The 115,343-nt window shown below is 43.8% G+C and carries 88 protein-coding genes (2 of these 88 only partly in view); 12 read left to right on the top strand and 76 right to left on the bottom strand.

The genetic code is table 11. From position 1 onward, the window contains the following. The 10 genes from AC787_RS18210 to AC787_RS18165 all read right to left on the bottom strand — a co-directional run. Positions 1 to 743, bottom strand: partial view of a serine hydrolase domain-containing protein gene (locus AC787_RS18210; RefSeq protein ID WP_054026080.1) — the 5' portion only. The gene continues 307 nt to the left of window position 1, outside the view; 743 of the gene's 1,050 nt are visible here — the first part of the coding sequence; its start codon is at positions 741 to 743; its stop codon lies beyond the left edge, outside the window. 137 nt (positions 744 to 880) lie between these two features. Then, entirely contained in the window at positions 881 to 1,270 is a 390-nt protein-coding gene (locus AC787_RS18205) for a hypothetical protein (protein ID WP_054026079.1), read from the bottom strand. A gap of 194 nt (positions 1,271 to 1,464) precedes the next feature. Beyond that, positions 1,465 to 2,145: a polysaccharide deacetylase family protein gene (locus tag AC787_RS18200; protein ID WP_054026078.1), complete on the bottom strand. Its 681-nt coding sequence runs from the start codon at positions 2,143 to 2,145 to the stop codon at positions 1,465 to 1,467. A 194-nt stretch (positions 2,146 to 2,339) separates the two neighbouring features. Then, complete coding sequence (locus AC787_RS18195) at positions 2,340 to 2,519, bottom strand: hypothetical protein (protein ID WP_054026077.1); 180 nt, start codon at positions 2,517 to 2,519, stop codon at positions 2,340 to 2,342. 213 nt (positions 2,520 to 2,732) lie between these two features. After that, positions 2,733 to 3,932: a Ger(x)C family spore germination protein gene (locus AC787_RS18190; RefSeq protein WP_054026076.1), complete on the bottom strand. Its 1,200-nt coding sequence runs from the start codon at positions 3,930 to 3,932 to the stop codon at positions 2,733 to 2,735. Then, positions 3,925 to 5,406 (bottom strand): spore germination protein, encoded by a 1,482-nt coding sequence (locus tag AC787_RS18185; RefSeq protein ID WP_063847543.1) that lies wholly within the window; start codon positions 5,404 to 5,406, stop codon positions 3,925 to 3,927. Before AC787_RS18185 ends, AC787_RS18190 begins: the two co-directional genes overlap by 8 nt. Next, positions 5,393 to 6,499: a GerAB/ArcD/ProY family transporter gene (locus AC787_RS18180; protein ID WP_054026075.1), complete on the bottom strand. Its 1,107-nt coding sequence runs from the start codon at positions 6,497 to 6,499 to the stop codon at positions 5,393 to 5,395. The genes AC787_RS18185 and AC787_RS18180 overlap by 14 nt, the downstream gene beginning before the upstream one ends. Further along, positions 6,489 to 6,767 (bottom strand): hypothetical protein, encoded by a 279-nt coding sequence (locus AC787_RS18175; protein WP_054026074.1) that lies wholly within the window; start codon positions 6,765 to 6,767, stop codon positions 6,489 to 6,491. The genes AC787_RS18180 and AC787_RS18175 overlap by 11 nt, the downstream gene beginning before the upstream one ends. Positions 6,768 to 6,905: 138 nt before the next feature. Then, positions 6,906 to 7,136, bottom strand: a complete 231-nt coding sequence (locus AC787_RS18170) for a hypothetical protein (protein ID WP_054026073.1) — start codon at positions 7,134 to 7,136, stop codon at positions 6,906 to 6,908. Positions 7,137 to 7,280: 144 nt separating this feature from the next. Beyond that, a complete protein-coding gene (locus tag AC787_RS18165) occupies positions 7,281 to 7,598 on the bottom strand; it encodes a thioredoxin family protein (RefSeq protein WP_054026072.1) in 318 nt (105 codons plus the stop codon). Between the two features lie 193 nt (positions 7,599 to 7,791). Here AC787_RS18165 and AC787_RS18160 point away from each other — a divergent pair, with 193 nt between their 5' ends. From AC787_RS18160 to hflX, 3 genes are all read left to right on the top strand, one after another. After that, positions 7,792 to 9,009: a hypothetical protein gene (locus AC787_RS18160; protein WP_054026071.1), complete on the top strand. Its 1,218-nt coding sequence runs from the start codon at positions 7,792 to 7,794 to the stop codon at positions 9,007 to 9,009. Then, positions 9,006 to 11,963, top strand: a complete 2,958-nt coding sequence (locus AC787_RS18155) for a DEAD/DEAH box helicase (protein ID WP_054026070.1) — start codon at positions 9,006 to 9,008, stop codon at positions 11,961 to 11,963. Before AC787_RS18160 ends, AC787_RS18155 begins: the two co-directional genes overlap by 4 nt. Positions 11,964 to 12,395: 432 nt before the next feature. Next, on the top strand, positions 12,396 to 13,661 hold the full coding sequence (gene hflX, locus AC787_RS18150; protein WP_054026069.1) for a GTPase HflX: 1,266 nt from the start codon (positions 12,396 to 12,398) through the stop codon (positions 13,659 to 13,661). A gap of 140 nt (positions 13,662 to 13,801) precedes the next feature. On the opposite strand, the gene AC787_RS18145 is transcribed toward hflX, so the two are convergent. The 3 genes from AC787_RS18145 to AC787_RS18135 form a co-directional block, all read right to left on the bottom strand. After that, positions 13,802 to 14,716, bottom strand: a complete 915-nt coding sequence (locus AC787_RS18145; protein WP_054026068.1) for a TIGR03943 family putative permease subunit — start codon at positions 14,714 to 14,716, stop codon at positions 13,802 to 13,804. Beyond that, positions 14,713 to 15,624, bottom strand: a complete 912-nt coding sequence (locus AC787_RS18140; protein ID WP_082360830.1) for a permease — start codon at positions 15,622 to 15,624, stop codon at positions 14,713 to 14,715. The genes AC787_RS18145 and AC787_RS18140 overlap by 4 nt, the downstream gene beginning before the upstream one ends. Before the next feature lie 237 nt (positions 15,625 to 15,861). Beyond that, the gene (locus AC787_RS18135) at positions 15,862 to 16,782 is read right to left on the bottom strand and encodes an aldo/keto reductase (RefSeq protein WP_054026067.1); all 921 of its coding nucleotides are present in this window, start codon (positions 16,780 to 16,782) and stop codon (positions 15,862 to 15,864) included. Between the two features lie 147 nt (positions 16,783 to 16,929). Between AC787_RS18135 and udk the strand changes: the two genes are divergently transcribed. Then, positions 16,930 to 17,565, top strand: coding sequence for a uridine kinase (udk, locus tag AC787_RS18130; RefSeq protein ID WP_054026066.1), 636 nt, complete (start codon positions 16,930 to 16,932; stop codon positions 17,563 to 17,565). Between the two features lie 95 nt (positions 17,566 to 17,660). On the opposite strand, the gene AC787_RS18125 is transcribed toward udk, so the two are convergent. The 28 genes from AC787_RS18125 to AC787_RS17990 form a co-directional block, all read right to left on the bottom strand. After that, positions 17,661 to 18,875: an MFS transporter gene (locus tag AC787_RS18125; RefSeq protein ID WP_082360829.1), complete on the bottom strand. Its 1,215-nt coding sequence runs from the start codon at positions 18,873 to 18,875 to the stop codon at positions 17,661 to 17,663. Continuing rightward, positions 18,830 to 19,927, bottom strand: coding sequence for a polysaccharide deacetylase family protein (locus AC787_RS18120; protein WP_054026064.1), 1,098 nt, complete (start codon positions 19,925 to 19,927; stop codon positions 18,830 to 18,832). The genes AC787_RS18125 and AC787_RS18120 overlap by 46 nt, the downstream gene beginning before the upstream one ends. Positions 19,928 to 20,083: 156 nt before the next feature. Then, positions 20,084 to 21,160, bottom strand: coding sequence for a copper resistance D family protein (locus tag AC787_RS18115; RefSeq protein WP_054026063.1), 1,077 nt, complete (start codon positions 21,158 to 21,160; stop codon positions 20,084 to 20,086). Positions 21,161 to 21,341: 181 nt separating this feature from the next. Continuing rightward, positions 21,342 to 23,492, bottom strand: a complete 2,151-nt coding sequence (locus AC787_RS18110; RefSeq protein ID WP_054026062.1) for a glycoside hydrolase family 3 N-terminal domain-containing protein — start codon at positions 23,490 to 23,492, stop codon at positions 21,342 to 21,344. A gap of 70 nt (positions 23,493 to 23,562) precedes the next feature. Then, positions 23,563 to 24,357: a sugar phosphate isomerase/epimerase family protein gene (locus AC787_RS18105; RefSeq protein WP_054026061.1), complete on the bottom strand. Its 795-nt coding sequence runs from the start codon at positions 24,355 to 24,357 to the stop codon at positions 23,563 to 23,565. A 2-nt stretch (positions 24,358 to 24,359) separates the two neighbouring features. Then, positions 24,360 to 25,349: an NAD-dependent epimerase/dehydratase family protein gene (locus AC787_RS18100; RefSeq protein WP_054026060.1), complete on the bottom strand. Its 990-nt coding sequence runs from the start codon at positions 25,347 to 25,349 to the stop codon at positions 24,360 to 24,362. Positions 25,350 to 25,382: 33 nt separating this feature from the next. Next, a complete protein-coding gene (locus tag AC787_RS18095; RefSeq protein WP_054026059.1) occupies positions 25,383 to 26,480 on the bottom strand; it encodes a Gfo/Idh/MocA family protein in 1,098 nt (365 codons plus the stop codon). A gap of 11 nt (positions 26,481 to 26,491) precedes the next feature. Next, positions 26,492 to 27,325, bottom strand: coding sequence for a phytanoyl-CoA dioxygenase family protein (locus tag AC787_RS18090; RefSeq protein WP_054026058.1), 834 nt, complete (start codon positions 27,323 to 27,325; stop codon positions 26,492 to 26,494). A gap of 84 nt (positions 27,326 to 27,409) precedes the next feature. Further along, a complete protein-coding gene (locus tag AC787_RS18085; RefSeq protein WP_054026057.1) occupies positions 27,410 to 28,297 on the bottom strand; it encodes a carbohydrate ABC transporter permease in 888 nt (295 codons plus the stop codon). A 19-nt stretch (positions 28,298 to 28,316) separates the two neighbouring features. Beyond that, on the bottom strand, positions 28,317 to 29,207 hold the full coding sequence (locus tag AC787_RS18080) for an ABC transporter permease (protein WP_054026056.1): 891 nt from the start codon (positions 29,205 to 29,207) through the stop codon (positions 28,317 to 28,319). An 80-nt stretch (positions 29,208 to 29,287) separates the two neighbouring features. Then, entirely contained in the window at positions 29,288 to 30,913 is a 1,626-nt protein-coding gene (locus AC787_RS18075) for an extracellular solute-binding protein (protein ID WP_161807547.1), read from the bottom strand. A 146-nt stretch (positions 30,914 to 31,059) separates the two neighbouring features. After that, on the bottom strand, positions 31,060 to 32,496 hold the full coding sequence (locus AC787_RS18070; protein WP_054026054.1) for a helix-turn-helix domain-containing protein: 1,437 nt from the start codon (positions 32,494 to 32,496) through the stop codon (positions 31,060 to 31,062). A 1-nt stretch (position 32,497) separates the two neighbouring features. Further along, positions 32,498 to 34,225, bottom strand: a complete 1,728-nt coding sequence (locus tag AC787_RS18065) for a sensor histidine kinase (RefSeq protein WP_235561002.1) — start codon at positions 34,223 to 34,225, stop codon at positions 32,498 to 32,500. A gap of 215 nt (positions 34,226 to 34,440) precedes the next feature. Further along, positions 34,441 to 35,286 carry a carbohydrate ABC transporter permease gene (locus AC787_RS18060; RefSeq protein WP_054026052.1) on the bottom strand — a complete coding sequence of 282 codons (846 nt, stop codon included), beginning with the start codon at positions 35,284 to 35,286 and terminating at the stop codon, positions 34,441 to 34,443. Positions 35,287 to 35,299: 13 nt separating this feature from the next. Continuing rightward, complete coding sequence (locus AC787_RS18055; protein ID WP_054026051.1) at positions 35,300 to 36,202, bottom strand: carbohydrate ABC transporter permease; 903 nt, start codon at positions 36,200 to 36,202, stop codon at positions 35,300 to 35,302. Between the two features lie 88 nt (positions 36,203 to 36,290). Beyond that, the gene (locus AC787_RS18050) at positions 36,291 to 37,655 is read right to left on the bottom strand and encodes an ABC transporter substrate-binding protein (protein WP_082360825.1); all 1,365 of its coding nucleotides are present in this window, start codon (positions 37,653 to 37,655) and stop codon (positions 36,291 to 36,293) included. 188 nt (positions 37,656 to 37,843) lie between these two features. Then, positions 37,844 to 39,127 (bottom strand): extracellular solute-binding protein, encoded by a 1,284-nt coding sequence (locus AC787_RS18045; protein ID WP_082360824.1) that lies wholly within the window; start codon positions 39,125 to 39,127, stop codon positions 37,844 to 37,846. Between the two features lie 29 nt (positions 39,128 to 39,156). Further along, complete coding sequence (locus AC787_RS18040; RefSeq protein ID WP_054026049.1) at positions 39,157 to 40,143, bottom strand: substrate-binding domain-containing protein; 987 nt, start codon at positions 40,141 to 40,143, stop codon at positions 39,157 to 39,159. 13 nt (positions 40,144 to 40,156) lie between these two features. Then, positions 40,157 to 41,941, bottom strand: coding sequence for a sensor histidine kinase (locus AC787_RS18035; protein ID WP_054026048.1), 1,785 nt, complete (start codon positions 41,939 to 41,941; stop codon positions 40,157 to 40,159). Position 41,942: 1 nt separating this feature from the next. Continuing rightward, positions 41,943 to 43,568, bottom strand: a complete 1,626-nt coding sequence (locus tag AC787_RS18030) for a response regulator (protein ID WP_054026047.1) — start codon at positions 43,566 to 43,568, stop codon at positions 41,943 to 41,945. A gap of 203 nt (positions 43,569 to 43,771) precedes the next feature. Beyond that, a complete protein-coding gene (locus AC787_RS18025; protein WP_054026046.1) occupies positions 43,772 to 44,482 on the bottom strand; it encodes an ABC transporter permease in 711 nt (236 codons plus the stop codon). After that, complete coding sequence (locus AC787_RS18020; RefSeq protein WP_054027124.1) at positions 44,479 to 45,327, bottom strand: ABC transporter ATP-binding protein; 849 nt, start codon at positions 45,325 to 45,327, stop codon at positions 44,479 to 44,481. The genes AC787_RS18025 and AC787_RS18020 overlap by 4 nt, the downstream gene beginning before the upstream one ends. A 174-nt stretch (positions 45,328 to 45,501) precedes the next feature. Continuing rightward, positions 45,502 to 46,599, bottom strand: a complete 1,098-nt coding sequence (locus tag AC787_RS18015) for a LytTR family transcriptional regulator DNA-binding domain-containing protein (RefSeq protein WP_054026045.1) — start codon at positions 46,597 to 46,599, stop codon at positions 45,502 to 45,504. A 224-nt stretch (positions 46,600 to 46,823) separates the two neighbouring features. Continuing rightward, on the bottom strand, positions 46,824 to 47,936 hold the full coding sequence (locus AC787_RS18010; RefSeq protein ID WP_054026044.1) for a Ger(x)C family spore germination protein: 1,113 nt from the start codon (positions 47,934 to 47,936) through the stop codon (positions 46,824 to 46,826). Then, a complete protein-coding gene (locus AC787_RS18005; RefSeq protein WP_054026043.1) occupies positions 47,936 to 49,033 on the bottom strand; it encodes a GerAB/ArcD/ProY family transporter in 1,098 nt (365 codons plus the stop codon). Before AC787_RS18005 ends, AC787_RS18010 begins: the two co-directional genes overlap by 1 nt. Further along, positions 49,030 to 50,562, bottom strand: a complete 1,533-nt coding sequence (locus AC787_RS18000; protein ID WP_082361000.1) for a spore germination protein — start codon at positions 50,560 to 50,562, stop codon at positions 49,030 to 49,032. The genes AC787_RS18005 and AC787_RS18000 overlap by 4 nt, the downstream gene beginning before the upstream one ends. 181 nt (positions 50,563 to 50,743) lie before the next feature. After that, positions 50,744 to 52,099: a sensor histidine kinase gene (locus AC787_RS17995; RefSeq protein WP_054026041.1), complete on the bottom strand. Its 1,356-nt coding sequence runs from the start codon at positions 52,097 to 52,099 to the stop codon at positions 50,744 to 50,746. Between the two features lies 1 nt (position 52,100). Then, on the bottom strand, positions 52,101 to 52,814 hold the full coding sequence (locus tag AC787_RS17990) for a response regulator transcription factor (RefSeq protein WP_082360822.1): 714 nt from the start codon (positions 52,812 to 52,814) through the stop codon (positions 52,101 to 52,103). Between the two features lie 155 nt (positions 52,815 to 52,969). Between AC787_RS17990 and AC787_RS17985 the strand changes: the two genes are divergently transcribed. Then, positions 52,970 to 53,620: a hypothetical protein gene (locus tag AC787_RS17985; protein WP_054026039.1), complete on the top strand. Its 651-nt coding sequence runs from the start codon at positions 52,970 to 52,972 to the stop codon at positions 53,618 to 53,620. A gap of 137 nt (positions 53,621 to 53,757) precedes the next feature. On the opposite strand, the gene AC787_RS17980 is transcribed toward AC787_RS17985, so the two are convergent. Together AC787_RS17980 and AC787_RS17975 are read right to left on the bottom strand one after the other, a co-directional pair. Further along, a complete protein-coding gene (locus AC787_RS17980) occupies positions 53,758 to 54,411 on the bottom strand; it encodes a response regulator (RefSeq protein WP_054026038.1) in 654 nt (217 codons plus the stop codon). After that, on the bottom strand, positions 54,408 to 59,489 hold the full coding sequence (locus AC787_RS17975; protein ID WP_054026037.1) for an AAA family ATPase: 5,082 nt from the start codon (positions 59,487 to 59,489) through the stop codon (positions 54,408 to 54,410). Before AC787_RS17975 ends, AC787_RS17980 begins: the two co-directional genes overlap by 4 nt. A 249-nt stretch (positions 59,490 to 59,738) precedes the next feature. Here AC787_RS17975 and AC787_RS17970 point away from each other — a divergent pair, with 249 nt between their 5' ends. Next, positions 59,739 to 60,974 carry a hypothetical protein gene (locus tag AC787_RS17970; protein ID WP_054026036.1) on the top strand — a complete coding sequence of 412 codons (1,236 nt, stop codon included), beginning with the start codon at positions 59,739 to 59,741 and terminating at the stop codon, positions 60,972 to 60,974. 753 nt (positions 60,975 to 61,727) lie between these two features. Here AC787_RS17970 and AC787_RS17965 read toward each other — a convergent pair. Continuing rightward, positions 61,728 to 62,516 carry an arylamine N-acetyltransferase family protein gene (locus AC787_RS17965; RefSeq protein ID WP_054026035.1) on the bottom strand — a complete coding sequence of 263 codons (789 nt, stop codon included), beginning with the start codon at positions 62,514 to 62,516 and terminating at the stop codon, positions 61,728 to 61,730. 145 nt (positions 62,517 to 62,661) lie between these two features. On the opposite strand from AC787_RS17965, the gene AC787_RS17960 reads away from it, so the two are divergent. Further along, the gene (locus AC787_RS17960) at positions 62,662 to 63,417 is read left to right on the top strand and encodes a class I SAM-dependent methyltransferase (protein ID WP_054026034.1); all 756 of its coding nucleotides are present in this window, start codon (positions 62,662 to 62,664) and stop codon (positions 63,415 to 63,417) included. A gap of 27 nt (positions 63,418 to 63,444) precedes the next feature. Next, on the top strand, positions 63,445 to 64,518 hold the full coding sequence (locus tag AC787_RS17955) for an LLM class flavin-dependent oxidoreductase (RefSeq protein ID WP_054026033.1): 1,074 nt from the start codon (positions 63,445 to 63,447) through the stop codon (positions 64,516 to 64,518). A gap of 40 nt (positions 64,519 to 64,558) precedes the next feature. Here AC787_RS17955 and AC787_RS17950 read toward each other — a convergent pair whose 3' ends face one another. After that, entirely contained in the window at positions 64,559 to 66,343 is a 1,785-nt protein-coding gene (locus AC787_RS17950; RefSeq protein ID WP_054026032.1) for a hybrid sensor histidine kinase/response regulator transcription factor, read from the bottom strand. Positions 66,344 to 66,592: 249 nt separating this feature from the next. Here AC787_RS17950 and AC787_RS17945 point away from each other — a divergent pair, with 249 nt between their 5' ends. After that, entirely contained in the window at positions 66,593 to 67,768 is a 1,176-nt protein-coding gene (locus tag AC787_RS17945) for a serine hydrolase domain-containing protein (RefSeq protein WP_054026031.1), read from the top strand. Positions 67,769 to 67,877: 109 nt separating this feature from the next. Here the strand turns inward: AC787_RS17945 and AC787_RS17940 are convergent, their stop codons facing one another. From AC787_RS17940 to AC787_RS17915, 6 genes are all read right to left on the bottom strand, one after another. Beyond that, positions 67,878 to 69,203, bottom strand: coding sequence for a family 43 glycosylhydrolase (locus AC787_RS17940; protein WP_063847541.1), 1,326 nt, complete (start codon positions 69,201 to 69,203; stop codon positions 67,878 to 67,880). Between the two features lie 136 nt (positions 69,204 to 69,339). After that, a complete protein-coding gene (locus AC787_RS17935; protein ID WP_321166124.1) occupies positions 69,340 to 70,320 on the bottom strand; it encodes an N-acetylglucosamine kinase in 981 nt (326 codons plus the stop codon). Between the two features lie 71 nt (positions 70,321 to 70,391). Next, positions 70,392 to 71,735, bottom strand: a complete 1,344-nt coding sequence (locus AC787_RS17930) for an ABC transporter substrate-binding protein (RefSeq protein WP_200930718.1) — start codon at positions 71,733 to 71,735, stop codon at positions 70,392 to 70,394. 36 nt (positions 71,736 to 71,771) lie between these two features. Beyond that, complete coding sequence (locus tag AC787_RS17925; protein WP_054026029.1) at positions 71,772 to 72,653, bottom strand: carbohydrate ABC transporter permease; 882 nt, start codon at positions 72,651 to 72,653, stop codon at positions 71,772 to 71,774. Continuing rightward, the gene (locus AC787_RS17920; protein ID WP_321166123.1) at positions 72,650 to 73,438 is read right to left on the bottom strand and encodes a sugar ABC transporter permease; all 789 of its coding nucleotides are present in this window, start codon (positions 73,436 to 73,438) and stop codon (positions 72,650 to 72,652) included. Before AC787_RS17920 ends, AC787_RS17925 begins: the two co-directional genes overlap by 4 nt. 136 nt (positions 73,439 to 73,574) lie before the next feature. Continuing rightward, on the bottom strand, positions 73,575 to 75,443 hold the full coding sequence (locus AC787_RS17915; RefSeq protein ID WP_063847540.1) for a glycosyl hydrolase family 8: 1,869 nt from the start codon (positions 75,441 to 75,443) through the stop codon (positions 73,575 to 73,577). Positions 75,444 to 75,977: 534 nt separating this feature from the next. On the opposite strand from AC787_RS17915, the gene AC787_RS17910 reads away from it, so the two are divergent. Continuing rightward, entirely contained in the window at positions 75,978 to 76,520 is a 543-nt protein-coding gene (locus AC787_RS17910; protein WP_054026027.1) for an NADPH-dependent FMN reductase, read from the top strand. A gap of 109 nt (positions 76,521 to 76,629) precedes the next feature. Here the strand turns inward: AC787_RS17910 and AC787_RS17905 are convergent, their stop codons facing one another. The 7 genes from AC787_RS17905 to AC787_RS17875 all read right to left on the bottom strand — a co-directional run bounded on the left by AC787_RS17905 (position 76,630) and on the right by AC787_RS17875 (position 84,586). Then, positions 76,630 to 77,628, bottom strand: coding sequence for a LacI family DNA-binding transcriptional regulator (locus tag AC787_RS17905; protein WP_054026026.1), 999 nt, complete (start codon positions 77,626 to 77,628; stop codon positions 76,630 to 76,632). Positions 77,629 to 77,881: 253 nt separating this feature from the next. Continuing rightward, positions 77,882 to 78,769 carry a carbohydrate ABC transporter permease gene (locus tag AC787_RS17900; protein WP_054026025.1) on the bottom strand — a complete coding sequence of 296 codons (888 nt, stop codon included), beginning with the start codon at positions 78,767 to 78,769 and terminating at the stop codon, positions 77,882 to 77,884. 9 nt (positions 78,770 to 78,778) lie between these two features. Further along, positions 78,779 to 79,687, bottom strand: a complete 909-nt coding sequence (locus AC787_RS17895) for an ABC transporter permease (RefSeq protein ID WP_054026024.1) — start codon at positions 79,685 to 79,687, stop codon at positions 78,779 to 78,781. 92 nt (positions 79,688 to 79,779) lie between these two features. Then, positions 79,780 to 81,414 (bottom strand): extracellular solute-binding protein, encoded by a 1,635-nt coding sequence (locus tag AC787_RS17890; protein WP_054026023.1) that lies wholly within the window; start codon positions 81,412 to 81,414, stop codon positions 79,780 to 79,782. Between the two features lie 176 nt (positions 81,415 to 81,590). Beyond that, positions 81,591 to 83,237 (bottom strand): sensor histidine kinase, encoded by a 1,647-nt coding sequence (locus tag AC787_RS17885; protein WP_054026022.1) that lies wholly within the window; start codon positions 83,235 to 83,237, stop codon positions 81,591 to 81,593. Then, positions 83,206 to 83,958, bottom strand: a complete 753-nt coding sequence (locus tag AC787_RS17880; RefSeq protein WP_082360821.1) for a response regulator transcription factor — start codon at positions 83,956 to 83,958, stop codon at positions 83,206 to 83,208. Before AC787_RS17880 ends, AC787_RS17885 begins: the two co-directional genes overlap by 32 nt. A gap of 157 nt (positions 83,959 to 84,115) precedes the next feature. Then, positions 84,116 to 84,586: a CcdC family protein gene (locus AC787_RS17875; protein ID WP_054026020.1), complete on the bottom strand. Its 471-nt coding sequence runs from the start codon at positions 84,584 to 84,586 to the stop codon at positions 84,116 to 84,118. 419 nt (positions 84,587 to 85,005) lie between these two features. On the opposite strand from AC787_RS17875, the gene AC787_RS17870 reads away from it, so the two are divergent. Next, positions 85,006 to 87,099: a GxGYxYP domain-containing protein gene (locus AC787_RS17870; protein ID WP_054026019.1), complete on the top strand. Its 2,094-nt coding sequence runs from the start codon at positions 85,006 to 85,008 to the stop codon at positions 87,097 to 87,099. Between the two features lie 73 nt (positions 87,100 to 87,172). Here the strand turns inward: AC787_RS17870 and speE are convergent, their stop codons facing one another. The 17 genes from speE to AC787_RS17785 form a co-directional block, all read right to left on the bottom strand. Next, positions 87,173 to 88,057, bottom strand: coding sequence for a polyamine aminopropyltransferase (speE, locus tag AC787_RS17865; protein WP_054026018.1), 885 nt, complete (start codon positions 88,055 to 88,057; stop codon positions 87,173 to 87,175). 17 nt (positions 88,058 to 88,074) lie between these two features. After that, on the bottom strand, positions 88,075 to 89,334 hold the full coding sequence (locus tag AC787_RS17860; protein WP_054026017.1) for a saccharopine dehydrogenase NADP-binding domain-containing protein: 1,260 nt from the start codon (positions 89,332 to 89,334) through the stop codon (positions 88,075 to 88,077). A gap of 195 nt (positions 89,335 to 89,529) precedes the next feature. Next, complete coding sequence (locus AC787_RS17855; protein WP_054026016.1) at positions 89,530 to 90,486, bottom strand: alpha/beta fold hydrolase; 957 nt, start codon at positions 90,484 to 90,486, stop codon at positions 89,530 to 89,532. 313 nt (positions 90,487 to 90,799) lie between these two features. After that, a complete protein-coding gene (locus tag AC787_RS17850) occupies positions 90,800 to 91,615 on the bottom strand; it encodes an MBL fold metallo-hydrolase (protein ID WP_054026015.1) in 816 nt (271 codons plus the stop codon). Positions 91,616 to 91,668: 53 nt separating this feature from the next. Continuing rightward, positions 91,669 to 92,181: a TlpA family protein disulfide reductase gene (locus AC787_RS17845; protein WP_054026014.1), complete on the bottom strand. Its 513-nt coding sequence runs from the start codon at positions 92,179 to 92,181 to the stop codon at positions 91,669 to 91,671. Between the two features lie 425 nt (positions 92,182 to 92,606). Continuing rightward, positions 92,607 to 93,140, bottom strand: coding sequence for a DUF1854 domain-containing protein (locus AC787_RS17840; protein WP_054026013.1), 534 nt, complete (start codon positions 93,138 to 93,140; stop codon positions 92,607 to 92,609). Beyond that, a complete protein-coding gene (locus AC787_RS17835; RefSeq protein WP_054026012.1) occupies positions 93,137 to 95,329 on the bottom strand; it encodes an ABC transporter ATP-binding protein in 2,193 nt (730 codons plus the stop codon). Before AC787_RS17835 ends, AC787_RS17840 begins: the two co-directional genes overlap by 4 nt. A 261-nt stretch (positions 95,330 to 95,590) precedes the next feature. After that, the gene (locus AC787_RS17830; RefSeq protein WP_054026011.1) at positions 95,591 to 97,105 is read right to left on the bottom strand and encodes a CehA/McbA family metallohydrolase; all 1,515 of its coding nucleotides are present in this window, start codon (positions 97,103 to 97,105) and stop codon (positions 95,591 to 95,593) included. Between the two features lie 46 nt (positions 97,106 to 97,151). Next, on the bottom strand, positions 97,152 to 98,009 hold the full coding sequence (locus tag AC787_RS17825; protein ID WP_054026010.1) for an SMR family transporter: 858 nt from the start codon (positions 98,007 to 98,009) through the stop codon (positions 97,152 to 97,154). A 50-nt stretch (positions 98,010 to 98,059) separates the two neighbouring features. Then, positions 98,060 to 99,178, bottom strand: coding sequence for a glycoside hydrolase family 88 protein (locus AC787_RS17820; protein WP_054026009.1), 1,119 nt, complete (start codon positions 99,176 to 99,178; stop codon positions 98,060 to 98,062). A gap of 18 nt (positions 99,179 to 99,196) precedes the next feature. Then, positions 99,197 to 104,449 carry a polysaccharide lyase family 8 super-sandwich domain-containing protein gene (locus AC787_RS33325; protein WP_082360819.1) on the bottom strand — a complete coding sequence of 1,751 codons (5,253 nt, stop codon included), beginning with the start codon at positions 104,447 to 104,449 and terminating at the stop codon, positions 99,197 to 99,199. Positions 104,450 to 104,505: 56 nt separating this feature from the next. Then, the gene (locus AC787_RS17810) at positions 104,506 to 106,269 is read right to left on the bottom strand and encodes a glycoside hydrolase family 35 protein (protein ID WP_054026008.1); all 1,764 of its coding nucleotides are present in this window, start codon (positions 106,267 to 106,269) and stop codon (positions 104,506 to 104,508) included. A 45-nt stretch (positions 106,270 to 106,314) separates the two neighbouring features. After that, entirely contained in the window at positions 106,315 to 107,988 is a 1,674-nt protein-coding gene (locus AC787_RS17805; protein ID WP_054026007.1) for a DUF4091 domain-containing protein, read from the bottom strand. An 84-nt stretch (positions 107,989 to 108,072) separates the two neighbouring features. Continuing rightward, complete coding sequence (locus AC787_RS17800; protein WP_054026006.1) at positions 108,073 to 109,587, bottom strand: extracellular solute-binding protein; 1,515 nt, start codon at positions 109,585 to 109,587, stop codon at positions 108,073 to 108,075. 54 nt (positions 109,588 to 109,641) lie between these two features. After that, the gene (locus AC787_RS17795; RefSeq protein WP_054026005.1) at positions 109,642 to 110,523 is read right to left on the bottom strand and encodes a carbohydrate ABC transporter permease; all 882 of its coding nucleotides are present in this window, start codon (positions 110,521 to 110,523) and stop codon (positions 109,642 to 109,644) included. Further along, a complete protein-coding gene (locus AC787_RS17790; RefSeq protein ID WP_414730988.1) occupies positions 110,523 to 111,410 on the bottom strand; it encodes an ABC transporter permease in 888 nt (295 codons plus the stop codon). Before AC787_RS17790 ends, AC787_RS17795 begins: the two co-directional genes overlap by 1 nt. A 421-nt stretch (positions 111,411 to 111,831) precedes the next feature. Then, positions 111,832 to 114,141 (bottom strand): helix-turn-helix domain-containing protein, encoded by a 2,310-nt coding sequence (locus tag AC787_RS17785; protein ID WP_054026003.1) that lies wholly within the window; start codon positions 114,139 to 114,141, stop codon positions 111,832 to 111,834. A 264-nt stretch (positions 114,142 to 114,405) separates the two neighbouring features. On the opposite strand from AC787_RS17785, the gene AC787_RS17780 reads away from it, so the two are divergent. Then, positions 114,406 to 115,056, top strand: coding sequence for an SGNH/GDSL hydrolase family protein (locus AC787_RS17780; protein ID WP_054026002.1), 651 nt, complete (start codon positions 114,406 to 114,408; stop codon positions 115,054 to 115,056). Positions 115,057 to 115,151: 95 nt separating this feature from the next. On the opposite strand, the gene AC787_RS17775 is transcribed toward AC787_RS17780, so the two are convergent. Continuing rightward, on the bottom strand, positions 115,152 to 115,343 hold the 3' portion of the coding sequence (locus AC787_RS17775; RefSeq protein WP_054026001.1) for a DUF423 domain-containing protein. It continues 171 nt past the right edge of the window; 192 of the gene's 363 nt are visible here — the last part of the coding sequence; the start codon falls outside the window, past its right edge — the gene reads right to left on this strand; it ends in the stop codon at positions 115,152 to 115,154.

Genomic DNA, 115,343 nt, shown 5'->3' with positions numbered 1-115,343 from the left:
ACCTCGCTTGAAAGTACTGACAATTCTTTGGGCGTCGTCCATAAGCCAGCGCCGGATAAATTGGGGTAGTGCGCTCTCTTCCCTTCAACCACATGCCCCCATTTGTCATGTCCCATGATTGCGCCTGCCGGTTCATTTGTTATGCCATCCCAGAAAAGAGTTCGTTTTAAGCCGAGTGGCTTCATAACAAGCCGCTCCAGAGCAGCAGCAAAAGACTCTCCTGACACATCCTCAAGTATTTGCTCTACAACCGTATAACCAGCATCTGAATAGGAGAATCGACTCTCTGGCAGGTATGTAACCTGAGCGAGCTCTGAATGATATTTGGTTGTTCCCATCAGCAGCTCTTTTGGAGAAGGAAAAGGGTCTTGCTCTTGATAAGTATCAAAGCTTCCCCTTAAATCTACAAACCCCGCTTGATGTGCCAGTAAATTGCGCAGCGTCACTTTCTTTTGCTTCGTGAACTGGTTTTCTGGAACATTCCACGAGACCAAGTAACGATTGACATCCTCCTCCAAGCTAAGCACACCCTCTTGCACCAAACAAAGCACACCAATAGCCGTAACCATTTTGCTTATTGAGCAGGCAGGGAACAAACTTTCCTCTGTCACCGTAAGCTGTGTTCCTGCCTCTACTACTCCATAGCTTCCTTGCCACGCCATTTGTCCATGTTGAAGAACGGCAATTCCTAATCCTGGAACACCATTCTGCTTCATTTTTTCCTGTATTTCAAAATTTATCATTGCCTCCTGGCACATAAGATCAGCTCCGTCACAAAACAATTTAGAATAATTTTACCTCATTATTCCATTTCACTCTGTATGACGGAAAAAAGCAACATCCAGTTTCATCTTATTTACATCATTTTTGCGGCAGGCTCTTATTTCTTAATCATCCTTCTAATAAAGTAAACACCCTCAACAATCAGGCCTGCTATAAAACCTCCTGCTACCGCTTCTAAGAAAACGAGGAAACTAACCAGGTCCTCCCATCCAGTCAAACCCTTGGAATACATAGCCATGAGTATAAGACCAATCATCATCCCGAGGTTGGAGAACAGCCAGAGCTTTCTCGCTCCAAGCCAGCCGGTAAAGCTAAATAAAAAAGATAAAATAGCTGCAAGCACCATGAATCGAAAAGCGTGCATGCCTGTGAATGGTTGGCCTAATATGAGAAAACGAATGAACCACAACAATAAACTAACGAGCAAGGATGATGCTCCAGCTACTAGCCACCACCTGCCGCTTCTGCTAGCGGGAATCCAGTGCATAAACCATTACCCCTCTCATGGATGAACGTTCTTTTTTACTTAAACGTATGAAGCGCTTACTTTGTTTCGTTCATCCGCTTTCGCCTTGCTTTAATTCAACTATATATGCTCGCAGCAAAAAAAGGAGTACAGTTCGCCGCTGCTATGAAACATAGAGGCGTGCTGCACTCCTTATCTGAAATCCTATTTGCAAACTACATCGCTGCGTTTTGAAGACTCATTTCCTTCGGGAGCTGGAAAACAACATTTTTTGCAATCAGCTTATCCATTAAAGCTTTAAAAGGAGCAACCGAGATCCAGTCGTGAATCATAATAATCTCATTTCCGTTAGAAGCTTGTAAATCATCCCGTTCGTTCACAACGTCTGCCCGCTCCAAATCGAAAGTATCCCATGTACATTCCACATGAAGTCCGCTCTTTAGGCTGCCTGAGATACGCTCGCTATATTGCATATTCTCGAAAGACGGTTGATGGTAGCCCAGCTGATCCAACACCCGCTGAATGCCTTCGAAATGGTCGTCGAACGCCTTGTCTTGCAAATGCTGCATAAATGGAAAACGAAACAGCTTTGAAGGCCTGATCGTTTCTGCTTTTGTATACAGCTCATCTATTATACGGTCGGTTCTCTCGATCTGCTCTCTTGCGTCATGCAAGCTGATAGCTGAGAAATCAGCATGATCATAGCTGCGATTTCCGATGATATGGCCAGCCTTAATGGCGTCTATCGCTTCCTTGGAGAACCTTTCCAGTGCTTCACCCATACAAAACCAAATCGCCAAAATTCCTTTTGCGTTCAAAAAATTGACCTTTTGTACAAAATCTTCGGCAGGACCGTCATCAATCGTGAGGTACACCGCTTTTTCAGCCGCTAACATAGCAAGAAACCTCCGTTTATTTATTGCTGCCAACCTTTATCATCTATGTAGTATACCATAAGCATTCATTCATCTAACATTCTAATGAGAACATCATGTATTCCTATATTAAAAAATAACAAACAGCAAACCGAATGTCAGAACGACATCCGGCTTTTTTTGCAAGTTATTTGGTTTAGTTAAAAACCTTACATTTAGGAATGTTGTCTAGCTGAATTCAATTCATTCTCATTTTGATGCCATTCCTTGAGCATGCTTTGATAAAAAAGATTTTCCTGCATGCTGAGCCCTTGCTTGTTGTCTTTAATAATTAAATTACCGATATTCCGCTTCAAAATGATGCTCCGACGTCCTAACATGTCCATATAAGTCAAGTAAAATCACCCTCCAGCTGATGTTTTCCAATCGGTCTATATAAGTATAACGAATGCTATACCTATTGAAAAACCGCATCAGGCTGCGCTATAACTAATAATTCCGTCTAAGGAGGAATGAGCGGAATCCAATACTAGCCATTCGAAAACATCCTGCCATATCCTCCTTTTAACTTCCCTTTCGCTTCATCATTTGCTGGAAAAGCTTGAGAGCTACGGTTTTATCCGCTCATTACTAATATGGTTCGTTTTCAATTCGGAGCGAAGGATTCGAATCTTAACTTTTACCGTTACAGGCGCACTCGCAAATACTTCGTTCCATCTTCCGGCGAGCGGAGCGAATTGCGAATAATGACTACGAAACATTTGCTCTCCAAAACCGAATACATCCATACCAAATTTCTTCTGTATGTTTCGAATCGTCTCTGTTATTTGCTGCTCCAAATAATCTGAACCCAGCTTCTCTAGCTTCTCATACCCCGAAACCTTCGTTATATCAATGGAATCATCAATGCTCGCAACGATGCCGTCTGCCTTCAGGTTCACCTGAATTTTCACTTTCCCCTTATCCATAACAGCTTGATAATCAGAATGCATATGTCGAAGCCTTATGGCTGCATTATACTCATGATACGGAATCGAAATTGTTGTTTCCCTCACCTGATTGTTGACGATCATCAGCATTCTGCTATCATCGACAGAGATGAAGCCTTTCAGCTTGTCCTCAGAGAAAATGCCCGCTCCGGAAATGACAATGGATGACTTTGGCGTGACCATCTTGATGCTTTCCAGTTTGTCAGCATCCTTACTGGAGCCCTTAAGCGAGATTGAACCCAGTATCAGCTCTCTTCCTTCGGCTAGAAAAGCTTCCGAGGCATCGTACAACCGACTTTGGGGAACTCCCCCCCTTGAGTTGCGATAGCTTTTTAATTGGGAAACGATTTTTGAGGAAGCTTGTATATTCCTAGGATATAGAACCTTGAAAATTTGGGAGGCGTGAACACCTTGTGAGATTAAGACTAAGACATCCTCTCGAATAAACCTTGTGCGCTGCAGCGGGTCTAATAGTTGTTGAATCCCCTGCCTTGCCAACCGTTCGTCGATAATAATAACGCCAATATGGGAGATGAGCAGGCTGCGATCCAAGCTTTCGTTGAACCGCTCCAAAAGATCAGTCAGCGAATTTCCTTCCAATGATTGCACGATTGAAGGGGTTGTATCCTTGCTCTCCTCCGGCCGTTTAGCCATCATGGTCTCAACGGTCAGTCGCAGCTTGGCGTGCTCTCCTGGCTCCAAAGCTATTCCTGTAAGAAGGGATGTTTTATTCAGCTCCGAACTATCCCAACAACCTGCCAAACCAAGAGAAGAGGCTGTCAAACATACGGCAATAAGAAGTCTAGCTGCTTTAATCACGGCTCTCTCCTCCTATCCCTTCATCCGGCAAGGGAGTCTGAAAAATCAAGACAGCATCCTTCTGATTGTTTGCACGAAATGGGATGAATGGAGACAGATAGACAACCCCAAAGGATTGCAGTCTAACCATATGAATCAATAGGAATGCGGCACCCAATATCACGCCATAGAGCCCAAGCAGCCCCGCTAGAAAAATAAATCCAAACCGCAAAAGGCGGATGTTGGCGCCAAAGGTGTAAACAGGCGCAGCAAAGCCGGAAATAGCGGTTAATGCTACGACAATGACATTGATGCTGGAAACGAAACCTGCTTGAACTGCCGCCTCACCAAGCACTAATGCTCCAACGATGGATATCGTCTGACCGACGACCCTTGGCATCCGCGTTCCTGCCTCGCGCAAAATTTCAAATGTAATTTCCATTAATAAAATTTCGATAACTGCAGGGAAGGGGATGCCCTCCCTCTGCGCAACGATGCTTGTCAGCAGCACCGTTGGTATCAATTCAGCATGAAAGGTCGTTATCGCTATATAGACAGCGGGAACCAGAAGCGAGAAAAAGAAAGCTAAATACCGCAATACCCTCGTAACGGTACCGAAAGCAAACCACTGATAATGATCCTCCGGCGATTTGAAAAAATCGTTCATGACAGCCGGAACAACGAGCACGAAAGGGCTGCCATTCACAATGATGGCGACCTTCGCCTCCATAATGGAAGTGCAAATCGCATCCGGTCGTTCACTGCTATATACGGTCGGGAACAAAGAGAAGCTTCTTGGCCTTAGAAGGTCCTCCAAATTGCCGGAATCCATGACGCTGGACATTTGGTTCGTCTTCAGCCTATTTCTGATCTTACTTAAAACCTTGGAGTCGACCCCTCCCTCTAAGTAAGCTAAATACACGGAAGTAGACGATTTAGAGCCAACGGTATATTGCTCAAATCGCAGCTTATCATTAATCAGACGCCTGCGAATTAAGCTCATATTCGTATCCGCCGATTCCGTAAATCCATCCTTTGGTCCTCTTACGACGGCTTGTGACGTTGGCTCAGCGACCGTTCGATTGTCCAGCTTCTTCACGTCCAGCATAAGTATGGAAGACGCGCCATCTATCACCAAACCGGCATAACCCGCAGCTATCTTATGCGTGAGCTCCTTCAGATTATCTATAAGCTCGCTGGACAGCCCACTGAAATACTTCTCCCCTAAACCTTCTAGTATCGCCACAGAACTGCCAGCATCTTCACGCTCATTCATATGCGATAGCGGCTTAACAATATGATCCATTATAAAAGAGACACTCGTCATCGTTTCCAAATAACAGAGCATCCCTGTGACTTCACCGATACGTACCGACACAACAGTAAGATCATTCGTATTTCCGAAGGCATTCTTTACATACGTGCGAACTTGATCGATTGACTGTATAGGCTGACTATTCATCCCGTCCTGTGAAGGTTGGTTAGATCGGTTCATTCGCATTGCCTCTCTTTCGATTAGAACGTATCCATAACAATGCTCCCGTTAGAAGAGGAAGCACAAACTGAAACGGAATATGCAGGAAGTAGATGACAAAGTGAAGCCCTTCCTCCGAATGCTCAGCGAAGTTTTGCGTGACGATGAGTGACATTGCCCCTATTAACAACGCAAGCGGGTAGATGTATGTCCGGCTAGCCCTACGAAATACGACTGAAACGCCTTTGGCGCCTGCGTATAAAAAAACGGCACATTTTAAAAAAACTCCAAAAATGGTGATGAATGCAACAAGAGCATCCATCCGGTTAATAAAATCCAATACATTAATGAGCCTTGCCGCATCCAGCAGCGGAAATGTTGAAAATTTCTTATACGCCATTCCCATCGTCCAAATTTGCAGCAAATCAGAGAGCGTCAAAATCAAACCTGCACTTATAACTGCCCACACTCCCGCTTTGCGAAATGATTTCTTCCCGCCCATCCTCGAACACAGGACGAGAAAAACAATCATCTCACCGTAGGGGAACCACAATGAGTTTGCCATGCTAGTCTTGATGATCGGAACGATGCCTTTAGACAAGAAAGGAAACATTCTTTGCAGTTCAAGCGACCCACTCATGTACAAAAGAGCGGCTATTGCAATAAAGAACAAAATAATTAATCCAATAACAACCTCCGATAACCGTCCCAATGTTAGCATACCGCCATACGTTGCATAAGCGATAATAAGTACAAACAGCACTACAACGATCTCCTGCGGAGTTGCACGCAAAAGCGTAGTCATGACAAGTTCTAGCATGTCCCGAACATTTCGGGCGGCTATATATAGAAAATAAACGGTATAACAGAGCACGAACGTTTTGCCGAGTACGCTGCCCCAAGCAGAAATCAAGAGGGCATACAATCCTTTCGGAGACTCCGAGGAAACAAAGGCAGTGTAGAAGAGGAACAGCAGAAGCGCTGGAACGACGGTTACGATTTGAACTAGCCATACATCTTCCACCAGCTTCGGTGTGCCAAAAAGGATTGACGTACCTAACAATAGAACAAGCATGAGACTATAGATTTGAAATGTAGTCAGTTTATTCGCCATCGATTAACCTATCCCTGTGCAGCTCGCTGCTTGATCGCTGTGTTTTCTTTGATTGTTTCCCGCCTCGAAATCGTTTATAGCTTCTCAAGTCCCGTGATAGTGCGACGATAAAAGCAACTATAACCATCAAATAAGTTTGCCAGCTATTATAAGCTAGTGACTGCTTATAGAATGCGTGCCCAAACGATTCATGATATACACCCATATCTAATACAGCAATGAGCAGAGAAGCTAAAATAGAAGCCGCTAATACACCTATTGTCGTCATCAGCTACAGCCCCATTCCTAACACTTTTATTTACCTTCTCTATTTTTTACGAAACTAATGGTAATTATGTATAAAATTGCAGCGCATCCTCCTAAACAAAAAACCACAACCTCAGGAGGTTGTGGTTTATCGCAAATATTAGGCTTTACCTAGGATCTCATCTATTTCGCTTTTCAGTAATAGATATCTGTGGACGCTGCGGTTAATCGAAACCTTAGTCAGGTTATGCTTAAGCACATAAACCTTCATCTGGTCCTTAGTCAGGCCTAACAGGTCACCGGCCTCGGTAACGGTTAATACAACTTGCTTGCTCGTTGCATTAAATGTTTTTTTCACTTTTTGATCCCAGTCTTCAAATACTACCTGCATATTTCCGACTCCTTTATCATAGTCAATGGTCTTTATTGACTGCACCTCTCAATTATAACACGAACAGCCCTATAATCTTCGCTTGATAAAAATTTTATGGTAAATAAAATATATTTTGGCCATTCTACTGAAAAACAATTACCATTAATCCATACTTTTCATAAGTGTATACAAATAATCAACCGACCGCATGGCATACTCAAACTGATAAGGTTCTCCGTTTTTCAATAAAACAAGGCAAGGTACACTCGTAATTTTCCATGCATTTCGCAGCTGAGGCGCATAATTTATATTTATTTTATACAAGGTTACTGGAACCTCTGCGGCTACCACAACTTCCAACATTCGCTCGGCAACCTTACAGGTTCCGCAAAACGGTGATGAAAATAGCAGCGCATCCTTACCATTCCCTATCCGATTCAGCTTTAGCCAGTCTTCTTCTTGGATTTCTTGTATTGCCATCTGTCATCTTCCCTTTCTGCCAAAAAAGACAGTCGTTCATTGCTTACCGTATTTATATTGTAAAATGTTTTGGTGCTTTAGGAAAGAAAAACTGAGGCAAGCAAACACTTTATACCCCAAGCTATGATCAAAATAAATGTTATAATTAGCTGATTCATAAAATGATTTTATTCGTCAGGGAGACCACTTCGTCATGAAACCAATTGATCAAATGAATGTTACAGAGTGGCACGCGCTATTTAGCTCTCGTACCGAATCTCTGTCTGACCATACCCGAAATATCGCTTATGTACATAGTGCACTGGCAGCTATTGACCAAATAAGACCCAAGCTTCCCCCTGCTCAAAACAACCTATTTGAGCTGCATGCTCATCTACATATTCTGATGCTGCTGCTTAATCTTATTCAGGATCAAAAGGGACATTCAGGTTCCTTTATCGGTTTTCATACACACGCCGCTATTTCTGACGTTCAGATTGCCATCACTAACATTATGCAAATGCAGATGAGACCTGATGCTGCCGATGAGCTTGATTATTGGCTGCTCACAAATGAAACATTGGCCTTTTTACGTCGACTCATGCTGACGGAAGCAGGTGCCAAGCCGTATTTTTCTGATCCGTATTTCTGGCTATGGCAATACTGGGTAATCCCTAATCAGAATGATATGCGCCTATGTCTAGAAGAGCTGGAGCAATTGAAAGCTGCAGCCTCTAAGCTCGGCTCATCGCTTTCCCGTTACCCTTTGCAGCTTGCCGAGGCGTGGATGAACTTCTTCTTACAACGCGACCAAGAAGCGTGGAGCAAATTTAGAGAAATAAACAGCAGCTATGAGCTTCGTCCAGGTGACTTATTTCATCTCTTATCGGTGATGTCGGGGCGTGAACAATGGCAGCGTTTATCGAATTGGCTGGTGGAGACGAAGCCGTATGTAGAGAAAAGCCGTTTTAACAGTTTGGAAATCTTTTATAGCTACTGGGACGGGGTAATCGAGCATATTCCAGATGCGGAGCAGCATATGTGGGAACCTCTTATTCAAGCACTGCCCTATGTTAGTTCTATTTACGAACAAAAATTGCTCCATCATGCCAAATGGCAGCAGTGGATAGATTATCAGCTTAGTACGGGAACTGAGCCGCTTGACTATCGTGTCATTGTATTCGCCCCAATTGAGAAACATGCGCCTGAACTGCTGCTCCCGATCTATCACCAAGCTGTGGAAAGATATGTTCTGCTCAAAAACAGGGTTGGCTACAAAACCGCTGTGAAGCTGCTCAAACGCCTTGCTAAGCTGTACAAAAAAAGGAAAGACGAAGAACGATGGGATTCATTTATTACTGCGTTCGCCTCTCGTCATAGCCGGCTTCGCGCGCTTCAGGAGGAGCTTCGGAAAGGAAAACTAATACCATGAGCAAGTTCACAAAAACAATTACCGTATACGCAAGTTTAACGACACATGGCGATGCTCTTCTATACGGAATGAGCGGCACGGGCGACTTCCTATCCGGCGTCATCCTGAAACAAAGCTTGTTCGCATGGCATACACCCTCCTTTTACGGAACGGAACTTGAAGTTCAGCAGGTGGAAGGACTGGAGCTTGTATTGCTTCCTGCCGAGCAGGTCATTCCTTTTTTTGCGGAAAATACGGTGCTTGAGCACGTGGAATGGATATGGGAAGAGCAAGCTGGACTGCTTGTTAAGCTAGCCCCCTTGCTAGCAGCAGAAATCAAAGTTCAACGCTATGTACCGAGTTTCTCAGCATTTCGTTCGGGAAGGCTCCAGTGGAGCTGGGACAATGCTGCTTTAAATGAGCAAATTCAGACCATGGTTAAGAAGACACAAACAGACGATAGCTTTAAGGCGGGATTGCTTGCAGCTTTTTCCGCTGCTGTTTTTGATGCCAACTACGGAACAGAAACGACTGCCGCTGATTTGCGAAGAGAATACCCGCTCCTCTTTGCCAAGGATCATGGCTCAACTGCCGGACTTGATGCACAGGCATGGCTGATCGCCATCGGCTGGAAAGTCGATCAAGCTCCTTTCCGGCCGATGCTCCAACTGGTCGAGCCCGTTGATATCGATGCACCGTGGCAGCTCAAGCTTATTTTACAGGACAAGCTCGATCAAGCGGTTATTGTAAACGTTAGATTGTCTGATACAGGTGTAGCCTACGGCTCGTGGCCTACTACGTGGTCGTCACCTATACGTGAACGTTCCGCCGGGTGGCTGGATCGTCTGCGCGCATGCTTGCTGTCAGACCTTCTAGCGGGCAATCGTGAGGATATTTTGAACGCCCCGTTGAAAAATGACGCCGCTTGGCGTTTTCTTGCAGTGGACAGTCCACGTCTATTAGATGCGGGTTGGCAGGTTCTGCTTCCCGCTTGGTGGGAAACCGCCAGCCGCAAGAAACCACGTCTTCGCGCTAAAATCAGCACAAGCAAAAGAGAAGAAGGCTCCCGTGAATCTTTATTTGGACTGGATACATTAATCGAATTCGACTGGCGCATTGCGATTGGCGACACTGACCTTACTGAATTCGAGTTTAATGAACTCGTTGCTCGTAATGAGCGTCTCGTTCGCTTCCGAGGACAATGGGTGTCGCTTGATCCCGCCTTGCTGGCGCAAATCCGCAAAGCGATGTCGGGTATTGACCGCGCCGAGGGTCTATCCTTTCAGGATGTTCTTCAGCTGCATCTGCTAGGAAGCGGTAATAACCAAAGTGATGACGAGCAGCCTGAACAGGAGACAGAGCAAGATCATCGCATTCAGCTGGAAGTTGAGCTGAATGAACATCTGATGACGCTGGTCAGCCAGCTTAATCAGCGGACCGAATTGCCTTTGCTTGCTGTTCCAGCCGGGCTGCGTGCCGAGCTTCGCGCCTATCAGCATGAAGGTTACGCTTGGTTATCCTTTTTACGACGATTCGGACTTGGCGCATGTTTAGCCGACGACATGGGTCTCGGTAAAACGGTTCAGCTTATCACTTATTTGCTAAATCTCAAGGAGAGCGCAGAAGATTCGGAACAACACATGCCCTCACTTATTATTTGCCCAACCTCGGTTCTCGGCAACTGGCAGAAGGAGATTAGTCGCTTTGCACCCTCACTTCGAGTCATGCTTCATTACGGAAGCAGACGCCTTGGAGGAGAACATTTCCTAGAGGAAATCCGGCACGCCGATGTCATACTAACCTCATTCGCAACAGCTACACTTGATCAGGACATGCTGAAGGAGATCACCTTTGCAGCCATTTGTTTGGATGAGGCACAAAATATTAAAAACGCGCAGACCAAGCAGTCCGCAGCCGTTCGGAGCTTTACTGCGAAACATCGCATAGCTCTGACCGGCACTCCGATCGAGAATCGTCTATCGGAGCTGTGGTCCATCTATGATTTCATGAATCCGGGATTTCTGGGGAGCGCGCACGGCTTTCAGCAGCGCTTCAGCAATCCGATTGAGAAGGAGCGCAATGTTCAGCGTACGGCAGATTTGCAGAAGCTAGTTAAGCCATTCATGCTGCGGCGCAAGAAGAAGGACCCAGCGATCCAGCTTGATTTGCCGGACAAAAATGAAATGAAAACCTATATCCATCTCACAGCTGAGCAAGGCGCACTTTATAATCAAACCGTTAATCAGCTTATGGATCGCATGCAAAAGCTTGAAGGCATCGAGCGCAAAGGCGCCATTTTATCGTCCATTATGCAGCTGAAGCAACTATGCGATCATCCTATGCTGCTAACGAAGGAACCTATTGTAGACAGCTCTGCGCCCGCTGGTGAGGAAATGGATACTGAGCGTCTCATTAGCCGATCCGCTAAGCTGGAGCGATTGCTCGCCATGGTGAGAGAACTGCGAGACGAAGGGGAACGCTGCCTTATTTTCACCCAATACCTCGGTATGGGGGAACTGCTTCAGACCGTGCTGCAGCAGGAGCTGCAAGAGCCGATCCTATACTTGAATGGCAGCACCTCCAAGCTGGCACGGGATCGCATGATCGAGAAGTTCCAATCAAATGAATTGCCGCCTGAGGAGCAGCCTAACGTATTCATTCTGTCGATCAAGGCTGGCGGCGTCGGGCTTAACCTGACAGCCGCTAATCATGTATTCCATTTCGATCGCTGGTGGAATCCTGCTGTCGAGAACCAAGCAACCGATCGAGCCTACCGGATGGGACAAACCCGCGACGTTCAGGTCCATAAATTTATCTCGCTTGGTACGCTTGAGGAGCGCATCGATGAGATGCTGGAAAATAAGCAGCAGCTCAGTGAAAATGTCATCTCCAGCTCAGAGGGCTGGATCACAGAGCTTTCAACGGATGAACTGAAGGAGCTCTTCACTTTGCGGCAGGATTGGAGCGACTCATAAGGAGCTGTTTTCTTTATGACTTGCCGTGAAATAGCCCTTTGTGCTACACTGATGCTAATTTAAATGAACGGAGGGTTACGTGTGATAGACTATATCCGAGTTAGGTCTTTGCGCAGCTGCTAATTGAATAGCGCCAAAGCTCTGCCTGTGTGCAGGGGACTCAGGATAGGTCTGCCCATTTTGAAGGTAACCCATATAAACAGAATACGTCGACTTTTGTAGGGAGCATCCCGACTCGCGTATTCGCCTTTAGAGCGGAAATTCCATACGTTTATTTAAGCGTACATGGAAGACCATCAATCCATAACGATAAGGGATATTGGATCCCTCATGGATTTTTTTACTGATACCCGCTTACCGATAACGGTGAACACAGGCAGAGCTGCCTGTGTTTTTTTATTTTATAAATAACCGTTAAAAGGATGATGAATAATGGAACAACCGAAGCAAAAGGCAATTATCGTCGGGGTTCAGCTTCAAAATCAAACTGACTTTGCATATTCCATGGAGGAGCTTCGCAATCTAGCTTCCGCCTGCTATATCGAGGTTGTCGATGAACTGAGCCAAAAGGCGGCACGCATCAATCCCTCCCACTATATTGGGACTGGAAAGATACAAGAGCTGCTTGCACTACTGGAAGCGCATGACGCGCATGTCGTTATTTTCAATGATGAGCTCTCTCATTCCCAAATTCGCAATTTGGAAGCCGCTTTGGAGCGGACGGTTATTGACCGGACGATTCTTATTCTAGATATATTTGCGGAACGCGCCAAAACAAGAGAAGCCCAGCTGCAAGTCGAAGTCGCTCGGCTTCAATATATGCTTCCCCGCCTCGTAGGACTTCGCGCATCTTTGGGGCGGCAAGGCGGCGGAGCCGGACTCAAAAACAGAGGCGCCGGTGAGACGAAGCTTGAGCTGGATCGGAGACGAATCGAGGAACGAATTACCGCTCTGCAAGCAGAGCTTGAAAAGCTTGTAGCTCGGCGTCAAATCCAGCGGAAGCAGCGTCAAAAGAACGAAATGCCTGTCGTCTGTCTCGTCGGATATACGAATACAGGCAAATCCAGCTTGATGAATGCTTTGCTTGAGAAATATAATCCGGAGACGACGAAGCAGGTGTTTGCGCAAGATATGCTTTTTGCAACGCTGGAAACATCGGTTCGCAGCATTGATCTGCCCGATAACAAATCATTCCTGCTAACGGATACGGTCGGTTTTGTAAGTCAGCTGCCCCATCATCTTGTAAAAGCCTTTCGTTCCACCTTGGAGGAAGTGACCGAAGCTGATCTACTCATTCATGTCGTCGATTACGCCCATGCCAATTATGAGCAGCTTGTCGCCGTTACGAATGAGACGTTGAAGGAGCTGGGCGCTTACGACCTTCCAACGATTTATGCTTACAATAAATGTGATCTGACGGATCATGCTTATCCAGAAGTGCACGAAACACAAGTCTACCTCTCCGCCAAAAAGAATATCGGATTAAATGAGCTTATTCAGCTCATTCGCGACCATGTCTTCGACGATTATATGGAATGCGAGCTGTTGATTCCGTTCAGCCAAGGGCGTTTGGTCGCTTACTTTAACGAGCATGCGCATGTGCATTCTACGGATTACGAATCGGAAGGCACACGAATGAAGCTGGAATGCCGCGTATCCGATTTCGAAAGGCATCGAAATGAAGTAACGGTGCTCTAAGCAAAAAAAGAGGCTGTCCGAAAGGCTAACAACCTTTTGAGAGAACACTGAAAAAGTCGACGTTTTGTTGCTTAAAGCAACAAGACAACGACTTTTTTCAGTGCTCTCCCGTACGGGGGCGGCTTCTTGCTGCTTCCTCATTAATTGGAGCGATAAACATAAGGATCTTTGGGTGTCTCGATTGTCTTCCAATCGGTCACCTTCAACACGGGAATCGTTTGTTTAAAGGGCTGATAAAGCTCCCAAGTCAGTTTCCCCGATACATGCACCCAATCATCGTCCTTAATTTGCGTGTTTTTCGGAAATTCAACGAGCATGCCAAAAACGCCTGAATCCGCCACGCAATGGATGAAGCCGAACCGGAAGACAAAATAATGGTTGCCGTCCACCTGCTGCCCTTTATAAGCGAACCCATCGAACCCAATGGTTTTGCCCATAAATGCTTCCGGCGTATTGTAGATGACTTCCATACCTTTCAAATAATCCGCATCCGTCAGGATGACTTCAGGCCGATTTATGAATTGCGCCAGTTCTTTGTTTTTGACATTAACATAATCGTCCTTGCGGTAAAAAACGCTTGAATCCGGCTTCAGAAACTGGTGGGCGCCAGGATTGTTTTGGATGTTTTCTTCAAAACTCGGGAAGGAAAAACCTTTTGCCTTCACAAAGCTTGAATCAAGCGCATAGGCCGGCAAGAATAATCCTGTAAAGATCGGCACAAATAAAATGAAGTAGCCGATAAATCGTTTCAGCTTCGTATCGTTGCCGTGGGAGTGGCCATGATCATGATGATGAGCGTGATCATGATCATGCACTTCATGACAGCATTCCTTGTCGTGAACATGCCCGGCTGCAGCAGCCGCCTGCTTCTTCTCCTCGGCAATCTGCTGGCGTGAGACGCGTACGAATTCAAAGATACTTAAGAGACCCATGATAACGACGGCGCTTATGGATAGGTAAGCATATTTCATATTGATATATTTATTAATATCTCCCGTATAATGCAGCATAAAAAACATAAAAGAAAATCCGAACAATATAACGAAACGCATCATCCGAATAACCTCCCTACAAGCAACGATCCAACCAACGTAAACAACGTTACGAGCGCAATTAAGACAGCGACAAATTTGCCGCGGTATGTTCCGAGAAGCATAAGCGTGTTTTTAATATCGATCATCGGTCCAAAAACAAGGAAAGCCGATAATGAGCCTACTGCAAATGTGCTTCTGAAGGAAGCTGCAATGAAGGCATCCGCCTCCGAGCAAAGCGAAATAAGGAAAGCAAGGGCAATCATGACCAACGAAGAAGTCACCGGGTTGCTGCCTAAATGAAGCAAATAAGAGGTCGGTACGAATGTTTGCATGCATGCGGCGATAAACGCGCCGAGCACTAAATATTTGCCGACGGAGAAAAATTCTTCAACCGCATGGACGACTACCTCATAAAGCTTCTTGCCGGGCGGAACATGGGAAGCGGCTGGCACTTCCATGCCAGGCTCCATGGCCGCGGCAGCTTGTCCATCTTGAATGCGGAACGGAAGCTGCTTGAACATAAACGACAGGATAATCGAAACGGAGAAAGCTACCGCGATAGCAAGTCCAGCCCGAATGCCAACCATCTCCCAATCATTCCCAAAGGCGATATAAGTGGAGAACAACACGATTGGATTGATAATCGGTCCAGTAAGCATAAACGCAATTCCGGCATGCAGCGGCATACCCTTGTTTATTAATCTTCGCGTAATGGGTACAATCCCGCATTCGCATGAAGGAAAAAAGATGCCGATTCCGCAACCCAATAAGGTAGCCATATAACGGTTGCGCGGCATGATGCGCGTTATCCATCCTTCCTTCACGAAAGTTTGAATTAATCCGGAAATAAGGACGCCGACTAAGACGAAAGGGATAGCTTCCATCACCATGCTAATAAAAATCGTATTTAATTGATATAAGGTCGTCAAGCTTGCTCCTCCTGCGTTTGCTACATTTTCCAACTACATCTAGCAATTGTCTCTGCCTCTGTATATGGTTGTAAACCACTCTCGACCTGTATGTCAAGCTTGACTCAAGAAAGAGCCGCTCAGGATTTTCGACGATATATTAAATTAGCGTGGTGAATGATTAACGTAATAATACAAAAAAGAGACTGATGATCGCTCACCAGCCTCTTCTTAAGCGTAAAATATTACTTTATAGGGTTAATTGCTGCGATCTTGCGGGTGTGGCTCCACCGCGAGTAACGCTGCTTTGGCGTTAGCCTCAACCTGTGCTGGGTCCTTGCAGCCCGGGATAACCGCCGTTACAGCAGGATGCTTCAAGCACCAAGCAAGCGCCCAGCTTGCCATATCGACACCTTGTGGTACCTCTTCACGTTGAATTTCCTCAACTTCCAGCAGCTTAAGCCGTGTATTCTCGGCATCATGCCTGTGGCGTACATCCGTTTCGCCGAACACGGCACCCGGCTTATATTTACCGCTCAAATAGCCGCTCGCCAGCGGAACACGCGCAAGTACGCCTAGATCCTGCTGCTCGCATACTGGAAATACTCTTTCCTCCGGCTTACGATCAAGTCGATTATAGACAACCTGAATGACGCGGGAATTTACTTTGGCTGATGCTTCCGTCTGATGAAGATTGTCATTGCTGCCGATAGATGTTCCAAGAAACCGGATTTTCCCAGCTGCAATTTGCTTCTCCAAAGTCGTCCACAGCACATCATTATCAAATGCCTGATCGGGTCCGGAATGGAATTGGTACAGGTCAATGTACTCCGTCTTTAACGCTTTCAGCGAAGCATCAAGCTGTGCTACGACGCCTTCGGCGTCAAATACGTCTGTACGGGTGAAACGCTCGTGAAAATGATGGCCAAATTTTGTTGCTATGATCCAATCCTCGCGGTTGCGGCGGCTGATATAATCTCCAATGAGTGATTCTGAGAGGTGATCGCCGTAACATTCTGCGGTATCAATCAGATTGATGCCGAGCTCACGCCCTTTGTCGAGAATCATATCGACTTCATTCTGTGAATACTCCCGGCCCCATTCTCCTCCAAACTGCCAGGTTCCGATGCCGATTACCGACACATTTAGCTCTGTGCTTCCGAGTCTTCTATACTTCAAGATCAACACTCCTTCTAAATGATTTGTTGCCTGTCCTTATCATTTTAACATTTTAAACCATAGGTAAGAAATAGCATGGTTCAGTATTCTGTGCTACAATACTGAAATTGCTATGGCAATTCTATTAGGGAGGTTTATTGAATCACCATGCTTATTATTGGTATCGCTGGCGGCACCGGCTCGGGAAAAACCACGGTCGCACGCTCTGTCATTGAACGTCTTGGATCGGAAAAAGTGACTTTCATATCTCAGGATAACTACTATAAAACTTACTCGCATCTCAGCATGGCTGAACGCGAATTGATCAATTATGATCATCCTCTCTCTTTCAACATCGAGCTGCTCGCTCATGATCTGCTTCTTCTTAAAGAAGGAAAAACAGTTTACGCGCCGGTTTATGATTTCGCCGCTTATGCACCATCCACTACCGAAATCGTAGAGCTTAATCCGAACAATATCGTTATATTGGAAGGACTTCATGTGCTCGCAGAAGAAAGCATACGGAAGCTGCTAGACATCAAGGTATTTGTCGATACGGACCCCGACGTGCGTATTCTTCGCCGAGTGCTTCGGGATATCGAGGAGCGCGGCCGGACGATACAATCTGTCCACGACCAATATTTGAACACGGTTAAGCCCATGCACGAAGCCTTTATTGAGCCGTCCAAAAAATATGCCGATCTGATCATTCCTGAAGGCGGACATAACGAGGTTGGCATTCAATTGCTGACCATATTAACGGAGAAATATATGACAGATGACGAGCCGCCGACTATCGGTTAATTACGCTCTAATCATAGGAAAGGGGCTGTCCTTAAGGTCATTATAGACCTTTAGGACAGCCCCTTTTTATTAGATCTATTTTAGCCAAAAACCCATTAAGCGACCGAATCTGCTTGATTTCCTCGTTGGTGGTGCTTGTTTGCAAAAAACAGCACTGAAGCCGCCATACATAAACAAAACAGAATCAAGTAAAGGAATGGTGCTCCAAAACGATCGACGACAACGCCGCCCATCGCATTGCCAACAATGCCGCCAAGTCCCCATGTTACAGCTGCATAGACCGTTTGCAGAGTTGCTTTCGTTCCCTCGTTGGCATAGCTCTGTACAATTTCTACAGCTGTGCCCGCCACAAAAGCAAACGCGATCCCATTCAACAGTTGAACCGCAAGCGTCAATGATACGTTGTCGAAGAAAAACATCGCAAAATATTGAATGCCGTAGATCATAGCTGCCACGCATAACAGCTGGTATCTGCCTATTCGCTTGCTTAGCTTCGTCGCTACCCAGAACATAGGCACCTCAATAATTGCGGCGATTGCAAATGCACTGCCAATCCAGCTCTTATCAAAGCCCATTTCTTTAAAGTATAATGGCAAAAAATTCATATTAATCGATGCAGACATCATCATCAGCATGCTTGTAGCGACAAATATCATAAATGGCTTATTGCGAACAACCTCGCCCATTTGGCCGAATAACGTCACATTTCTACGAGTAACCTTGGTTGCAGGAAGCAGCATGAGCGCCAAGCAGACCGTTGTACTAACGACGAGATAATAAATAAAGATGTCATTGTAGCCGTATTTTTCGTATAAAATGCCCGTAGCAAAGGTACCAATCGCATAACTTAAAGCTCCCCACAGCCTGACGCTGCCAAAGGAAAAACCTTTTTTGCTGGCAATCTCAACAGACATCGCGTCGCCTATCGGTCCGCCAGAGGATTGAAACCATGCAAAGAATATAGACAATACGAGAATCCCTGCAAGTCCTTCTGTGAACTGGAATCCGATCCCGAGTATGGGAGCTGTGATGACGCAAATCATAATGATTTTGCGCGGATTGTTGATACGGTCATTGATCATGCCCATTACGGGCTGGGCAATGACGCTTACCAGAGCCCATAAAGACAGGATTAGACCAACCGTTGTATGGCTAAAGCCCCGATCGCTGAAATAAAGACTTGTATAGGGCATAACAACAGAAATGGCTAGATACCATAAAAAATAATAGCTTGCTAATGACTTCACCGATGCGTTCCTTCTTTCTACAGCTCTTCCTTGATCTCCGATTGCCAGCCCAGCTGTCTGCACATCTCATTCATATTGCGAATATCCCGCCTTGCCTCAATGCGGCTTAGTCCTAGCTCCTTTGCAGTCTCAACAGCAAAACGCAGCAAATAGACGAGTGTGTCTGCTTGCGCTTCCTTAGCCGCAAAGTCTAGTAGGACAAGCGTATCCTCCATGACACCAAAGCGTGCAAAACCCCAATAGGAACCTTCAAATTGCCGAATATGAAATAGCTCACGGTTCTCCATGACGCCGCATTCCTGTAGAGGATTCTCCAAATGCTCAAGCCATTCCAGCTCGGAATGGAACTGCAGAGAATATTGTGGAATATTCCAATCTATCGTCTGAGCTGCCAGCGCAGCAAGCTCATCGTTGTTCTTCAGAGGAACCCAACTCTCAGAAGGATAATCCAGCTCAGACGGAACCTCAATCGTAATTTTCCAAGGCTTATAACCTACTTCAATTCCAGATGACTCCAGCATTTCAGGGATGCCCACGCATCTTAGCCCTCTTTGCTTAGCGATTCGGATAAGCTCTCTTAAAGCATCTGGAGTACCCTTCGCAATATCGTTGCTATGCATGACCACTATCGTCCCTTTATCAAGCTTTGGCTCGATCTTAGCAATGATAGCTTCCGAAGGTACACCCCTCCAATCTCCTGAATCGACGCCTTCAATGTCCCGGTAGCCGCCCCATTCTGCTAGCCAATCCAGATTTTCTTCACGGAATGAACAATAGGGAAAACGCATAAAGGTTGGGCATGGAAGGCCTGTTGCATCCTGATAAGCCAGTTCGGCTAGCTTAAGCTGCTCCAAAAATACCGCCTTAGGCACTTCTGCCATCCGGCGATGATGATAGGTGTGCGGGGCAAGCACATGACCCCGTGAGAGTATTTCTCTCGCCTTATTCGGATATCGATCTATCCACTCTCCCGTAAAAAAGAAGGTGCCAATGGCTTCCTCTTCCTCGAGAACATCGAGCCACCATTCAAGTGGAAGATGCGAAGGTCCGTCATCAAACGTAAACGCACAAATGGGTTGGTCGGTATTTCCCTTCCAAATTGCTTCAGCTGTCATGTTGCAACCTCTATTCTATCGTTAGTTTCCTGTATTATAGTTGAGAATAAAAAAATGTTCCAATACTCTCCTCTCCTTATCTAATACAATCCTACTGTCTTACAAAAAAAACTCGTCCTGCATAAAAAGCAGAAACGAGTTTTCCTTCTATTTACACTATTGAACAGATAAGAGAATGCCAAGAAACGGGAACAGGACAGCTATGCAAGTAAAAGCAACAAACATGCTGCGTTTTTCTTTTTTATAGCTAGGAAATAATAAGGCCATTGCTGCTATTCCAATGAGAATCATGCTGACATAAACAAAATTCCAGTTCCATTGCAGTGATAGATCCTGCAAATCCCCCTGCAAGAAAGTGAATAGTGCTGAGGGAGAGGGATCCTCGAACTCCCCTTCATGAGGAGGCTCCTGTACGCCCATATAGGCAGTCGTAATAAGAATAACGAGTGCAATAACCGTTTCCAAGCGAAGCCACCATTGCAATCTGCTTTTATGTTGACCATTATCCGTTATTTTGGTTAGGAATCCATTCATAAAGCCTAGAAGAACAAGCGGCAAGAAAACAAGATGCTTGAGAAGAAGAGCTTCTCCATAGTTGATAGCCCAAGAGTTGATATAACCATCTACTAAGAGAAACATCATAACAATACCAGCCGCTATAATAAGGACGATACTGCTGATCGACATTGGCGTAAACCACCTCACAAACGCCTTCCAGTTCCATTCTCCTTTTGTAAACCAAGCAATAATAAGAAGAGTACCCAGCCAAAGGGAAACCGCAGCGACATGAACAGATTGTGAGAGAACTCCCCAAACGGGTGAGAAACCTGCCGGATGGCTAGCCCAGCCATGAGCTAGAATACTTGAACACCACAAAAGTGCTAGGACCCACTTGGTCATTTTACCCTGCAAACCTTTGAACTGCGTAATCATGTACATCACCGTACAAATAATGAGGTTCCAAACCCATGCATTACCGTACGAATAATCTTTAACTACAATTAATAAAACTTGAACGAATGGCATGTCCTGCGCAAAATCACGTAAAACAAGAGCCGATCGAAGAATCGACATAAAAGAAAATAGCGGGATTGCTAATAAGGCGTATTGAAATAAATCAGAGATGTTTTTTAATTGTGGTTTGGACTTCTCGGGGATGAATTGAAGTAATAGATAACCACCTGTTAAAGCAAAGGATAAATAAAGCAGCGTTTCAAAGAAGTAAATGTACAATATGATCAACTCCAAGCACAAGGTTCAACTCCAAAGCCATCATATCATATATGAAAACAAATGAATGTATGTTCATGTGACAATTGTCTCAAATGATCATTTTATTATAAAAAAACACTCCTTCGATGAGGAGTGTTCCTATTAGTGAATATATCATTTAAAGATAAGTGAAGGCGATCTGCTACTCTTTAGTTGAAATAACCTCGAATTGACCTTCCAACCCGTCCGCGCTGCTCGGCCCCACCCATACACGAAATGATCCTGGTTCTACAACAAACTGTTCTTCACTATTTACAAAACCCAAATGCTCTGCAGCCAGTTCAAACTCAACGGTCTGCATCTCACCAGCTCGGAGCATGATTTTCTGATAACCTTTAAGTTCTTTCACGGGTCTAGTGATGGAAGCGAATTCGTCGCAAATATAGAGCTGCACGACTTCTTCGCCATCCATGTTGCCCGCATTGAGAATACGAACCTGTACCTTTATGCTCTCCTCAGCGGTAATCTTCGACTTATTGAGAACCAAATCACTGTATTCGAACGTTGTATAGCTCAATCCGTATCCAAAAGGATACAGCGGGTCCACTTGATCATCAACATATTGCTTCAATTCAGGTCTGCCCGTTCTCTTCGCGTTGTAATAAATCGGAATTTGTCCTGCATTTCTCGGAAAAGTAACCGGAAGCTTTCCGCTTGGGTTGTAATGACCAAATAGAACGTCTGCCGTCGCCATTCCGGATTGAATACCGAGCTGCCACGTTTCTACAATAGCCGGAACATGCAGCTGTGCCCACTCTACGGATAACGGTCTGCCATTCACGAGCACCAGAACGACTGGAGTTCCAGTCTCATGAATTGCTTTCAGCAGCGCCATCTGACAGCTCGGGATTTCAAGAGACGTGCGGTTGTTATTTTCTCCGCTCATATTTGCCGATTCGCCAAGTACGACGATAGCAACCTCGCACTCGCTTGCAACAGCTGCGGCCTCGATTCTTTCTTTGTCTGTTCCCTCTGTCACATCAGAGCCCTTGGCGTACATGATCTCCATACCGGATGTGGCCGAGGATCGAATCCCATCGACAACTGTAACAACATCACTGTTCCTGCCTTGCCCGCGCCAGCATCCAAGAAGCGCTTCGCGATCATCAGCAAGCGGACCAATCACAGCCAACTTACGCACCGTCGGCTTCAGCGGCAGTACATTTCCCTCGTTTTTCAAAAGCACAATGGACTGGCATGCCATTTCACGAGCGGTCTGCACGTGACATGGGGCAAGCAGAATCGTTGATTCCAGCGCAGGATCCGTGTACGGCTGATCAAATAATCCCAATTGAAATTTCATTCTCAAAATGCGGGTCACAGCATCATCAAGAAGCGCTTCCGAGATAGTGCCCTGTCTGACCAACTCAAGCAGATGGTTACCATAAGCCTGAGATTCCATGTCCATGTGAACGCCAGATTGGATAGCTAGACGCGCCGCTGCTGCTTCCGAATCAGCATTTCCATGCTGCACCAATTCACCGATTGAATTCCAATCGCTTACGACAACACCCTCAAATCCCCATTCCTGCTGCAAAACCTCTTTTAATAGCCAACGGTTGCTTGAGCATGGCACTCCGTTCAACTCATTGAAAGCTACCATGATCGAACCCGCGCCTGCACCCAGCGCCGCTTTAAACGGCGGGAAACAAATTTCCCTTAACCGCCGGATCGACATGTCGACTGTATTATAGTCCCGTCCAGCTTCAGCGAACCCGTAGCCGGCAAAATGCTTGGGACATGCCATCATATGCGGTCGATTGCTCCAATCATTGCGCTGAATGCCCTTTACTCTCGCATGGGCAATGTCCGAACCCAAAAAAGGATCTTCGCCCGCGCCTTCCGCTATTCTTCCCCATCTTGGATCATGCGTGATATCCACCATCGGAGCGAGAATCCACTGAATGCCTTCCGCCGAAGCTTCTCTTGCGGCAATTGCCGATGTTTCCTCGATTAATGCCATATTCCAACTGCTTGCCTCCGCTAGCGGAATTGGAAATATAGAACGGTAACCATGAATGACGTCAGCTGCAATGAGGAGCGGAATGCCAAGACGGGATTGTTCTACGGCGATGCGCTGCAATTCATTTACCTTCTCCGCCCCTATGACTCCAAGCAAAGAACCGACTTTGCCTTCCCTAATTGACGATAAATCACTGTCAGGATTGAACCTTCCGATCTGAGTCATTTGCCCAATCTTCTCAGACAGGGTCATTTGCATCAATAACGATTTTATTTTTTCCTCCGTTTCTGGATGCTTGCCAGCTGCATTCCCTCTATTGGTAGAGTCCATATCCTGTCTCCTCTCGGCGTACTTATGACGAAGGACCTTTGCTGTTATAAGCAAAAGTCCCTCCATTCCGTTATTTAGCAGCAAGCAGCTTCAAATAGTCGACTGATCGCTTAATATCTTCTTTCATCGTGCGTACGGGCTGGCTCTCCGCGTTATGCAGCAGCTCAAACGATAGCCAGCCATTATACTCGGTTTCCGCTAGTGCTTGCATCAGCTTCTGCATATTAATGTCGCCTTCAAGAAGATCTTCACTCGGAATGCGTCCGAACTGGTTTCTTAAATGAAACGCATCAATTCGATCTGGATACTTCCGAATCCAATCTGTTGGATCATACCCTGCTACATGCGCCCATCCGGTGTCCACGCAAAGTCCTACATTAGGACTAGCATATTCAATAACACTGCGCAGATCACCTTCGGCATTATGCTTCTCATCCGCATGATTGTGCAGGCTTACTTTTAAGCCCCATTCTTCCCCGATTAAAGCGATACGTGACAAATGCTCCCCTTGACGCTTGAACTCGTCCTCCGTTTTCGGGAGTGCAACGCCCCATCCACCTTTTGGATCGGCATTCACAACCAGATCTGTTCCTCCGGCTTTTGCCAAACGCTCAGCTAAAGGCTTCATCGTCTCTTCAAGTGGAATCACATCTTCGTGTAAATTAAGTCCCATGTAGGAGCCGGATACCGATATGCCATATTTCTGAGCTAGACTTAACAATTCCGGTTCCGGGTCAAATTCAACCGCGTTCAGCCCAGCTTCGGCACACTCCCGAAAAACCTCTTCCCAAGAGAACTCTCTTTGGTCGAAATGGTATCTCTCCTGCCAGCTATATATCGCTATCGAAAATCCTTTGATGATCATGTTTAGAATCTCCTTACTCTTTCCGAATGATAGCGAGCAATAATAGGGTCCTCCCAAGTTTCCAGATCGGAATCAGGAATTCTTCCTTCTCGCTCCATAGCATGGAACACTTGCTGCATTCCTGCTTCCAAGGAGATTGCAGGCATAAATTCAGGCACATCTCTTAACAGCTTCTGCGCGCTATAATACGTGTCATGTGCAAAAATCTCTCGGCATAAGTCAAATCGATTCGGATCGATTGCCAGCAGCTCATCCAAGCTTACACCGACCATTTCCACTTCGCGGTTCAATATCTTCATTGCAGTACGGTGATAGTCTCCCCAACTTACAAAGTCAGGACGAACAAGATGGTATACCTCTCCGATACAGTGGGCTTTCCCGAGAATACTTGCAAATCCTCTAGCCGCGTCGGATACGTGCAAAAACTGATGCAGCGCCTTGCCTTCTCCGCAAACCAGAATCGGCTTCCCCTTGCGAATTCGATCGATCCAAGAAAAGTCCCAAGCCACTTGGCGAAGCATACCCGACTTAGGCCCATAGGTAGTCGAGGGCTTCACAATCGTAACTGGAAAACCTTCCTCCGCATAAGCTTGGAGAAGTACTTGATCCGCATCCCCCTTGCCTTTGCCATAACCCGATATCGGTCGAAGCGGATGGTCCTCGGTCACAGGGAATGAATCGTAATCAATGCCATAGGTGCATACGGTCGAGCATTGAATGAAATGCCCTACGCCGCGGAATGCTTCTATGCTGGTTAAAGCGTCATCTTCCGTAAAGCTGATCATATCGATGACAGCATCGAACTGTTCTTTCCTCATCCTATCGATAAAAGCACTTTTGTCATGTCGATCGCCAATAATGACCTTGACGCCTTCGGGAACATTCCCTCTATTCCCTCGGTTGAAGCATGTCACTTCATGCCCAAGCTCCAGCAGCCTGACAACAATGCTCTCGCTTATATTTCCAGTACCGCCTAGCACCATTACCTTCATGTCTGCATCACGCTTCCTTATTCACATGCTTTTCTACGCATTTACCGCATTTTGTAACGGCATGGACACCTTCTGAGAAACCCCTGTCTCCGCACATTCATAGATCGCTTGCAAACATTTCAGGTTGAATACAGCCTGCTCGTTAATGGTTGCACGGGATTCAATCCCTTTGACTTTCAAATAGAAGTAATACAGCGGATGATCCATCACCGAATAAGGGCCATTATGAGGGATAAGGCTCTCCTTCGATTCTATTTGTCCTGCTTTATCCTTTTTGTAAACAACCTCGTCCGTTTCAAAATAAGGCGACCATTTGACCGCACCTAATGTACCTTCCAGCTCAACATGATGGTATGCCTCACCATGAGTACACGATGCCCGCTCATACTGTACAAATACTTTCTTGCCATCAGACAAGCTGTATTGCAGCATAGCACCGACATGTCCTTCAACATCGTATGTTGTATCTGTCGGATCAATTTCTGTAATCGGCTGGCTTGTCCAAGCGGTAACGACTTCAATAGACTCCGGATTTAAGAGATCATTCAAGACCGTAAGATCATAAGGACCCCAATCCATTAGAATACCGCCGCCGCTCTTCACGCGGTCAAGAAACCATTTACTTTCCGGCTGGTATTCGACACCAGCGCGTGAACGTTGATTTCGATAAACGAAAGTGACTTTATATAGATCGCCCAAGGTTTGCGTACGCAGCAGCTCTTTAACTTCCTCTGTCTTGGAGAGGCCAAGAAAACGGTCGCTGCAGCATCCAAGCATCCGATTTTGACGCTTCGCCAGCGCCAGCAGCGTTTCCGCTTCATGACCGTTCATAACGAGCGGCTTCTCGCAAAGCACATGGCGACCGGACTCCAATACCATCTGTGACAAGGCAAAGTGTGTAACTGGAGGAGTACCGATAATAACAATATCGTCCTCTCTCGCAGGCTCTGCAAGCATCGTCTGTGTATCGGAAAAGGCTTCTGCCTCAGGAAATGCTTCTGTGAAAATGGCAAGGGTTTGAGCGTTCGGGTCTGCCACCTTCATCAAGATCGATTCCTCTGCGGAAAGCTTGCGAATCGCTTCCGCATGAAATCTGCCAATAACGCCAGCACCAATAATATAAATTCTCATCTTATCCACCCTTATTCCCAAGGCATTTTAGCTGGGAAGCCGATTTTTTCCATACGGAACGCATCCTTCGCTTTAGGAGGCAGCCCGTCGTATGTTTCTTGCGGTATTTGAATATAAGAACCTCCGCCGTACCAGCTTTTTCCGAAGATCATTGCAAGGTTCGTGCGGCGGTCGTTCGAGCGGTTTGGTGTACCGCGATGCCACATTCTGATATCACGAATAACGATGGAGCCTGCAGACATAAATACCTTCTCAGAATGCATATATTCAGCCGCTCTGACGATATTGAGGTGCGGGTTCACACTGCCGTCAAGCGTATCATGATTCGCCCGATCAGGATTTAGATGCGTACCGCCAGGCCATACTTCAAGCGGTCCATTCTCCTCCGTAACGTCAACCAAAGGAATATTTACAACCAAGCTGAAGATTGGAAGGGGAATAGACAGATCCGGAAATAGCGGCATAATGTCGCAATGTACATTCTGATAATCAGAACCCGGCATCGGTGTATCCGAAGCCAAATAGGTGCAGCGGTTGCCTTCGCCAAGAATTTTGTCCAGTACAGCCGTTGCGATCGAGTTGCTGATGACGTCCTCATCGATGTAGGGCTGCATGAAAGGAAGAAACATTTGTGCGCGGTTAGTCCCTGTGTTGTATCCTTTACGTTCAATGAATTCATCGAATAAAGGATCAAAGGATTGTTTGATATGGGCAATTTTCTCTTCGCTCAATACTTTATCAAACAAAACATATCCGTTTGTTAGTACCTGCTCAACCGCTATTTCCAACGTTTCTGGGCTCAACTGTTTTGTAGCCCGTTCTTGCTCTGTCAATTGAATTTTCATTGTGAATCCCTCCATTTTTTTGTTTTTTTGTTAGGCAAGCTATAACTTCGGGAAATACTCATTATCGAATATGCCACTTGTGCACTACTCCTTGACGGAGCCCAGCATAATGCCATGAATAAAAAATCGCTGTAAGAATGGATAAATAACAAGAATAGGCAGCATCCCGATTACGATTTTCGCAGCATTCAAGGTTTGATTCGAAAGCTTTTTGAGAAGCTCAATCTTCTCCATCGAAGATACATTTTGCATATTTGTCTGAACGACAAACTGCTGAATATACGTTTGCAGCGGATAATTTTCCATGCTTCGCATAAATATCAACCCGTCAAAAAATGAATTCCAATGGTTGACGATGCTAAATAACGTGATTGTGGCCAGCGCTGGCGCGGAAAGAGGAATAAATATCTTCATCAACATATACCATGGGCCCGCCCCATCAATATGTCCCGCTTCAGACAGCTCTTTAGGAATGCTTCGAAAAAAGTTAATTAACAGGATTACGTTAAATACAGGTACTGCGGTTGGTAGCACCAACGCCCAGATTGTGTCAAACAAACCCAAATACTTCATCAAAATATAAAGAGGAATGATTCCTCCACTGAACAGCATCGTTACAATGATGAACCACATGTACGTATCACGGAAACGAAACTCATTTACCTGGCGGGATAGCGGATATGCCATAGACACGCATATTAGAAAGTTAATGACGCCGCCTAACAGAACCCTTTTTACAGATACTCCAAAGGAACCAAGAAAATTTTTATCCTTCAATATCGTGTCATAGGCAAAGGTATTAAAACCGATCGGCCATAAAGTGACTTTTCCCGCCGCTGCAGCCGCTTTATCACTGAAGGAAACCGCAACGGTATACAAAATCGGAGCCAATGATAGAAATGCAATGACTGTCATGAGCGTGTACAAACTGCCTATAGCTAAACGAGTCTGCCACGATTGGTTCCGAACCACGAATAATCACCCTCTTCTATTAAAAAATGCGATAATTAGCAAATCTTCCAGCTAATCGATACGAGATGACGATCAAGATTAAACCAATGACCGATTTCATTAATCCTACTGCTGTTGCTAGACCAAACTGAGCTTGTACAATACCAACACGGTAAACATACGTATCAATAATATCTCCTGACTCATATACGAGAGGATTGTATAGGTTGAAAATCTGATCGAAACCAGCATTTAATATGTTTCCAATGCTCAAAGTCCCGAGAAGCACAATCGTCGGGGCGATACCCGGTAATGTAACATGTCTTAATTTCTTCAGCCATGTAGCACCATCGATTTCAGCCGCTTCGTATAGGGTTTGATTGATTCCGGTTAATGCTGCCAAAAATATAATTGCGTTAAACCCGAATTCCTTCCACACGTCACTTGAAATGACGATCCATGGAAACAATGTATTGTTCCCTAGGAACATAATAGGCTCCATCCCTATCGCTTGGAGGGCATTGTTCACTACACCATCAAGGGAGAGAAGGTCAATAATGATGCCGGATAAAATAACCCATGACAAGAAATGGGGCAAATAGACAATCGTCTGAACCCAGCGTTTAAAAGCGAGTTTATTTACTTCATTTAATAAAATGGCAAAAGCCAACGGAATTACGCTATTGGCTATGATTTTCCAAAATGCGATATTAATCGTATTGAAAAAAATCGTTTTACTATCTTCCATATCAAACAAATAGGAGAAATTCTCGAAACCAATCCATGGTGATCCCATTAAGCCAAGACCCATTTTAAAGTCCTGAAAAGCAAGTACAATACCAACCATCGGGATTACACTGAAAATGATGAGCAGGATCATTCCTGGCAATAACATAAAGTGATAGTGCTTTTGTAAAAGGAATTGTTTCATTTCTACGCCTCATTCCCTAGAAAAACAGCCTGTCCTAACAAGCGCTGCATCAATCCACAGCGCTTATTACCGTTAGTAGACTATTTCAATATTTCTTCATCAATTTCTTTTATAATCGTAGTTCCACCTTCAGCTTTCCACTTTTCGACAAACTGATCGAATGCATCCAGCTCCAAACCGCCAAGTACGATTTTGAAGAACGTTTCATTCTCCATCTTCTGCAGGTTAGCCCATCTTCGCTCCATCGTTTTGGTTGACGTGTTGAATACCGGATCGATCGCATTCATCTTCAATTTCAGAACACCAGCACCCTCCAAGTAAGCATGAGGCGCAGCCCATTCATCGGCGTTCGCTCTAGGGTTTTCCTTATCCTTAAGCGCTTGCTTGTAAACTAGCTGCATTTCGCCGTCTAATGTTGTTGGATCTACCTTGCCCGCCAGAGCGTCCACAAGAAGCTCGTGCTTGATCGTTGCAGCATTTGGGTAATCCGTTATCATCGTCAACGGCCACAAGGAATGGCCATTTATGAGCTCTTTTTCCTTCTCACTAGGCGTATGTGATACTTGATCGTACATATTGGCATAGACGACAGCTGCTTCCGGATGCTTAAAGCCTTTCTTAACGACAAGGTACGACTGGGCCGCCGGCAGTGACGCAATGTTGTATTCGCCTTGCTCGTCCCCGATCATATAAGCTCTCCAATCCGCTTTCGGATCGTTCTTTACAGAACCAGTCAACGCCCATGGCGTCCACCAAGGCCCGAAAAAGGCACCCGCTTTGCCGCTTGCTACGAGCTCATCCGGACTTTTCCGCAGTGCGAACTCTTTATCAATAAGGCCTTCCTTATACATATCCCGAATAACGCCCAGCGCTTTTTTAGCCCCTGGCATCGTAGAACCGTACACCGTATTGCCCGCTTCATCCTTTACCCAGGTTAACGGATACGATTTGAATGCGTTAAAAATGGCTTTAAAATCGTGCAAGCCGCCGCCCTGAGCAGCAAGATTCACGTTGTTTCCAGTTAAACCGATCGTGTCGGCTTTACCATTGTCATCTGGGTCTTGCTCTACAAATGCTTTAAGCATGCTTTTCAATTCTTCAATGTTTTTGGGAGGCTGCAGGCTTAGCTTGTCCAGCCAATCCTGACGAACCCAAAGCATAGAAGGCGCATCGGCTTGAATGCCTACGCTTGGCAATGCGAGCAATTTCCCGCCGTAAGTTGCGGACTCAATGACCTTATTGTTAGTTGCCTCATAAAACTTTTTGATTTCCGGCGTTACATATTTGTTGTACACCTCTGTCAAATCTTCAAGCTGATTCGACGCAGCCATTGCTCTGAACGTATTCTCATTGACAACCATCATGTCAGGAATGTCATTGCTGGCAATCGCCAACTGCATTTTTTGATCATAGTCCGTTGCAGATGCGTACCACATTACCTTTGTTTTTATATTCGTTCTCTCGAAAACATACTTGGTATAAGCATTGTCCTCAATCGTTTCGCCTGCTGCCATATTCAAGTCCGGAAGAACAGATTTGATAACCTTAACTTCTACTGGCTCTGGTAGTCGAAAAGGATCTACCGGCGTATTGTCAGATATCTGCTGCTCTTCAGGCTTCGTTGTGTCGGGGTTATTTTTTGTGCTGCATCCAGCAAGTAAGATAGAAGTAGCTAGTACAAATGTAAGCATTTTTGAAATCTTCATTTCCCCACCCTTTCTTATATCGTTATGTGTTTGCGCTTTCATTATAAAATAAAAAGAACTCCCCAAGGGAGTATCTAGCGTCCTTAGAATCGTATAGGATCGTACTAAAATGTACGCCTTTGCCGATCATAATGGATGATTCTGTTCTATTCACTGGATAATTGTGTACTTTGCTTCTGATTTTGGCGGTATTCGCTTGGTGTCATACCTGTTTGTTCACGAAAGAGTCTACTAAAGTATTTTTCATTCGGGTATCCTGTCTTTTCGGCAATTCGGATGATCGGCATGCCCGTTTGTGCCAGCAACTCCTCCGCTTTAGCTATACGCCGATCACGGATATACTCATTAAACGGCTTTCCTAAAATATCTTTAAAGCACTGGCTAAAGTAACTGCGGCTCATATTGACCGAGCTCGCCATCTCAACGAGACCGACTTGCTGAGTAATATCTTGAGCAATTAAATCTGCCGCCTTCAAGATACTTTCCACAATTGGCCGGGAGTACATCGATTTATTCGTTAATTCGATCATGCCCCTTCTTATCTCGCCAATCCATTCTACCCATTCGTACCAGTACACTAAGCTGCCGATCCGGTTGCCAACCGACAACCGGTCGGTGGACAACGTCCGTTCCCACTCACGCAGAGCCGAATAAAAAATACTCTCCAGCTTCTCCCTAGGCAGCATCATCTGCTTCAGCTCCGTTAGGAAACGCTCGAATATGAGGTCATTGTTCACCCATACGAGCGATGACCACCGTCTGTGCATTTCGAGAATATCATCATCAAATACGATTGGCCTGTTTTGCTGCTCTGATACAAGGGATACGGAATAAATGCGCTTGCCATTTTCCAACTCATACAATAATCCCCGATTGCGATACTCCCTCAGCCATTTGACGACCAATGTCTTGTCAAAGCCTTCAAGGTCGGACAATTTGATCATTACGATATTTGGCTCCACTTGCAGTCGTTCATGCAAATTCTCTTCCTGCATCCAGTCAGCATCCGCGCTTTCCCGTATCCATAGCCATAAGCCCTGTTCTAATTCCGTCACATCGTCTCCCGACTTTATTGCCAATCCTTCGGTCCATTGATCATCTTGCTCAGGATTCAGAGATACTAAAGCAATGCCGCAGCCGCTTTGGGATGCAATAAGCTCGTTCTTCTCAGGCATATACCGATTCACTGCATTACGTTTCCCGGTTTCTTCTGTTATCCTGCCCATAATACGGGTTAGCACATCATCCATTTTTTCCTTTTCGAGCTGCAGCTTTACGATATAATCGATTGCGCCAAGCCGAAGCGACTCTTGAATATATTCGAAATCCTGATGGAAGGTTAAGACCACCAGCCAAATGTTAGGGTAACGTATGCGGACGGTCCGCATTAATTCAATGCCCGACATGACAGGCATGTTCAAATCAGTTATGAGCAAATCGACATCGTTATTCTCCAAAAATTGAAGCGCAGCTTCGCCGTTTGCCGCTTCTCCGACAACATTCAACCCGAATTTCTGCCAAGGCATAAGAACGATCAGCCCTTTTCGGACTAATTTATCATCATCCACGATGAGTACATTCAACTTATTCACCATCTTTCTTCAATGGAATTCGCATCAGAACAGTAGTGCCTCCGGCCTCGTTGCTCGTCATTTGCAATTCGGCTTCCGATCCGTAGCGAGAGGAAAGAACCCGCTTGATGTAATTCATACCGATGCCAAAGCCGACCTTTTTATTCTCACCGCGTTCATTATGAAGCAGCTTTTGAATCGTTTCCTCCGACAGGCTGATTCCGTTATCTGCTACGGAAAGAACCACATGCGAAGATCCCTCTAATCTAACCTGTACTTGAATCACGCCGTCATCGCCCAGACCGTGGTACAACGCATTCTCGACAATCGGCTGCAAAATAAACCTTGGGATTTCTAAATCCTCAATAGAAGCATCCGCTTCGATCTGAACATCAAAGCGAAAGTCATACCTGATTTGCTGCAAATTCAAATATTCCTTCAGCGCCCCGATCTCTTGCTTAATTGTCGTATCTTGCCCCTGCTTGTCCAAATTGTAATGGAGAAGTTTGTTGAGTGATGTAGCAAGACCATCGATCTCATCTTGACCATTCAAGCGCGCGAGCCAGCAAACCGTATCCAGCGTGTTATAGAGAAAATGCGGGTTAATCTGATACATCAGCTTTTCTACTTCAAGATCAGCCTTTTTTTTCTCCGTTTGCTTTACCTCTGCAAGAAGCTCCCAGACACGCCGGCGCATATTCCAAAAATGATTCAGCAAATGATCGAATTCAGGTATTTGTGTCGTTTTTAACTCGGAATGAAAGTTTTGGTTCGTAAGCTGCATAATTTCATTGTTGAACTTCGTAAGCGGAACGTAAACCATTTTCCAGAGAATCCATCCGAGCAGCAAGCTGACGCCAATGGATAACAGGGAAAACCCGAAAAATTGCTTGAACCATTCTGATATTTCCTTGTTATACTCCAGCTGAGGGATGACTGAAACTACGCTCCAACCCTGATTGCTCACATTGCGAAATAAATAATATTCGTTATAGGGTGTGGGTTTGCTTGATATATTGTCGCTAGGGTAGATCGAACCAACGGGAAAATCAGTGGTATTCTCACTAAAGCTGACTACACCTTTGTCATTGACAATGAGATGGTTAACAGACATGCCCTTCTGATTGCTCTGTAAAATTTTTTGGGTGAATTTATAACTGGTCTCAACGTATACGTAAACATCATCCTGATCTAGGACATTGACTTGTCGGAAAACAGAGATGACGTTGCTATCGTCGAAACGATTCACTGATTTATGCGGACCATAATACGTGATTTTATCAAACTGCTGTAGAACGGGCAAATCCTCTACATTAAAATCCTTTTTTGTAGGGAAATTTTGAAATTGCAGACGTTTGTCATTTTTGAAGTAATACGTCATTAAGCCTATTGAAGGATTAGAAAAGCCTATAATGTTTAGTTCCATAATGAGCTCTTTCTCCAATTGCGATTTCTCGTATACGCTATCTGTTTGCAAGTAATCTTGTAAGCTGCGTCCCACATTCCCCTCGAACGCCATCTGCTGCGTCACATAATTCAAGTTAGCTATCGTGTTTTCGAGCGAAAGCGCCACCTGCTGCAAATTATTTTGAACACTCGCCTCGATTTTATTGTTCAGCATTGCGTACATTTTGTAATACGAGAGAGTTCCAATTAAGAACAATGGAATAAGTGAACTTGTTAGGATGATGATAAGCATACGTTTCTTTAGTGAAAGTTTCACACGTTTCCGAATGTTCAAAACACTTCCTCCTCTCCTCATTTAAACAAATAATAAACTAATTTCACTGCATTAAATACCCTTCCCATACATAATATTGTTTCGAAATGAGTGAAATCCCATCCCATTTTTCTGGTTTAAGGCTCTACCCAGCATGATGCAGTCCACACAGACAACAAAAAAAAGAGCCTCTCCAAAGGAAAGGCCCTTCATTTATCACACCGTATTCATCTACATTATTTGACCGCACCAGCCGTAATCCCGCTTGCGATTTGCCGTTGAAAAATAATATAAATAATGAGTACTGGAATAATGGTGATCAAAAGTGCTGCGAACAATGGTCCCCACTCTGTACGATACTGCATCTCGGCTTGCATAACGCCGATTTCCACCGGCAGCGTGTACTGAGTTGGATCATTAATGAGTATTGTGCCCACGATGTATTCATTCCAGATGTTGAGGATGTTGACAATGCCTACTGTAATCAAGCCAGGCTGCGCTAGCGGAAGCATGACACGGAAGAACGTCCCGTAATAAGATGCGCCATCGACGATAGCTGCTTCCTCGAGCTCCTTCGGCAGCGACTTGAAAAACCCGACGAGCACAAAAATTCCGAATGCCAGCAAGCTGGACGTATAAACAAAAATCAAGCCGAGCTTCGTATTGATTAATCCAAGTGAATTCATTAAGAAAAATAACGGGATGAGCGCGAGTACAAATGGAACCATCATCGAGGAAATATAAAGCAGAAACAAAGCATTGCTTCCTCTAAATTTGTATCTCGCGAGCACATACGCCGTCGTTGCAGATAGCAGCAGCGCTAGTATCGTCGATCCCGTCGTAATGACCATTGAATTAACAAAATACGTATCAAAGTGATATTTACTCCATACATACGAGAAGTTTGACCAAATCAGCGGCATCTCCGGCAAGGCCCAAGGTGCATTTAAGAAAAATTGTTCATTATTTTTAAGAGAATCAAGTAAAGTCCAAATAAGCGGGTACAATACGGATATGCCCCATAGGATCAAAATAACATAGATGATCAGTTTGGCGAACGGATTTTTAATCTGTATATTCATCTCTTTATCCCCCTTAGCTCATCTCAACGGGGTCATGACGCATTAACCGTTGAAGTACGATTGTCGTAATTAAGGACAGGACCAAGATGATAAACCCTATCGAAGCACCATACCCGAAGTGAAATTGACGGAATGCCATTTGATACAAATAGGAGCCCATAACCTGTGTGCTGTTATCCGGTCCACCTTCTGTCATAATCCATACAATAACGAAGGAACCGTTAAGCGTAGTCATCATGATGTTAAGAATGGATACTTTCATTTGCTCCCATACGAGAGGGAGTGTTATGCTCCAGAACTGTTTCCACTCACCTGCACCCTCAATGCTTGCCGCTTCAAAATACGATGCAGGAATACTTTGAATGGCAGCGATGAGAAGAATCATATAAAACCCGATACCCGCCCAAATGGCTGGAGGCAGAAGCATCCAGATCGTATGATCAGAGAAGCCAAGCCATGTTATCGATACTTTTTCACTTGTGAATAACGACAAAAACGCATTCAAGAAGCCAATTTGCGGATTATATATGAAATTCCACAATACGCCAATAACAACGACGGAAATTACATTCGGAATGAAGAAAATCGACCGAAAAAATCCAGCCAGTTTGAAGCCGAACCTGGTAAGCGCTACTGCAAAAAACGTCGCGAGAAGCATAATGCCGATTACTTTGCCAGCAACAAGGAAATAGTCGTTGCCGATCGCTCTCCACACAATGGGATCATGGAACATCTCTTTGAAATTATCAAAACCAACAAATGTTTTTGTCTCTGACATGCCGGACCAGTCAAAAAATGAATAATACAAGCTTTGCACAACCGGATAGATTGTAAATACGCCGAAAAATAAAAGAGTTGGGATGATGAATGATGCGATAAATATATTTCTCTGCCATTTTACTGTCCCTGAGTTCATACTTTCCATCCCTCCGAGTAAATTCACAGCGATTGATCGAGGCGTTATGCCTCGATCAATCGCTGCCGTCAATCTTTTGAAGGCTTATTTATTTGCTAACCTTTTTCACCACATCAGTTACCCGCTTAACCCACTCTTCAGGCGTAATCTTGCTAATAGTCAGTGCATCTGTTGCATCCATCATCGCTTTATCAACGTCAGCGTTATACGTAATTGTCGGAATAACAACTGTGTTAGGATCTGTCAAATATTTAGCAGCATCTTTAACATGGCTTGGCGCATTGGAGCTGCTGATGTCGCCTTTAATGTTAGAAGGAGCGCCGCTTAACTCAGCCCATTGCGAAGCTTGATCTTTCGAGAAAATGAACTGCAAGAACGCTTTAGCCGCCTCTTTGTTTTTCGCTTTTTTAGCAATAGCAACTGTAGCTGTGGAAGTGTTAGCAACCACTTTGCCGCCAGCTTCTTGCGTAATGGAAGGAATGAAACCAAAGTCAAAGCCAGCAGGAACGTCTTTCGCCATTTCGTTAGGCAGCCATAATCCATTCACAATGAAAGCATCTTTGTTTTGCAGGAACAGCATTTGTGAATCCGTGTGATTGATTTGGATGGAAGCTTTATCGATGTAATCCTTATCGCGCATGGCGACGATTTTGTTCAAAGCAGCAAGAACGGCAGGGCTTTCAAAAGCTTCTACTTTGTTAGCTGCCATATCTTGAAGAATGGAGAAATCATTGTTGTTTGCCGACACGATGGCTGGATACAGGAACGAGCCGTTGATATAGTACGGATATTTACCCGTGTGAATGAAAGGCGTAATGCCGTCTGCTTTAATTTTTTCGCTTACATCAAGGAAGGATGGGAAGTCCGTTGGTTCAGCCCAACCCTTTTCCTTAAAGAGCGCTTTGTTCCAGAAAACACCCCATGAGTTCAATACGAGCGGAATGTTGTATACTTTACCGTCAAATTGTTGAGCGGGTTGAGCCAAAATGTCGGCAATCAGATCACCGTCAACGTTTTTGGCATCTTTCAGCCATTCCGTCAAATCTTCCAGCTGGCCGTCTTCGACCATTTGACGATCATTTAATACCGGACCATCGATGTATACGAAATCTGGCGGGTTGCCGCCGATCCAGCGAGGTCTGTTTTGATCATTAATTTTTGGTCCTGCGGATTCTTTAATGTTCAGCTCCGGATTCGCAGCTTGGAAATCAGCAATAACTTTTTTCCACCATTTATCGCCATACCCGCCTACAAAATATTGAATTTCGAAGTCGCCAGTTAGTTTAACCGTATTGTCGGTAGCTGGTGCGTCCGTAGCTTCAGCAGCAGGCTCCTTTGTAGGTGCATTAGTGGCTGCTCCACCATTATTGCTATTAGAGCCACATCCAACTAGCGAAACGGCAGCCAAAATAACGGCGATACCAAGCGCGGCAATCTTTTTCTTCATAATCATTAAAGCAAACCCTCCCAAAAATGATGTTTTTTACACAGTACTTATGGGCTCCTATTGCAGCTCCATCGTGTAATTTCATCATAAATTGGGAGGGCTATAATCTCTATTGAATATCTTCCATATATTCTTTATTATCTTCTGTTTCGAGCATGCAAAGCCCATTATTTGATCTAAAACATCAATGTTGGTCAATTTTGTTGATTACTTTTACTTTCGGCAAAAGACTGCAGTTCGTCTAATGCCGCTTTCGGAGTCATTTGCTCATACAGAACGGCTTCTCCCAGCTTACGGGTATAATCGAGTACAGCTTGCCAGGAAGGCTCCTTCGCCGGATAAAATCTCGCTTTGCTTAACGCTTCTAAATCACTTTTGGTCTCTTCGCTCTTCTCAGATAACCGGGTGCCTACTGTCGTCGTAACGGGAAGAAAACCTTCGCGTTTAATCATTTCTTCATAAGCACGATCTTCATATAGGAAGTCGAGAAACTTGGACAATGCTTCTTGGTTTGTATGATCGGTTTTGAAGGAGACAAGCAGATCATGCACTCCAAACGTAATAGGCGGTGTACCATCCTTTACTGGAATCGGACCCTTTCCCCATTGCAGCTCCGGAAACTCGTTGGGGACGACGGCCGAGAAATAATTACCGGATATCATCATAGCGAGCTGGCCCCCGCCCATGATACGCTGCTTCTCGTCGCGAGTCGTACTATTTGGTTCAGGTTCAGTCAAGCCTTTATCAAACAGCTCTTTAAAAAAGGATAACCCTTCAACATTGGCCGGTGAATTAATCGCCCATTTCCCATCTTTAATCCAATCACCGCCCGAGCCAAAAAAGATATAAGACAAAGTTGCCTGCGTCTCATTGTCCGATAGGTCAATACCGAATCCGTCCGCTGCTCCAAGCGCTTTAATTTTAATAGCGGCCTGTTCCAGCTCCGACCATGTTGTTGGAGGAGCAGCAATGCCCGCTTTTCGGAACAAATCCTTGTTATAGTATAAATTCCGTGTAGTGGCCACGTATGGAATGGCGTATTGTACACCGTCTATCTGATCCATGTCTACTAAATTCGGATACAGCCTATTCGCTAGTTCAGGCGATATAATATCATCCATATTATTTAGCAAGCCATCCTTGGCATAATGGGCATACACATTTGTATTCAAAAGATCGGGAGGCTGATTCTTGCTAATCATCGTCGTATAGATTCCATCGAGTATATCCCAGTTGGCTACTTGCAGCTCCACATCGATTAAAGGGTTCTTCCTCTCAAACTCTTTCACAAGTTTCTCAAGCAGCGGCTTCGTTTCCGTGCTGTATTCAGAGGCGACAAACCGGATTAATGCCCGCTCCTCCTTGGGAGTGGCAACTGGTTCTGGACTCGCATTCATACATGAAGAGAAAATAAGCGTGGTTAACAAGAGGCTGACAGCCACCATAGGAGGTTTTACTCCATACCATTTTTGCTGCATAGGGTTATATTATCCTTCCGAATAGGGATCTACTTATTAGTAATGAATGGGAACAGCAGCTTCTGATTCTCCGTTGTGTACATATTATCTTTCGTAATGACATTGGATTCAACGTAAGTAATGAGATCGATTTTTTCTCCATTAATTAGCTTTAGCGCCGCTTTCACGCCAAGATAGCCCATATTAAATGGCTTCTGCACAATCGAAGCTGTCATCATGCCGGATTCCAGCAATTGGACTTCATCACTTGTGCTATCAAATCCAATGAGATTAATGGTGCCCGTCTTGTTATACTCTTTTAATAACTTTGCAACACCCTGCGAAGCAGATTGATTGAGCGTAATAAACGTATTGACGCGGGAATCACTCCTAAGCAGCCGCTTAGCAATTTCATAGGCCTGATCCTCGGAATCATCTGCATAATAGGTTTCCATTGCGCTGTCTTTGTAGCCCTTCAATGCAAGCTGCATGCCCTCCAGCCTCTCTTGAGAAATGATCGAATTAGCATGATCGCTAATAACGGCAATATTCGGATCACCGTCCGTTTCTTCAATGGAGGTTTGCCCCGCTAATCGTCCTGCTTCCCTATGGTCACTAGAGACAATGATGGGAGTAGGCTTCATATTCGGGGAATGATTAATAATGACCAGCTTGATGCCTGCTGCACGTGCTTTGGCAAGTATGGCGGGCATTCGATGATCCATCACCGTATCAATAACAATGGCTTGCGGTTTTCGCGCAATGGCATCCTCCAAAATTTGAATCTGAGCATTGGAGTCGCCTTCTACAAGCGGACCTTCTACGCTCAAGTTCAATCCTGTTTCCTTGGCTGCTGCTTCTGCTCCCTGATTTACGGCCTGCCAGAAATCAAGACGAATATTTAAGGACTTCAAAATAACCGTAACATTTTTCTCCTCATGGTTAACGCCAAAAAGCAGATTAAAGTTGAATACAAAATAGATGGCAATCATCGCAATTGCCAGGACTAGCCACAGCGTAAATCGATGCTTTCGCATTATTTTGCTCCCCTTAATCGAGTTTCGGTATTACGATCGTAATACAGGTACCCTCTTCAATTTCGCTGCGAATTTGGATGCCATACTCATGCCCAAAATACAGCTTGATTCGCTCGTTTACGTTGCGTATACCGATGCCTTGATTGCCGTTATCATCCTTATTGCTGTAGAGAAGTTTCCCCAGCTGCTCCTGTGACATCCCTTGTCCGTTATCCTCTACCTCAAATATAATTTGATCGCCTGCCTGCCTTCCGCGTATCGTAATTAATCCATCATCCATGCCGTACATGTTCCGTATGCCATGATAGATCGCATTTTCAACAAATGGCTGAAGCAATATTTTTAACGTTTTATAGCCTAGAATTGATTCATCCATATCGATGACATAATTGAGCTCATCGTTATAGCGCATTTTCTGTATAAGCAAGTAGTTCGTAATATGTTCAATTTCCACTCGAATCGGTACCAGCTCTTTTTCCTTCGTAATGCTTGCTCGGAACAGCTTAGCTAAAGCGGATGTCATAAGAACGACCTCCTCATGCTGCTTCTGCTCGGCCATCCACACAATCGAATCGAGCGTATTGTATAGAAAATGGGGATTGATTTGCGATTGAAGCAGCAGCAGCTCGCTCTTTCGCTTGTTTTCCTGATTTAGAATCGTTTCCTCCATCAGAAACTTGGTTCTGCTGACCATTAAATTAAAAGATCGTCCCAGCTGACCAATTTCATTCATTTGACCAATTTCCGTCTGAATATTGAAGTTTCCTTTCTCCACTTGCTTCATATCGGATTGCAATACTTTAATAGGCTTGGATAAGCGATGTGACAATCCTACGGAAATAAGCAAGGAAATAGCTAAACCGCATAAGGAATAAAAGATAATGGAATTACGCAGCCCTTCTTTGCTCGCAATCAAATCATCAGAATAGGCAACCCCGGCAATTCTCCATCCGAAGTTCGTATCCTGCACGGAATAGATACGTTTATCTCCACTCTCATTCGCTACAAAGGAGTGACCACTTGGAGCCCGCAGAACTTCTGCAATTCGCTCCGTACGCAGTTTACTGTCGATGAGCTGTTGCTGCGGATGATAGACGATATGACCCTCGTTATCCACGATGAAGAGATAACCTTTTTTGCCGAGGTTGATGTTTTCGCAAATATCATTAATGACACTTAAGTTGAGATCAACAAGAAGCACGCCATCCGCCTTAATCCCATCTGTGCTCTTAAGCTCTCGACTCAGAGAAACGACCCAGCGGTATTCGTTCTCGATTAGGTTTTGCACATGAGGAGCAGAAACGACGGATCTGCCACCTGCTGCTTTTGCCAGCTGATACCATGCTTGATCCTCCAGCGTCGTATTGGGGTTTAAGGTAGTAATTCTTCGGTCAGAAACAAATCGCCCAATGTATCCAAATACCATGATCGAGGCGATGTCCTTGCGCGTATACAAAATCGCCTGGAACAAGTCGGAAATTTGCTTCTCGTATGTGCGACGGTTCTCTGCGCTGATGAAGTTGTTGTCCGATATGTAATACTTGACGTCCTTATTCGTTAAAGCGAGCAGTGATATATTTTCCATGTTGTCGACATACGATTGAATGTTTAAATTGACCTGCTTAATAATTTCCTCAATGTAGCCCTTCGAATTTCGCTCTACTGCCGCTACGGAAACCTGATAGCTTACTAGGCTTGTTAATACAATGGCAGCCAAAATCAGCATGGAAAAAGCCAAAGATATATTCGATTGAATGCTTTTCAGCGGAAATAAAGGAAAGAACCGATCTTTGAGCATGTTAGGCTCCGCTCCCCTTTATTTGTTTCTCTCGGTAATCCTTCGGCGTGATGCCTGTATGCTTCTTAAATAAAATGCTGAAATAATTCGGGTCCTTATACCCGACTTGCTCCGCAATTTCATACAGCTTCAATGCTGAATGATGAAGCAGCTCCTTCGCCTTAGCGACTCTTACACCAGTTAAATATTCAATAAATGTCTCTCCTGTATGCTGCTTGAACACGAGGCTGAAATAGCTTGAACTCATGAGCACATGACGGCATAAGTCCTGCAATGACATCTTTTCATTCGCATAGTTTGTATCGATGTACGCTACTGCACGGTGGATTTGCATGTTTGTCAAATAATTACGATTATCTGCTATAGTAGAAATGACGGAGCTTACCATATCTTTTAGCCAAATTTCTACCTCATCAAGCGTCTTGAATTTGAACACGTTCATCAGCTTCATTTGTTGATCGTAGGAAGGCTCCTGCTCGTGAATGGCTAGCTCCTGTATGGAGTTCATGAGCGATAAAACAACCTTTTGCATTTGCAGCATGCATGCTTCTACGGGAACGAGCGAAGTCTTTAGCTCAGCTACCCCTTGTTCAATCAATTGGTAGGCTTCTTGAATGGCGCCTGTTTTGACAGCGGCAGCCAGCTTGCGATCGAGGTCTTGGCTCAGCGGCATATAACCGGAAGGTTTTCCTTCTATATCGATAATACTTAGCACCCTATTTTTGCCTAGCAGAAAACGATAGTCTAGTACAGACAAAGCACTCTTGTAGGATAACGGCAGCTGTTCAGCAAGTATGCATGTTCTGCCAATTCCTATTGTCACGGTAAACTTCAAATATTTCTCAATATGATAGCGAACCTCCTCAGCAAGCGAAAATCCTTGCTCATATAAGAGGCTCTCATTGTCATCGCCAAAAATAATCGCAACCATCCTCTCCTCCCTTGTACGGAAGGTAAGCACATGCTCTCGATCCAGCGTCTCTTTAAAAATATCGTAAGCTGCAAATCGCAAAAACTCGACGTCATGTTCATAGGAAGGCAGCTCTCGGTCGCCGAAATCGTCGATGTCTACGACCATGACCAAATATAGCGGTGAGATCGGAGGAAGGTTGAAATACGCAAATCGTTCTGCGATTTCCACTTTCCCTAGGCCAACCGCTACTAAACGCTCAAGAAATCTCTCCTTAAGCAGTGGTAGACTGTGCTCCAGCTGATTGTTTAGTCTGCCGAGATCTTCACGGCGCTGCTTCTCTTCATCCATCTCTGCTTTAATCCGGTCAAGCAGCTGTCGTATTTCTTGCGCTGTAATCGGTTTCAGAATGAAATCAGAAATTTTAAGCCGAATAGCCTGCTGCGCATATTCAAATTCGTCATAGCCCGTTAATATAATCATTTTTATATAAGGAAATTGTGCGGAAATTAAACCAGCCAACTCTAATCCGTCCATAAATGGCATACTGATGTCTGAAATAACGAGCTCCGGCCGATCGAGTTCTACTGCATCCCACGCCTCTCGACCGTTAGCGTAATCACCAATCAATTCGAAGCCATGCTCATTCCAATTGATTGTATTTTTTAATCCGATTCGGACAACCGCTTCATCATCGACAATAATTACTTTATACATCGAAGCCTCTCCAGTCTGTAAAAATAAATATAAGCGCTATAACAATATAAACCAATTATGCATGAGAATTCGTTTACTTACAATTATTCGATTCGAATTTACATTTCTATCCTTCTACTTGTTTTTACATTTAGCCTCATGCAGAAATACCCGGCCGCATGCGACCGGGTTGTGTTTGCTGTTGTACATATCATCAATAGCTTCTAAGCATCGACCATACGTTTCTTGTAAAAATATGCACACAATAAGTAGATACCAACAATCCATAGCGCAATAACGGCTAAGTAAGGCCAAACATCCGCGAAGCCTACACCCTTTTCCACTTCGTTTGCCAACTCTACAAGCTGCGCATTTGGCAAATAGGAGACGATGGACAATAACGGAAACGCATCAGCAAACATGGAGAGAGAAGTTCCCCAAGTAAAAACAACTACTAGCGGCAAAATAGCAACCGAAGCCTCCATAACCGACTTTGTCAGCAATCCGACAAATGTGCCTACCCCTACATAAAAAACCAAGGATAATAATAGTGCAATACCGATAACGAGCGTGTTAGCAGGACTATACCCAAGCAAGTAGATCGATCCAAGCAATACAGCCCCGGTCGCAATCATGCTTAACAAACTTTTCCCTAAAAAGATCTCATAAATACTAGCAGGTGACAGCGTAAGTCCACGCAGCGTGTTTTTTTCTTTCTCTTCTGCGACTAATGCCGATTGAACATAGGCTCCTACCATAATAAACGTCATATTAATGATCATATATTGCGTATAAATTGTCATATCACCCATGTTTCCGTAAAATGCAGCTAAAAGTAACGGCATGAATATGGTTGAAGTAACATACAAATTTCGGGATACGTCTTTATAGTCTTTCTGCAAAATAGCCAGTACACGCTTCATTGAAAATGTCATGATAGTTTCCTCCCTGTTACTTCTACGAAAATATCGCCAAGTGTCGGATAATTAGAATGAATCGTCTTCACTCGGTTCGCGCTCATATATTCAAACACCTGCTGTGCTCCCTTAGCGCCCTTAGGTACGACAACGGTAGCACCATCGGTCAACTCTATAGTAATCGTGTCATCACTATGCAGCTCACGCAGCTTCTTCGGCGCATCAAGCAATTGAATCGTGCCGTTATTCAGAAAAGCAACGCGATCACATAATGTTTCAGCCTCGGCCATATCATGTGTCGTCAAGAAAATAGTCGAGCCCTTCGCTCTCAGCTTCAGTAAGCCTTCATAAATATGTTTGGTGTTTACAGGGTCCAGTGCCGAGGTCGGCTCATCTAGAAACAGCAGCTCCGGCTCATGTAGAAAAGCTCTTGCCAATACTACTCTTTGGGTCATACCCTTGGATAGCTTCGATACTACTTTTTTGCTCTCCTGCTCCAAATTAACCATTTGGAGCACCTCTTGAATTCGGCTGACAGGTACATCATATAAGTCACAGTACAGCTTCAAATTATCATAGATGGATAAGCGGCCATACAATGATGTGTTGTCTGTAAGCACCGCCATTTTTTGACGATACTTCGCTTGCTGCAATTGACTTGCAGGTACTCCGAACACGTATGCGTTCCCTGATGTCTGTTTTAACTGCGCGGTTAATATTTTTATCGTAGTCGTTTTGCCCGATCCGCTCGGACCAAGAAATCCGAAAATTTCACCTTTCCTCACGTTAAAGGAAACGTCCTTTAATGCCCTTGAATTCGAAAATGATTTCTCTAATGAAGTCACTTCAATTATATTTTCCATTCCGCTTTCAACCTCCGCTTTCGTTTGCTGTTCTGCCTTCATCTTAGGACAGATCCAGCAGCGGCGCATTATAATCCCATCGAATGGAGCATATAAAGGGGTGAATGGTGCTTATTTGGAGCTGAATAGCGCAATATTAACGTTGTTTGGAGCATCCAATTCAGCGAATCGCGCTTATTTGAGTCCCATCATTTCCTTTAACTCAGCCATTTTTGTTTTTGACAAAGGAACGTTTGTCTTTAAATGATCATCAAGTACCAAGCTATAACTATTGCGAGTGAAGGTTATTACCTCTCTTACCTTCTGCAGATTAACGATGTACGAACGATGACAACGGAAGAAACCATACGTCTGTAATCTTTCTTCTAGCTCGTTAATTTTGAAAGACGTTGGATATATCTCACCCTTAATAAAGAGATTGGTTTGTCCTTCACTGCTTTCGATATAATCAATCTCCGGAGGATTAAATAAAATAATTTTGTCATTCATTCGTGTCGGAATTTTCTCGAATCTAACGAGCTGAACGATAGGCTCTTCTTCTTCTTCTTCACGTTCGTCATCACTTGCTTCTTTAGATTGTTCTTCATTATGATCAGCATCATCAGAAGGCAACGGTTTCTCTGCATTCTCCGTATCTTGAACATCAAACGCTTTTAGTCCCTTCTCATCCAGACGATAAACACGGCTGGTCACACTAAGCACCGTTTCCATATTTCCGGTGAGAACGAGAATAGCTTTACCGCTCTCCCCGAGTACTCGAACCATTTTTTGAAAAACCAATTTCGTTTCATTGTCTATGTTCTGATCCGGCTCTTCAAATACAAACAACGCCGGATCTTGAAACAATAAGCGGGCAAATTGAACTCGTCTTTTCTCTGACAGGTTTAGCTTCGTTATGCGCATATTTGCTTTCATATCGAGCTTAACGCTGCGAATAACCTCATCGACTACTAGGTCTGACCCATACAACTTTTTGAAAAAACTAAAGTTTTCTTTTACCGAAAGCCGCTCGTAAAACCCGTCTTCTAACAGCAACAGCCCAAGCTGCGACAGATATGCTTTCTTATTGCTCGCATAGGCTTCTTTATTTACTTGAATTTCTCCGCTTGAGACCGGCAGTTTTCCTGTCAGCATCGCTAATAGCGTATTGCGCACATTCATGCTCGAATAGAGTGCAACCACATCATGTCGAGCAATTTCTATATGAAAAGCGGGAAATACGAGGATATTCTCCGTATATCTTTCCAACTCTTTAATTTCCAAAACAGCCACATTATCACCTAGTTTATCTATAATTTATATTGAACTTATCTATTATACATGACCCCATTGCTATGCTGAATGCAGAAATTGGGTATTTTACCCTTTTGCAAATACCGATACCCAACTCTACATTGACTCGGTTCTCTAATCAACAAAAAAGCCCACAACCTCTTTCCGTTGTGAGCTTATTAAGCGGGAACTGCTGCTAGCGGCATCCAAATCTTCAACCATCATCATCTGTTCGAGCCCATTGCTTGAATTTTAATTTTCATTTTAACATTTACTTCCGCCTTAGAAAATGCTTCACCCCAGTTCTCCTTGACCTCCTTCCAATGCTCGTATTCATAGGCTCTTGCATGTAAACCGTATCCAATAGGATCAATTTTGGCTCCTTGCGTTTTCTTAATTAAGTGTTGCGCTTGTTTTTGAAGCTCTTCTTCTATTTGTTTTTCTAGCTCGGGGGCATTCTTCTCGACATCAAAAGTAAAAAGACGCTCTGTCATAACAATACCCATCTTCACCCTAATATTAAATTTAAAATGATTATCTATATAACTAGTTTTCGTCTTCACATGTATAAACGTAGGGTAAAAACTTGCTTTATTCTCTTGAGACAAGCCCTCGTCCGGCTGCTGAGGAAGCTTGAGCGTAAATGAAAATACGCCACCCTTTTCATCCTGCAAAATTTTCAATAATTTTGTTTCGTTAATATCCAAGGTTAATTTATATTTACCCATATGATCCAAAAGTGCCGTTCCCGTTACTTTTATTAGACCATCTTTTTTCATCTCTGTCATAAAGGGAGTTGTCCCTTTTTCTGTAAATTGACGATGAAGCTCTTGAAGTGTCGTTTTAACTGTAATATTGCGCTCATGTGCGGTATCGACCAGTTTCAATAAATACAGAGGAAGACGGGGCTTATCTTTAGGTACAGACATAGCGATTTCTGAAACGGGTCCATCTACCAAGATGGCCCTAGACACGGTTGTATTCTTTCCATCCCTGTACATTGTGTCCATAACTCTGAACCAGCGTTTATGCTGCACAACACGTTTACCAATGAGAATCACTTGAACCTTGCCTCTTCTTGTCAATGCAGTGATTGTAGCATCCAATTGTTCGACCGATTCCCTAATCGTAACAGCCTTAACGATTGTGTTCTCTTCCTTGTCTTTCGCTTCCTTATCAAACACCGGGCTAGATGAAGTAACAACAAGATTTTCATCCTCATCTAGATCGATTCCAATCATCAGACCGAGTGAAATATCTTCAATGTCGATCCGATCCGCGCACCCCGAAAGAACAGACAGTGATAACAGTAGACCAAAAAAGTAAATGACTCTCACTAGCTATCACTCCGTTGAAATCGATTATAGATACGGACATATAGGTAAAGGAAGAAAGGACACACATATACGAACCATATTCCTACTTTACTTATGAATGTCGACCATTGACCCGTCTCATTCCATGAAGGGTGTATAAAAACAGTGAGCACAACGCACGACAATAGAATAACAGCACCGTATGGAGCCGTGTTTTTTGTACCAAATAGGAAATTAGCGCCAAAGGCTGCTCCGAACATGTAAGGAAGCCACGCCGTTGAAATAACAAACAAATAGAGAGCCAAAAAAATCATGTCAAAACGCTCTAAAAAATGAAATTCAATCATCTTCAATAAATTAAATAGGGGCTGATTATAGTCTGTAATCCCGTCAGGACTAAAGTAGGCGAAGCAAATCAAGGTAACGCCTAAATAAATAAATAAAGTAATCGAATTGGCTATGACGATTCCGCGAACAGCCAAATGCTTTTTTTTCAAAAAAGGATATAACACCAACACAATCTCAAAACCGAGAAATGAGAAAATCGATGACTCTACCCCATTAAAAATAGGCCTCCAACCTTCCTTTATAATGGGAAGGAGATGAATCCATTGCGCGTCTTTCAGAGAAAACAGTAAAAGAAAAAACATCCAAACCGTCATATAAAAAACAAGCTCGGAGTATCTCCCCAAAACATGTAGGCCTTTTCCAACCATAAGAAATCCAGGAGCAATGAGTAAACAAACAACAATATAATCCGGGGTTATTTGCAAAAACCAATGCTTGATAAATAGCATCGTTAATGTCAATATCGTCCAGACGAAAAAAGCGAAATACAAAATAATAGGAAGGGCCATTGCCTTTCCCACAAACTTGCCAAAAAGACGTATCAACAAATCAAAAATGGTGTCATCAGGGTATTTCTCTAAAACCTTTACGATAATAATGCTTGCAATCAAGTTTATGCAATATCCAAGGATGAGTGATATCCATCCATCGGTCCCTGCTTTCTCAGCAAGGTCTCTGGGGAGAGAAAACACCCCAGTTCCCACCTGACACCCTTGAATGATAAAAATAAACTGCATGAATGTAATTTGGTTTAGCCCATGTTTCTTCAAGAATCCTCATCCTCCCGATGATTTTTCTGTCTGATGGATTGTGAGGGCATCGTGCTTTTGGGTCGCTTGAGCATAGACCATATAGGAAAACGAACAAAAACATCCTTCATTTCAACATATCTCCACGGAGCTAACGGGCTTCCGTAGGGAGTTCCCAGCGATTCCAAAGAAACGAAATGCACAACTAATATCATCGCTCCAGTGACAATTCCCACTATGCCAAACATCGAAGCCAGTATCATCATCGGGAACCTTAGCAGCCTAATTGAAGCCCCCATATCATAGTTCGGAATGATAAACGAGGCTATTGCAGTAGTGGATACGACGATGACCATGAAATTGCTTACAATTCCTGCCTGAACAGCCGCCTGCCCAATAATGATGCCTCCAACAATACCAATCGTTTGACCGATCATTGCGGGCAGACGAATTCCTGCTTCTCTCATCATTTCAAGTACGATTTCCATCACAATAGCTTCTATAATAGGCGGGAATGGCACCCGTGATCTTGTTTCCGCAATCGATAGAATGAGCTGTACCGGAATGACCTCGTAATTAAATGAAATAAACGCGATATAAGCAGAGGGTAAAAACAATGCAATAAATAAAGCAAAGAAGCGAAGAAGTCGAATAAAGGAAGCAATCAACCAGCGGCTATTGTAATCATCAACGCTTTGAAAGAAGGTAATAAAATTTACGGGAGCAATCAACACAGTGGGCGATCGATCCACGACAACGGCAAATCTTCCTTGGAGAATATGTGATGCGGTTGTATCCGGTTTCTCCGTCAAAATAACCTGCGGGAATGGCGAAAACGGATTATCCTCAATGAATTCAGCTAACTCGCCTGTATTCATAATGGCATCAATATCTATAAGATTTATTCGCTTTTCGAGCTCTTTGAGCAGCTCCGGATTAGCCACATCAGCCAAGTACATAATGGATAGCTTTATTTTTCCGCGTTGCCCTACACTCAGCTCCTTGATCTTCAATTCACGATTGGGAATATACCTGCGTATCAAAGCAATGTTCTGGCTCCCCGTTTCTACGAAGCTTTGATGTGCCCCACGAAGGGATGCTTCTATTCGAGAGTCTTCGACTGCTCTTTGCGGCCAACCTTTCGTATCATAAACGTAGACTTTGGGCTGTCCTTCAACAAAAAGCACACTATTCCCTTGCAAAATAGCATTTTCTATTTCATCCCAAGACCATTCGATACGAATCTTTCCTACACTTACTTCGGGTAAGCGATTATATTGTTCAGGAGAACCATTAATTAATTCATGCAAAATATTATTATGTATATATTCCTTATTTACTAAGCCCTCCAGATATACAAGTGTCGTAGAGTTACCTTCCTGATCCGTTTGGATCTGTCTTATGATTAAATCTGGTGTTAACGTAAACAATTGTTTAAGGTATTCGATGTTAGCTGACATTACATTACTAAGCGGAGGATCTTGCAGAGTTGAAGCACTATGATTGGGTATCCGATACTTCGATTTGCGGTTCCCTCTAAAAAATTTCATTATCGAAAACACAAGGAATCATCCTATCTTGATCCATTTATTGATTTAAAATAGTCATTCCAAGGATCGACAAAAAACGACTAAAAGATACCCAGTGTGCTTCATGTATACAAAAAGAAGCCCTCAATCCCACTCAAGCAGTGGAGTTGAAAGCTTCTTATATCCGTACCTTTTTATATAATCACGTGGCGATCGGAAATCCAAGTGAAAATATGGCTCCGCCGCCCTTGTGATTATCAGCTGTAATGAGGCCGCCGCACCGTTCAACAATCGCTCGTGCTATGGCTAGTCCCAATCCAGACTCCCCATCCTTGCCTTTCACAAAACGATGAAATAAATAAGGAAGCAGCTCATCTGATATGCCGCCGCCATCATCGGACACCGATATTTCAATGCGACCTTTCTTGATCGCAGCGTTAATATAAATATGTTTATCCGCATGTCTAATCGCGTTAGTTACAACGTTAAGCAGTGCTTGTAATAACTTATCTTGGTCTGCCTGAACCATCAGCTGTTCATGATCATCATAGCTTGGATGAAGCGTAATTCCTTTTTTGACAAGCATGGGATTGACACGTTCAATCGTCTCGGCGAGCAAATCCTTTAAACAAACCAATGAGGGCTTATAAATATCCTCCTCGCTGTCCAGCTTTGCTAATAGCGTCATTTCCGTAACAAGATTTTTCAATCTGTCGCTTTCACTCAAAATAATATCCAAACCTTTGCGAACATTTTCGCCTTCAAAAACCCCGTCTCTAATGCCTTCAGTGTATCCCGCAATGGACATTAAAGGCGATTTCAGCTCATGAGACGCATTTTGGAAAAATTGCTTCTGCGCACGATTAAATCGATTGAGCTCGTCAGCCATTTCAAAAACGACCTGCGCAACAGAACCAATCTCCCCTCCTGCCTTCACTCGCTTAACCTTTGAAAACTGACGGCTCTTCACCTTTGTTAATTCATCTTTCAATTTCATTAGCGGCTTGATTAGTTTTCTCGTTATGAAGTGGCTGAGCACCAGCATAAGCACGCCGCCCACACCGAATACGAGAAGCAATCGTTTGAGCAGCGCCTGCTCAATTTCTTTGATTTTGCTGACTGGCGTAAATAGCGTCAAAGTACCCTGCGGAATTGCATTAACTTCTACAAGGAACCCTTTATCCGATCCATCTAGTACCTTTCCCACGCTCGAAATGGCAGATGTTTTTGTACTTGACGTTGTTCCTATTTGCACCGACTGCATGGGTAATACATCTTCCACAATGTTGCCTTGAGCATCCGTAACGACGGCTTCAATAGACGAGTTAACCTGCGACGTACTTGCAGAAAGAGTAGTTCGTTTATCGATAGTTGCTTGTCCAAAAGATTCACTTTTCATCATAGTAGCTGATAGCGAAGCACTTGCCATCTTCAATTCTTCCTTCTGCGCAACCATAAAATGATCCAATAAAACAAAGTGAATCAAGACCGCCGTTATAGATAAAACAAGTATAAGCGCTATGCCAAATGCGAGATTAATTTGATGAACTAACTTCATATCAGCACCCACCCCGATCCGTTCTCATTCGATAGCCATGTCCCCATACCGACTCTATCGGCAAATGCTCTATTTTTTTGCGTATTCGTTTAATGAGATGATCGACAGCACGATCGCTGCCGAAATAATCGTCGCCCCAGACGAGTGTCAGGAGATCAGCCCTAGCAAAAGCACGGTTCGGCTGCTCAATAAATACTTTAAGCATTGTAAATTCCTTGCTCGTCATGTCCACTTCCTCACCTTGCCAAAACACGCGTCTTTCCTCCAACATCAATTGAAGCTCACCCATCTCGAGCCGCGATAATGGCGTTGCAGCATTCGTGATGCTTTCATCATGGTTATATTTGTACCATCGTTGGAGCTGCCGCTTTATACGTGCCACCAGTTCGCGAGGACTAAATGGCTTAACTAAATAGTCGTCGCTTCCGAGCTCCAAACCTAATATTTTATCCACTTCTGTATCTTTGGCTGAAATCATAATAATCGGCACTTCTGCTTCATTGCGAATTCGCCTGCATAACTCATAGCCGTCCATACCTGGCAGCATAATATCGAGCACCCAGAGATCGGGAGGATTGGTTTGCCATAGCTCCCATGCGTCCTCTGCATTTTCCAATCCAACCGTCTGGTAACTTTCCTTCTGCAAATAAATCTCGACTAGATTACGTATATGATGGTCATCGTCCACAACGGCGATGCGATAATTGCTGTTCACCTTCACTAACCCCCTGAACATTTCTTCTATAAGTATACCAAGCTGACAATCGCAATGGGGCCGTGCCATCGTTTTTCCACAAATACACCAATGTTCTGCCACAGCCGTGCTGTAGAGTAAAGCAGGTAAGACAAACCCATTAGGAGCGTGAAACCATGAACCACAAATTGATTATCTCAAGAGTTGTCCTTTCTTCTGCTTTATTAATGTCCGCCGTTGCCGGTCCTGCCATCTCGAATGCGGCTACCAAATCACCAAACCCGGAACAAATCCCAATGTTGCAAAAAGTAATATCAAGTAATACCTCTTCCACAGACGCCATTACTGGCGTAGCTGTAGTCAACAGCTTTACTAATCCGCTCGACTTAGCAAAAAAGTATGCGCCTGACACGCTCGCTGACTGGCAAGAAACATTGGACCAATATGAGAAAACGATCGGCAAAACCCTGAGTATCGTCTCATCTACAATCGAAGCGACGCCAGCTGTTGCATCTGGTAAAGAGACCATTTCTATATCTAAAGGGGAAATCAGCGCTACATTAGTTTCAAAAGCTGCTAAAACCTCCACAAAACTAGAGGTAGTGCCCGATGCTGTTGTTAAGCTTGATGAACAGGATGGAACGAAAATTCAAATGGCACAAGCGGTTGTTAGCGAGGCTGACAGCTCTGATATGGCATTTATTAGAGCGGAGATCAAACTGGCGCAAGCGGTTCAATCTGAAGATTCCGATGCTATTAAGGAATCACTCGGCAAGCTGCTGGAACAGTACAAACAGCAAATCGCTGAATGGAAAGCAGAAAAATAATCGATTAAACATCTCTCCCGTGTACAGCTGCGCATGAACGAATAAAAAAGGAAACAAACTCACCTCCACAAGGAAGTGAGTTTGTTTCCTTTTTGTATTTTGCTAACCATTTCAGTATGACTTAATAAAATGCAAACTTAAATCAAACCTTGTAGACGAATAATCGCCTGCGCGCGATCGACGACTTCTAGTTTTCCATAGAGGTTGCTGATGTAGTTGCGTGCTGTACCTTCAGCTATGAACAGTGCATCGGCAATTTCGCGGTTGTTCAGTCCACGAATAATGAGCTGTGCCAACTTTTTCTCACGATCTGTCAGCTGGATGTTATCCAGACTCGATTTTTGCCATTGTTCATGATCTACCGTGAACCTATTCATCCTCTCTGCCAGTTTGGCTGCAACTGCGGCCGGCAGAATATACTGACCAGTCATCGTATCACGAATCGCGGTGATCATTTTATCGATGTCCATGTCTTTCAGCATATATCCGCTTGCCCCATGCGCCATCCCTTCTACAATATAATCCGCGTCTATGAAGGTCGTTAAAAACAAAATGAAAATGTTGGGCGAGCTCTGCTTGATTCGTTTTAAAGCGGTGATTCCATCCATAATCGGCATTTGAATGTCCAGCAGCATAAGATCGGGGTGAAGCGTTTCTGCCATCACACAAGCCTCTTCCCCATTCTTAGCTACGCCAATAATTTCGAAATCATCTTCCAAATCCAATATGGTTCGGAGCCCTTCCCGTGTCAGCATTTGATCATCGGCAATTACAATCGTTATCTTTTTCATTCCCTATCTCCATTCAATCGCACCTTATATGGTAAATCGATTTTTAACAGACATCCTTGATTTGGCCATGATTCAACAGAAAGACTGCCGCCCAGTTGTTCAACTCGCTCTTTCATCGCTTTTAATCCAAATCCTAACGTGATCTCAGGGGCACCGGTTCCGCAATCCTCGAGCCTGAACTGCAAATAGGTTCCGACTGATTGCAGACTAAAGCGGAACTCCTTGCTCCCGCCATGTCGGATGCCATTAGTTAAGCCTTCTTGGAGCGCATGATAGATCGCCTTCTTATGAGCTGTCGACAGCTTAGGCAATTGATGAATAGCTGAATGAACGTCGACTTCCATATTGCGCTCTGTATCTCGAATGAGCTGATTCAGCATTTGTCCGAGATCGGCGAACTTGTCCTCCTTCAACATATGGACGGATCCGCGGATTTCATTCAGGCTATGCCTTGCCAGATCCTGTGCTTCTTTCAACCGCTGCATGCCGCCCTCCATATCCTTAAGCAGCAGCCGTTTTCCAGCTTCAATCTGAAGGATTGTCGATGTAAGCGAATGCCCGACAATATCATGAATATCATGGGCGATACGGTTCCGTTCCTCATAAACAGAAGCTTCGGCCAGAGCAGCGGATGTCTCGCGCATGGATCGCTCAAGACTGCGAGTTCTCTCTACGACTTGAGCCTCTAGATTATTTTTAAGATACTGAATCCCCGAATAAAGCTTGGCGTTTTCTATAGAAATAGCGCATTGGGAGCCAAGCAGCTTGAGCACATCCAGCCGCTGAGGCGTAAATACGCTGGTCGATAACCTGTTCTCCATATAGAGCAAACAAATCAACTTGTTCTGATGCATGATAGGGAGACAAAGCACCGACTTCAACCCATTATTTTTGACATACGGATTTCGTACGAACATCCCTTCATGGGCTGCATCATGCAGCACGACTTCCTCTTTCGTCCTTGCTGCATATCCAATAATAGCCGCTGAAGCGATCTCCGATTCTGCTTCTAAGGGAACGGTTTCGATGTGTTGCTCATCCGCCGTTCCATAAGCCTCAACAACCCAATTGTCTTCATGACCAAAAATAAGTACACCGTATTCCGCTCCCGCATTATGAAGCATGATGCGCATCAGTGTGTCGAGCAACCGATTCATCTCCATTTCGCCCGATAAAGCTTGTGCGGACATGACTGCAGAGAGATAATCAACACTCTCGAGGCCCGACTCTCGCCTGATGTGGAGGAGATGTCCATATTTTTGTTCCAGGACAGCCGCCTTCGCCGTCGCCCCCCACTCGAGATAAGCTTCATACGCTTCCGTCATATAGATTTTCGCAAGCTGCTGTTTACCATGACGAAGCGCAAATTTAGCAAGGCATTCCGCAGCTATTCCAACATCGTGTATATATCCGTACGCACGCGCTGCCTCAATCGACTGTTCGAATAACTCCTCTGCTTGGCGGTTTTTTCGTGTAATCCGTGCCACTTCAGCTTTAATGAGCAAATATTTATGTTTATAATTTTCTGGGCAACGCGCAGCGAGCACTTTCATTCTTTTCAGGTGCTTCCTTATCGTAGTCAAAAATACTTTTTGTTCCTGTATGGAAGCATCCTCATAAAGCTGTGCCAAAACTAACGATTCATACAAATATTGAACGGTGCTCTCATATTTATCTTGACGTGCATTAATGATCGCAGCAGCTCTCTTCAAAGCCTCATTTGCTTCTTGATACTGACCGAAAATATAGCCAGGTAGATACTGAAGAGTGCAAACAAGTTCTTGAATCGTATTAAACTGATCTCCATGTACCGATCCGGCAAAATCCTCGCTATAAATATCCGTTTCCTCAAATGGGTCATTCGGTGCGCGATAACCTGTTAAACGGACGAGGAGATCAACCAGCACAACGGCTTGCTTCCAATGAAGACTATTATTGTGCCGTAAAAAATCCCCTGAATGAGCAATTAATCGATTATAAATATCCCCAAGCGGATGACCATATTGCAGAAGAATTGCACAATTGATTAATACACTTTGATTGCTGTGCCACAGATCTCCCGATTCCAGACCTACTTTCCCAGCATGCTCGGTAAAAGTCTTCAGCATCATCGGATCAAATTGGCGCCAGCTATCGTTACACAATGTGAATGAAGTAAGTGTCTTAACATGCAGTATTGGGTACGGCTTCGATAATTCGCATGCAAGCATACCCCACTCAAATGCCTCTTTATAATGACGAAAATGAAAATTCAGGAACATGGCATAACCTACAAAACCTATTGAAGACTCCGGAGTCATGCCGTAATCAAGAGTCATTTCGATCATTGTAAACGTAGTAGCGAGCCAGCCTTTCTTATTGACAAAAAAGCTGGCATTGCTCGTATAGACCATTGCGGTCATAGCCGCTTTCCGTACTTCATCTGTCATAAGCGGCAGTTGCTGTAGAGATTCAATCGGATGCTTCTTTAATTTTCGACTGAGCTTTAACCACTGTAAAGTCAGTTCAAATGTGCTTGGTTCAAAATGATGACGGATGTTCAATAATTCCAACGTTTGATGGCCTAAAGAAATGACCTCGCCATAATTATCATTCGTTGCCTCCAATTGAATCTTCATCGTGCAAACAAGTGCTTTATCTAAATTTGTCTCCGCTCTGCTGATCAACAGGTTAAATAAATCATTCGCTTTCGCAAAATGACCGCATAAATATTCCGCCTCTGCCCGTTCTCGGAAGGATCGGAAGGCTAATGAGTAGCTATGCTTCCAACTATCTTCTTCGATTAGGGCCGTAGCATGACGCAAATAACCTAATGATGTCTCATACGCGGTCGATTGTTTGGCCTTTAAGGCCGCCTGTAAGTTCAGCTCGGCCAATTCCAGTTTCTGTTCCGGACGTTCTATCTGATTCCGCGCCTGATTGAAATGATTGACTACTTCGAAAATATTCGTATCTTCGCCGAGTTTCATACGGTCCGCAAGCAGTGAACCAATACTCCAATGCAGCTTCGGAAGTTCATCCTCAGAAACAAGATGATAGGCAGCCTGCTGGATGCGGTCATGCTGAAATTGATGTGTATTACCATTCCCGAACTTAACAGGCTGTAATAATTGTTCACGCTCAGCATTTCCCAGCACTTCTTCCAGCTCCTGAAGGGGAAGATTCGTAATGGCGACGAGCGTATCTACATCGAAGCTTGTGCCCAGAACAGCTGCCCTACCAAGCACGTAAACCGTTTGATCCGAGAAAAGCTTCATTTTGTCCGATATATAATCAGCTGAATTATTGGGAACGTTCCTCTCCGCAATATGCTGCAAACTCCATTGCCAGCGCCTGCTCGATTCATCGAAAATCACTTGTTTATCATCAACCAGATCCTGAAGGAATTGCTTGAGAAAAAAAGGATTGCCTTCTGTCTTATGCAGCAATAAGTATGCCAGCTCATTGGTTTCAGCAGCCTCGTAACCCATGGTGTCGCTTAGAAGGCTACTCAAATCAATGGCCTCAAGAGCCTTTAAATGGATACGATTGCTCCTTGTGTTTTGCTCTTCAAGATGTTTCTCCAAACGGCTCAGCGGATGCAGCGGGGTAATCTCTCCGTCCCGATAAGCCAAGATGACGAGCAGATGATTCGTATCCCTATCCTCTAGAAGATAGGCCAGATATTGAAGCGACTCTTCATCCGCATATTGAAGATCATCAAAAAACAAAACCAAAGGGCAATCCCTTTGAAGAAACAGCTTAATAAAGCGGCTCAGAATAAGGTGAAAACGGCGCTGTGCTTCCACTGGCGGCAATGGCTGTATGGATGGCTGCTCACCAATCAGCAGCTCCAGCTTTGGAACCAATTCAATCAACAGCTGTCCATAACCATTCAACGCGTCTACAATACGCAGCTTCCAAACCTCCGCCTGCAGCTTGCTCTCCATGAGCATAAGACTAACCAGTTCATCAATGGCTTGAATCCATACATCGTATGGCCGTGCAGCTTGTTGTGGATTAAATTTGCCCGTAACAAAATAAACTTCGAGCGGCATCGATTTCCTTAGCGTTTCATTCACGAAGGACGTTTTCCCTATTCCCTCGTTGCCACTAACCCAGATGACCTCCGCAGCGCTATACGACGCTCGCTGCAGCGCTTCTTGCAAGCTCTGCTGCTCCGAAATCCTGCCGTAATAATGGCTTGGAATCCTCCAGCGATCAGGAATATCACTGCTTGCCAGCGCAAAGACTCCTACTTCTCCCGTAGCCTGAAATCGTTTCAGACACTCCTCCAAATCCGACTTAATCCCGAATGCACTAGCATACCTCGCATCAGGCATCTTCTCCATGCATTTGCTCACTATAGCGGAGACCATCTCGGGTATAGAGGGATATCGCTTATGTAGAGGCTCAGGCGTGCTGGCAAGATGTCGATAAATGACGTCCCATACATCCTGAGACTCAAAAGGCAAGCTCCCCGACATCCATTCGTATAAGGTGACGCCGAGCGAATAAAAATCAGAGCGGTAATCGGGTGTCATTCCCGTTCTGCCCGTCTGTTCCGGAGAGATATAAGGCAGAATAAAGTCCGGTCTACCTGTTGTTAACGGCAGCAGGCTCTTGTTCAAATCGGTTGAACACATTCGAATATCGATAAATTTCACTTCATATGTATCGGGATTAGCGATGAGATGAAAGGGGCTAATTTCATTAAGTATTATTTTCTCACGATGTATTTGCATCAGACTATCAGCAGCAGCTGCTGCAATACCCAGTAGTGTCGCGTGCATAAAAGGTTTATCGCGCGTGCGCAATACCTGATCAAGTGTACTTCCACCGATATCCTGTAAAAACAGAACAGGTCTATCCGCTAAAATTATCAGACCGTATGCTTCTAACGTTCCTCGTCCGCCGAGTTTCATAAGCAAATCATACTCGTGCTGAAACGCAGCAACCACGTTCGGTCCAGGATATACGTCGCATGTCGTCTTAGCGATAACCTGTAAGTTATCCACTTGTCGAATCATTCTATATAGCTTTATATCATCGTAACTACCTATTTCATCGATCATTTGATAACCTGATATCTCAATCATGAAGCCGCACTCCCCAGTTGCATAGATATGGAAAGAATTCATTATATAAATATAGGTAATCAATTAAAGGAAGCCCAAAAGTTAATTAAGATTATTATATCATTGGGGCTTGTTTCATGAATACCGCGTCATTGAATAACCCTGTAAATGAAAATTCATGTAACATTCTGAGCAAATTACCGTCTAAGACAATGTAGGCAAGTACGAGAAACTAAAGAACATCATAAATAATATAGGAGGAATGACAAAATGAGAAAGATGCACAAAGTGTTAGCAACAACAGTTCTTCTAGCGATGACAGCTGTACCAATCGCAGCAAGTGCGCAGAATATTCCACCATTACCGATTCACAACGGACAAGGATCCGTTCTCAATGACGTGAAGCTTGTCCCTGGTACAATGGGTCAAATTACAGATTTCGTGAATGATAAAACAGGTACATTCATTACCGTAACTGGTCGTGGAATTGCTGCGACAGATCAAAGTGAAATTATTTTGGCCATCACCAAGGATACTAAAATAATTGATGCCAAAGGGAACAAGGTGCTGTTAAAAACCATTATCGATGAGAAAAAGGTGGTTAAAGCATTCTACAATCCAAACATTACGAAGAGCCTTCCTGCCCGCGGAACTGCAATGACACTAGTTGTTAGAGATCAGAGCTTTACCGGGATTAATGGTACGGTCTCCGAAGTGAGAGAAGACAGTATCGTTGTAAAAGGTACGGACATCTACAATGCAAACGAGGAAACGATCGTATTGAGCTTTGCTAACAAAGCTCAGATCTTAGACCAAGATGGCAAAGCCATCGAAGCAAGTGCGATCAAACAAGGTATGAGCGTCAAAGCTTTCTACGGTCCTGCTGTTACCATGAGCCTTCCGCCTCAAGCGACAACGAATTATGTCTTGGTGGACACGAATTCTGAAGAGACGGTTAAAGAAGATGCTCCTGGCACAGACGGTATTATTACCAATGTAGAAGAGAACAAAATCACCGTGATCGGGAACCCGATGGAAAAAGGCGGAGTGGATTATGTCATTCTAACTGTGGATGAGAACACTCAAATCGTCAACCAAGACGGTAACCCATTAAAGCTGGATGCATTGAAAGCTGATATTCGTGTTGACGCCTATTACGGTGCAATGATGACGAAGATCTACCCGGCTCAAACGCATGCGGAGAAAATCGTCGTTAAAGCAACGGAAACCAATAAAGTTGAAGGTACTATCGTTGCATCGGATCGTACATCAGAGGGCCAAGTGTATGTCGATGTTGCTTCTGATAAATCCGTTAACAACGATGTGATCCTGAACATCTCGGAAGATACCAAAGTGATCCCACAGATTGGCGGAGGGAATGAATTGAAAGCCGGCACGAAAATTGTCGCTTACCATTCCTCAATCATGACCGATTCATTGCCAGGCATCACGAATGCTGAAATTGTTATTGTAACTTCAGATGACAATGCAGCAGCGTCTAAATAATAGTTGTTTCATTGCAATTTGAATAACCTCAACCAGTCGGTCTCTCTTGGGATCGGCTGGTTTTTTATTTCTAAAGGCAATCATAGCCCCATGTTGATATAGCGGCACTCTTCACGCATCTGTCTGAGGATACGTTCCTCCCCCCCACGGAATTCACCGTTTCCTTCTTTCAGTCAGGTCCTTTCGGATTTTCTGCTTTCACCACTCATCCTGAACGCCTTGATGTACAAATGCCTATTTCATGTTCAGCCCTTCCGCAGGCTGTTGCAACAGCTTTGCGTACTATGGCTTCTATACCATTCGGGACTTGAACCCTAGAGATAGCGCCCATGCTGGGCGTACTAAAAAAACAGACCATCCAATGGAGGGTCTGTTTGTTCAAGTCACTTGAAAATTCGTTTTCTATGATTGCCCCCGATTTTATACCAATAATGCATATTTTCATCTTTGAATAGTCGGATGCCTAGCAACCGAAAAGGCGTCCAAATCTCTCGAAACATGATATACTCAGCCATTGTTTTCACCTCAAAAATAATTCATATTATCTATTTATCTCGAGCATCTCTGCCTTTTCATGATTCTAATTACCTATAAATATTATAATCCAATTTCTTCCTTCAACATAGTGAGAGTTGTCATATTTTTGTCATATGACAACATTCTGGTAAAAACGTGCATAAAAAAAATCCACAACCTTAGTGGTTGAGGATTTGTATGATAGACATAAAGATAACTTTTCGTTCACTTAGTAGGTTATACGTGTATTACAATTCCAAAATATTTACGTAATGCTTCCGCATATTCCGCTTGCGTATTGGGTGTAAATGCCTGAACGCCCTCTGCCGTAAATATACGAAACTCTTCGCCTGCTATCGTATTTCTTCCCTTATCTGTCCGAATGGCTGCCATCGGCGTGCTAACAAATATCGAACCTTGTGCATTCTCACACCAGTAGGACGTCATAATGAAATCTTGAGGCAACTGCGGTTCCTCCGTAAAGGTATAGAGACGGCTCCATTCCCCCTTCTTCCTCTCTAGCAGCACCCAACCAAAAAAGGAATCCCGCTCTAGCTGATAAGCTTCATCCATTTGCTCGTGAACGATATTTTCAGACAAAAGGATCGGGCTTTGGGGTGCAATACCGCCTACTCCTACATCACATAGATACGGCTTCCCTTCAGCTTGTACCTGTAAAATATGATGCCTGCGTTTAGGTGGTGTCTGGGTTTCATCACGCCAGAACCGAGCAAAATAATTCGTTACGGTAAAGCCGAGCTCCGTTAACAACCAACCAAATAGAGCATTCAACTCGAAACAGTAGCCCCCGCGACGCCTTGTAACCATTTTATCGAATAAGTAGGGAATTTCCAAAGAAAGCGGTACCCGATTTATAATATCTAAGTTTTCGTAGGGTATAGTATGTACATGGCAGTTTTGGAGTGCCGTGAGCGTTGCCACACTATTGTCGATTGGGCCGTTGTAACTAATCCGTTCAAGGTACGCCACTACTTCAGGCTTCAATTGTTTACGGTCGACTATCATTTTACCTACCCCTCGCTACTCATAGACTTGTTATTCATTTCATCATATCTTCCTTCATCGACTAATAGCAAGACAAGCGTTACAATGAAAGAAAATCTGTCAGAATATTGTGTTTAAGATAAACCATTTAAGGGAGGCTATTATTTTGGGGACAAAAGATAACTTTACGGGCAAGGCTGCGATTTATTCTGAATATCGTTCGAATTATCCAATGGCATATATCAACTATCTTATTCAGAGCAATAAGTTATCATCCAATCATACTGTAGCAGATATTGGTTCCGGCACCGGAATACTAACCAAGCAGCTTCTGGATACGGATTTAAAAGTAATGGCAATCGAGCCTAATGATGATATGAGAACAACTGCTGAAAAAGAATTAAATCATTATTCTAAGTTTACTTCATTAAATGCTGCTGCTGAGCATACACAGCTCCCAGACAAAAGTATTGATTTAATTACTGTTGCCCAGGCCTTTCATTGGTTTGACAAAGAGCAGTTCCAATTAGAGTGCCAAAGAATATTGAAACAGGATGCTAACGTTGCATTAGTGTGGAATAGTAGAGATTCTTCAAGTGAGCTAGTGATTGAAAATGCAGCAATATGCAGGAAGTATTGCCCTTCATTTAAAGGATTCAGTGGTGGTATCGAGGAAACGCCAGAAATGTATCAGCAGTTTTTCCGAAATGGTGAATATGAATACAAAGTATTTGAGTACCATTTAGAGTTTGATTTAAACCATTTTATTGGACGTAATTTATCAGCCTCCTATGCTCTGAAACAAACCGACGAGCATTATACGGCGTTTATTCATTCTCTTTCCGAGCTGTATGCTAAATATAGCAAAAACGATGTGCTAATTATGCCGAATTTAACACGCAGTTATATGGGTAATGTTTAATTCGGATAATAAAGGAGACGTATACTTATGGCCGATTTGGCAGCTAACATGGAAATAGGAATTAGTACCTTTTTGGAAACGACACCGGACCCGGTGACAGGAGCGGTCATCAGCCATGCCGAACGACTGCGCAACGCGGTTGAAGAGATCGTGCTCGCAGATCAAGTCGGACTAGATGTTTACGGTATCGGGGAGCATCATCGTGCCGATTACGCAGGTACCACGCCCGCGGTTGTATTAGCAGCAGCGGCTGCTATGACCAAAAACATTAGACTCACGAGTGCGGTTACCGTGCTGTCCTCAGATGATCCGGTTCGTGTATTTCAAGCGTTCTCCACCCTCGACGGAATCTCTAACGGCAGAGCCGAAATTATGGCTGGCCGGGGATCGTTTATTGAGTCCTTTCCGCTATTTGGGTATAGCCTAGAGGATTATGATGAATTGTTCGAAGAGAAGCTGGAGCTGCTCCTAGCAATCAGATCCTCGGAGAAGGTTAATTGGCGCGGTGGTCATCGTCCTGCTATTCATAATCTTCCTGTATATCCTCGTCCAGTCCAGAACCCGCTTCCGGTTTGGATCGCAAGCGGCGGAAACGCACAATCAGCTATTCGGGCAGGCATGCTAGGCCTTCCCATCGCCTTCGCTATTATCGGCGGGATGCCTGAGAGTTTTGCTCCGCTGGTCGCCCTTTATAAAGAGGCGGCTGCAAAGGCTGGACACGATCCCAACAAGCTGCAGATTGCGACGCATTCACATGGTTTTGTGGGAGAAACAACCGAGCAGGCAGCCGATTTGTTTTTCCCTCCAACTGCGGCCCAAATGAATGTCATTGGACGTGAGCGGGGCTGGGGACAGCAATACAGCCGCGCAACCTATGATTCCGCCCGCAGCCTTCAAGGCGCTCTTTATGTAGGTGATCCTGAATACGTTGCGGAAAAGATTATTTTGCTGCGCAAAAATTTAGGGGTTACTCGTTTCTTCCTCCATGTGAATGTCGGCACGATGCCGCACCGTGAAGTAATGCGGGCCATTGAGCTGCTCGGCACCAAGGTAGCGCCAATCGTACGCAAGGAGCTTGCACGAAGCGAAGGAAAGCAATAAGCAAAGTGGCTGAGCTCCTCAACCTTGAGGAGCTTTTCTTTTAGATTATTCCCTTTAATCGTGCAAGTTCCACTGCATCTTCACGATTTTTTACATCAAGCTTCGAATATAGCGTTGAACAATAATTGCGCACCGTACCCTCCGTTAAAAATAGCTTCGATGCAATTGCCTTGTAGCGCATTCCATTTGCAAGTTCCTCTAATAACTGCTTATCTCGTTTTGTAAGCCCGTACGGATCATTGGGGCCGATCTTCTCTAATGCCTCACGTTGGCGTTTCATCTCTTCAAATACTCTGGCAGCTATCGACTGATCGATCCATGTTCCTCCGTTATAAATGAGCTTTATGATTTCAATAATCTCTCTCGGATGTATGGACTTTAACAAGTATCCATCTGCGCCCTGTTCCAGCGCGCGTGCTGCCTGCATGGGGTCCTCAAATGTTGTCATGAGAACAACCTTCATGTCAGGCCATTGTCTCTTCATTTCTATCAAGGTTTGAAGTCCGTCCATTCGATGCATACGAACATCCATTAGTACGATATCGGGTTTGGATCGTTCACAATGTTGTAATGCTTCATATCCATCACTAGCCGTGCCAACAACAGTAACGTTAACATGCTGTGCAAAAATATGCTTTAAACTATCTGCAATTATAGCCTGATCATCAACAATCAACAGACGGATGGATGCCTCTACAAGCTCTGCTTGCAATGGAATCGTACATATAACAATCGTACCTTGTTTGTTCTGAGAATGAACAGACAACGTACCGCGTAATATTGCCAATCGTTCCTTCATGCCATTGAGACCAAATCCATACAGGTCTGAATCCATTCCGATACCGTTGTCTTCTACTTGTAACCGAAGCTGTTGATTATCAATGTGCAGATTAACAAATATGGTGTTCGCATGTCCGTGACGAACTGCATTAGTTAGTGACTCCTGTAGGCAACGATATATACAATGATTCATTTCCCGTAAAATAGGCATCTCATTACCGATCACTCGGAAGTTAACGATTATACCTGTTGATTTCGTGAATTCTTGCGTTAATTGCAGTAGCGATTCACTGAGAGAATGATTGAATGGGGTATCTGAAAGCTGATGTAGATGCCTTCGGATATCGTCTAGACTACGTTGTCCAATGGAGACGATGGTATCAATTCGTTCAAGCTGTGAAGTGTGTATGAATGATCGGAGCGACTCAACGCCAACAATCAGAGAAGTTAAAGAATGTCCAATAGTGTCATGCAATTCATGTGATAGTCGGTTTCGTTCCTCTATGAGTGTAAGCTCTTCGATCTGTTTAATATGCTGCTCCAGTAATTGTTTCTGTTCTTGGATAATCACGGATTGCTTTTGTGCTTGAATTAATACACTAAATGCGAAACCGAAGGTAAAACAGAAGCTATAACTAACGACAATTTCGTATGGAAGTTGATTAGCGATCCAACCATTCAAAGCAGGGAGAATGAAACCACTTGAAATACCTGCCCATACATACGTTTTACGACTGCTTGCTAAGCCAATAATAAACACGAGTATAGCACAAGACCACAGTAACTCTGGGGCCGCAGCAGCTATGTACAAATAGAAGAAACTGGTCGACATGACTTCAACAGCAAGATAACTGTTTTCTCTCTTATATTGGACAATGAGTGGAATAAAATAAACCAATATTGCAAAGATGACTATGACCGAAAATGATGAAAAAAACTGCGATTGTTGGAGTGCACAAGAAATTACGATAATGATTAGCCATATCGATCGCATCGCAAAAGTCATCCAATTATACCAGAACCAATTTTTTATGATGGATAACAATGCTCCAATACACCTACCTGTTTGATATTTTTATATAGGGTTTACAAGACCAGTTTATCATGCACTATTTATTCCCCAGTGGTCAAGTGCACTGTCACATGCGTTAGATGACTATTTATCATCTCATATATGTGATAGGTCTGGATACGATGTCATCCAGTATTGGTGCGGTTTCGTCACTATCTCAATTAACATCGGGGGGACTATAGTAAGGGGGCTAGACAACAACCAATAAAGGAGAGATTTGAAATGAAATTGATTAACAAGAAAACCGGATGGGCACTTACTGCAACAGCTTTATTAGTGGGGGCACTTACACTGCCTACATATGGTTCTGTACAAGCGAGTCAGACATCAGCCAAACCTACAATGAATAAGGTGGCTGAATCATCGAAACCATCTAATCGCAATGTCATTAAACAACATATTGATGAATCGGTGAAAAGCAAGTATATTCCTGGCATAGTGGCAGCTGGATTGCAGAATGGGAAGAAATGGACTTACGCTTCAGGTAAAGCCAGTTTAGAAGATTCAATTCCAATGGAGTCACACTTTTCGTTCCGCGTTGGAAGTGTCGCAAAGACATTTGTAGCTGTTGTTGTATTACAACTCGTTGAGGAAAACAAGATAAGCCTAGATGACTCTGTAGAGAAATGGCTTCCAGGTGTCGTTCAGGGTAATGGATATGATGGAAATAAAATTCTGATTCGTCATTTATTGAATCATAGAAGCGGAATTGCAAGTTATACGGATAATGACTTGCGAGACATTGTTATACCGCAAAATCCATTCCGTTATTATGCAACTCAAGAACTTGTAGACATGGGTTTGGCCAAAAAACCGATATTTGAACCAGGAACGGATTTTCACTATTCTAATACAAACACGGTGTTAGTTGGTCTCATTATAGAGAAGATTACAGGAGAAACTTATGCAGAGCAGATCAAATCAAGGATCATCGAACCACTTCATCTGACAGGAACATCTTTACGAGGAAGTAATCCACTTATTCCGGGGGAGCATGCTAGAGGTTATAACTTGGATAGATCGCTAAAGTTATATGATTTAACTGATATGAATCCTTCTTGGGCAAATGCAGCGGGGGACATGGTCTCAACTGCAAAAGATTTGACTACATTTATGAGTGCGCTATTAGGTGGGGAACTATTGGATGATGAGATGATGAAACAAATGCTCACTGCTCATGATTCACCTTTTGGTGGTTATGGACTAGGGATTATTAAGAAGAAGTTGTCAGATGGGGGGCACTATTGGGCAGCGGGTGGTGGTATTCATGGGTATTCAACGCTAGCAGGAGGTCCTTTGGGCGGGAAGCATATTATGGTTCTTAACACGAATGCCGTAGGGCCAGAAGTTGACCCTAACCATGATCGAATCTTTGATAAAGAGTTTACTGCTAAATAATATATAGCTCCTGATTGCTTCTGTTAAGTTTTTTTACCTTCTAATTAAAAGCAGCAGCCCCCTGACACTTGTTGTCATGGGGGCTGCTTATTAATGGAGCAAATTCCTCTCAATCTACAAACGGGCTAACCGTAATGCTTTCAATACTAACTTCACCATTGCCGCCTGTAAGTCTAATCATATTATCATCACCAGGCTCCAACTTAACTGTAATGCTAGCACATCCGCTATAGTTCAGCAGACTGCCAGTCGACAGCGCATTGAGCAATGAGTAGTCATGACTATTAACTGTCAGGTTGAGTTTGGCTAGACGCTCTGCCGTTGCATAGCGAATATGGATGGCCGCTCTTCCGCCCTTTTCTCCGTCAATATGTTGAAACTCACAGTAAGAACCTGCGGACTGCAAATGATTGATGACAACTTCCCCTTGCTCGTTTGATTCAACAGCTGCTCCTCCGCCCACACTGCATGTCTCGGCTGAATATGTTTTCTGATTCGGATGAGGGGCAGGCGCTTCCCCTACGGATTGAACGCCTTCCTTGGTCTGAACGACGGTCTGAATCGTTCCGTCTTCATTAAAATACAAATAATCAATGCACATGCTTCTTAAATTGCCTTGACCCGAAATCTCTTGGTTGTGATAAAACAAATACCACTGCCCCTTAAACTCTGCCACGGAACCGTGGGTAGTCGAGCAGCCCGTCGGCTCCAGAAAGATTCCTCTATATGTCCATGGACCAAGCGGATGTTTGCTGGTAGCATATCTCATGCGGTTATTTCCTTCTAGATTGTCGGCATAGGTCAGATAGTAGAGGTCAGCTCTTTTAAAAACCCAAGCCGCTTCATGAAAATCCTCCAGTCCTTCCATTTCGCGCATCTCGCCTTTAATGGACATCATATCGTCGTTCAGCTCGCCGCCCTCGCATCTGCTTCCCCCGCCATAATACATATAAGCGCGCCCATCATCGTCAACTAACACGCACGGATCAATGAGAGCAAATCCACCAAGCCCCGGAATAAAACCCTGATCCTTAAAGTCGCTTGCAGGTTTTTGACTAGTTGCAACTCCGATTTTCCATGAGTCATTCCAATTTGATCCGCTAGGATGCGGGTAATAGAAATAGTAGGTTCCGTTTTTATAGGCGCAGTCGGGCGCCCACATGAAACCTCCTTCTGGTCTACCCCATGCTACATCGTCCGAGCGGAGGATTTCTCCCTCATCCATCCAGTTGACCATATCCTCAGAGGAGTATACATGATATCGGTCCATCAGATCACAGCCTCTGGCCGGATCCATATCGTGAGATGCATAAATAAAAACCTTGCCGTCCTCCCAAACATGAGCAGATGGATCAGCTGTGTATATCGTTGTAATTATGGGATTCTTTGATGTTACCTTTATACGCTCTACCGGAATACCTTCATTTCGTATCATGTTCCTATATTCCTCGCTTCCCAGCCCATATTTTATAATCTATGCTGCTTAACCAAATGATTAGCTTACTCCAGCATAACCCGACTAACCTATGTGCCACCATGAGACGATATTAAACAATCTAGTCGATTTGGATTCAATAACTATATTCCGATGCGGATCTCAGACGGTCGTATACTTCCCTCGGCAGCTTATTCCCTCCAGCTTCAAAAGCGAGCCACACCGCTCCAACGACGGGCTCAATCTCGAGCTTCACTAACGATGCACCTGGGGCGCAGCTTTTGACAGCCTGTTCGATGTAGGGATGAATAAAACGCGCTTCTCCACGGGTAAGAACGCTGCCAGCAAGTACAACATCGAACTTGTCCGCCTCCATGTCCAGACGCTTAATGATAGCCTGCGCCGACTTGCCCAGCTCTTCCCCTTGTACACGCAAAATATGTAATGCAACCTCGTCTCCTTGTGCCGCTGCTTGGAATAGCAGCTTTACTGTTCTAAGTGGAGGGGTCTTATCGTGATTCAAATAATCATTGAACATGCTCTGCACACTGTCATAACCTTGATCCTGCAGCAGGAGGTTCGTCAATAAGGTCGGCCGCTCACGTCCATCCCATGCACGGATTACAGAGCGGAAGGCTTCAATGCCTAAGTCACTGCCACCGCCAAAATCTCCGAAAACATAGGAGAAACCTCCGCACTGATAAAACTCATGCCGACAATTAACTCCCGCGCTGTTTGTTCCGGCACCGCATATCAATACGACCCCATGTGGTTGATCCGTTCCCGCCCGAAGGGCTATCGCTGTATCACAATTTACTTCATACTTGGAAAATCCCAGTTCAGCGATCATCGGTCTCAATATTTGATAATCGGCTTCCCTGTCAGCACCGGCTAATCCAAAATATGCGAACTGAATGTCACTGCGCTCCATATTTGCTTCGCTTAATGCCATCTCAACCGATTCACATATATTGCGTTTGGCTGTCTCATAATCGATTTGATGATTTCCGTTCCCACTATTCCCTTTTCCTACGACTCTGCCGTACTCGTCTGTAATTAGCGTATTAGTCTTGCTGCCGCCACCATCTACACCTAAGTAATATTTCAACAGATTCACTCCCTTGATTACATGTTTGTCACTGCCTCAAAAAAAGAGGGGAGCAGCATATTTCGCCCCTCCCCCTTAACCTATTCCTTATTTACTCTTGCCAATAGATCCTTCAGCTTCTGTTCAATGACTGGAAGCACATCCTCAACCTTCTGTTTTCCGTTCTCCACACCTGAGAGCTCATTGATGAATAGCTCATTAATTTGAGAGTAGTTGGAAATAAGGTGATTGTACGATTCAAAACCGTATTTATAAGCGCCATCGAATACTTGCTTAATGCCTGCTGGATCGATGCCTTCGAAGTTATTGTAATACTTCTCTGCTGCAGCTTGGTTTACTGGAGGATTGCCTCCGCTAAGCTCGATCGATTTCTCCTGAATTTCCGTTGTAATCAAGAACTTAATCCACTCCGCAGCTTCCTTTGGATGTTTTGAACCCTTCAATACGAATAATGGATCAACGTAAAGTACGCTTCGCACATCGCCTTTTGGACTTACAGGAACCGCAGCAACACCTACTTTAAAGTTGAAATCTGCAGCGGCAGCTAGGCTCCACGAACCAACAACAGACATTGCTATTTTACCCGATAAGAATGGATCACCGAATTGGCCGGATACCGATTGGGAGAATGCTGGTGTTGGTGAAACTTTCAAATCATGAATTAGACCATAAAGCGTTTTGTAAGCGTCGATAACATCAGGTTTTGTCAAATTAATCTCTGAAGGTTTGCCGCCATTAGTCCACGTGTCATCGGAATAGACATTCGCTCCGAAATATTGAGGACGTTGGTCACGCTCACCAAACCCAAAATCCACGCCATACTGAGCTTCCTCCAAATTATCGGAGTCCACTGTCAGCTTCTTCGCATATTCGACCATTTTGTCAAAAGTCCAGCTCTTGTCCTCGTAATCTGTTGGAGGGTAAGGAAGTCCTGCCTTATCGAAAAGATCCTTGTTATATAACATAACGGTTACGTAACTATTAAGCGGAATACCATAGGTTTTACCATCTACCTTGTAGATGTTCATAACATCTTCCGGAATATTGTAATCAGAAGCTTTGAAGTCTTCAAAATAAGGTGTCATATCCAGCAGCATATCTTTGTTGTAGTATTCCATAAACCCGCCATACCCCCAGTGAGAGGTTACGTCCGGCGCATTTTTCGCAGCGATGGATGATTGCAGCTTGGAATCAAATTGTTCGTAAGGTGCTTTGGTTACTTTCACCTTGATGTTCGGATGTTTAGCTTCAAACTCTGGAATCAGCTTCTCTACAAACGTTCTGTCGGGCGAGTCAATCGTATAATGCGTGATCGTTACTTGCTTTTCTTTACCAGAACCCGTGTTTCCGTTGTTCGAACATGCGGTTGCAAGCAGCGATAATGCGAGAATAGCGGTAATAGATATCCATTTCTTATTCTTCATTCTAATTTCCCCCTTGGTTTTATTAGATTCCATAGACTATTTAATGCCTGTAAGTACGATCCCCTCAACAAATCTCTTCTGTGCCACCGCAAACAACACGATAATCGGCAGTACGGAAAGAATCGAAGCGGCCATCAGTAAATTCCAAGGCGCTAAACGAAACTTCGATGACAGCATAGCAGCCATCCCTACTGGAAGCGTGAAGTTCTCCTGCGAATCTAGGTAAAGTACAGGGCTGAGCAGGTCGTTCCAACTCCAAATGAATGAAAATATGGCAACCGTAGCAAGCGCCGGGCCTGCTAAAGGAAGCGTAATATTCCAGTACAGTCTAAACTCACTGCAACCGTCTATCCGGCCGGCGTTATAAAGCTCATCAGGCAGCGTAGAGAAAAATTGTCTTAACAAAAAAATCATATAAGCTGACCCAAAAAAAGCTGGCAGAATGAGCGGCAATAACGAATCATGCAGTCCAAGATTCATGAATAAAAGGAACTGCGGAATCATGATAGCCGGATAAGGCAGCATCAAAGTGCTGAGCACTAGCATGAACATAAGTCCACTGCCTTTTCCCTTGTATCTAGCAAATCCAAACGCAACGAATGATGAGGAAAGCACCGTTCCGATAACGGTGAATATGCCAACAATTAAGCTGTTCTTATATTGCTGGCCGAATTTAATGTCGGTATTGGTAAACAATTCACTAAAGTTTTCCCAAGCAAACACTTTAGGAATGATCGTCGGAGGAAACATCAGCATTTCTTTGGTCGTCTTTAGGGATGTCGAGAGCATAAACCAAACCGGTGACAACATCGTGATCGTTACCGCCAATAAAATGAGGAATCCAATTATTTGCGATAACTTCAGCTTCTTTTTCACAACTAATCGTTTTGAGATTGCGTCCGAGGTTACTTCACTCATTTGTTGCCACCTCCTTCGTAGTAAACGTATCGTTTCGACGTTCTCATAATAAAGTAGGTAACAACTAATACTGCAACGAGTAGTATCCAGGCCATGGTAGACGCATATCCATAACGGAAATTTTTGAACGCATTGATGTAAATGTTATACACGTAAAACCAGGTAGAGTAATTCGGTCCGCCACGCGTGATCGTATAGGCCTGTGTAAACACTTGAAAGGATTCAATGACACCAATAATAAGCTGGAACAGAAATACGGGCGAAATCATCGGGAATGTTACGTTCCAAAATGTTTTCCAGCGGCCAGCGCCATCGAGCCTTGCTGCCTCCAGCAGATGGGCTGGCACACCTTGGAGCCCCGCTAGGAAAATAAGCATGCCTGCGCCGAGTCCCCAGAACGACATAATAATGAGAGCCCCTAAAGCGTAATTCTCATCCAAAAACCAGTGGATCGGTTCAATTCCGAAAAACGATAACCCATAGTTGAACAATCCCGCCTGCGGATTGAATACCCAGAACCATAACAAGGCCATCGATACGCCTGAAATCATACTTGGAAAATACATCGCTGTACGGAAAAACCCGTTAAAGGGAATCTTCTGATTAATCAAGATTGCAAACATAAGAGATAAAAATAACGTTATAGGAACGCTGATAAGGGTGTACTTGATTGTAACCATTATCGAGTTATAAAACTGTTGATCCTGAAAGAGCTCTCTGAAATTGTCCAATCCCACGAAAACGGGCGGGTTAATAATATCGTAGTCCGTGAAGCTGTAGTACAATGAAGCGCCTACTGGATATAAAGCAAATATAAGAAAACCAATAATCCATGGAGAAATAAATAGATAAAAGTGTTTGTTTTCCCGCCTCTGAAATTTGCTGCTCTTCAGTAAAACCGCCCCCCTTCCATTCGGTTTCCTATTCCTTTTCTACAATTGCTTGCATGCTCAGCAGCATCGTTACCGCTTCTGCACGGCTAGCTATCGCATTAGGCACAAATAAATTGCCGCTGCGCCCTTGTACAATGCCATTTTTCTTCGCAGACTCTACTGCTTTTTTGGCCCAGCCTGGTATTTCATTATCGTCAGCGAACCCCGGTATGGCAGTAGCATCCGCTTCGATATTCATGCCATTTGCAATCATCACAGCCATCTCCGCTCGTGAAATCGGAGCATTAGGTTGGAAGCTGCCATCCTCATAACCTGAGACGATTCCTAGCTCAACAGCTTGTGATACCGCCTTTACAGCCCACTCACTGATTGCAGACGTATCACTAAACGTAAGCTCAGCTCCATTTGATTGCGGCTTTATTATTTGCATCATCATAGCAGCAAACTCTGCGCGAGTTACGGAACGATTAGGATTAAAGTTGGCATCGGCATAACCCTTCACGATGCCTGCCACAGCAGCTTTACGAATATTGGATTCTGCCCAATGACCCGCAATATCTTTAAAGTTGCCTGGATCAGAAGACGCTTTCATATCAACGATGGTTGGTGACCACCAGTTGCCAGATACGACAATCATGCTTAACAACCTAAGATTATTGCCGAAATACAAATCTTCTTCCGTCTTGACCGCGGCATTGTAATCCCATAATTTATTGAGCCACTCTTGATTAGAAGAATCGACCATTGCGCTTACCATTAGCGGAGCGGCGAACGAGATATCTTCATAATCTGCTATCGCTTTTGACCCATCTAACTTGTATCCCGCCATAATATGGCTAGGGTCATTTTTCGTTGTTTTGCGTATCCATGCATTCAGTGTGCTTAACTGATCTTTCGCCCTGTTGTCCCCTGTAATTAAGTAATCCGTTCCAAGACGCCATGGGATTCGGGAGGAGTTATAGCTATAGTCGCCATCATAAATGGATTCAAGAAATTCTGGCGGTGCAGGAATGAAGCTGTTGCCCTTTTTCACGACGAAGTCTGGGAGAAGTCCTGCATTAGGACTGGAGTTTTTGTAGAGGTTTCGTATAATACCATACGTTTTGTCGATAACTTTATCCCAGCGTGGATCATCAGAAACGTTCCGGAAATCCTTCAGATGCTGCAGCATGAAATCGGATGAGCGTGTCGCACTAGCCCATTTGTCAGTCGTCGCCCAATCCGCAAGTCTTAAGATCCAGTCTTCCTGATTCACTTCACTTTGCATAATGGCATCTATAACTTTACGGGCTTGCGCTAAATAATTGATTTCTCCATCATTTCCCCATTGCTCACCAGCGAGCAGCAGCGCATAAGCGATATCCAAATCTCCATCCGTAGCTGAATCTATACCGTTTATATCAACGATAGCCTTGCCTGTATCCCCCTGCTGCCAAGCCATTAAATCTGGATTGATTTCACTTGGATGTGCTCTAAAGTAACGATACATACCATCAAAATATTTCTTCGCATTCGGATCATGACCAGCCATCAGAGCTGTTATTAACATCCCGTACCCGTGTGCTTCCGAGACCGTAATTTCGTTGCCCACAAACCAGTCCCCGTCCGCGTACCAAACATAATATTGACCTTTCGTATATGGATTTTCTTTTAAGTATTTTACTTTCCACTCGTCGTATAATTTTTTCACTGTATTATCCAGTTGTTCTTGCGGGACATGGTTAGGCTTAATCGACCCTTCCGCGTAAGCGGTATGCTGCGGAAATGCTTTGAGTGGTCCTTTTTCTGTTGAACCTTCTGCCGCAGCTGCCAAGTTCGAAAGATTCAGCGTCAACATCATGAACACGAGAGTCAGACAAGTCGAGAAACGAATCGTTGATAGCCTTTTAATCCTCATGAAACTAACCTCTTTTCTTTTTAATAATGAAAGAAGCAAATCCGAGAAAATCTTAAATCGATAGCGAAAGTTTAACCGCTTTAATATTCAACATGAGTTTATACCGACATTCAAAATATGTCAATTAATATTTTATTTGCTTATTATGGATTCTATATATCCTTTAACTTGTAGATAAATGCACTGTTTCTGTTTTTGTCTTTACTTGTCTCTTATAACTATTAAACGTTGATTTTGTCATATATTTTATTTAAACGCTTAAACTTTTAAGAGTAAGAAGCTATTCAATGATCGTGTTTCAATTTAATACTCAACCGTTTGATAGAGGAGTAGTTTCTTATCAAATAGCACATTTTTATAAGGGTAATATAAATAAAGGCTATGTCCTTTCCACTCTGTAGGGCAGAAGTAATTTGAAAAGACGCCCTTCTTGTGTTCAAATGAGATAATAAATATGAATGTACTTGCGTATCATTACACCCGGTAACTCATTATCGAGTTATTAAAATCTTAGAAGAAATGAGATGAAGTGGAATGAATAAGGAAATTAAAATCTTGGCTATCTCGGGAAGTCTTCGTCAAAGCTCCTCAAATACATCACTAATGAATGCTATCATCGGATTAGCCCCGGAAAACATAAAATTCACTATATACGGTGAGTTAGGAGACCTTCCGCATTTTAACCCTGATATTGATATTGAGGAAGGACCTGTGCCGGTCAAAGGGCTAAGAACACTGCTTAATGAAGTTGATGGTGTGCTTATATGTACACCCGAATATGGGAACGGTGTGCCTGGCGTTTTGAAAAACGCGCTGGATTGGCTTGTATCCACTACTGCGTTTATGAATAAGCCTACAGCGGTAATCAGCGCCTCACCTACTCCAATGGGCGGGGATAAAGCTCATGCTTCACTTCTGCTTACACTTAAAATGATTAATGCTGAGATTGTAGAGGGCGGGACATTGATTATTCCGCATATTACGTTAAAACTAAATAAAGAAGGCATGATTACAGATCCTGAGCTAAAGCAGGAGTTATTATCCGTGCTTCATTCACTTGAGCAGGCTTGTTACTAGAGCTAATACCTCCTCAGCCAGAATAAAAAGAAAGAGCCGGCGCAATCACTATAGAAATAGTAATTGTGCTGGCTCTTTCTTTTAATATGAATGCCCTTTGTCTTATCACTTAACGATCTCTAGGCGCTCCCGTAGATTTCCTAACCATTAACTCCGGATCGAACTCCATGATCGTATTTCGTTTAGGAGAATCCTTGATTAGTTTCAGCAAAATATCCACTCCCTGCCGCCCAATTTTCTCAAATGGCAAACGAATGGTTGTCAGTGCAGGATGAAATTCTTCCGCATAAATCTGATCATCGAAACCTACGACAGATACATCTTGAGGAATGCGAATCCCTTCATTTTTGAAAGCGTCCATTACGCCTAACGCCATAAAGTCATCTGCTGCGAATACCGCTGTAGGCAGCTTGCCTCCATCAATCCAGCGCTTAGCAATGGCGTAGCCTGAAGGAATATCAAACGAACCTTGCTCCACTTGGAAAGGCTGCAAACCAGCTTCCTCAAGCGCGAACAGAAATCCTCTCTCACGCTCACGGCTGCTCAGAAACGGATCAGGCCCGCTAATATGAGCAATATCGGTATGTCCAAGGTCGATCAGATGTTTTGTTGCATCATAGCCGCCTTTAAAATTATTAACGATAACAGATGGAACCGTCGGATTACGCTGCTGATTATCCAGAATGACAAAAGGAATTTTCCTCTTTTTAAGCTCCATTACATATATATCTGCATTAATTGGCGAGAGCAAAATAACCCCATCTACACGATCCTCTTGAAACATCGAACGGTTGAACGAATCCTCGTCTCCTTGTGAGATGGAGAGTGCGAGAAAATAACCCTGCTCTGCCAAGCTATCATTAATCTCCTTGACTACAGCGTCAAGAACAGTGTCATGCAATGTGGTCAATGTTAATCCGATAATACCGGTTTTGCCGCTTGCGAGGCTCCGGGCTGATGCGTTCGGATGATAGTCCAGGTCCTTCATGGCCTGCAACACTTTTTCTTTATTCTTCTGGCGCACGGATGTCGATTTATTAAGAACTCTGGATACCGTAACGACTGACAATCCCGATTTCTTAGCAACATCAAATATACTAACCTTCATTGATGAACCGCTCCTGTTAAACGCAATTTACATAAACATACCACATTTACCACTAGATTTCACATAAGTTAACGCTATATTAAAGTAAATTTATGTTTTATTCCATTGACAGGTGTCTATTTGCTTTTTCCCCGTAAAAGAAAATCCACAACCCTATTTGGTTGTGGATCAACATATGAATTAAGACTTTCTGATTTCCTGTCCAGGCATAATCATTCTCCTGTGTAGTATTGCGAGTTATATGTTTTATTAACTATTCTTTTACCGATCCTAAGACGATTCCGTGAATAAGGAAACGCTGCAGGAAGGGATAGATTAATAAGATAGGAATCATCGATACCAATATTTTTGCTGAGTTTAATGTGACATTGGACACCTTGTTAAACTCCTTAAGCTGCTCCACCGTAAGATTCTGCAGTTGATCCCGTGTCAGACTGAGCTGTTGAAGATAGGTCTGCAAAGGAATTTTTGTACTGTCATTAATTAGAATAATCCCGTCAAAGAAGTTGTTCCAATGACCCACAATGGCAAACAAAGCAATGGTAGCTAAGCTTGGCAAGGAGACCGGAAGAAAAATATAAAATAATGTTTTTAACGGACCCGCTCCATCCATAAAGGCAGCTTCTTCAAGCTCTCTTGGAATACCTTTGAAAAAATTCATGAGCAAGATGACATTAAACACAGGAACGGCACCAGGCAATACGAGAGCCCAGATGGAATTGATCAAACCAAGATTGCTAATGACCATAAACCATGGAACAATACCACCGCTAAACAACATCGTAAATATAATGATCCACATATATACATTTCTAGACTTAAACTGCTTGATGCCTTTGGATAGCGGGTATGCCATCAATATAGTCAGAATCATGTTCAAGCTAACTCCAAGAACTACCCGCTCCACCGATACTAAAAATGCTTTCCAAAACTTCGTGTCATTCAATATCTTCTCGTAGGAGGAAAAATTAATATCAATGGGGATAAAATAAACCTCTCCCGCATTTACAGCTGTACTGCTGCTTATCGAAATGACAATCGTATTGATTAGTGGAACAATGGAAAGAAAAGTGATCATCAACAATGCCGCAATAATGAGTATATTAACAAATCTGGACCCGAGGGCTTTGGATTGTACCATGTTTACCTCCTAAAAAATCTTATACCCGGCATATTTTGCAGCTAACTTATAGGAGAGAATAATTAATACAAAACTGATAACCGATTTCATTAATCCAATGGCTGTAGCGAAGGAATATTGCATGTTGATTAGTCCCATACGGTATACAAAGGTATCGATAATATCCCCTGTTTCATATACCAACGGATTATATAGATTGAATACCTGGTCAAAACCTGCATTCAATACATTTCCTAGACTCAAAGTGCCCAGTAGTACGATTGTTGGAAAAATTCCCGGCAGCGTTATACTTCTAATTTGTCTCCAGCGGTTAGCACCATCAAGCGCAGCCGATTCATATAATGCTGGGTTAATTGCCGTCAGGGCAGCTAAGTAAATAATGGTTCCGTAACCAAATTCCTTCCATGTATCCGTTAAAATAAGCAGAGGCCTAAACCACGTATTGCTTGCCAAAAACATAATCGGTTCCAGACCCAAAAACTCAAGTAGACCGTTGACCATACCGTCATATGAAAAAATCATAGATAGCATGGTGCCTAAAACAACCCATGACATAAAATGCGGCAAATATACAATGGTTTGAACCGCACTCTTAAAGACTTTAAGTCTTACTTCATTTAGTAATAGAGCGAATACAATGGGTACTAATAAGCCGAGCAAGATTTTACCTACCGCTATGACAATCGTATTAATGAAAATCTGCTTGCTGTCCGGCAGTTGAAACATATACGTAAAGTTAGCAAGACCCACCCAGTCAGATCCCCATATCCCCTTCGCAGGAATGAATCTTTGAAAGGCCATCACAGCTCCAAACATCGGAATAATCGAAAAAATAAACAACATGATCATCCCAGGCAGCAGCATGAAATGATAAATAAGACCGCTCGACAACCCCCGTTTTTTCACCACTTGCGCCATTTTCGCATCACATCCTTGGATTTAAATTAATGAACTTGCTTCAGCTAAACGAAAATGTTCAGGTGGAGGTTCACTCCACCTGATGATTCTTACTATTGATTAATTTCTTTGGCTATTTCATCTCCGCCTGTGCGATGCCAAGTTGCGACAAACTTATCAAACTCATCAATTTTTGCTTCGCCCATAATAATTTTCAAAATCATTTCTTCTTCCATCTTTTGCAGGTTAGCCCACTTCATCTTCATCGTTTCCGTTGTCCCATAGAAACCGCCAGCTATGACTTCAAGGTTCTCGTTATTGGCTTCTCTTTGGCCTTCAATGCGGGAAATATATTCTCCATACGTGTTAACATCAATAGCGCTTCCCTGTTTCTTGAACTCTTGATAGGCACGCAACGATACAATCCGATCTTCCTGAATCGTAGATTCATCTCCCGATTTATCTGCCTGCATAATGTCGTCATAGTAACGTTTTAATACATCATCATAGTCAATTTGCATCGGAATTTGAGTAGGGTCGTTGTTCCATCTACTCGCATCTGTTAATAATTCATCCGAATGCTCTTTTTTGTACTGCACAGCATCGTCAGTCATGGAGTATAAGAAGTCTGTTGTTAAATTAATAGATTTCATAATGGCTTCGGGATGTTTAAAACCCTTTTTCACAACGACGATACCGCCGCCAATTGGATCTTGGCGAATCGTCTTAAATTTCCCATTGTCATCCACTGGCGCAGAAATCGCTACCCACTCAGCATTCGGGTCTTTTTTAATCGAATCCTTATAATTCGTATAGCCGATCCACCAAGGATTAAATAGCATGCCTACCTGACCGTTGATCACTAGAGCTTCTTTTTCTTCGTTCGATCTAACCGCAAACTGTTTATCGATGAGTCCTTCTTTGTAACGTTCACTCAGATCCGCCAATGCCTCTTTCATTTCCGGCTGAACCGACCCGTATACAACTTGTCCCTCTTTATTCGTAATCCACTGTGCAGGAAATGCATCATGCGCTGCAAACACGGGTGAGAAATTCATTGCATTCTGATCCATTACAAATCCAACCGTTTTTCCTGTTCCCGAAGCATCCTTCTCTACAAAGGTTTTCGACAAGTTCCAAACGTCATCCAAGCTTTTCGGCAATTCAGCTCCAACCTTATCAACCCAATCTTTCCTTACCCACAATAGTTGGTGCTGGTTCCCAATATTCGTCATGGGCAGCCCCATGATTTTGCCATCGACCTTTACTTGATCCATTAATAATTCACTATAAGAATCATAAATTTTCTTAATTCCGTCGGATGCCGTTTTTTCGTAGACCTCAGTCAAATCGGCAATCAAATCATTATCAACCAATTGATTGAATAGCTCTCGGTTGACAAGCATTACATCAGGCAAATCACCAGTCGTCATCGATAGAGATAGTTTCTGACCCATATCATCTGTTTCCCAAGCAACCTTCGCTTTTACATTTACCTTGCTTTCCACATATCTTGTAGCAAGGTTATTCTCGATGGTATCCCCTTCAGGCAAATTGTTCACCCGATTTGTATGTCGGCCAATTGTAAATTCAACAGGCGTTTCATATTTTCCATAGGGATTATAATCATTTTCGTTAACTGGAGCAGCTGCTTCGTTGCCTCCACTATTAGCACTATTACAACCGCTGGCAACTAGCAAACTTATACAAGCTGTTAAAATTACTGCGAATTTCCTACTTTTCCTCATGTTTAGTAGCTCCTTCGTTTATTTATATTTAAATTGTATGCGTTATCAGAAATGACGTATATGCAACATTTTTCTTTTCTATAGCACTTTTTAATGTTCCATCATCCTTTATGAACATTACAAAAAAACCGTTGTACACGAGGTACCACGGTTTCCAGAATGAGCTGTATGCTGCATCAAGTAAGCGGAATCGTTAATGTGACCGTTGTTCCTTCACCTTGTATGCTCTCCATTTCCAGCCCATATTCCTTGCCATAATACAGCTTAATACGGTCATTCACATTCTTTACACCACAGCCTCCGCTATCTGCTGTTAACAGCTGCTTTTGTTGCTCTGATGACATGCCGACACCGTTATCGCTTACCACCATTTTGATCTCCTCATTCTCGGGATAAGCTGCAATCGTCAATTGATTTCCATCAGCATTGGGTTCGGCGAATCCATGTTTAAGGGCATTTTCCACGATCGGCTGTAAAATAAAATGAATGATCGAATGGTTTAGAATCGCTTCATCTATCTGGTACTCCACCTCAAATTTCCCGTCATTCATGATGTACTGCAAATCCAAATAGGCATGAATATGTTCAATTTCATTTTCTACCGTAACCATATTTCTGCCATGATTTAACGTCTTTCTGTAGAACTTAGCTAATGTAGTGACCATATAGCTGGTTTCTATATCTTTTTTCTTGAGCGCGCGCCAGTGGATAAAGGAGAGCGTATTATACAAAAAGTGAGGGTTAATCTGGCTTATGAGCTTGTTGTACTCACTTTCCTTTTTGGCGATTTCAGCCTGGTAAACTTGAAAAATCAGACCGTTAATCCGCTCCAGCATTTTCCCGATTCCATTCGTGAGTCCACCAAACTCGTCTTTGGATGTACTTTGAATAATGACATCTAGATTGTTTTGTTCAACCTTGTCCACCTTATTTTTCAAAAAGATGATTCGCCTTGTAAAATTGTTTGAAAATATATAGATCAGTAAAAAAGTGATCACTAAACTCAGTAAAATAACATATACTGTGATTTTAAAAATACCAAAAGCATTAATATAAGCGTTTGCATTCGAAAGATAATAATGGATCGTCCAGTCGATATTTTTCAATTCACCACTTATTTTCAAGCGATTCTCGGACATAGCAGCTATTGAAGAGATTTCCTCTGGTTTTTTTTCATTAAATACGATTTGGTTCTTTTCGTTCTCAATATTTACAAAAATATAGTCCGACAGCTTATCCAAATCAGAAAAAATACTATCAAAATTAATCGAAATGACCATAAAATTACTATCTTTCAAATTACTAATCAGCTCTTGGACCAAATATACGTTATTGTCATAGATGACCCATTGCCTGCCTCTAAACCCAGCATACCACGCCTTGTTTTTCAGCTCGCTTAACGGCAAAATATTTTCACGGATGCCCAGTAAATCTCCCGACGTATAAAAAGTAATTCCCTCGATGTTATCATCCATTAATTTAATATGCGAAATCATAGGATCTACTTTGTCTCTGAAGTCGAGGTACATAGCAAAATAGTTCTCTTCGTAATTATTTATAAACACATCCGAAAAATCCCGATTGAGTACCATAAACTCGGCGAGTGTATTATATCTATTAATTTTATAATCAAGAATATTGGAAATCTGGTTCAAGCTTGAAGCCGCTTCACTCTTTAACTCTTTTATCTGAGTCCTATACGATTGAATAAATGAGAATAGACCTAATAAAATAATAGGAATCAACGCGATAATGAGATGAGATAGCAATAATTTGTTTCGGAATTTAATATCATTGAACTTGTTCTTTATCAACTGAATCATTTGTTATACCGCTTTCTCTATATTGTAACGGACTGACGTTATATTTAGCTTTAAATAACCTACAAAAATAAGAGGTATTATCAATTCCTACAAAGACAGCGATATCATTTATTTTCATATTGGAATGGACCAGCATATAATTCGCCTTGCGCAGCCGATAATCCGTTAAATATTTCGAGAAATTTACACCTGTCTCTTTTTTAAAAAGTATGCTTAAATAGCCTGGAGAAAGGTAAACCTCCTTAGACACATCCGATAATGAGAGATCACGCTGGAAATTATCCTTCACGATCTCCTTCACTTGCCTAATGACCATCGATTCTTGTGTTTCATGCTCCGGGTTATCTCTGCAAGGGCTGATTTGCGTAATCTCTTCCATTGCCTCTAGAAATTCATCGACGATTAAAGGCTTCAACAAGTAATTGACTACCCCTAATTTGATTGCACTTTTAGCATATTCAAACTCGTCGTAACCGCTGCAAATCACAATTTTTAAATTCTCCTGCGTTTTTCTAGCCATCTTACTTAATTCCAAACCATTCATCATAGGCATCTTCACATCTGTAATCAGAATATCTATGGACTTCTTATTTAAAATGTCTTCGGCAATAAGACCATTCTCAGCTTCCAGCACATTAAAGGGAAATTTATACTGTGTAATTAAACTCTTTATGCCTTCACGCTCTGTATGCTCATCATCCACAATTAGAACATTAAACAAGATGACATCTCCTCTGTCGGAATGATTAATAAATAAGCCCCATTATAGCACAATTTTAGAAAGGGCTTACAAGATCCGTGCACTAGCTGCACCAAAAACAAAAAAAAGGAGCTCCTTTAAAGAGGGGCTCCCTGAATGTCAGAATAATAATATACATTTACCGTACCGTTTGAAGGTGCATCAATTTCCGGAATTTAATGTAGGAGACTACTCGCCATGGGATGACATAGAAGAATGCCAAAATCATAAACAAAGCAGCCAGTGTTTGAGGTTCGATTTTTGATAAATAGTGGTGCAGCTCGAACCGAATCGCTATGACAACGAGAAAAGCTACGACGAATCCCCAGTTTTTCTTGGCGTATATTAGATGATCATCACGAATTTCATAGTTTGTGGTCCATATTAGAGGAATCGAGAGAGTAATACCGATAGCCGCCGCAATCAAAAATTCGTAAAACGGCGCATGGACATTGGAATTAAAAATCAATAATAATCCGGGCAGCATAAAAAGAATAGGGTACAACAGCCTTTTACCATCTCCACGAATTGGACGATAAAAGCTCCTTGTTCGCCTCCATAGCACGAGAGCAGCAATGGCAATAACGAATACATAAAAAGAACTATCCATTTCAACACCGCTTTCTACAATTAAAATATTAAATTTCCATTATTTACATTATACCTTTGTGGATGAAATATCTGCAATACGCAACTCGGATATTCAGGAATCACTTTGTGAAGAAGCTGCAAATTTCCAACATTTCTCCATAATTATATATATTGAATATATATTTTAAATACGGGTATTTTCTACGTTTAAGCTATGTAATAGGGACTACTCCTTATCTCTTTTGCGCTATGATGCTTTAGGTCTCGAGTTGTCTTCTGTTAGAACCTTTGTCGAAACGATTGTAATTAATATAAATATATTTAATATGTTATATAGGTACCGCCATTCGTTCATTAGCGAACTAGCCTAAGAAGGAGGGATTGAAAAAGGCGCTATAACGATGGTATCACCAAATAGGATGAGACGAGGTGTAAGACGTGATTCGAAAACTTACTGTCACATGTCTGGCTATAGTATGTACGCTGTCTTTAATACTTGGCGCTTCAGCTTCAGCTTCTGGGGAATCCAAATCCGACAAAAGCTCAATTAGCTGGCCAAATAAGCAAGCGCTTCCATCTTTCGCAACCCCTAAAAAGCTGGATGTTGCTGATATTTATGATGCGCCAGGAGACATTAAGCTGCTGCTTGCAACTCTGCAGGGTATCGTTAACCGTGAGGAGCCCCGGATCTATCTGCTCGAAAATCAAGAAGAAGGCAAGCTAACTTGGCTAAAAGACTTGAAGGTTCCCTACAATCTACAAGCTGATTACTGGGATATCGTCAAAAAATATAAAAAAGAAATTAAAGGCATCATCGTTTACGATCCAAAGATTGCTGACACCATCAACGTAGCGACTACTCTTGCTGGGTTAAAGGACGCCGTTGTTGCAAGTCCCGCTCTCGCTGAGCAGTTGAAAGCCGCTCCGTTTAACCTAAAAGTGCTCGATGATCTACAGGGTAAATTCAAAGACCGCATGGATGCTTATACATGGCAATATGAGAACCTATGGGCAAAATCGACACATCGGATGTTAGTCGGATTAAGCCCTGACACATCCGTTAGAATACCTTCTGGTCTTCCTGAATCGTTTAAGGTCATAGCGGAAGACACAACGCAGGAACGCGATGGCAAAAACAAAAATACGTATGAACTTGATCTGTCCAGCAATTTGGGCAAAGAATCCGTATACCTCCGCTTCGACGACGCCTTCACTCAGGATGGCTGGGGACCAGCCGTTCATGAAGTAACCGTGAAGGCAGATGGACAAACAATCGCGCAGTTCATTCCAGGTACGCCTGAGGAGGAAGCGTTTCTGTATGACCGTCAAAGCTCCCAAGTATCGACTGGCCAAGGCGGACATCGGTTCGCAGACAACGGCCGATACTTCGTCTACAAGTTTACGCCGCCTGCAGGTACGAAGCAGTTAACTGCCTCTGTCTTGATGTGGAACCAGTACAAGGTTTCGGCAGGCAATGTCCAGCCGCCTACTTCAGATCAGAAGGAGCCTTACGGCTACCTCCGCGATTATGCGGTTGCGAACAAAGCGATGGTGTTCTGGCTTGATTCGAACGTGCCTGAACAGAAGGCGCTCTTCGAGAAAATCTTATCTGGAGTCAAACCGGGTACCCCTTATCTAGGCTGGTTCAATAATGACGTTGAGGGTGAATTCAGCTCCGTAGAAATCACATCCAATCACAGCGTCTACGTGCTTGCAGCGGACTGGTTCAGCAACTTGACGGTTTTCTCGGGTACGAAAGCGAAGTCATTCAAAGCCAAAACACCTGAGGCACCTAAGCTTGAAAATAAAATTTATGTCACGTATACCTTTAGCGAAGGCGACAACTTCCAATACAATCAGCATAGAATGCGCATACTGTGGGATGACCCAGCTCGCGGTAAAGTGCCGATCAACTGGACATCGAGCCCGCTTCTTTATGACGGTGCACCTGCTATTCTGAACTACTTCCAAAAAACAGCGACGGAAAATGACCTCATCATTGCCGGTCCATCCGGTTCCGGATATTTCTATCCAGAAGCATGGCCGGAATCTACATTCTCAGATTTCCTTAAGCAGTCTTACACGTATATGAAGAAAACAGGGATGACTGTTCCATATGTGCTCAATCGTGTGAACAGCGAAAATGTTCCGCTCAGCGCATCAAAGGCAGCTGCCTATGAGAAGTTCTACAAAGCAAAAGGACTCTTCCTCAGCTGGGAAGGCCATTACGGCGTCGAAATCCTAAACGGTACCCTGCCGGTATCAACGATTCAAGGCATTAGTACCGCACAAGACGGGAAAAACATTTTGGCAGCAGCCAAAGCGAACTGGGATGGCAAATCACCATTGTTCGTATCACTTGGACTGCTCGCATGGAGCATGACGCCATCAGATGTTGTGGCGTTGACAGAATCGCTCGGACCGGAATATCAAGCCGTGCGAGCCGATCATTACTTCTCGCTTATCCGAGATCACAACAATCTTCCAGCCAAACCGCAGCAAGCAGAGAACGAGGACGAAGAACAGAACTAAACAGTTGAAAAAGCCAAACTGAAACAGCGCGCACCGATATTCAATCGGGGCGCGCTGTTTCATGATTGTGCTTTCACTTCTCTTCCAATATTTTTTTAATATAATTTGGCACTACAAAAGAAGCTCGGAATATTTCAGGGGATATATATTTCGTTTCCTGCCATTGCAAACCATTCAAGTCTGCCTCTAGAGGATCCCACTTTTTTGAAGCAACCGTAAAACTCCATATCCCACCGGGGAACGAAGGAATGGAACATAAATAAGTGCGTACGATGGGAAATAACTTTTTCAATTTGCTAATCGTATTTTTCAAAATATTCTGATTATAATAGGGGGATCCTGACTGAAAAACGGCGATACCGTCAGCTGTCAAACTATCGTAAACGTATTGATAAAATTGTTGCTTATATAGACTGGTTGCCGGCCCATAAGGATCTGATCGATCCACAAGAAGCACATCGTACTTGTTTTTTTGCCCTTGAATCCACTTGTACCCATCTTTGATTACTGTGTTTATAAGCTCTCTCCGCTTATCGTCAGTCTCTTTTGTCATCCATGTCCTGCATACTTCAATCACTCTCTGGTCAATTTCCACAACATCGATCTGCTGCACACTATCATACTTCAGCGCTTCGCGGGCTGGACCGCAATCACCGCCTCCAATCATTGCGACTTTTTGGGGTTCATGATGAGTGGTCATTGCAATATGCGTTATCATTTCGTTATAAATAAAACCATCTTTTTCGGTAACTTGGGGAGTTCCATCAAGAACAAGCATGCGGCCGAAACCTTTTGTTTCGATAATACTAATCTCTTGAAAAGGGGATTGTTCGTAGTGAAGAAGCGCTCCTACTTTATATCCAACTTCCATTTCAAGCTCTGGAAGGTCATCCCACAACCATAACTCCTCATTTGTTTCTTTATAATAACCTGTTAAGGAATACTTTTTATCTGTCATTCTATTATCCCACCGAATCATTGTTTTTTAATTCTATCCAGTAAAAGCCCGTCAGAATTGTTATTTTCGCCCGTAACAAAGTCTTTCATATAATACGAAAGGTATTTGCCATAACCAGTATCGGTTTGAAGCAACAGTTCGTCGACAAAATAAACACCATTAGGAATATCATCAAGCAGCAGCGCTGACAAGGCCCCATAGACCCCGCAGGCTACCTGAAAATAAGTGGCATTTGTTTTGTATTCGGAAAATATGGACTTATTGTTCATGACGTTATACATAAATCTTTCTCTATCTTTATAAACGAGGAGCACACCTACCAAATCTTCTCCATCCAGTTCGGCGTCCAATGGATCCAAAACCTTGTGATTCCAATCCCAAAGATCATCGATATTGCTAAGATTGGCATGGATTAAATCCGTCGTATGATCATTCACACGATAAATAAAACCTATCTCCATATCAAAAGCTTTCCCCAGCGTAATAACCTCTTCGTGGGGCATCAAACACCCGTAAAACTGTTTGTTTCCGAGCGACACTTTAAACTCTAACTCATAAACAGCGTTATAGAAAAAAAGAGACCTGTGCTGCTTCATAAACATAGGATAGTTTAATATGGCTTCATCCAAGAAACATTCAGGGGACCATGTAGTATAAATTGTTTTTTTCTGACCTAGCGATGGATCGCTATAAAATGTATTGTCATGTTCAACGATGTAGCAGCCAAGCGGTTTTTCATCTGGCGTTTGCTTCAGCATTTCAAAGACCATCCATTGCACGACGCCTGGATTCATTCCTGAACCGATGATCGCTTTCATATTTGTGAAGCGTCCTCTATTTTCTTCAAAAATACGATAACGTTCCATTAATGTAAATCCTTCAAGCTCTTCCTCTTCATCCACCATTGTATTTTCTAATGCGGTGTTAATATACTGAACGCCCAGTTCATTACAGCAATGAAGCATTTCGACCGTGTCAGCCCAAGAAACATCAATGACGATCGTTGTCTTTGAATCGATTAAATACTGCCGAAACTTTTTCAAATCATTCAAATTAATCTGATGTAACGTAACCGTATGTCTTAAATGAGGAATGAATTGCTCGTAATACTTCATTTTCTTTTGTGTCCGATCGACTAAATGAAGGTTACAACTGCTTATAAACGAATGGATGGGATCATCAACATTTTGAAAAGATTTGTCTAATATTGCTAGAATTGATTTAGCCACTCCTCCACCGCTTCCAAGAATAGTAAGGGTTATTTTTTTATCGTCCAAGTTACTCAACTCCTTTAAAACAAGGTATTCATAATCGATAGACTCCGATCTAATCTATGACCTATTGATAGAATCTATTTTTTACTACAACTATAGTCAGATTGAAGATTGTCCGCTAAGACCTCCAACCAGCACAAAAAAGAGCCATGACCTCTTGAAAAAGTGGTCTGACTCTTCTCATTTATTTTAGGAGTATTAGGTTAAGAAAAATTGAATCGTACGATCCGTTGAACCCGGCAAATGTTCATGTCCAAAATCGGGATATATGGCTAACTGCTTAGGAGCAGTTATTTTGTTATAGGCTGCAAACTGTGTGGAAGGCGGACAAGTCGTATCCATTAGGCCAACGAACATCAATACTTCGCCGCGAATCCGGTTTGCAAGGAATTGAAGATCAATATAACCAAGCTTCTCAAAAATTTCATCCTCACGTTCATGCAGCGGATCGAAATAACGGAAGAAGGTACTAAGCTCCTGATACGCACCCTTCGCCAAATCCATCTCCCAAGTTCGTTTATAATCGCAAAGGAAAGGGAAAACGGGAGCAAGCTTCTTCACTCTCGGCTCGAGTGCCGCGCAAGCAATCGTAAGCGCCCCGCCCTGTGAGCCGCCAGCTGCATAAACACGTTCTGGATCAACCTCAGGCAAGCCAAGCGCGATACCCGCCAATTGTGCGGTATCCAAATAAATATGGCGGAACAGCAGATTATCCGGATGATCATCTAATCCCCGAATAATATGGCCATGATGGGTGTTCCCCTTCACATTGCCCGAATCCTCGGACGCTCCCCCTTGGCCGCGGCAATCCATGGCTAGAACAGAGAAACCTAATGAGGCATAAGCCAGCTTATCGTTCCAATCGCCCGCATTTCCCGTGTACCCATGGAATAACACGACTGCCGGATGCGGCTCAGAAATATGTTTTGGCCGAACATATTTCGCATGTATCCGAGCCCCGCGAACGCCGGTAAAGTAGAGATCAAAGCATTCCGCATTCGGAGTCTGGAACGAGCTCGGAACAAGCTGAATTTGCGGATCTACTGCGCGCATCTCTGAGATCGCCCGGTCCCAGTAAGCATCAAAATCAGCGGGGCAAGGATTAATTCCCTGGTACTCCTTCAACTTCTCAAGCGGCATGTCTACTAACGGCATTTTACAATCATTCCTCTCAAATATAATATGTCGATTAAAGCACGAATAACACCTTGCCTCATTACCAAATTTATCATTACTATACCTACTAATATATTATAATATCAGGTAATCACACTAAATATAAGCAGATACTAGATTTATATTTCAATGGCTTGCGCCTTAAGATTCAAGACGATAACACCTGCTATAATGAGCGCGCATAATATACTATGAAAAAGGAAGTTTAAACGTAAATAAACCAAAAACACGCTATCGCGCAGCACCTAAGTGTCTTCTCGATAGCGTGTTTTGATGTTCGTGTACTACTATATTACCGATACTCTCGTTGTATTATCGATATATTTTCCTTGTGGCAGGCTTCCGTAAAGGTGGATAAGAAGGCATGCTCATGATAGAGCGCAGCAAGAGCAGGCTCGTTATTTGTTATAACCGCCTCACAAAGTCGGTTCAAGTAATCCGATGCCGTAGCCAAGCGTCTCTTCATCTCTGACGAGTCGGCAGTGGCTTTTCCATGACCTGGTATGAGCAAGCGAACGGAATGAGCTTCAAAAATACGACCCGCCTTCTCCAGCGTTTGGTTATATGCCTTTGCGCTTTGATAAATGAAAGGCAGTTCGAAATCGGATAAATAATCTCCTGCAACCATGATTCCTAGAGGCTCGACTATCGTTATTAATCCATCTTCCGTATGCCCCGGAGCAAGATAGAAAGTAATCGTCGTATTCCCTAAACGCAGCTGCTGCCCATCCTCTTGAATTACGATATCGAGATTTGGAAATGCTATAGGATAGTTTCTTATAATATAATTTTTGTTATCGAACTCTCGAATCATTTCAAGCTTTTGCTCTTTTTGCGGATGCTGCTGCAGCTCGAAACTGCCAATTGTTATCGCATCAGGGAACGCTTGATAGCCAATAATATGATCGAAATCTCCGTGGGTAAATAACAGATACGTATCACGATCCCCTTTGATGCCATTTACATACTCCTTTATCGCCTCAACTTCTCCCGAAAGCCAGTTCGGATCTACGATGAGTACCATTTCTTCTGTTTGAATGACTGTAGAAGTCGTCTGATATAATTCACTTTGGAATACCGTTACGTTTTCATTCTTGTATTGAATCAAGAATAACTCCCCTTTCTCCAGCTATACTGCTCCTTTAATAGGCCGGTACCGTATCATGACTCACCGAGAAGCTTCTTAAACGATGCTTCAATCTCGCCTTGATTAAGTAATCCGATAATATAATCAATAATCTCCCCATCGGTATTTACAAAACACAGAGCTGGGAAGCCATCCCCGCCGTAGTACTCGTATACGTCTCCCTTTTGGTCAAGGAGGACCGGGTATTCGATCTGATGCTGCGCCACATAGTTCTGTACCTCTGATATTTCATCACGATTCGTAACATTTATTCCGTATACATTTATCCTGTCCTTATACTTTTCATGCAAAGCGACCATTTTGGGAGCATCCTCATTACAATAAGGACACCATGAAGTGAATATGGATAAGACCGTTGGTTTTGCAGCAAAATCAACCACCACTTCTTCACCTGTACTTAACTCCGACAACGAGATACTCGATAATTCGCTTTTGAGTTTGTTAATATAGCTATATCCAAGATAGACCATCAAGCCTATCGCCGCAATAATAATCGTTCCCGTCGTTATTTTAATTATTTTGTTCATGAACGCACGTTCCTTCCATTAACAATTGAGATGACGAGCGCTTTTTCTATTCACCATGGGTTCTGTTCAAATTCAAAACCGTTTATGGATTCGAAATGCAATAAATGAATACCATCTTTGAGTATCTTGATCCTCGTATATCTTTACTTTCTCGCTTAATCGAATCTGCATTGCACTTTGTGCAATAGAATCCTCAGTAGAAGCTAAAGTTTTCAGCTAGGCTGCAGTTTATGCAACAGAAATCACTATTTTCAGCTAGTTAGCCGATATCTGTAGCGTTTTTATTGCATTTCTGCAATGCAGCGCCACATTATGAGGATCATGTCAGGTTTCTATTGCATTTTTTGCAGTACTAGCAGCACGAGCTCATAAAAAATGCTGCCCTCTCTTTTTCAAAAAAGAGGGACAGCACTTTACTCATTCTCTTATAAAACGTCCTTCAATTGGCTCCGGCTGTGGCTGTCCAACGATTTCCAATCGCGGACTTCACATCTTTTGCCGTTGATGTCGGTGAGAATAATCCGATTGTCACTTGGGTATTGCATATGCTCATGCAAGTTTCGCATCACGATGCGAGTCGGCCCCAGATTGGTTTGCAGCTCCCAAATCCATAGGTCTGCTTTCTGCTTAATTGAATCAATACGAGCCACAAGCGGTAGGAAATAGCGCAGCTGCAGCTCTTTATCCATCTCCGACCTGCTTTCTTCATCCAGCTGCTCAATGTCACGAATAACACCGATTTCATCACCCTTGGAGTCTCGGACAGATATAAACTGGGTCGTGTATTGAAAAGGAAATATGCGATAAAGAATAATTTCTTCAAAAACCTTTCCTTCGACCACGCCTTGGAAAACACCGCCTTGACTACGGGTAAATGAAACCGTGTTTGGTTCAAGAATATTGATCTCAAAAGGGTCCTTCGTGTTATTTTCAACACGGATGTCGTTTGAATCAATCATGCATTTTCTACCCCCTTGATCTTAGACATTTCCTTTTGCGCCTCAACTAGCTTGAAATAAGCGCCTTCCGTAGCCAGCAGCTCCTCATGCGTACCTACTTCAACGATCTTCCCGTGATCCAGCACAACAAGTCGGTCTGCATTGCGCAAAGTCGACAAGCGATGGGCAATCGCGAACGTTGTTCTGCCTTTAACCAGACGCGAAATCGCTTCTTGAATTTGCCGCTCCGTCACCGTATCTACTGAGGCGGTTGCTTCGTCCAAGATTAGAATGCGCGGATCATGAATAATGGCACGAGCAATCGATACCCGTTGCTTCTCTCCGCCTGACAGCTTATGTCCACGTTCGCCTACCCTTGTGTCGTAGCCATCTGGCAGCTGAACGATAAAATCATGCGCATTTGCGATTTTGGCGGCACGCATAATTTCTAACTCCGTAGCGTCCGGTTTCGAATAAGCAATATTCTCCGCAATCGTCCCGTCAAACAGAAACGTCTCCTGCAGCACTACGCCGATCTGCTTACGCAGGTCATTCTGGCTAATATTGCGGATATTTGTTCCATCAATCGTAATGGTACCCTCATCCGAATCATAAAATCGGCAGATCATGTTAATAAACGTCGACTTTCCGGCACCGGAATGGCCGACTAATCCGATCATCTCGCCTGCCGCTACCTTTAAGTCTACGCTTTTGAGCACCGGGTGATGCTTTTCGTATCCATAAGTAACCTTTTTGAATTCAACCTCGCCTTTAACACGTCCGATCTGAGCGGGGTTTACTGTATCTGGCACGTCAGACGGTGTATCCATAATCTCAAATACACGGTCCGCTGCTGATATCGCATGAGTTGCCCAGTTGATCATTTGGCTTACCCACTGCAAAGGCCCAAGAAGCATGCCCAGATATGTAATTAGAGCGATCAAGGTACCGATGGATAGATTGCCATTAAGCACTGTTCTGCCGCCATAATACCAAATTAATAGAGTACCCGCTCCAGCAACTAAAGCGAAGACGGGAAACATGCCCTGCCACAGTCCTTCAATTCGAATATTATGCCGAACGAGTTCCTTATTAGCCACCGTATAACGTGACATCTCCGTCGATTCCTGACCAAATGCTTTGACAACACGAATACCTTGCAGAGAATCGCCAACTAATGCATTTAATCTGAAAATAGACCTCCACTGCTGATACCATCGCCTGCCGATCATCGGCCACAATACGGTGGACAATACAATCATAAGTGGCATAGGCAGCATCGCAAGCAGCGTTAATTTCCAATCAAAGCTGAACATAATGATGAAGATCGCAATGACCCGCAGCGATTCACCCGACACCCAAATGACGCCATCGGTCATAAATTGCCGCATCGCCTCCGAATCATTGTTTACCCGTCCAATAAATTGCGAGGACTGTCTTCGGTCGAAGAAGGATAACGACAACCTCATCAAAGCATTATAGACATCGTGCCTAAGATCGCCCATTAATTTGGAACCAATCCACACACCAATAATGCCGCGTACGGTCTGCATGAGGGTGACCATCAGTGAGGTCGCTGCAAGGCCGATGACAATCCATAGAAGCGTGGAACCCATATCCTTCGGTGTCAGCACATCATCCACAATCATTTTGGTCAAAAATGGCGGGATAAGCTCTACCAATGTTGTAAAGATCAACATAATAGCCGCTGCAACCATCTGCAGCTTGTAAGGCTTCGCATAACTTAACATTCGAAACAGAACCTTGCCATTGTTTTTACATACAGGGCAAGCTTGTGAATCGTCTGGCAGCGGATTGCGGCACTTTGGACAATTTCTTGGGAATTCTTTTTCGGAAGCCGTTGGCCTCTCTTCCCCTTTTGCAACTGCACCTATTAATTTAGAAGCATATCCAAAAATAGAAGTAAGTGATGCAGTATATCGTATAAGGATAATCGGGCCGCTCTTGGTATCCGCAAGCAATGAGCCACCGCCTACTCCGCCAACAGCCCGGGCATCGGTAATATCCGAAACCGCAAGTTTAGTCACCAACACCCCGTCCGAACGCCAAACCGATACTTCCTTCTCAGTAAGTACTAGCCATTCTTCCCCAAACTGACCATCGTTCATTAAATCAGATACAGCATGAAACAGCGATGTTTCTCTAAGTTGTGCTTCTATCGCCTTAGGAAGCTTATTAATAACGGACATATTCTTCCCCCTTTCGTTACCAACCTATTTACTCACATTTTTTTACAACGGTAAAGATGACAGAATAACTATAGCTATTTATTACTTTCGAGCTATTTTTATTACAGTACAAGTAAAAACCCACAACCTCTTTTGGTTGTGGGTTTACAAAATACAACAGCTAGGCTAAAAAGCCCGTAAAACGATGATTAGGACAATCACCGCCATTACGGGCTTTTACATTAACTATTTTATAATTGCTAGCTTATGCGGAAACCTAGATTAACTCTCTTGCGTCAAATTTGCGCTTGCCAAGAGCTCATTATAAGTTGTGATCTGCGGCTCCTTAGAACCATAATAGAATGGGTTCGTAAAGGCGAGCAGCATTCCCGCTGCATCGCGAATGTCAAAGCGATACCAGTTATACGCGCCTTCTTCCCAAGGTATATTCCACTCCAGCGCCTCTGGCGTTTCACCCGCCGCCGCCGCGGAAACTTCCTTCACCGATTCAGTAATGCCGTTTCGAATGAGTGTCACACGAGTGTTCACATCACTCACTACGCTTAATTTACAGTTCACTTCCTGGGATGCTGCTTCACCTTGCCCCTGACGGAATGCATCAGACAAATCACAGCCAAAGCGGTAATCTTCACTGCCGACTTGAATCGATGTTTCAAGCACCGGACCACGCGATACATAAACATGCCCATTCCGTACGCCTTCTAATATATGATCCGCACTCAAATCATCACACCACACATACGTGGAAGGATCGCCAATCAAAGAAGGAATTAAACTATCCTCATATTTTTCTGTTGGCAGCATATGCGAGTCAGAGCCGCCGATACCGGTAATACGATAGCCTTCATTCCAGCTTGCCGTCCATAGCTGCAATGCCTTCTCGGTAGCTACCGTGTTTGGGGAAAAGGTCGGATCATTCCATATTTCCATGGAATGCACTCCCTTAAGCTGCGTCTCACCATATAACCATGCCCAAGGCGCCAGCATTGGGTGATTAATAGAGCAGACAGCCCCTAGTTCCGCTGCCTCCTTCATCAATCGGTCCATTCCCTGTTGCGTAGTCAAGCCTCCATCTGGTGCTGTCGCTCTCCAATCGATCCATTTCCGAAGACCAAGCGCATTCCAGTGTCCGTCGCCAGCCGTTATTTCCACACCTGGAAGGACGAGCGCATCCCCTTTGGCCCATGATGTAGACAGCACGTTGTGATCCGTCGCTACAAAGAAATCCAGTCCCTGCTTTACCGCCTGCTCACGATTCATAAGCTGCGTCATTTTGCCATCGGACAACACGGTATGCGTATGGAAATCCCCTTTGTAATAACGGCTTCCCGTCTTCCACACCTTCGCCCAGTCGTAGCTGTCCACCGTGACTCCAGCATTCCGATTGCCGCTGCTCCAATACTCGCGCTCGCCCTGAAGCTGTGTTGATACATACTCCTCTGGCAATGCACCGCAGCCAAGCTCCCATTCTGCTTCAAACATTCTGCCCTCTTCGTTTGAAACCTCAAGCATCCACGTGCCAGGCACGATCGGGCCTGGCATTGCTATTGGACTCGTTAATTCCACCTGCCTATGAACGACGATCAGCCGCTCGTTTCCACCGTCGAGGAAGCAGAAACGAATAGTGTTCTCCGCATTAAACAGATGCAGTCGTCCCCACGAGTTTTCCTTCTCATATGTAAAGCGAATCGCAAGCCAATCGTACTCTTCTTTAACCGTAATCGGAAAATAGCTGTTATTCTGTTCCAACTTAACGGAAATTTGTCCTTTATTCATGGTTATTCACCTTCCATATCCCACGTTTATTCGTGCAGTTCCGTATCTATCCAAGAGTGCCTATTATAATAATTCCTGTGGTAATCGCAATCGACATCACAATCCGCATTTTCCCCTGCTGCTCTTTCAGAACTAGAATACCGAGCAGCGTACCGAACACGGTACCGATCTCGCGTATCGGAGACAGATGTGACAACGGGCCTAAATTCATGGCAAATAGAAATAACAAATATGAACCTGGAGAAAAAATAGAACCAACAATTAGCGGCATCTTATTGAGCTTCCACTCCGTCTTAATTGCTTTCGAGCGCAGAGCCGGAAGTGTCAGAACGAGCATATAGCCAATGTTGCACAGCGCCAGCAATGCGAGCGGTGGCATGTATTCCAATATAATTTTGTCGATCAAGGTATAACCTGTTATGCATAAACCGACACCGATAGCGCACATAAGTCCTCGCACATACATCTTGTCTTGCAGCAGTGCACGACTCAGCTTAAAGCCGCCGATGCGGATCATGCCATAAATGATAATCATTAAACCTGCCCACCCAAAAATAGAAAGGGATTCGTTGTACATGAGTATGCTTAGGACAGGAACCAGCAGCGCTCCCGTCCCGCGCATAATCGGATACACTTGCGAAATATCACCGAACTGATATGCCTTGGATAACAGTACAAAATATCCGCTCTGCAGTAAAATAGACAGCAGTATGAGGCCGTAAGCTTTCAACGGAAGCGTATTATTTACTAACCAATCAACCAGGTAGGGAGTGAGCAGAAGAAAGCACGGGATATTAATCATCCATAAAAAAACATCTTTGTTCATGCTGCGCTTCGCAAACAGATTCCATATCGCATGCGTAAAGCCAGATGCTAATACGAGTAGGAGTGCGATAGTTGGCATCGTCGAATCACCGCGTTTCTTTTTCCTAAATGCCTGCTCTCTTACTTCATTTACTCGTACCAGTAACCTTTTATTCCTTTTTCCATACGCAGAAGTGCCTCAAGGTAAAAATAGTCTCCCCAGATCATAAAGTCATCCGGTGCTGTATTTCCTCTTACATAATAAGAGCCATGCTTTAATAACCCCTCTGCCTCTTCTCCCATCGTCGAATAATGACGAACGAGCGAGGTCATCGACAGATTCAGCTTCCATTCAAATTCAGCGCGATCTGGGTCTTTATCGTCCAGATGGCTCACTAATTCGAGCAAGCCAGCGGCTACGATCGCAGAAGCAGAGCTGTCTCGGTACGTACCTTCTTCGATCTCAACATCAAAGTCCCAGTAGGCCACATGATCCTCTGGCAGTTGGGAAAGAAAGTATGCTGCCAGTCGTTTCGCTGTGTCCAAATATGCCTTATTCCCGGTGTAACGATAGGCAAGTGCAAAGCCATAAACACCCCATGCTTGACCACGGGCCCATGTCGATCCATTGGTATAACCTTGATGTGTAGCACCGCCGAGCGCTTCACCCGTTTCTTCATTAAACACGAAGGTATGGTATGAGCTGTCGTCACCGCGCACAAGATAGCGGCGGCTTTGATCTGCCTGCTTGATGGCAACCTCATGATAACGCTCATCACCCGTTTGTTTATAAGCCCAGAATAACAGAGGAAGATTTAAGAGGCAATCAATAATCATGCGCCCGCCATGCTTCTCGTCTCCAGGCAATCCCCAAGCCTGAATGTATTGCCCATTCTCTCTAAAGCGGCGCAGAAGCACGTCAGCTGCTTGTAAAGTCAGCTCTCTTGCTTCCTCATCCCGCTCTAAAATCCACTGTGCTTGCGAGGATAAGGTATATAAGAATCCAATGTCATGATGATCAAGCACAATATGCTGTTCCATTCGATGCTTGAAGCTCTTTACCGTGAGCCGAGCAGCATCACGGTAAGTTTCATCACCGGAATACTCGTAGCATAGCCACAGCATTCCGCTCCAGAATCCATTTGTCCAATCTTCATTATCATTGAGTTCATACTTGCCATCGACACTGACATGCGGGAAGCGAACCCCAAAACGCTGGATGTTCATTTTCGTCTTCCCCATTGCATCTTCAATTGCCAATTTCCACATGTCCTTCAATCCTTTCAACTACCGATTAATCTGATCCAGTATTCTCTTCACGACAGCGGCTGCCTCCGCTCGAGTCGCTACTGCAGCAGGGGCAAATCTTTGTTGCTTATCCCCTTGCAGCAGCCCTCTCTCCACCGCTGCTGCAACTTCCTTTACGCTCCAAGCGGCAATGTCTTTGGAATCCGCGAAAATATCCACTTGGGAGGCTTCAGTCCCTGACATCCAGTCTGGTTGAATCTTACTCATAACGCGAGCAATCATTACCGCCATTTCTTGTCGCGTTATGGTTTGCTCTGGCTTGAACGAACCATCTGCATAACCGGTCATGATTCCAGCTTCATGCACTCGTATGATGTCATTCTCGTACCACTTGCCCTGCATGCCGCTTGCATCTGTGTACGTTAGTTCTGAGCCTTTCAAACCAAGATCCAACATGCGAACGATTAAAGCAGCCATCTCCGCGCGAGTAATATTCGCCTGAGGTACGAAGGAATCTGTATTTCTTCCTTGCATAATGAACTTGGATGCCAAGTATTGCGCGTCGTTCTTCACCCAATGCTTCTCAAGATCCGTAAACGTCTTGTTTGCTTCAACCAACAGGTAGGTTTCGCCTGGCATTCCGCCAAAGGTTGCTTCTACACCACTGCCAACCGCTTTCAGTTTCATTGGAACAGGAACAAGCGCTTTGCGATCCTCGTCATAACGCATCCCAGCCAAATGTTCCGGATTTGCTTTCGTTTCTATCATCCATTTCATTTCAAGCTTTCTAGCTTCAATCAAGCTGCCGTACATCGGCTGCAAGGTGCCCGACTCCATTACAACTTGATTTGCAATAGTAACTAGTGAAGCGCCCAGTCCTTTTACATGATTTGCAATCGTCGTTACCATCGCTTCAGCAATAGGCTCCATTCCGATTCGCACGCCATTTGCCGCTTCAAGATTAGCTATTTGCTTCAGTGGAAGCGTAATAGACACATTCTTCCCGCTCAAAATCAGCTTAGCTTCGCTGTTCCATTCCACTAGCTTCGTTATTGCAGCGGAAGAGAGCTGAACACTTTTAGCTCCATTTGAGATCGATATTAAAATTTGCCCAGCCGCTAATTGCTCGTCTGTACTGTCTATTTTCAACTGCCCGCCAAGCATGCCTTGAACCTGATCTTTCATCTTCGACCCATTCGAGCCTGATTGTCCAGGTGTCGGGCTTGGCGTTGGGATTGGAGTCGGTGTTGGATCTGGCTTCACTTCCTCGCCCTCTATCACGATTGTAACAGTCGCTTGAGAACCTCCATCGACAGAAGCTGCAATAACCTCCACCTTGCCAGGCAGCACGCCTGTTACAACGGCTTGTCCATTAATGACTTGCAGCGTTGCGAGTGCACGATGCTCATTACTCATTGTCCAAACGACTTGTTTGTTTTTTGCATGATCTGGCTTCGCAGTCGCTTCAAGCTTTACCTGCTCGCCTTGTTTTATCGTTGCTGCAGATGGTGTTACGATGACTTCCGTCACCTTTGCACCCTCAGATGCCTTAGTCGTCACTTCTAAATATGGCGCTAACGCAGCGTTCTCTTTACTCTTGATCTGTGTATTCAAGCCTTTCACGCCTGGCTGCTCAATCAATGCAACACTTAATCGTTGATCATGCAGCAGCTCCGCTTTAACGGTATCCGTCAGCTCGTATTCACGCCACTTGTCAACTTTTTGGAAACTAATCGTTGAGATTGCATTTCCATAGGCTGGTTGATGGCCCCACACCATCTCGGTCTCTTTCCAAGAATCATCTTCAACGTGGTGAACACCGATTAAGTTGGCATCGTATTTGGCATCGCCATCATTTATTTTTCCGTAGACTTTCAGCTTTACAGACTCAATATCGCCGGCAAGGCTGCTAAGGTCAAACTTCATGAAAGATCGTTGTGTATATCCCTCACCATATTCACGAACTTCAACATAATCTTTGGTGCCATTATTCACATTTATATGATTCGCCCCACTACGAACGAAGGTATCCTCGATCACTGGAATCTTAAAGGTTTTACCTTCTTCTGGCTGCATGCCTTCCATGTCGATCGTTTGGCTTGGATCAACCTTCAACGTAATCGTATGGACCTTTCCTGCTGCTCCTTGCGTATTGATTGCCAAGCGAGTATACGGGAAAGTTTGCACGACCTGAATGCTCGGGTCTTGTGCAACGATGTGTAATCCAATTTTACCAAGATCAACCGTTACCATAGCTTGTTTCTGTGTAGGCTCAGCAATCGCGATGGTAAGCTCGTTGCCCTTCTCCTTAATCATCATGGAAATTGGCTTATCGGTCTTCACATATTGAAAAGCAGAAGCTTCCCAGAAATTCAAACCTGTAACCTGCTGCTTCGTTTCTTTTACAGCATGAACCCGCTCCGTCTTAGCCAGTACTTGAATATCTGGACTCGCTTCATATGCAGCTGTTTGCTCCGGCGTTTTGCCTGGAAGTAGCACATATTCATAAGCGCCTGCGGTCGGTAATTTGCCATGCTCGATGGCAAGGCTTAAGTAATTGCGCTTCACTACATCCGTTGGACCGCCCTTATTAATTTCGCTCCAAGCTCCCTCGCGAGCTTCACGTTTACCCGTCACTTTTTCTCCGGAAGGGAATACGTAGCCGATATCAGAACCGGCTGCATTGCCCTCCATATGAGCCCATTTCACATCCGTCATTTGTTCCTGCCAGCCTAAATCTGTTGGCATTTCATGACCGTTAACAATAAGCTTATTGGCTCCCGCTTGTGTTAGCTGACGATTCTCAACGATCGTTTCTGTCATGTTCGCCGTGTTGTTGGCAATATTAGAACCTACTGCAACCATTTCATCATCGAACAAGAACCATGATTTTTTTCCTTGCAAAGAACTTCCTGTACTGCCTGCAAGCGAGAACTCCATACCCACGGCTCCATAGTAATCATCAATTACTGAGCCGCCCACCCAATCCTTGCCGTTCATATAGTTGGCCCATTCTGCAGGGTCTTTATAGGAATGGTCTGTCGTTGTTCCTGGCAACCTGTAGCTATCAATGGTTGGCCAATAATGGTCACTAAACTGCTTCAAGTCGCTATTGTATACATTCGTCATTCCGATTCCTGTGTACCAGCCTTTTTTATTCTCACCATTGCCATATTCAAATGCTGCAATGCGATCAGAGAACATGCTGATAGAAAGACCGAAGTCTGGACGAAGCTGAACAGCCCGATCCATACCCGCAAACATTTGCGTATGAACCAGCTCTCCACGAGGAGCAACGCTGTCATCCTGCATTAATTGCTTCAATAAATGAAGTTCATATAATGGCAATCCCTTGTAATAATGTTCAAAAGTAGTGTCAGACAGTACCCATTCCTTCACCATGCTTTTTGTCTGCTCCGCAATTGCAGGTGGAGCGGACTGCGCCAGACGCAGCAGTGTCATTATAATGGAGCGCCCTGTAATATGATCAGAGTCGGCAGCACGAGAAATGCTACGACCTTTAACCGAGTCTAGAATGGCACCTTTATATAGAAGCGGCTCAAAAGAATCCTTTACCCAGCTATAAACATGGTTAGCATTCGAGTCTGTAATGGCCCACTCTGAATCCGCAAAAATATAAAATAGATCAGCCATACGTCCAAGCAATACAGCACCGTAGCCGCCGGTGTAAGCTATGCTCGTGTGTTGAACGAGGGAACCATCTTCATAAAGTCCATCCCCCTTCTTCACATACAAGAACTCATCCGCAATCGAATCACGTCCCTGCATGACTTTAGCTGCATGTTGACCAACAATACCCCGCAGCGTCACAACGAGTGCTTTATCGAGCAGGTTCGCTCCTGTCTCGATTGTTGCTGAGTTCGCTACACGTTTCTTCGGATCTGGTACGAACTTATCGACAGCTTCAATATATTTTCCAATCAATTCTTGTGGCATTGCATCATACATTAACGACAGGATGTTCATAATCTCCTGCGGTGTCCCAATCTCCCAATCCCACCAGTTCCCAGTAATCTTCTTGCTGGAATTGTACTGATACTTCAACATCCATTCCATCGCATGAATGATATCGTTCTTTAGATCTTCATTTTGATAGAGGGAGGAGCCTTTCATCGAATAAGTCAACGAGAGATCTCGAATAATTCCATATGCCCAGGAGATGCGCCAAGAATCATTTTGAGTTTTGCTAATGACACCTTCCCATAATGTATCCGGATCGGCAGCCTTATTCAGCGTGTCCCATCTTCCTGTACCTTCTGTATTCGTCATACGGTTCACTAACGCTTCAACATTTGCCGCGAGCTCAGGATCGTTCATATCAATCCCTTCCCCGCCTACCAGCTTTGTCGCCCATTTTTTACGAAGCGTTTCATATGCTTTCTTCTGCGCTTCTGATTCTACCGTTACGAAGCTTTGTGCGGAAACTTTACGATCACTCGTCGTAGCGGTAATAACCGCAGTACCGTAATCATGAGCAGTTACTTCTCCGTTTTGAACCGTTGCTACCAACGTATTGGATGAACTCCAAATCAGGTCATCAATCGGTGCATTAGCAGGTGTCACGGTAGGAATCAGCTGTACCTTTTTCTCCTTATCCATGTTCACATTTTTCGGATTAAGCTCGATGGACGTAATATCTTTAAACGGAGAGAGGGTTACGTCGTCAATCCAAAGCGTACCTGTACCCGTCTCAAAAAATATTTCAACTTTAAAACTAGCAATTTGGGCTTTATCAGGAACCTGCAGCAGCAGTTCATAAGGTGTCCAGTTTGTTGTTCCCTTTACATAAGGAAGATACGGACCGTCTTCAATCTTTTTCCCATCAGCACCGCAATACTGTGTACGAATATATACGCCTTTACTCACATTTTCAGGCAGTACTTGATCCGTCTTCAGCCAAGCTTGCAGCTTATAGGTTTGCCCTGGGGTAATAGGCACAAGCGGATCTGGAACGATATCTGTTCTAGCAAGCTTATCGTGTTTAACTTGTATAGATCGTGTTCCTGTGTGATATACGGCCTCCGTAACGGATACGTTCTGATTGCCTTCCATTGCGCGCCATACGCCCCAACCCGCCGGTCTTCCTCCATCCTGCCAACCTTTATCCGGAATTAAGCCGCCTTCTTCAAAGCCGCCATTAGTAATCAAATTAACCATCGTATTCGCACTTGCATCAGCTTGTCCGCCAAAAACAGGCAGCCCGGCAAATACAAGCTGAAATGCCATACAGCATACCACTACAATTGAAATAGACCTCTTCCTGATATTCATGAATGAAACCTCTCCTATCTCCAGTTCATGATGGTATTACCTTATATTACTTAGCACTACCCCAAATCAGGTGTATCTTGAAGCGTCACTTGCAGCTCTTTCGCCCCATGCAGCTCGAATACTACAATCTCATTTTCACCAGTACGAAGCAGCGGACCCGGAACATAAAGCGTCTTCTGCGGACCTGCCTCCCAGTAACGTCCGAGGTTGAAGCCATTTACAAAAACAATTCCCTTTGTCCAGCCCTCAAGTGCCAGGAAGGTATCTGCAATATCTGACTCCTGCTCAATGTTGAAGGAGCCTTGGTAGAATGTTGGACTGCCTATCTCTTGCACCCGCTCTCCAGCACCAGATGCTTTTTTAAGAAGAGCAATATCATTAAGCGGCAGCGGATGAATCGTCCAATCAAATAGGAATTGGAAGCCCAGTCTCGCACCCTCAGTAATCCCCTTGTAATCTCGTAAATACGGTCCGTAGTTGGTTCTACCCATATTCTCAACTAGAATACGAAGCTCAGCCCCGCCCTCTGGCACATCAAACTCGATTGGCTGCGGATCAGAGCGCTCAATAACTCCCCTATACTCTCCATCCAAGAATACGAGTGCGCGATCATGAACTTCCTGCAAGACCAGTGAACAGTTTTGCCTAGGGCCAGAAACCTTGGTCGTATATAAAATAAATCCATAATCCTGTCCGAGCTTCTCCATTGGCTCAGGGCAAGTACGCTGCACAGGTGTCGACAGCAGCGGAAGCAGGTCAAACAGCGGTGCAACCGGCTTCATCTGAACATTGCCATATCCCATTTTGCGAACAGGCTCCGGAAGCGGCATTAACGCCGTGCCAAAATGTTTTGCGATAAGCTCCCTTAACAGGAGGTACTTTTCCGTAATATCCCCCCACTCTGTCACTGGACTATCATAGTCGTAGCTCGTTACCGTAGGCTCGTATTTCCCATGGTTGTTGGCTCCATTATAGAATCCGAAGTTCGTTCCGCCATGGAACATATAGAAGTTAACCGATCCGCCAGCATTCAGCATATCCTCAAATACTTGTACGGCTTCCTTTGCATCCCGCGTATGATGCGGCTTGTTCCAATGATCGAACCAACCGTTCCAATACTCCATGCACATGAGCGGCTTGTCAGGCTGTACTTGCTTTAAGCTATTAAAAGCCTCTTCTGTTCTCGAACCAAAGTTTACGGTTTCAAAAACACCTGGAATCATCCCGCCCTGCAGCATAAAATCTTCTGGACCATCTGAGGTGAACAGCATAACGTCCATCCCGCGCGAAATCATGCTTTCCTTTATATGTTCAAGATATTTCAGGTCATTTCCGTAGCTGCCGTACTCATTCTCAATTTGCATCGCAATGATCGGACCGCCATTCGTACATAGCAAAGGCTTCAACATCGGCAGCAGCACATCATAATAAGCATCCACTTTTGACAAAAATAACTCGTCATAACAGCGCAAGCGCATTCCATCCTCGGCAAGCAGCCAAGCTGGCATTCCACCGAACTCCCACTCCGCACAAATGTAAGGACTAGGACGTACAATCACATGCAATTCTAGCTCTGCTGCGATCTCGATAAACGCCACAATATCCGCCATTCCCGTGAAACAGAACTTACCTTCCTCCGGCTCGTGCATATTCCAAGCAACATACGTTTCAACCGTATTAAAACCGCAAGCCTTCAGCTTAAGCAATCGATCCTTCCAATACTCAGGAATAACACGGAAATAGTGAATTGCTCCCGACAAAATCGTTAAGGGTTTACCCTCATAAAGAAATTGATTACCTTTCATTGTGAATGATGCCATGTCAATTACTCCTCTGCTCATGAACTAGATGTATTCTACTTTCCATTACTGTTTTGATTTTGCATGCTCGCCAATTAGACGGTTAATTTCCTCACGCTTGCGGATATACCATTCCGTCTCTCGCGGGTATGCTTCAAAGGATAGTTCTTGCTCTAAGCCATCTTCCAGTAAGGCAATGACCGCTTCTCGTGAGGTGCTCCGCTCCAGAAGCTCAAGTGCGCGAAGATCCTGCAGCGCTTCCGTAAGCACCTCCAGCCTGATCGACTCAATTGGTCCGTCAGCACCTGGATATACGAGAAATGCGTCGCCCGCTGGGAAACCGCCTCCTGCATCCGTCACTTGGAACGGATTAATCGGATACTTTGAGAACTGCGCATACCAGAAGTTGTAGCCCCAATGCAAGAAACCTGTAAGCTTCAGCTTGTACAATTGCATTCCTAGTACACGATTTCGCGATGACGGCATATGGAGAAAGCGATTAGACACGAGCTTATATTGGGCACAGCAATAATACGCCCATAGCCCCTCTACGCCGTGTTCAAGAAATGGCTGGATCGCATTGCTGGCGGGAATTGGATGCTTAATCAGACCACTTCCATAAAATTCATACTCAGAGAGTGCGTCAATGATTGGAAATCCTTCCAAAATCGGTCCAATAACCTCACTCGCTGCACGATAGGTTTCCATGTCCTCAAGGTTTGGCTCATCCGACAGATGAAAATAAACTCGCTTTTCTAAACCGTTCTCCTTTATAAATGAAATTAACTCGTGCAAAAACAATGTAAGGAACTCCGTATACTCCGGATCTTTGGAATCCGTATCCCAACCAAATAGCTGCTTCACCTGACCCTCAACTGTAGCCATAACTTTTGGTGCGTGCTTGGCACCCCACTGTGTGAATAGATGGGAAAACTCAAAATATTTCATTCCACTGCGGTTACACAGCTCTATCCAGCGCTTTAATCTCTCAAAAGTAAATTTGTAATTGTCCCCAACGCGTTCAATTTGAACGAGCTGTACGGTAGGTCGGTCTCCCCCGATTTCCGTGTCTAACGGAGGTGTAAACAAAGGGGTCAAAATCATATTCATTCCATGTTTCACAGCGGTTTGGATGTATTGCTCCATCAACTGCCAATGGTACTCGCTAAATACTTCCGTCTTATAGTAGGTAGCCAAGCAATCTGCATGGAACCATTCCGTATGGATAAGTGACTGCTCCGGCAGTGCTGCCGCAATGACTTCCAGCGTAAATGTTTCCTCACCTACTTGGTCGCCGCTATCATTGACGATATAAATACGAATATCAAATAAACCTGCCTTAGCATCAATCGGCACCTCGATGGTGATCCATAGAGAGCGCCATTGATTTGGATAACCGGTTATACCGCGGTTTGCATCAAACGGGATTAACGCATCTGGATACAAGCCGGGTGTGCTTCTCAGCACTTGATCATCTGCATCGTGATAGCTGACCATATTGGCAGGTACTAGCTCTACGGTTCGCACGGTCAACGCTTGCTCAAGCTCAGATTCCACCCAAACCTGCAACTGCCGCATAAGTACATTTGCCCGATATGCAACCTGGAACGAATAGGATTCACCAAGCAGTGCCGAGCCTCTAGTCACCGCAGGTATATGCAGTTCTTCATCGGCAAATACTTTGATTAATGAACTGATACATCTCGTTTCCAGCTGCAGAGCTCCATTTAACTTTTCCACTTCATTTTCCCCCTACATGATCTAATAGAAAAGATAAGCCCGGTAAACTCGACTGACCTATTCGAACTTACCGGGCTTATTCACTTACTTGCTTGCTAACGCTTTGTAAGAATCACTAGTTTCTTTGAGATGCTGCTGGAAGCTGGCGTCTGCTTTTAGTCCGTTAATAAATTTGTCCCAGTCCTCCAAGCTTGCTTTGCGGATGACAACGTTTGTGTACATATCAACAAACTTCTTCTGCCAGTCGCCGCCTTTTTCCATCCATACTTCAGTAGTTGGCAATCCTGCCGCAGGGTTCTTAATAGAAGATGCGGAGATGGTATCGACTAGCTGACGGTTGTAATCTCTTACGTCTGCTGGCATACCAGGTCCTTCTGCGCGTTGGTATTTGTTAAAGTAACCGGAAATCCATTGTGCAGTAGTCGCTGTACCGTAAGCTTTTTGCTTGCCTTCATCCGTTTGAACGATCGATCCATCTTCAGATACGGTATAATCTTTGTCTTTAATACCATAGGTGATGAGATTGTAGCCTTCTTCCGTTGCCGTATCGTTATAAACCTCTAGGATTTTCTTCAGCTTGTCTTCGCTAACCGATTTGCTAACTAAGAACAATCCATAGTAGCCATACGCTTGCTCGTTGTATTTTTTGCCGTCTTTGGCAGCTGGAATTTCATACGCCTTCAGCTCAGCTTCAGGCTTAATCTTTTGCAGTTCTTGTCCAAAAATAAACGCTTCGTTAATATTGCCAAAGGAGATGCCCGCTTTGCCTTGAATCATCATTTCTTTCACTTGGCTTGGCTTCATCACTGGCAAATCTGGCGTAATAAGTCCATCGCCGTAAGCCTTGCTCCAGAATTCAAGCGCTTCTCTCGCTTCAGTTGTCAACCAGTATGGCTCAAGACCGCCTTCAGCTGTTTCCTTCCACGCTGTACCTGCGCCAAACATCGTCATCATATAAGGGCTGACACTCGCTTGCACCATACCATAAGTATCGTTTTTACTGTTGCCGTCCGGATCATTTTTTGTAAAAGCTTCTAACACTTTGTAGAGCTCATCCATCGTCGTTGGTGCTTTCAATCCCACTTTATCAAGCCAATCTTGACGAATAATTAAGGATTCATGACCATCTAGCGGACGAACACGCGGAATACCGTAGGATTTCCCTTTGAACTTGATGTTCTCAATTGCATTCTCCGGATAACCTGCTAGGTTCGGATAATCTTGTAAGAAAGGAGTCAAATCCCAGAATGCACCCTGCTCTATCGCTGTTGAGAATGCAGGATCATTGATATCCTCGATGAGAATGACATCTGGCAAGCTCTTGGAAGCAAGCAAGGCATTCAGCTTTTCTTTATAGCTATTAATCGGATAGAAATCGATACTCAGCTTTACATTTAATTTTTCATTGAGCTGCTGAACACTTTCGAGATCACTGCTAGGAGATTCACCATAAGTCATCGTGCCGATTTTAATCTCAACCGGCTTTTGCTGACCCTCTTTATTGCCCGCAGAATTAGCTTGGTCACCATTCGAACAGCCAATGATGCTTGTAGTAAGAACTAGCCCCAATAGAGTCATACCCCAACTTCTTTTATTCATTTTTAAAACCCTCCCTTTTCTGTAGTTAATACCTATATAATGGTCGTTTGTCCGTTAACCCTTTACGGAACCAACCAGCATACCTTTAACAAAATACTTCTGCAAGAACGGATACACCATAATGATAGGCAGAGACGCGACGACTACCGCTGCCATCTTGATCGTCTCTGGAGGGAGCATCTGCTCACTCTGCAGCATTGCAGCTACGGATGGATCTGCTATATTGGTTGAAGCCTGAATCAGCATCATCTGCAGCACAACCTGCATCGGACGAAGTTCATCCGAGTTGATGTACAGTACGCCGTTGAAGTACGTATTCCAGAAACCTACTGCAAAGAATAGTCCGAACGCAGCGACTGCTGGCATCGAGATCGGAAACATAATTCTAAAGAATACTCCAATATCATTACATCCATCAATCTTCGCTGCTTCTTCCAGCTCCTCCGGCAATTCCTGATAGAAGTTTCTCATCAAGAATACGTACCATGCGCTTGTAATAGCAGGTAGTATTAACGACCATACCGTATCGATAAGCCCTAAGCTCTCAACTAACAGGAAGTTAGGGATCATACCTGGGTTGAACAGCATCGTCATTAGAATCGCAACGAGAAAAAACTTTTTACCGAAAAATCGTCTCCGCGACAAGGCATAGGCCAAAGCGCTTGTAACAATAATACCGATTGCCGAGCCAACAACAGCCAAGAAGCCGCTGACACCTAATGAGCGTACAAACATCGGGGTCGATAAAATGTACTTATAGGAGGAAAGGCTCCACTTTTCTGGAATAATGATTAACGACTTTCTCAAATACTCCGAAGGATCTGTAAAAGAGACAACAATGACATACAGGAAAGGCAGCAGCGTTACGAGTCCAATTAGACCAAGTACCGTATAGATGATGCCGTTTGTCACTTTATAACCGAGGGACTTATGCATTAGTAAAGACCCTCCTCACCGAATTTTTTTGCTAAACGATTGGCTGTTACAACTAGGATAAGACCGACAACCGACTTAAATATACCCACAACCGTCGCATAACTGAAACGACCATTTTGTATTCCTGTTCGATACACATAGGTATCAAATACATCAGCCACATGAGAGACCGGAGAACTCATCATCAGATAGATTTGCTCGAACCCTACCTCCATCACTTGACCAAGTCTCAGAATGAGCAAAACGATAATCGTGCTCTTGATGCATGGCAGCGTAACATTAAGGATTTGCTTCCAACGGTTTGCACCATCAATTTGCGCCGCCTCATACAAATCTTGATTAATGCCTGCAATGGCAGCCAAGAATATAATTGTGCCCCAGCCTGCTTCTTTCCAAATGCTCTGTGCCGTCAACAAACCCCAGAAGTAATTCGGCTCTGTCAAGAAACTGATCGGCTTGCCGCCTAATTCGACAATAATCTTGTTAATAATACCATCGCTTTGTCCGAGAATTATAAAGCAAATACCTGCAATAATAACCCAGGACAAAAAGTGTGGTAAATAAATGATCGTTTGAATCGTCTTCTTAAATGCCCTATTGCGAACCTCGTTAATGAGAATAGCGAGAACGATCGGAATCGGGAAGAAAAAGACGATGTTTAGCAAACTAATTGCCATCGTATTTCTAAATAAGAGTAAGAAGTCTGGATTCGAGAAAAACTCATTAAAATATTTGAATCCGACCCATTCACTTTGCCAGAAGCCTAAATATGGAGAATAGTTTTTAAATGCTAATGCTAGCCCCCATATGGGCAAGTATTTGAAGATAAAAAAGAAGAGAATACCTGGAAGTGCTAATAAGTACAAATATTTTTCTCGGCCTAATATGACTTTAAATCGAGCCCACTTCGAGTCTCTCGTTTTTGGCCATTCGGGTCCATGTGCCTGTGATAAACTTGCGTTCGCTAATTCAGGATTAGATTGCGGCAAGGGTTTCACCACCTCCAACAATTTTGTTTAAACTTGGCTGCTTATAATGTTTCATGTCTGCATCTTACAAGCCGAGGCTCCCCCCGGGCAATGACCAATTCTTATGATCTCGTGTCCCTTAAGCAATAATTGAGAATCCCTTGCTGCTGCTGGGTTTATAACTGCTTCGGGTCTCATTAATTAACCTCGTTACCCCCCTTAGATTATAAATTCGCACCCTTTTATAACAAAAAAAAGCTTGCAAGATTGAGAGGTTTCATTTCTCTCACGCTTAGCAAAGCCTTTTTTACAATAAGCATATTCGATTTCGTTTAGCATTCTACTTGCGATGCATCTCTCGATATTGTCCAGGCGGCAAGCCGACCTGCTTCTTAAATACTCGAATGAAATTTTTAGGGTTGTAGCCGACCTGCTCCGCTATTTCATTCACCATCAAATCAGTCACTTCAAGCAAGTCCTTAGCTTTCGCTACACGCACTTGTGTAAGGTACTCGATAAAGGAGATGTCCATTGTGCGCTTAAACAGCTTGCTTAAATATTGCGGGGTCAGATTACAAATCTGCGCACACTGGTCAAGAGAAATATCAAGCTTATAATGTGAAGTAATGTAGTCCGTAACCTTCTCTATAAGCTGCTCATACTCTTGATTCCTCTTGCCATTCACTGACATCATGATCGGTTCAAATATACGTTCCATAAACCACTCATTTATCAAATGAATCGTTTCGCATGATCTCATATCTAGATTGAGCTCACTAGTTGTTCTTCCGAATAGCTGCTCTGGACTGATATTCATTAAATATACTGTACGCAAAGTAGTAGACAGCAATTGATCGTACGACATCCTAATAAGCTCGGGATTGTGAACAGCTGATTGTACTTTATCGGAGAAGGCATCAAGCATACGCTTCGTTTCAACGAGATCACCCACCTGCAGTGAATCGATCAGATGGTTCTCAATCTCCGTTGGGTAACGGTAAATCATCGAATCCGCAAGTCCTTTGCTCTCAATAATCTGATTGCCGCCGTTAATCATCCGTGAATAAATCGCAAGCTGTGCTTCACGATATAAATCAGGCAATTCCTCCACCTGCGACGTAGCACGACTTAAACCAATCGTTGCTGGAGATTGCAGAAAAAGAGTAATTTGCTCGCGTATCCTTTCAATTACAGGCTTCATTTTAGATGACCATACGTCTATCTCTTCACTCTCTGTCCATAACCAAACTACCACTTGATCATTTAACCCGTTGATGACCAATCCTTCGAGCTGTTGATGTTCCAACAATTCTGTCGTCATATTTTTCATAATGAATAGGATTAGATCCTTATCCGACTCTTGGAACTTAGCTAGGTCCGATAGGTGATCGTATGAAATAATAAAGACAACTGCACATTGCTTCTCCGGAATAGAATATCTGCGCAGAAGCTCGTGCAAATGTTCAGGACGTTCATGAGTAAACTGTCCTTCCATTAACCGTAAGGCAAACAACTCGCGAATAAGTGGAAGCTGCTGATTTAATTGGCCTTCCAGCTGGCTTGCTTTACTGTTAATTTCCTTCCAACGCTGCTTCACATAACTGAACTCATCCGTCCCCATATCCGCTGCTTGATTATCACTGATGTGAGAAACCAGCTTCCGAATCGGACTATATACTTTCTTCGTGCCGATCATCGCAAGCGCAATTCCCGCAGCCAGAACTATAAGTACAATTCCAATCGTTATACCCGCAATCTTCCTTGCGCTGCTGTACAACTCCGTCGTAGGAATCATATCCACAAACAGCATTTTTTTGATCGGAGATACCATAGATGTAACTAAATACTCTCGGCCCTGCCAGTGATATAAGAACTCTTGCTTACCCGCATGTGTAACCGTTATCAACTCAAACAAATCTTCTGGCACTTCGGACCCGTTCATATGGAATACGAGCTGACCGGTTTCATCGAGCACATACATGTGCTGATTCTCGTATTTAAGAAATTGTGTTGTCAGCGATTCAAACGCTTTATTATCAATGATGACCTGAATAATGCCGATCGGTTCTTTTGTATGCAGAGGTACTGTGCTTGTTATGGTTATGCCTGAATTATAGTCTTTGCCGCTCTGGGAATAACCTACTTCCCAAGCTAATTGTTGATTGTTGTCCAGCAGCTTCTCGTATTTCTCTCGTTCAACGGCTGATTCGATCTTCGTACCGCCGTAAGTCGATGAAATGAAGTAGTTCTCGTCCAATGTGTATAGTGCAATATCCTTAACAAGTGGATTGCCGTTCATAAAAGCCAACAAGTTCTGATATACACTCGTATAGAAGCCAGAATAATTGGTTTTTTTCATTTCCTTCAAGTCTGAAGTGAAGAACGAACTCAGCTCAAGCTGGATTAAGTTATTCTGCACTCTTTCAAGCCCGTTATCAATCGTCTCTGAAGCATAACTTAAGATTTGAGTAATGTCTTGACTGACATTATCTTTAACTGTTTTGGAAGTTAATACGTAGCTTGTGATTCCAAGGATAATGATAGGAATGATCGATGATAATAATGTAAATACAATCATTTTGCGATAAAATGATGGATACTTCAAAAAACTGTTGCCCTTAAGCATTCGGATGCCATCTTTAAGCTTCATTCTGTCGACTCCTATGTTGATAGACTTTGCTCCTCAGCACAGCGTACAAAGCATTTGAAATGAAGTCAATAATTATCAATAAAATTTATTAAATTATCTGCTATTGAACAAGTGTCCACGCAAACGGCATATCATTGCAATACTATATCATTAGAGATGCAATAGTGAAGTAGACGGACAAACAACAGTCGATTGTTAGCCTCAAATTTCCTCTAGCCTATTTGCATTGTCTGTATGATTAAGAGTAGGGAGGACGTTATTCTTATGCTCTATACAGCTCTTGGTGATTCTATTACCTATGGGGAGAATGCCTCCTCTTTCGCAAAAGCATATCCCCAACTAGCCGTTTCCGCTTTAAATTCACGCTCACGTTCCCACAGGGTAACTGGATATGTATTAGCTCGTCCGGGTTGGAGCAGCTATGATCTATTACATGCAGTAACCTGGAAGGGTTCCTCCGCTATTAACCAATCCGATGTGGTTTCTGTATGGATAGGAGGAGTAGATTTAGCAAACGCTGCACTGTCTTCGCTTAAGAACCAGCAACCGCTAGCTATAAAACAAATTTTAACCCCTTATAAGCGAAATCTACATGCCATTTTATCTCATATAAAAAGTGAAAGCCGCGCCCATATCATTTGCTGCACGCAATATAATCCGTTTCCGAATAGCCCTCTTGCAGCTGCATCCATAGACCAATTAAATTACACCATAAACGAGGTCGCCCAAAGCTACAATGCAAAAATCGCCCCCGTTCATAGATGGTTTGAAGGAAAACAAGCAGCACTAGTCTATGGTTATCGTAATGGAAAATTAGAAGATGCTTTGAGCTTATCACTGCCTATCCATCCAAATGATCGTGGGCATCAAGTTATCGCAAACGGCTTGACTCCTTATCTTGTTACTAGCTATTAGTCATGCGGTATATAATATTGAGAATTAAAAATGACACCGTCCTTTATAGGTCCGTGTCATTTTTTATGTACAATTATTATTGCTGTGTATACCCCCTAAAGGACACCTACAGCGACAAGTACCCAACCAATCATAAAAGAAAGTCCGCCTAGCGGAGTTATCGGACCAAGAAACCGAGCTTTTGCAATACTTAATACGTATAGGCTTCCCGAGAACAAAATAATTCCCGCTACCAAAAACCAGCCGCCCGTAACGATGATTTGAGCATCCGGAAATTGGTTCACTAG

The organism is Bacillus sp. FJAT-28004, assembly GCF_001280845.1.
Lineage (GTDB): Bacteria > Bacillota > Bacilli > Paenibacillales > Paenibacillaceae > Pristimantibacillus.
The sequence above is the reverse complement of the archived record's forward strand: the minus strand, read 5'-3'. Positions and strand labels throughout refer to the sequence as shown.

Excerpts from the sequence above, each read along its gene's own strand:
- speE (WP_054026018.1), bottom strand. The coding sequence starts at position 88,057 with ATGACAGATAAAAAGTATTCCTTAACAGGTTATTATAAAGAAACAAAT.
- AC787_RS18145 (WP_054026068.1), bottom strand. The coding sequence starts at position 14,716 with ATGATGCGTTTCGTTATATTGTTCGGATTTTCTTTTATGTTTTTTATG.
- AC787_RS17800 (WP_054026006.1), bottom strand. The coding sequence starts at position 109,587 with ATGAATAAAAGAAGTTGGGGTATGACTCTATTGGGGCTAGTTCTTACT.
- AC787_RS17855 (WP_054026016.1), bottom strand. The coding sequence starts at position 90,486 with ATGCCGTTAGTAGACATGCCGCTTGAGAAGTTGAAGGAGTACCAGGGA.
- AC787_RS17915 (WP_063847540.1), bottom strand. The coding sequence starts at position 75,443 with ATGAGGATTAAAAGGCTATCAACGATTCGTTTCTCGACTTGTCTGACT.
- AC787_RS18050 (WP_082360825.1), bottom strand. The coding sequence starts at position 37,655 with ATGATTATGAAGAAAAAGATTGCCGCGCTTGGTATCGCCGTTATTTTG.
- AC787_RS17885 (WP_054026022.1), bottom strand. The coding sequence starts at position 83,237 with ATGATTCAGTTGATAAAGAACAAGTTCAATGATATTAAATTCCGAAAC.
- AC787_RS18110 (WP_054026062.1), bottom strand. The coding sequence starts at position 23,492 with ATGGACTCTACCAATAGAGGGAATGCAGCTGGCAAGCATCCAGAAACG.
- AC787_RS18055 (WP_054026051.1), bottom strand. The coding sequence starts at position 36,202 with ATGAACTCAGGGACAGTAAAATGGCAGAGAAATATATTTATCGCATCA.
- AC787_RS17985 (WP_054026039.1), top strand. The coding sequence starts at position 52,970 with ATGAACCACAAATTGATTATCTCAAGAGTTGTCCTTTCTTCTGCTTTA.
- AC787_RS17995 (WP_054026041.1), bottom strand. The coding sequence starts at position 52,099 with ATGAAGTTAGTTCATCAAATTAATCTCGCATTTGGCATAGCGCTTATA.
- AC787_RS18080 (WP_054026056.1), bottom strand. The coding sequence starts at position 29,207 with ATGAAACAATTCCTTTTACAAAAGCACTATCACTTTATGTTATTGCCA.
- AC787_RS17795 (WP_054026005.1), bottom strand. The coding sequence starts at position 110,523 with ATGCATAAGTCCCTCGGTTATAAAGTGACAAACGGCATCATCTATACG.
- AC787_RS17895 (WP_054026024.1), bottom strand. The coding sequence starts at position 79,687 with ATGGCGCAAGTGGTGAAAAAACGGGGGTTGTCGAGCGGTCTTATTTAT.
- AC787_RS18160 (WP_054026071.1), top strand. The coding sequence starts at position 7,792 with ATGAAACCAATTGATCAAATGAATGTTACAGAGTGGCACGCGCTATTT.
- AC787_RS18030 (WP_054026047.1), bottom strand. The coding sequence starts at position 43,568 with ATGTATAAAGTAATTATTGTCGATGATGAAGCGGTTGTCCGAATCGGA.
- AC787_RS18045 (WP_082360824.1), bottom strand. The coding sequence starts at position 39,127 with ATGCAGCAAAAATGGTATGGAGTAAAACCTCCTATGGTGGCTGTCAGC.
- AC787_RS17975 (WP_054026037.1), bottom strand. The coding sequence starts at position 59,489 with ATGATTGAGATATCAGGTTATCAAATGATCGATGAAATAGGTAGTTAC.
- AC787_RS17825 (WP_054026010.1), bottom strand. The coding sequence starts at position 98,009 with ATGCCAACTATCGCACTCCTACTCGTATTAGCATCTGGCTTTACGCAT.
- AC787_RS18120 (WP_054026064.1), bottom strand. The coding sequence starts at position 19,927 with ATGACAGCTGAAGCAATTTGGAAGGGAAATACCGACCAACCCATTTGT.
- AC787_RS17955 (WP_054026033.1), top strand. The coding sequence starts at position 63,445 with ATGGCCGATTTGGCAGCTAACATGGAAATAGGAATTAGTACCTTTTTG.
- AC787_RS18040 (WP_054026049.1), bottom strand. The coding sequence starts at position 40,143 with ATGCGAAAGCATCGATTTACGCTGTGGCTAGTCCTGGCAATTGCGATG.
- AC787_RS17940 (WP_063847541.1), bottom strand. The coding sequence starts at position 69,203 with ATGATACGAAATGAAGGTATTCCGGTAGAGCGTATAAAGGTAACATCA.
- AC787_RS17840 (WP_054026013.1), bottom strand. The coding sequence starts at position 93,140 with ATGATTGATTCAAACGACATCCGTGTTGAAAATAACACGAAGGACCCT.
- AC787_RS17930 (WP_200930718.1), bottom strand. The coding sequence starts at position 71,735 with ATGAAGAATAAGAAATGGATATCTATTACCGCTATTCTCGCATTATCG.
- AC787_RS18175 (WP_054026074.1), bottom strand. The coding sequence starts at position 6,767 with ATGACGACAATAGGTGTATTAGCGGCTTCTATTTTAGCTTCTCTGCTC.
- AC787_RS17890 (WP_054026023.1), bottom strand. The coding sequence starts at position 81,414 with ATGAGGAAAAGTAGGAAATTCGCAGTAATTTTAACAGCTTGTATAAGT.
- AC787_RS18035 (WP_054026048.1), bottom strand. The coding sequence starts at position 41,941 with ATGCTCAAAGATCGGTTCTTTCCTTTATTTCCGCTGAAAAGCATTCAA.
- AC787_RS18095 (WP_054026059.1), bottom strand. The coding sequence starts at position 26,480 with ATGAGAATTTATATTATTGGTGCTGGCGTTATTGGCAGATTTCATGCG.
- AC787_RS17830 (WP_054026011.1), bottom strand. The coding sequence starts at position 97,105 with ATGAATAAAGGACAAATTTCCGTTAAGTTGGAACAGAATAACAGCTAT.
- AC787_RS17875 (WP_054026020.1), bottom strand. The coding sequence starts at position 84,586 with ATGGATAGTTCTTTTTATGTATTCGTTATTGCCATTGCTGCTCTCGTG.
- AC787_RS17810 (WP_054026008.1), bottom strand. The coding sequence starts at position 106,269 with ATGGCATCATTCACAATGAAAGGTAATCAATTTCTTTATGAGGGTAAA.
- AC787_RS18165 (WP_054026072.1), bottom strand. The coding sequence starts at position 7,598 with ATGGCAATACAAGAAATCCAAGAAGAAGACTGGCTAAAGCTGAATCGG.
- AC787_RS18185 (WP_063847543.1), bottom strand. The coding sequence starts at position 5,406 with ATGAACCGATCTAACCAACCTTCACAGGACGGGATGAATAGTCAGCCT.
- AC787_RS18200 (WP_054026078.1), bottom strand. The coding sequence starts at position 2,145 with ATGTTAGCGGCTGAAAAAGCGGTGTACCTCACGATTGATGACGGTCCT.
- AC787_RS17835 (WP_054026012.1), bottom strand. The coding sequence starts at position 95,329 with ATGTCCGTTATTAATAAGCTTCCTAAGGCGATAGAAGCACAACTTAGA.
- AC787_RS18180 (WP_054026075.1), bottom strand. The coding sequence starts at position 6,499 with ATGGCGAATAAACTGACTACATTTCAAATCTATAGTCTCATGCTTGTT.
- AC787_RS18090 (WP_054026058.1), bottom strand. The coding sequence starts at position 27,325 with ATGAAAATTCAATTGACAGAGCAAGAACGGGCTACAAAACAGTTGAGC.
- AC787_RS17905 (WP_054026026.1), bottom strand. The coding sequence starts at position 77,628 with ATGAAGGTTAGTATATTTGATGTTGCTAAGAAATCGGGATTGTCAGTC.
- AC787_RS17900 (WP_054026025.1), bottom strand. The coding sequence starts at position 78,769 with ATGGTACAATCCAAAGCCCTCGGGTCCAGATTTGTTAATATACTCATT.
- AC787_RS17970 (WP_054026036.1), top strand. The coding sequence starts at position 59,739 with ATGAGAAAGATGCACAAAGTGTTAGCAACAACAGTTCTTCTAGCGATG.
- AC787_RS18205 (WP_054026079.1), bottom strand. The coding sequence starts at position 1,270 with ATGCACTGGATTCCCGCTAGCAGAAGCGGCAGGTGGTGGCTAGTAGCT.
- AC787_RS17980 (WP_054026038.1), bottom strand. The coding sequence starts at position 54,411 with ATGAAAAAGATAACGATTGTAATTGCCGATGATCAAATGCTGACACGG.
- AC787_RS18170 (WP_054026073.1), bottom strand. The coding sequence starts at position 7,136 with ATGCAGGTAGTATTTGAAGACTGGGATCAAAAAGTGAAAAAAACATTT.
- AC787_RS17945 (WP_054026031.1), top strand. The coding sequence starts at position 66,593 with ATGAAATTGATTAACAAGAAAACCGGATGGGCACTTACTGCAACAGCT.
- AC787_RS18075 (WP_161807547.1), bottom strand. The coding sequence starts at position 30,913 with ATGAAGATTTCAAAAATGCTTACATTTGTACTAGCTACTTCTATCTTA.
- AC787_RS18100 (WP_054026060.1), bottom strand. The coding sequence starts at position 25,349 with ATGAAGGTAATGGTGCTAGGCGGTACTGGAAATATAAGCGAGAGCATT.
- AC787_RS17925 (WP_054026029.1), bottom strand. The coding sequence starts at position 72,653 with ATGAGTGAAGTAACCTCGGACGCAATCTCAAAACGATTAGTTGTGAAA.
- AC787_RS18020 (WP_054027124.1), bottom strand. The coding sequence starts at position 45,327 with ATGGAAAATATAATTGAAGTGACTTCATTAGAGAAATCATTTTCGAAT.
- AC787_RS17845 (WP_054026014.1), bottom strand. The coding sequence starts at position 92,181 with ATGAACAAAATAATTAAAATAACGACGGGAACGATTATTATTGCGGCG.
- AC787_RS17910 (WP_054026027.1), top strand. The coding sequence starts at position 75,978 with ATGAATAAGGAAATTAAAATCTTGGCTATCTCGGGAAGTCTTCGTCAA.
- AC787_RS18155 (WP_054026070.1), top strand. The coding sequence starts at position 9,006 with ATGAGCAAGTTCACAAAAACAATTACCGTATACGCAAGTTTAACGACA.
- AC787_RS18000 (WP_082361000.1), bottom strand. The coding sequence starts at position 50,562 with ATGAAATTTTTTAGAGGGAACCGCAAATCGAAGTATCGGATACCCAAT.
- AC787_RS33325 (WP_082360819.1), bottom strand. The coding sequence starts at position 104,449 with ATGAATATCAGGAAGAGGTCTATTTCAATTGTAGTGGTATGCTGTATG.
- AC787_RS17785 (WP_054026003.1), bottom strand. The coding sequence starts at position 114,141 with ATGAAGCTTAAAGATGGCATCCGAATGCTTAAGGGCAACAGTTTTTTG.
- hflX (WP_054026069.1), top strand. The coding sequence starts at position 12,396 with ATGGAACAACCGAAGCAAAAGGCAATTATCGTCGGGGTTCAGCTTCAA.
- AC787_RS18025 (WP_054026046.1), bottom strand. The coding sequence starts at position 44,482 with ATGACATTTTCAATGAAGCGTGTACTGGCTATTTTGCAGAAAGACTAT.
- udk (WP_054026066.1), top strand. The coding sequence starts at position 16,930 with ATGCTTATTATTGGTATCGCTGGCGGCACCGGCTCGGGAAAAACCACG.
- AC787_RS18060 (WP_054026052.1), bottom strand. The coding sequence starts at position 35,286 with ATGAATATACAGATTAAAAATCCGTTCGCCAAACTGATCATCTATGTT.
- AC787_RS17780 (WP_054026002.1), top strand. The coding sequence starts at position 114,406 with ATGCTCTATACAGCTCTTGGTGATTCTATTACCTATGGGGAGAATGCC.
- AC787_RS18105 (WP_054026061.1), bottom strand. The coding sequence starts at position 24,357 with ATGATCATCAAAGGATTTTCGATAGCGATATATAGCTGGCAGGAGAGA.
- AC787_RS17965 (WP_054026035.1), bottom strand. The coding sequence starts at position 62,516 with ATGATAGTCGACCGTAAACAATTGAAGCCTGAAGTAGTGGCGTACCTT.
- AC787_RS17820 (WP_054026009.1), bottom strand. The coding sequence starts at position 99,178 with ATGTGGAAATTGGCAATTGAAGATGCAATGGGGAAGACGAAAATGAAC.